General features: G+C 66.3%; 104 protein-coding genes and 6 pseudogenes (1 of these 110 only partly in view). 38 read left to right on the top strand and 72 right to left on the bottom strand.

Annotated features, from left to right (window positions below):
• Window positions 1–230, bottom strand: partial view of a MurR/RpiR family transcriptional regulator gene (locus ACGLHR_RS00550; protein WP_400091309.1) — the start only. 769 nt of this gene lie to the left of the window's left edge; the window shows 230 of its 999 coding nt (coding positions 1–230); its start codon is at window positions 228–230; its stop codon lies off the left edge, out of view.
• Window positions 231–533: 303 nt separating this feature from the next.
• On the opposite strand from ACGLHR_RS00550, the gene ACGLHR_RS00545 reads away from it, so the two are divergent.
• Complete coding sequence (locus tag ACGLHR_RS00545; RefSeq protein WP_400091257.1) at window positions 534–2,480, top strand: ATP-binding cassette domain-containing protein; 1,947 nt, start codon at window positions 534–536, stop codon at window positions 2,478–2,480.
• Window positions 2,481–2,578: 98 nt separating this feature from the next.
• On the opposite strand, the gene ACGLHR_RS00540 is transcribed toward ACGLHR_RS00545, so the two are convergent.
• From ACGLHR_RS00540 to alr, 6 genes are all read right to left on the bottom strand, one after another.
• Complete coding sequence (locus ACGLHR_RS00540; protein WP_183031231.1) at window positions 2,579–3,064, bottom strand: disulfide bond formation protein B; 486 nt, start codon at window positions 3,062–3,064, stop codon at window positions 2,579–2,581.
• A 165-nt stretch (window positions 3,065–3,229) separates the two neighbouring features.
• Window positions 3,230–3,766, bottom strand: a complete 537-nt coding sequence (locus tag ACGLHR_RS00535; RefSeq protein WP_400091255.1) for a DUF2867 domain-containing protein — start codon at window positions 3,764–3,766, stop codon at window positions 3,230–3,232.
• A 68-nt stretch (window positions 3,767–3,834) separates the two neighbouring features.
• Entirely contained in the window at window positions 3,835–4,446 is a 612-nt protein-coding gene (locus tag ACGLHR_RS00530; RefSeq protein WP_400091253.1) for a GNAT family N-acetyltransferase, read from the bottom strand.
• A 24-nt stretch (window positions 4,447–4,470) separates the two neighbouring features.
• Window positions 4,471–5,052, bottom strand: coding sequence for a hypothetical protein (locus tag ACGLHR_RS00525; RefSeq protein ID WP_400091251.1), 582 nt, complete (start codon window positions 5,050–5,052; stop codon window positions 4,471–4,473).
• Window positions 5,053–5,130: 78 nt separating this feature from the next.
• A complete protein-coding gene (gene radA, locus ACGLHR_RS00520; RefSeq protein ID WP_267603393.1) occupies window positions 5,131–6,492 on the bottom strand; it encodes a DNA repair protein RadA in 1,362 nt (453 codons plus the stop codon).
• Between the two features lie 104 nt (window positions 6,493–6,596).
• Window positions 6,597–7,712, bottom strand: coding sequence for an alanine racemase (gene alr / locus ACGLHR_RS00515; protein ID WP_400091247.1), 1,116 nt, complete (start codon window positions 7,710–7,712; stop codon window positions 6,597–6,599).
• A 450-nt stretch (window positions 7,713–8,162) separates the two neighbouring features.
• Here alr and lplT point away from each other — a divergent pair, with 450 nt between their 5' ends.
• Complete coding sequence (gene lplT, locus ACGLHR_RS00510) at window positions 8,163–9,482, top strand: lysophospholipid transporter LplT (protein ID WP_400091246.1); 1,320 nt, start codon at window positions 8,163–8,165, stop codon at window positions 9,480–9,482.
• A 24-nt stretch (window positions 9,483–9,506) separates the two neighbouring features.
• Here lplT and ACGLHR_RS00505 read toward each other — a convergent pair whose 3' ends face one another.
• From ACGLHR_RS00505 to tsaB, 4 genes are all read right to left on the bottom strand, one after another.
• Window positions 9,507–10,673, bottom strand: coding sequence for a DUF1853 family protein (locus ACGLHR_RS00505; RefSeq protein WP_400091245.1), 1,167 nt, complete (start codon window positions 10,671–10,673; stop codon window positions 9,507–9,509).
• Window positions 10,648–11,583 (bottom strand): uracil-DNA glycosylase family protein, encoded by a 936-nt coding sequence (locus ACGLHR_RS00500; RefSeq protein ID WP_400091244.1) that lies wholly within the window; start codon window positions 11,581–11,583, stop codon window positions 10,648–10,650. The genes ACGLHR_RS00505 and ACGLHR_RS00500 overlap by 26 nt, the downstream gene beginning before the upstream one ends.
• Window positions 11,580–12,065, bottom strand: a complete 486-nt coding sequence (rimI, locus tag ACGLHR_RS00495) for a ribosomal protein S18-alanine N-acetyltransferase (RefSeq protein ID WP_400091308.1) — start codon at window positions 12,063–12,065, stop codon at window positions 11,580–11,582. Before rimI ends, ACGLHR_RS00500 begins: the two co-directional genes overlap by 4 nt.
• A gap of 101 nt (window positions 12,066–12,166) precedes the next feature.
• Window positions 12,167–12,934 carry a tRNA (adenosine(37)-N6)-threonylcarbamoyltransferase complex dimerization subunit type 1 TsaB gene (gene tsaB, locus ACGLHR_RS00490; RefSeq protein WP_400091242.1) on the bottom strand — a complete coding sequence of 256 codons (768 nt, stop codon included), beginning with the start codon at window positions 12,932–12,934 and terminating at the stop codon, window positions 12,167–12,169.
• Window positions 12,935–13,129: 195 nt separating this feature from the next.
• On the opposite strand from tsaB, the gene ACGLHR_RS00485 reads away from it, so the two are divergent.
• Window positions 13,130–13,399: an acyl-CoA-binding protein gene (locus ACGLHR_RS00485; RefSeq protein ID WP_400091240.1), complete on the top strand. Its 270-nt coding sequence runs from the start codon at window positions 13,130–13,132 to the stop codon at window positions 13,397–13,399.
• A gap of 39 nt (window positions 13,400–13,438) precedes the next feature.
• Here ACGLHR_RS00485 and ACGLHR_RS00480 read toward each other — a convergent pair whose 3' ends face one another.
• Together ACGLHR_RS00480 and ACGLHR_RS00475 are read right to left on the bottom strand one after the other, a co-directional pair.
• Entirely contained in the window at window positions 13,439–14,908 is a 1,470-nt protein-coding gene (locus ACGLHR_RS00480; RefSeq protein ID WP_400091238.1) for a DHA2 family efflux MFS transporter permease subunit, read from the bottom strand.
• Entirely contained in the window at window positions 14,905–15,375 is a 471-nt protein-coding gene (locus tag ACGLHR_RS00475; RefSeq protein WP_400091236.1) for an SRPBCC family protein, read from the bottom strand. Before ACGLHR_RS00475 ends, ACGLHR_RS00480 begins: the two co-directional genes overlap by 4 nt.
• A gap of 81 nt (window positions 15,376–15,456) precedes the next feature.
• Between ACGLHR_RS00475 and ACGLHR_RS00470 the strand changes: the two genes are divergently transcribed.
• Window positions 15,457–16,173, top strand: a complete 717-nt coding sequence (locus ACGLHR_RS00470) for an SGNH/GDSL hydrolase family protein (protein WP_400091234.1) — start codon at window positions 15,457–15,459, stop codon at window positions 16,171–16,173.
• A 153-nt stretch (window positions 16,174–16,326) separates the two neighbouring features.
• Window positions 16,327–16,770, top strand: coding sequence for a VOC family protein (locus tag ACGLHR_RS00465; RefSeq protein ID WP_400091231.1), 444 nt, complete (start codon window positions 16,327–16,329; stop codon window positions 16,768–16,770).
• A 69-nt stretch (window positions 16,771–16,839) separates the two neighbouring features.
• Here the strand turns inward: ACGLHR_RS00465 and ACGLHR_RS00460 are convergent, their stop codons facing one another.
• Window positions 16,840–17,175, bottom strand: a complete 336-nt coding sequence (locus tag ACGLHR_RS00460) for a helix-turn-helix domain-containing protein (protein ID WP_267603412.1) — start codon at window positions 17,173–17,175, stop codon at window positions 16,840–16,842.
• Between the two features lie 5 nt (window positions 17,176–17,180).
• Window positions 17,181–17,267, bottom strand: a pseudogene (locus tag ACGLHR_RS00455) (type II toxin-antitoxin system RelE/ParE family toxin); the annotation flags it as partial.
• Between the two features lie 329 nt (window positions 17,268–17,596).
• Between ACGLHR_RS00455 and ACGLHR_RS00450 the strand changes: the two are divergent.
• From ACGLHR_RS00450 to ACGLHR_RS00430, 5 genes are all read left to right on the top strand, one after another.
• Window positions 17,597–18,784, top strand: coding sequence for an acyl-CoA dehydrogenase family protein (locus ACGLHR_RS00450; RefSeq protein WP_400091228.1), 1,188 nt, complete (start codon window positions 17,597–17,599; stop codon window positions 18,782–18,784).
• 78 nt (window positions 18,785–18,862) lie between these two features.
• The gene (locus ACGLHR_RS00445; protein ID WP_400091225.1) at window positions 18,863–20,110 is read left to right on the top strand and encodes an acyl-CoA dehydrogenase family protein; all 1,248 of its coding nucleotides are present in this window, start codon (window positions 18,863–18,865) and stop codon (window positions 20,108–20,110) included.
• Window positions 20,107–21,453, top strand: a complete 1,347-nt coding sequence (locus ACGLHR_RS00440) for an LLM class flavin-dependent oxidoreductase (protein WP_400091222.1) — start codon at window positions 20,107–20,109, stop codon at window positions 21,451–21,453. Before ACGLHR_RS00445 ends, ACGLHR_RS00440 begins: the two co-directional genes overlap by 4 nt.
• Window positions 21,454–21,505: 52 nt before the next feature.
• Window positions 21,506–22,882 (top strand): LLM class flavin-dependent oxidoreductase, encoded by a 1,377-nt coding sequence (locus tag ACGLHR_RS00435; protein WP_318231959.1) that lies wholly within the window; start codon window positions 21,506–21,508, stop codon window positions 22,880–22,882.
• Window positions 22,879–24,351 carry a SidA/IucD/PvdA family monooxygenase gene (locus ACGLHR_RS00430; protein WP_400091220.1) on the top strand — a complete coding sequence of 491 codons (1,473 nt, stop codon included), beginning with the start codon at window positions 22,879–22,881 and terminating at the stop codon, window positions 24,349–24,351. The genes ACGLHR_RS00435 and ACGLHR_RS00430 overlap by 4 nt, the downstream gene beginning before the upstream one ends.
• A 121-nt stretch (window positions 24,352–24,472) precedes the next feature.
• Here the strand turns inward: ACGLHR_RS00430 and ACGLHR_RS00425 are convergent, their stop codons facing one another.
• The 3 genes from ACGLHR_RS00425 to ACGLHR_RS00415 form a co-directional block, all read right to left on the bottom strand.
• Window positions 24,473–24,913: a DUF1772 domain-containing protein gene (locus ACGLHR_RS00425; protein WP_400091218.1), complete on the bottom strand. Its 441-nt coding sequence runs from the start codon at window positions 24,911–24,913 to the stop codon at window positions 24,473–24,475.
• 231 nt (window positions 24,914–25,144) lie between these two features.
• Entirely contained in the window at window positions 25,145–26,731 is a 1,587-nt protein-coding gene (gene aceB / locus ACGLHR_RS00420) for a malate synthase A (protein WP_400091216.1), read from the bottom strand.
• A 43-nt stretch (window positions 26,732–26,774) separates the two neighbouring features.
• On the bottom strand, window positions 26,775–27,476 hold the full coding sequence (locus ACGLHR_RS00415) for a haloacid dehalogenase type II (protein WP_267603424.1): 702 nt from the start codon (window positions 27,474–27,476) through the stop codon (window positions 26,775–26,777).
• A gap of 253 nt (window positions 27,477–27,729) precedes the next feature.
• Here ACGLHR_RS00415 and ACGLHR_RS00410 point away from each other — a divergent pair, with 253 nt between their 5' ends.
• Together ACGLHR_RS00410 and ACGLHR_RS00405 are read left to right on the top strand one after the other, a co-directional pair.
• Complete coding sequence (locus ACGLHR_RS00410) at window positions 27,730–28,683, top strand: LysR substrate-binding domain-containing protein (protein WP_400091214.1); 954 nt, start codon at window positions 27,730–27,732, stop codon at window positions 28,681–28,683.
• Window positions 28,684–28,815: 132 nt separating this feature from the next.
• Window positions 28,816–29,250 (top strand): universal stress protein, encoded by a 435-nt coding sequence (locus ACGLHR_RS00405; RefSeq protein WP_006161942.1) that lies wholly within the window; start codon window positions 28,816–28,818, stop codon window positions 29,248–29,250.
• Window positions 29,251–29,357: 107 nt separating this feature from the next.
• Here ACGLHR_RS00405 and ACGLHR_RS00400 read toward each other — a convergent pair whose 3' ends face one another.
• The 3 genes from ACGLHR_RS00400 to ACGLHR_RS00390 all read right to left on the bottom strand — a co-directional run bounded on the left by ACGLHR_RS00400 (window position 29,358) and on the right by ACGLHR_RS00390 (window position 33,063).
• Window positions 29,358–30,107, bottom strand: a complete 750-nt coding sequence (locus tag ACGLHR_RS00400) for a M48 family metalloprotease (protein WP_400091212.1) — start codon at window positions 30,105–30,107, stop codon at window positions 29,358–29,360.
• Window positions 30,108–30,467: 360 nt separating this feature from the next.
• On the bottom strand, window positions 30,468–31,763 hold the full coding sequence (gene aceA / locus ACGLHR_RS00395) for an isocitrate lyase (protein ID WP_318231965.1): 1,296 nt from the start codon (window positions 31,761–31,763) through the stop codon (window positions 30,468–30,470).
• Between the two features lie 352 nt (window positions 31,764–32,115).
• Complete coding sequence (locus ACGLHR_RS00390) at window positions 32,116–33,063, bottom strand: alpha/beta fold hydrolase (RefSeq protein WP_400091210.1); 948 nt, start codon at window positions 33,061–33,063, stop codon at window positions 32,116–32,118.
• A gap of 191 nt (window positions 33,064–33,254) precedes the next feature.
• On the opposite strand from ACGLHR_RS00390, the pseudogene ACGLHR_RS00385 reads away from it, so the two are divergent.
• A pseudogene (locus tag ACGLHR_RS00385) lies at window positions 33,255–33,535 on the top strand (helix-turn-helix domain-containing protein); the annotation flags it as partial.
• Window positions 33,536–34,414: 879 nt separating this feature from the next.
• Here ACGLHR_RS00385 and ACGLHR_RS00380 read toward each other — a convergent pair.
• The 19 genes from ACGLHR_RS00380 to ACGLHR_RS00290 all read right to left on the bottom strand — a co-directional run bounded on the left by ACGLHR_RS00380 (window position 34,415) and on the right by ACGLHR_RS00290 (window position 50,163).
• Complete coding sequence (locus tag ACGLHR_RS00380) at window positions 34,415–34,816, bottom strand: gamma-glutamylcyclotransferase (RefSeq protein WP_400091208.1); 402 nt, start codon at window positions 34,814–34,816, stop codon at window positions 34,415–34,417.
• A gap of 2 nt (window positions 34,817–34,818) precedes the next feature.
• Window positions 34,819–35,316: a ribonuclease E activity regulator RraA gene (rraA, locus tag ACGLHR_RS00375; protein ID WP_400091206.1), complete on the bottom strand. Its 498-nt coding sequence runs from the start codon at window positions 35,314–35,316 to the stop codon at window positions 34,819–34,821.
• Between the two features lie 112 nt (window positions 35,317–35,428).
• Window positions 35,429–36,694, bottom strand: coding sequence for an MFS transporter (locus ACGLHR_RS00370; protein ID WP_400091205.1), 1,266 nt, complete (start codon window positions 36,692–36,694; stop codon window positions 35,429–35,431).
• A gap of 118 nt (window positions 36,695–36,812) precedes the next feature.
• The gene (locus ACGLHR_RS00365; RefSeq protein ID WP_400091203.1) at window positions 36,813–37,643 is read right to left on the bottom strand and encodes a LytR/AlgR family response regulator transcription factor; all 831 of its coding nucleotides are present in this window, start codon (window positions 37,641–37,643) and stop codon (window positions 36,813–36,815) included.
• Between the two features lie 73 nt (window positions 37,644–37,716).
• Entirely contained in the window at window positions 37,717–38,907 is a 1,191-nt protein-coding gene (locus tag ACGLHR_RS00360; protein WP_400091201.1) for a sensor histidine kinase, read from the bottom strand.
• Window positions 38,908–38,950: 43 nt separating this feature from the next.
• On the bottom strand, window positions 38,951–39,376 hold the full coding sequence (locus tag ACGLHR_RS00355; RefSeq protein ID WP_400091199.1) for a terminase: 426 nt from the start codon (window positions 39,374–39,376) through the stop codon (window positions 38,951–38,953).
• Window positions 39,373–39,579: a LiaI-LiaF-like domain-containing protein gene (locus ACGLHR_RS00350; protein WP_267603433.1), complete on the bottom strand. Its 207-nt coding sequence runs from the start codon at window positions 39,577–39,579 to the stop codon at window positions 39,373–39,375. Before ACGLHR_RS00350 ends, ACGLHR_RS00355 begins: the two co-directional genes overlap by 4 nt.
• A 244-nt stretch (window positions 39,580–39,823) precedes the next feature.
• Window positions 39,824–40,771 (bottom strand): CysB family HTH-type transcriptional regulator, encoded by a 948-nt coding sequence (locus ACGLHR_RS00345; protein WP_318235573.1) that lies wholly within the window; start codon window positions 40,769–40,771, stop codon window positions 39,824–39,826.
• Window positions 40,768–41,892, bottom strand: a complete 1,125-nt coding sequence (locus ACGLHR_RS00340; protein ID WP_174427321.1) for a sulfate/molybdate ABC transporter ATP-binding protein — start codon at window positions 41,890–41,892, stop codon at window positions 40,768–40,770. Before ACGLHR_RS00340 ends, ACGLHR_RS00345 begins: the two co-directional genes overlap by 4 nt.
• Window positions 41,889–42,827, bottom strand: a complete 939-nt coding sequence (cysW, locus tag ACGLHR_RS00335) for a sulfate ABC transporter permease subunit CysW (RefSeq protein ID WP_267603435.1) — start codon at window positions 42,825–42,827, stop codon at window positions 41,889–41,891. Before cysW ends, ACGLHR_RS00340 begins: the two co-directional genes overlap by 4 nt.
• 1 nt (window position 42,828) lies before the next feature.
• Window positions 42,829–43,773 carry a sulfate ABC transporter permease subunit CysT gene (gene cysT, locus ACGLHR_RS00330; RefSeq protein WP_400091195.1) on the bottom strand — a complete coding sequence of 315 codons (945 nt, stop codon included), beginning with the start codon at window positions 43,771–43,773 and terminating at the stop codon, window positions 42,829–42,831.
• Window positions 43,774–43,957: 184 nt separating this feature from the next.
• Complete coding sequence (locus tag ACGLHR_RS00325) at window positions 43,958–44,668, bottom strand: RBBP9/YdeN family alpha/beta hydrolase (protein WP_400091192.1); 711 nt, start codon at window positions 44,666–44,668, stop codon at window positions 43,958–43,960.
• Between the two features lie 68 nt (window positions 44,669–44,736).
• Window positions 44,737–45,567, bottom strand: a complete 831-nt coding sequence (locus ACGLHR_RS00320; protein ID WP_400091190.1) for an EAL domain-containing protein — start codon at window positions 45,565–45,567, stop codon at window positions 44,737–44,739.
• Between the two features lie 41 nt (window positions 45,568–45,608).
• Window positions 45,609–45,824: a molybdopterin-binding protein gene (locus ACGLHR_RS00315; RefSeq protein WP_017224957.1), complete on the bottom strand. Its 216-nt coding sequence runs from the start codon at window positions 45,822–45,824 to the stop codon at window positions 45,609–45,611.
• A gap of 214 nt (window positions 45,825–46,038) precedes the next feature.
• Window positions 46,039–46,914 (bottom strand): ATP-binding cassette domain-containing protein, encoded by an 876-nt coding sequence (locus ACGLHR_RS00310; RefSeq protein WP_400091187.1) that lies wholly within the window; start codon window positions 46,912–46,914, stop codon window positions 46,039–46,041.
• A gap of 26 nt (window positions 46,915–46,940) precedes the next feature.
• Complete coding sequence (gene ssuC, locus ACGLHR_RS00305; protein WP_400091186.1) at window positions 46,941–47,750, bottom strand: aliphatic sulfonate ABC transporter permease SsuC; 810 nt, start codon at window positions 47,748–47,750, stop codon at window positions 46,941–46,943.
• 9 nt (window positions 47,751–47,759) lie between these two features.
• Complete coding sequence (ssuD, locus tag ACGLHR_RS00300; RefSeq protein ID WP_400091184.1) at window positions 47,760–48,923, bottom strand: FMNH2-dependent alkanesulfonate monooxygenase; 1,164 nt, start codon at window positions 48,921–48,923, stop codon at window positions 47,760–47,762.
• Window positions 48,924–48,935: 12 nt separating this feature from the next.
• Window positions 48,936–49,076, bottom strand: a complete 141-nt coding sequence (locus tag ACGLHR_RS00295; protein ID WP_400091183.1) for a hypothetical protein — start codon at window positions 49,074–49,076, stop codon at window positions 48,936–48,938.
• Between the two features lie 79 nt (window positions 49,077–49,155).
• Window positions 49,156–50,163 carry a sulfate ABC transporter substrate-binding protein gene (locus ACGLHR_RS00290; RefSeq protein ID WP_043347114.1) on the bottom strand — a complete coding sequence of 336 codons (1,008 nt, stop codon included), beginning with the start codon at window positions 50,161–50,163 and terminating at the stop codon, window positions 49,156–49,158.
• Between the two features lie 519 nt (window positions 50,164–50,682).
• Here ACGLHR_RS00290 and mchS3 point away from each other — a divergent pair.
• Window positions 50,683–51,123, top strand: coding sequence for an MchS3 family protein (mchS3, locus tag ACGLHR_RS00285; RefSeq protein ID WP_400091182.1), 441 nt, complete (start codon window positions 50,683–50,685; stop codon window positions 51,121–51,123).
• 86 nt (window positions 51,124–51,209) lie between these two features.
• Here the strand turns inward: mchS3 and ACGLHR_RS00280 are convergent, their stop codons facing one another.
• On the bottom strand, window positions 51,210–52,169 hold the full coding sequence (locus tag ACGLHR_RS00280) for a LysR family transcriptional regulator (RefSeq protein WP_400091307.1): 960 nt from the start codon (window positions 52,167–52,169) through the stop codon (window positions 51,210–51,212).
• 191 nt (window positions 52,170–52,360) lie between these two features.
• Here ACGLHR_RS00280 and ACGLHR_RS00275 point away from each other — a divergent pair, with 191 nt between their 5' ends.
• The 4 genes and pseudogenes from ACGLHR_RS00275 to ACGLHR_RS00260 form a co-directional block, all read left to right on the top strand.
• Entirely contained in the window at window positions 52,361–53,335 is a 975-nt protein-coding gene (locus tag ACGLHR_RS00275; RefSeq protein ID WP_400091181.1) for a Bug family tripartite tricarboxylate transporter substrate binding protein, read from the top strand.
• 92 nt (window positions 53,336–53,427) lie between these two features.
• Entirely contained in the window at window positions 53,428–54,654 is a 1,227-nt protein-coding gene (locus tag ACGLHR_RS00270; protein ID WP_400091179.1) for a CaiB/BaiF CoA transferase family protein, read from the top strand.
• A 14-nt stretch (window positions 54,655–54,668) separates the two neighbouring features.
• A complete protein-coding gene (locus ACGLHR_RS00265; RefSeq protein WP_400091176.1) occupies window positions 54,669–55,439 on the top strand; it encodes an enoyl-CoA hydratase/isomerase family protein in 771 nt (256 codons plus the stop codon).
• 15 nt (window positions 55,440–55,454) lie between these two features.
• Window positions 55,455–55,736 (top strand): annotated as a pseudogene (locus ACGLHR_RS00260) (MaoC family dehydratase); the annotation flags it as partial.
• A gap of 135 nt (window positions 55,737–55,871) precedes the next feature.
• Here ACGLHR_RS00260 and ACGLHR_RS00255 read toward each other — a convergent pair.
• Window positions 55,872–56,570, bottom strand: coding sequence for a peroxiredoxin-like family protein (locus ACGLHR_RS00255; protein ID WP_400091174.1), 699 nt, complete (start codon window positions 56,568–56,570; stop codon window positions 55,872–55,874).
• A 162-nt stretch (window positions 56,571–56,732) separates the two neighbouring features.
• Between ACGLHR_RS00255 and ACGLHR_RS00250 the strand changes: the two genes are divergently transcribed.
• Window positions 56,733–57,626, top strand: a complete 894-nt coding sequence (locus ACGLHR_RS00250) for a LysR family transcriptional regulator (RefSeq protein ID WP_400091172.1) — start codon at window positions 56,733–56,735, stop codon at window positions 57,624–57,626.
• Window positions 57,627–57,641: 15 nt separating this feature from the next.
• Here the strand turns inward: ACGLHR_RS00250 and ACGLHR_RS00245 are convergent, their stop codons facing one another.
• The 5 genes from ACGLHR_RS00245 to ACGLHR_RS00225 all read right to left on the bottom strand — a co-directional run bounded on the left by ACGLHR_RS00245 (window position 57,642) and on the right by ACGLHR_RS00225 (window position 62,667).
• On the bottom strand, window positions 57,642–58,607 hold the full coding sequence (locus ACGLHR_RS00245) for an LLM class oxidoreductase (RefSeq protein ID WP_400091171.1): 966 nt from the start codon (window positions 58,605–58,607) through the stop codon (window positions 57,642–57,644).
• A 391-nt stretch (window positions 58,608–58,998) separates the two neighbouring features.
• Complete coding sequence (locus ACGLHR_RS00240; RefSeq protein WP_318235591.1) at window positions 58,999–59,634, bottom strand: glutathione S-transferase family protein; 636 nt, start codon at window positions 59,632–59,634, stop codon at window positions 58,999–59,001.
• A 31-nt stretch (window positions 59,635–59,665) separates the two neighbouring features.
• Window positions 59,666–60,295, bottom strand: coding sequence for a glutathione S-transferase family protein (locus tag ACGLHR_RS00235; RefSeq protein ID WP_400091169.1), 630 nt, complete (start codon window positions 60,293–60,295; stop codon window positions 59,666–59,668).
• A gap of 96 nt (window positions 60,296–60,391) precedes the next feature.
• Window positions 60,392–61,693 (bottom strand): sulfatase, encoded by a 1,302-nt coding sequence (locus ACGLHR_RS00230; protein WP_400091167.1) that lies wholly within the window; start codon window positions 61,691–61,693, stop codon window positions 60,392–60,394.
• Window positions 61,690–62,667 carry a Bug family tripartite tricarboxylate transporter substrate binding protein gene (locus ACGLHR_RS00225; RefSeq protein ID WP_400091165.1) on the bottom strand — a complete coding sequence of 326 codons (978 nt, stop codon included), beginning with the start codon at window positions 62,665–62,667 and terminating at the stop codon, window positions 61,690–61,692. Before ACGLHR_RS00225 ends, ACGLHR_RS00230 begins: the two co-directional genes overlap by 4 nt.
• Window positions 62,668–62,966: 299 nt before the next feature.
• Here ACGLHR_RS00225 and ACGLHR_RS00220 point away from each other — a divergent pair, with 299 nt between their 5' ends.
• Window positions 62,967–66,416, top strand: coding sequence for a pyruvate carboxylase (locus ACGLHR_RS00220; protein WP_400091163.1), 3,450 nt, complete (start codon window positions 62,967–62,969; stop codon window positions 66,414–66,416).
• 22 nt (window positions 66,417–66,438) lie between these two features.
• Here the strand turns inward: ACGLHR_RS00220 and ACGLHR_RS00215 are convergent, their stop codons facing one another.
• A complete protein-coding gene (locus tag ACGLHR_RS00215) occupies window positions 66,439–67,362 on the bottom strand; it encodes a LysR substrate-binding domain-containing protein (protein WP_400091161.1) in 924 nt (307 codons plus the stop codon).
• Between the two features lie 108 nt (window positions 67,363–67,470).
• Between ACGLHR_RS00215 and ACGLHR_RS00210 the strand changes: the two are divergent.
• The 3 genes and pseudogenes from ACGLHR_RS00210 (at window position 67,471) to ACGLHR_RS00200 (ending at window position 70,015) form a co-directional block, all read left to right on the top strand.
• Window positions 67,471–68,139 (top strand): annotated as a pseudogene (locus ACGLHR_RS00210) (RraA family protein).
• Window positions 68,136–68,798, top strand: a complete 663-nt coding sequence (locus ACGLHR_RS00205) for an RraA family protein (RefSeq protein ID WP_400091160.1) — start codon at window positions 68,136–68,138, stop codon at window positions 68,796–68,798. The pseudogene ACGLHR_RS00210 and the gene ACGLHR_RS00205 overlap by 4 nt, the downstream one beginning before the upstream one ends.
• Window positions 68,798–70,015 carry a pyridoxal phosphate-dependent aminotransferase gene (locus ACGLHR_RS00200; RefSeq protein WP_400091158.1) on the top strand — a complete coding sequence of 406 codons (1,218 nt, stop codon included), beginning with the start codon at window positions 68,798–68,800 and terminating at the stop codon, window positions 70,013–70,015. Before ACGLHR_RS00205 ends, ACGLHR_RS00200 begins: the two co-directional genes overlap by 1 nt.
• A gap of 58 nt (window positions 70,016–70,073) precedes the next feature.
• Here the strand turns inward: ACGLHR_RS00200 and ACGLHR_RS00195 are convergent, their stop codons facing one another.
• The 4 genes from ACGLHR_RS00195 to ACGLHR_RS00180 all read right to left on the bottom strand — a co-directional run bounded on the left by ACGLHR_RS00195 (window position 70,074) and on the right by ACGLHR_RS00180 (window position 74,250).
• The gene (locus ACGLHR_RS00195) at window positions 70,074–71,234 is read right to left on the bottom strand and encodes an acyl-CoA dehydrogenase family protein (protein ID WP_400091156.1); all 1,161 of its coding nucleotides are present in this window, start codon (window positions 71,232–71,234) and stop codon (window positions 70,074–70,076) included.
• An 85-nt stretch (window positions 71,235–71,319) separates the two neighbouring features.
• On the bottom strand, window positions 71,320–72,168 hold the full coding sequence (locus ACGLHR_RS00190) for a MaoC family dehydratase N-terminal domain-containing protein (protein WP_400091154.1): 849 nt from the start codon (window positions 72,166–72,168) through the stop codon (window positions 71,320–71,322).
• 43 nt (window positions 72,169–72,211) lie between these two features.
• Entirely contained in the window at window positions 72,212–73,030 is an 819-nt protein-coding gene (locus tag ACGLHR_RS00185) for an HpcH/HpaI aldolase/citrate lyase family protein (RefSeq protein WP_400091153.1), read from the bottom strand.
• Window positions 73,031–73,071: 41 nt separating this feature from the next.
• Window positions 73,072–74,250, bottom strand: coding sequence for a CaiB/BaiF CoA-transferase family protein (locus tag ACGLHR_RS00180; protein WP_318235598.1), 1,179 nt, complete (start codon window positions 74,248–74,250; stop codon window positions 73,072–73,074).
• 282 nt (window positions 74,251–74,532) lie between these two features.
• Here ACGLHR_RS00180 and ACGLHR_RS00175 point away from each other — a divergent pair, with 282 nt between their 5' ends.
• Window positions 74,533–75,456 (top strand): LysR family transcriptional regulator, encoded by a 924-nt coding sequence (locus ACGLHR_RS00175; RefSeq protein ID WP_400091151.1) that lies wholly within the window; start codon window positions 74,533–74,535, stop codon window positions 75,454–75,456.
• Window positions 75,457–75,483: 27 nt separating this feature from the next.
• Here ACGLHR_RS00175 and ACGLHR_RS00170 read toward each other — a convergent pair whose 3' ends face one another.
• The 3 genes from ACGLHR_RS00170 to ACGLHR_RS00160 form a co-directional block, all read right to left on the bottom strand.
• A complete protein-coding gene (locus ACGLHR_RS00170) occupies window positions 75,484–76,953 on the bottom strand; it encodes an aldehyde dehydrogenase (RefSeq protein ID WP_400091148.1) in 1,470 nt (489 codons plus the stop codon).
• Between the two features lie 79 nt (window positions 76,954–77,032).
• A complete protein-coding gene (locus ACGLHR_RS00165) occupies window positions 77,033–77,629 on the bottom strand; it encodes a thiamine pyrophosphate-dependent enzyme (RefSeq protein WP_400091147.1) in 597 nt (198 codons plus the stop codon).
• A 4-nt stretch (window positions 77,630–77,633) separates the two neighbouring features.
• Window positions 77,634–78,167: a phosphonopyruvate decarboxylase gene (locus tag ACGLHR_RS00160; protein WP_400091145.1), complete on the bottom strand. Its 534-nt coding sequence runs from the start codon at window positions 78,165–78,167 to the stop codon at window positions 77,634–77,636.
• A gap of 145 nt (window positions 78,168–78,312) precedes the next feature.
• On the opposite strand from ACGLHR_RS00160, the gene ACGLHR_RS00155 reads away from it, so the two are divergent.
• Window positions 78,313–79,242, top strand: a complete 930-nt coding sequence (locus ACGLHR_RS00155; protein ID WP_400091144.1) for a LysR family transcriptional regulator — start codon at window positions 78,313–78,315, stop codon at window positions 79,240–79,242.
• Between the two features lie 28 nt (window positions 79,243–79,270).
• Here ACGLHR_RS00155 and ACGLHR_RS00150 read toward each other — a convergent pair whose 3' ends face one another.
• Both ACGLHR_RS00150 and ACGLHR_RS00145 read right to left on the bottom strand, forming a co-directional pair.
• The gene (locus ACGLHR_RS00150) at window positions 79,271–80,233 is read right to left on the bottom strand and encodes a Bug family tripartite tricarboxylate transporter substrate binding protein (RefSeq protein WP_400091142.1); all 963 of its coding nucleotides are present in this window, start codon (window positions 80,231–80,233) and stop codon (window positions 79,271–79,273) included.
• 266 nt (window positions 80,234–80,499) lie between these two features.
• The gene (locus ACGLHR_RS00145; protein WP_400091305.1) at window positions 80,500–81,459 is read right to left on the bottom strand and encodes a tripartite tricarboxylate transporter substrate-binding protein; all 960 of its coding nucleotides are present in this window, start codon (window positions 81,457–81,459) and stop codon (window positions 80,500–80,502) included.
• Between the two features lie 334 nt (window positions 81,460–81,793).
• On the opposite strand from ACGLHR_RS00145, the gene ACGLHR_RS00140 reads away from it, so the two are divergent.
• Window positions 81,794–82,366 (top strand): MarR family winged helix-turn-helix transcriptional regulator, encoded by a 573-nt coding sequence (locus tag ACGLHR_RS00140; protein ID WP_400091140.1) that lies wholly within the window; start codon window positions 81,794–81,796, stop codon window positions 82,364–82,366.
• Window positions 82,367–82,440: 74 nt separating this feature from the next.
• On the opposite strand, the gene ACGLHR_RS00135 is transcribed toward ACGLHR_RS00140, so the two are convergent.
• The gene (locus tag ACGLHR_RS00135; RefSeq protein ID WP_400091138.1) at window positions 82,441–83,346 is read right to left on the bottom strand and encodes a LysR substrate-binding domain-containing protein; all 906 of its coding nucleotides are present in this window, start codon (window positions 83,344–83,346) and stop codon (window positions 82,441–82,443) included.
• Window positions 83,347–83,536: 190 nt separating this feature from the next.
• Here ACGLHR_RS00135 and ACGLHR_RS00130 point away from each other — a divergent pair.
• Window positions 83,537–83,719, top strand: a pseudogene (locus ACGLHR_RS00130) (tripartite tricarboxylate transporter substrate binding protein); the annotation flags it as partial.
• 110 nt (window positions 83,720–83,829) lie between these two features.
• Window positions 83,830–85,116, top strand: coding sequence for a hypothetical protein (locus ACGLHR_RS00125; RefSeq protein ID WP_400091136.1), 1,287 nt, complete (start codon window positions 83,830–83,832; stop codon window positions 85,114–85,116).
• Window positions 85,117–85,135: 19 nt separating this feature from the next.
• On the opposite strand, the gene tam is transcribed toward ACGLHR_RS00125, so the two are convergent.
• Together tam and ACGLHR_RS00115 are read right to left on the bottom strand one after the other, a co-directional pair.
• Window positions 85,136–85,906: a trans-aconitate 2-methyltransferase gene (gene tam / locus ACGLHR_RS00120; RefSeq protein WP_318232351.1), complete on the bottom strand. Its 771-nt coding sequence runs from the start codon at window positions 85,904–85,906 to the stop codon at window positions 85,136–85,138.
• A gap of 24 nt (window positions 85,907–85,930) precedes the next feature.
• The gene (locus tag ACGLHR_RS00115; RefSeq protein WP_400091134.1) at window positions 85,931–86,248 is read right to left on the bottom strand and encodes a hypothetical protein; all 318 of its coding nucleotides are present in this window, start codon (window positions 86,246–86,248) and stop codon (window positions 85,931–85,933) included.
• 128 nt (window positions 86,249–86,376) lie between these two features.
• Between ACGLHR_RS00115 and ACGLHR_RS00110 the strand changes: the two genes are divergently transcribed.
• Window positions 86,377–87,321, top strand: coding sequence for a LysR substrate-binding domain-containing protein (locus ACGLHR_RS00110; protein ID WP_400091131.1), 945 nt, complete (start codon window positions 86,377–86,379; stop codon window positions 87,319–87,321).
• Between the two features lie 18 nt (window positions 87,322–87,339).
• Complete coding sequence (locus ACGLHR_RS00105; RefSeq protein WP_400091130.1) at window positions 87,340–87,669, top strand: hypothetical protein; 330 nt, start codon at window positions 87,340–87,342, stop codon at window positions 87,667–87,669.
• Here ACGLHR_RS00105 and ACGLHR_RS00100 read toward each other — a convergent pair.
• The 3 genes from ACGLHR_RS00100 to ACGLHR_RS00090 all read right to left on the bottom strand — a co-directional run bounded on the left by ACGLHR_RS00100 (window position 87,666) and on the right by ACGLHR_RS00090 (window position 90,253).
• Window positions 87,666–88,832: a glycerate kinase gene (locus ACGLHR_RS00100; RefSeq protein WP_400091129.1), complete on the bottom strand. Its 1,167-nt coding sequence runs from the start codon at window positions 88,830–88,832 to the stop codon at window positions 87,666–87,668. The two genes, ACGLHR_RS00105 and ACGLHR_RS00100, sit on opposite strands and share 4 nt — an antisense overlap.
• A complete protein-coding gene (locus tag ACGLHR_RS00095; protein ID WP_267606431.1) occupies window positions 88,829–89,212 on the bottom strand; it encodes a VOC family protein in 384 nt (127 codons plus the stop codon). Before ACGLHR_RS00095 ends, ACGLHR_RS00100 begins: the two co-directional genes overlap by 4 nt.
• Before the next feature lie 141 nt (window positions 89,213–89,353).
• Window positions 89,354–90,253: a LysR family transcriptional regulator gene (locus tag ACGLHR_RS00090; protein WP_400091304.1), complete on the bottom strand. Its 900-nt coding sequence runs from the start codon at window positions 90,251–90,253 to the stop codon at window positions 89,354–89,356.
• Between the two features lie 219 nt (window positions 90,254–90,472).
• Between ACGLHR_RS00090 and ACGLHR_RS00085 the strand changes: the two genes are divergently transcribed.
• Window positions 90,473–91,450 carry a D-2-hydroxyacid dehydrogenase gene (locus ACGLHR_RS00085; protein ID WP_318232346.1) on the top strand — a complete coding sequence of 326 codons (978 nt, stop codon included), beginning with the start codon at window positions 90,473–90,475 and terminating at the stop codon, window positions 91,448–91,450.
• A 187-nt stretch (window positions 91,451–91,637) separates the two neighbouring features.
• Window positions 91,638–92,303: a hypothetical protein gene (locus ACGLHR_RS00080; RefSeq protein WP_400091128.1), complete on the top strand. Its 666-nt coding sequence runs from the start codon at window positions 91,638–91,640 to the stop codon at window positions 92,301–92,303.
• Between the two features lie 148 nt (window positions 92,304–92,451).
• Here ACGLHR_RS00080 and ACGLHR_RS00075 read toward each other — a convergent pair whose 3' ends face one another.
• The 4 genes from ACGLHR_RS00075 to ACGLHR_RS00060 form a co-directional block, all read right to left on the bottom strand.
• Window positions 92,452–94,197, bottom strand: a complete 1,746-nt coding sequence (locus ACGLHR_RS00075; RefSeq protein WP_400091303.1) for a diguanylate cyclase — start codon at window positions 94,195–94,197, stop codon at window positions 92,452–92,454.
• Between the two features lie 365 nt (window positions 94,198–94,562).
• Window positions 94,563–96,278, bottom strand: coding sequence for an NAD+ synthase (locus tag ACGLHR_RS00070; protein ID WP_400091127.1), 1,716 nt, complete (start codon window positions 96,276–96,278; stop codon window positions 94,563–94,565).
• A gap of 48 nt (window positions 96,279–96,326) precedes the next feature.
• Complete coding sequence (gene pncB / locus ACGLHR_RS00065; RefSeq protein ID WP_400091124.1) at window positions 96,327–97,538, bottom strand: nicotinate phosphoribosyltransferase; 1,212 nt, start codon at window positions 97,536–97,538, stop codon at window positions 96,327–96,329.
• A gap of 25 nt (window positions 97,539–97,563) precedes the next feature.
• Window positions 97,564–98,355 (bottom strand): cysteine hydrolase, encoded by a 792-nt coding sequence (locus ACGLHR_RS00060; protein WP_400091122.1) that lies wholly within the window; start codon window positions 98,353–98,355, stop codon window positions 97,564–97,566.
• A 188-nt stretch (window positions 98,356–98,543) separates the two neighbouring features.
• On the opposite strand from ACGLHR_RS00060, the gene ACGLHR_RS00055 reads away from it, so the two are divergent.
• Window positions 98,544–99,215: an NrtR DNA-binding winged helix domain-containing protein gene (locus tag ACGLHR_RS00055; protein WP_400091121.1), complete on the top strand. Its 672-nt coding sequence runs from the start codon at window positions 98,544–98,546 to the stop codon at window positions 99,213–99,215.
• A 177-nt stretch (window positions 99,216–99,392) separates the two neighbouring features.
• Here ACGLHR_RS00055 and ACGLHR_RS00050 read toward each other — a convergent pair whose 3' ends face one another.
• From ACGLHR_RS00050 to ACGLHR_RS00040, 3 genes are all read right to left on the bottom strand, one after another.
• A complete protein-coding gene (locus ACGLHR_RS00050) occupies window positions 99,393–100,382 on the bottom strand; it encodes a Bug family tripartite tricarboxylate transporter substrate binding protein (RefSeq protein ID WP_400091120.1) in 990 nt (329 codons plus the stop codon).
• Between the two features lie 69 nt (window positions 100,383–100,451).
• A complete protein-coding gene (locus ACGLHR_RS00045) occupies window positions 100,452–101,606 on the bottom strand; it encodes a CaiB/BaiF CoA transferase family protein (protein WP_400091119.1) in 1,155 nt (384 codons plus the stop codon).
• A 9-nt stretch (window positions 101,607–101,615) separates the two neighbouring features.
• Window positions 101,616–102,575 (bottom strand): hydroxymethylglutaryl-CoA lyase, encoded by a 960-nt coding sequence (locus ACGLHR_RS00040; protein ID WP_400091117.1) that lies wholly within the window; start codon window positions 102,573–102,575, stop codon window positions 101,616–101,618.
• Between the two features lie 281 nt (window positions 102,576–102,856).
• Between ACGLHR_RS00040 and ACGLHR_RS00035 the strand changes: the two genes are divergently transcribed.
• A complete protein-coding gene (locus ACGLHR_RS00035; protein ID WP_400091115.1) occupies window positions 102,857–103,762 on the top strand; it encodes a LysR family transcriptional regulator in 906 nt (301 codons plus the stop codon).
• 74 nt (window positions 103,763–103,836) lie between these two features.
• On the opposite strand, the gene ACGLHR_RS00030 is transcribed toward ACGLHR_RS00035, so the two are convergent.
• A complete protein-coding gene (locus tag ACGLHR_RS00030; protein WP_400091114.1) occupies window positions 103,837–104,778 on the bottom strand; it encodes a LysR family transcriptional regulator in 942 nt (313 codons plus the stop codon).
• Here ACGLHR_RS00030 and ACGLHR_RS00025 point away from each other — a divergent pair.
• A pseudogene (locus ACGLHR_RS00025) lies at window positions 104,759–105,595 on the top strand (alkene reductase); the annotation flags it as partial. The gene ACGLHR_RS00030 and the pseudogene ACGLHR_RS00025 overlap by 20 nt on opposite strands.
• A 37-nt stretch (window positions 105,596–105,632) precedes the next feature.
• Window positions 105,633–106,046: a hypothetical protein gene (locus tag ACGLHR_RS00020; RefSeq protein WP_400091301.1), complete on the top strand. Its 414-nt coding sequence runs from the start codon at window positions 105,633–105,635 to the stop codon at window positions 106,044–106,046.
• Between the two features lie 423 nt (window positions 106,047–106,469).
• On the opposite strand, the gene ACGLHR_RS00015 is transcribed toward ACGLHR_RS00020, so the two are convergent.
• Entirely contained in the window at window positions 106,470–106,751 is a 282-nt protein-coding gene (locus ACGLHR_RS00015; protein ID WP_400091317.1) for a hypothetical protein, read from the bottom strand.
• Between the two features lie 641 nt (window positions 106,752–107,392).
• On the opposite strand from ACGLHR_RS00015, the gene ACGLHR_RS00010 reads away from it, so the two are divergent.
• On the top strand, window positions 107,393–110,122 hold the full coding sequence (locus tag ACGLHR_RS00010; protein WP_400091113.1) for a UPF0182 family protein: 2,730 nt from the start codon (window positions 107,393–107,395) through the stop codon (window positions 110,120–110,122).
• A 183-nt stretch (window positions 110,123–110,305) separates the two neighbouring features.
• Entirely contained in the window at window positions 110,306–111,169 is an 864-nt protein-coding gene (locus tag ACGLHR_RS00005; RefSeq protein WP_400091112.1) for a c-type cytochrome, read from the top strand.
• Window positions 111,170–111,336: the final 167 nt, after the last annotated feature.

The raw sequence follows: 111,336 nt of genomic DNA, 5'->3' as shown, positions 1-111,336 counted from the left end.
AAGCCCAGCGCATGCGCGAAGCGGTTCGCGGTGGCGACCGACACCGCCGCGGCATCGGCGAATTCGTCGATGCGCATGGTGGCGGCGCGGAACGGATTGCCCAGCACGTACTCCGCCATGCGCTGGTGCGCCGGCGTGAGCGTGGGCAAGGCGCGGGCGATGCGCTCCGAGATTGAAGCACTGCCGTTGTTGCCGTTGTTGCCGGAGGAGCCGTTGGTACCGTTGGTCATGGCGCGGGGGGTGGGTTGGTCGGAGACGCGCGCGGCGGGAAACATCGTTTTCATCCGGCGCGCATCCATGTAAATAAATTTACACGCAAAGCCTATGCCATGAAAATAGAGTTTTACCAGCCCAAGGGTTTTCACCTAGTAACGGAGGCAACGAAGACGGCCATGCGCCATGCGCCGCGCGTTCCGGAGGCGCTGCCATGCGAAGCGGCTACAATGCCGGGTTGCCCCGTGCCATGCCGGGGCCGGTTAGAGCAACAAAGCAACCGCCCCAGACCCGCAGCCTTCTTCAGCCTTTCCCCTCCCGTGATCCGAATCGACCAGCTAGTCCTCCAGCGCGGCACCAAGGTGCTGTTCGACCACACCAGCGTGACGCTGAACCCCGGCGAGCGCGTCGGCCTTGTCGGTGCAAACGGCAGTGGCAAGTCGACGCTGTTTGCCATGCTGCGCGGCGAGTTGCAGGCGGACGGCGGCGACGTGGCCATCCCGCCGCAGTGGCGTACTGCCCACGTGGCGCAGGAAACCCCCGCGGTGATGCGCAGCGCGGTGGAGTACACCATCGACGGCGATACCCGGCTGCGCGACATCGAAGCGCGCATTGCAGCCGCCCAGGCGAGCGGCGACGGCAGTGCCGAGGGCGAAGCCCACGCTGCCTTTGCCGATGCCGACGGCTACACGGCGCCGGCGCGCGCGGAGGCCCTGCTGCTGGGGCTGGGCTTTACGCTGGCGCAGGTGTCGCAGCCGGTGGCCTCGTTCTCCGGCGGCTGGCGCATGCGGCTGAACCTGGCGCAGGCGCTGATGTGCCCATCCGACCTGCTGCTGCTCGATGAGCCCACCAACCACTTGGACCTGGACGCCATCGTCTGGCTGGAAGACTGGCTGGCGCGCTATCCGGGCACGCTGGTGATGATTTCCCACGATCGCGAATTCCTCGACGCGATCTGCAATGTCACGGTGCATATCGAGAACCAGCAGCTGCGCCGCTACGGCGGCAACTACAGCCAGTTCGAGACGCTGCGCCTGCAGCAGATGGCGCTGCAGCAGTCCGCCTACTCGCGCCAGCAGAAGGAAATCGCCCACCTCGAGTCCTTCATCACCCGCTTCAAGGCCAAGGCCAGCAAGGCACGCCAGGCGCAGAGCCGGGTCAAGGCGCTGGAGAAGATGGAACGGCTGGCACCGGTGCATATCGCCGCGGGCTTTGCCTTCGAATTCCGCGAGCCGGATTCGGCGCCCAACCCGATGATGGTGCTCGAACGCGTGGACTGCGGCTATCCCGCTCCCGCGCCGGACGCGCCGCCCGTGACCATCCTGCACAACCTCACGCTGTCGATCCAGACCGGCCAGCGCATCGGCCTGCTGGGCGCCAATGGCCAGGGCAAGTCAACGCTGGTCAAGACGCTGGCCGCCTCGCAGGAAGCGCTGGCCGGCACGCTGCGCCAGGGCAAGGGCCTGCAGATCGGCTACTTTGCCCAGCACCAGCTGGAAACGCTGCGCGACCACGAGTCCCCGCTGCAGCACCTGGCCCGGCTCGCGCCGGACACCCGTGAGCAGGAGCTGCGCGACTTCCTCGGCAGCTTCAACTTCCGCGGCGAAATGGCCACCGCACCGATCGAGCCGTTCTCCGGCGGCGAGAAGGCCCGCCTGGCGCTATCGCTGATCGTCTGGCAGAAGCCCAACCTGCTGCTGCTGGATGAGCCGACCAACCACCTGGACCTCGATACCCGCGAGGCCCTCACCATGGCGCTGGCGCAGTTCGAAGGCACGCTGATCGTGGTCTCGCACGACCGGCACCTGCTGCGCGCCACCACCGACCAGTTCCTGCTGGTGGCCGACGGCACCATCCAGCCCTTCGACGGCGACCTGGACGACTACCGCGACTGGCTGCTCAAGCAAGCCGCGGCCAAGCGCAACGCGGCGAGCGCGACCCACACGCAAGAAGACGGCGACACGCCGGCCGCCGCCACCGCCAACCGGCGCGACCAGCGCCGCGCCGAGGCCGACGAGCGCCAGCGCCTGACGCAGTTGCGCAAGCCGCTGACCAAGGAACTGGAAAAGGTGGAAAAGCGCATGGCCGTGCTGCAGCAGGCCAAGAGCGAGATCGACACGTTCATGGCCGACGAGGCCAGCTACGCGGAGGCCAACAAGGCCAAGCTGATGGAGATGCTCAAGCGCCAGGGCGAGGTCGGCGGCGAGCTGGACGCGCTGGAGGAGCGCTGGCTGGAACTGCAGGAGCAGATCGAGCTGATCGTCTGATTGGTCTGATCGTGTAATCGCGTGAAGGGTGCCGGGGGCGCCAGCCCCCGGGATGCACGTGCCGGCAGCAGCCGGCAGCGGCAGGCAGGCCGGGCAGATCAGCGGTAGTTCTTCTCGCGCCGGATCATGCCCACCGCCAGGGTGGCGGTCAGGATGAACAGCCAGATCAGCGACCAGGCCGGGATCGACAGGCCGAAGATCGGGGGCAGCGGCGTGGTGCACATGCCGTCCGAGTAGAACACCTGCGGCAATATCTTGGCCGTGGGCAACTGGTTGACCCAGTTCTCCAGCGGATCGATGCCGCAGCTGGCCTTGGGGTTGAGCAGCAGCGACACGTGATAGCCCGCCACCGCGATGCCGGCCACGCCGGACAACATGCCCAGGCCCTGCCACAGGCTGCGCGTGTTCTGCGCAATGGCGGCCAGCAGCGAGAACAGGCCGATGCCGACGAAGGCAAAGCGCTGCATCACGCAGAGCGGGCAAGGCTGGTAGCCCTCCACATGCTGCAGGTAGAGGGCGTAGCCGACCAGGCCGAACGAAATCGCGGCGATCAGCAAAAAGAAACTACGGGAATTGGCTTGCATGGCTCACTAGCAAAAAAGGGCCGGACGACATTCGCCGACGCGCAATACGAGGCACATTATTACCGATTTTGCGAAAGATGCCCGCGCAATCCCGCGCGATGGGCTCGCCGCCGCTTGCGGCGGATTGACGCAGGCCGCCATACCGCCGCCGCGCGCTGCCCTGGCTCAGGCGCCCGCGCCTATGCCGCCCATCGTGGCAGGCACGATGCGCCGGTGCAAGGGCGCCACGAACAACATGTACACGCGCCCCAGCGCATTGCGGTTGTGCACTACCGTGGACACCGCCACCGAGGGCTGGCCGCCGGCCGCCGGCTCGGGCGGATCCAGCTTGCATATGGACAGCTTCACCTCCAGGTGCTTGTCCGCGTCGCCGAGCACCACCTCGCGCTCGGACAGCGCGAGCAGCGAGAAGATGCCTACGCGATCGCCCACGCGGTAGGCGCTGGCCGGCTTGCCGGCATCGACGTCGCCGAGGTTGCCCAGGTCCTTCAGCCCTAGCAACGCCACCACGCGGTTGCGCAGCGTCATCAGGCAAGTCACCCAGGCCGGCGTGCGCGAGACCATGTCCAGATAGATTTCCAGCGCGGATTGCCCCGCATCGGCCAGGCCCACGCGATAGGCGTCGAAAAAGTCGGCGCTGGCCAGGCTGGGCGCGAGCAAACTGGAGGCGGGTACGTCGATGACGGTGACAGGCTGGCGCATGGCTCGCGTGGCGTGGACGGATGACGGGGCCCAGTATAGCGGCCAGCCAGGCGCCAAGCGCGTGGCCTTCAGGGTGCGCGCACGTCGCCGGGCAAGCCGCGCCAGCGCTGCGCCGGCAAACGGTACAGCCAGTGCTGGCGCAGCGGGCTGCCCGGCGCAACGGCCGGGTGCTCGAAGGTGCCGTCCGCCACCATGCCCAGCCGCTCCATCACGGCCCGCGAACGGGCGTTGGGCAGCGCGGTGAACGAGACGATTTCCGCCAGCGCCAGTTGCTCGAAGCCAAAGCGCAGCGCGGCCTGCGCCGCCTCCAACGCATAGCCCTGCCCCCAGTACGCCTGCGCCAGGCGCCAGCCGGTTTCCACGCAGGGGGAGAACGGCAAGGCCCACGCGGGCTCGTTGAGGCCGACCATACCGACAAATGCCTCATCGTCCTTGCGCTCGACCGCCCACAGGCCCCAGCCACGGCCGGCGATCAGCGCCTGGCAGCGCAGCGCCATGGCGTCGCTGGCCGCGCGGTCCAGCGGCGCGGGGAAACACGCCATCACCACCGGATCGGCGTTGAGCGCGGCAAAGGGCGCGAAATCCGCCGCACGCCACTGGCGCAGGCGCAGCCGTGCGGTTTCCAGCACGACCGGCTCATCGCCAGCCGCACCTGCCGCCGAAGTGCGTTGATCGCGCATGGTGACGTTTCTCCTGGGCCAGTGTCAGCGCACGGCGGCGCCCTGCTCCGCCCGGCTGCGCTCGTAGGCTTTGAGTGCCTGCGCGTCCGTGTGGCTGACAAATTCGCAGATCAGCAGCGTCTTGCCCGGCAGCGCAGCACTTTCGCGCGCCACGATGGATACCGTGCCGAGATCCGGCTTGGGCTGCTGGCCGGCCGGCAGTGCACGGGCGAAGCCCTTGGTGGCGGTGCCCAGCAACGTGGAAGCCTCCGGCTTGAGCTGGTAGCGCGCGGCCAGCGCATCGGCCTGCTGGCCCTGCACCAGCACACCCACCGACGTCCCCGCGAATACCACCTCATCGCTATCGAAGCCGTCCTTCCCGATGGGCCGCGGCAGCTTGTAGATGGCGGCGCCTAACTTGGACATGTCCGCCTTGGCGAGCTTCTCGGCGGCGTCGTAGATCGCGGTGGCGGATTTGGTCGTATAGGGCGGCTTGCACAGCGCCGCGTCAAAGAACGCCTTGGTGGCATCGGCAGGAGCAGCGGCGGCGGACAGCGACAGCAGCGTGGCGCCGCAGCCGATCGCGGCTAGCACGCCAGCGTGAAGGCGGACATTGAAAGTGCGCATGGATGAACTCCGATTAAAAAAAGTGCTTCGGAATATACCCAAAATTGCATCGAAAGGGGCAGGAACAGGCTGAAAGCCTCACTCCATATGCCGAACCCGGTCAATCGCCTGCTCCAGGCGCTCCACCGCTATCACTTCCAGCCCGTCGATCTTCTGCTTGGGCGCATTGGCCTTGGGAATCACGGCTATCGAGAAGCCCAGCTTGGCCGCCTCGCGCAAGCGATCCTGCCCACGCGGGCTGGGACGGATCTCCCCGGCCAGGCCGATCTCGCCAAACACCACCAGGCCACGTGGCAGCGGCTTGTTGCGCATGGAGGAGTGAATGGCCAGCAGCACCGCCAGGTCGGCCGCCGGCTCGGTGATCTTGACCCCGCCCACGGCGTTGAGGAAGACGTCCTGGTCGAAGCAGGCAATGCCGGCATGGCGGTGCAGCACCGCCAGCAGCATGGCCAGCCGGTTCTGCTCCAGCCCCACCGCCAGGCGCCGCGGGTTCGGCACGTTCGCGGTATCCACCAGCGCCTGCACCTCCACCAGCAGCGGCCGCGTGCCCTCCTGCGTCACCAGCACGCAGGAACCGGCCACCACCTGCTCATGCTGCGACAGGAACAGCGCGGACGGGTTGCTGACGCCGCGCAGGCCACGCTCGGTCATGGCGAACACGCCCAGCTCGTTGACCGCGCCAAAACGGTTCTTGAAGGCGCGGATGAGGCGGTGCGAGGAATGTGTGTCGCCCTCGAAATACAGCACGGTATCGACGATGTGTTCCAGCACGCGCGGGCCTGCCAGGCTGCCGTCCTTGGTCACGTGGCCCACCAGGATGATGGTGGTGCCGGTGCTCTTGGCGATCCGGGTCAGCTGGGCCGCGCATTCGCGCACCTGCGCTACCGAGCCCGGCGCCGAGGTCAAGGCATCCGAGAACAAGGTCTGGATCGAGTCGATCACCGCCACCTCGGGCTTCTCCACCTCCAGCGTGGCCTGGATCTTCTCGAGCTGGATCTCGGCCAGCAGCGCCAGGTGCGGGCTGTCCACGCCCAGGCGCTGCGCCCGCAGCGCGATCTGCGCGCCGGACTCCTCGCCGCTGACGTACAGCACGCGGCGCTGCGCCGAGAGGTTGGCCAAGGCCTGCAGCAGCAAGGTGGACTTGCCGATGCCGGGATCGCCGCCGATCAGCACCACCCCGCCCGACACCAGGCCGCCGCCGAGCACGCGGTCGAACTCCTCGATGCCGCTGGAAAAGCGCGGCACGTCGGCGGCGTCGATCTCGGACAGGCGCTGCACCATGGCGGAGGCCGCCAGCGGCTGGAAGCGCTTGGTCGAAGGGGTTTCCGCCACGCTCTCCACCAGCGTGTTCCATTGCTGGCACTGCGGGCACTGGCCTTGCCAGCGCGGCGAGGTGCCGCCGCATTCGGTGCAGGTATAGACGTTCTTGGGCTTGGCCAACTGAGGTCCTAGGGGATGCTGAAGGGGATGCTGAGGGGAATGGCGGGGCTCGGAATCGGTCGCCGGCCGGGACGAAGGTCCCGGCCCCTGCCTTGCATGGCCGCTCAGGCCAGCGCAGGCTGCTCCGGCGCGGTCAGGGTCGCCACGGTGACGGGCACCCGGGGCGCCAGCGCGCACATCAGCTCATAGCCCACGGTGCCGCTGGCCATGGCGACGTCGTCGATCGGCAAGCCCTGGCCCCACAGGGTCACGGCGCTGCCCACCTTGGCCTTCGGGCAAGGCGTCAGGTCGACGCAGATCATGTCCATGGAGACCCGGCCCACCAGCTGGGTGCGCACGCCATCGACCAGCACCGGTGCCGGCTTGTCGCCCCAGCCCGCGGCGTGGCGCGGATAGCCATCGGCATAGCCACAAGCCACCACGCCGATGCGCATCGGCCGCTCGGCCTTGAACAGCGAGCCATAGCCGACGGTATCGCCCGGCTGCAGGTCCTGCACCGAAATCAGCTCGCTGTGCAGCGACATGGCCGGCTGCAGCCCGAAGCTGGCCACATCGGCCGCGACGCCCGAGGGCGAGGCACCGTACAGCACCACCCCGGGACGAACCCAGGCGCGATGGGCCTGGGGATGCCACAGCGTGGCGGCCGAGTTGGACAAGCTGGCCTCGCCCGGCAAGTTGGCGGTGGCGGCGTCGAACACTTCCAGCTGGTGCGCGATGCCGCGCGCGCTGTCGGCGTCCGAGAAATGGGTCATGTGCACGATGCTGCCTACGCATGGCAGGGTCCGCGCGCGCTCCCACGCCGTGCGGTACTGCTCCGGGCGGAAGCCCAGCCGGTTCATGCCGGTGTTGAGCTTGAGCTGGATGCCCAGCGGCCCCTTGGGGCGCGCCACTTCCAGCATGCGCAGCTGCTCCTCGCAATGCACCGCGGTGGTGAGACGGTATTGCTCCAGCAAAGGGACGTCCTGCGGCTGGAAGAAACCTTCTAGTAACAGGATCGGCCCCTGCCAGCCCAGCTCGCGCAGCAGCACGGCTTCGTTCAGGTCGAGCAAGCCGAAGCCATCGGCGGCGCGCAGGCCGGCGAATGCACGGCGGATGCCGTGGCCATAAGCGTTGGCCTTGATCACGGCCCAGACGCGCGACTGGGGTGCGCAACGGCGCACTACGTCCAGGTTGTTGGCCAGGGCCGGTTGGTGAATGACGGCGTGAATGGGTCTTGGCATGAGATCGCTTCTAGTGCTTCTAGTGCTTCGAGGGGCTTGCGGCGCGGCGGATCGGCGGGAGTCCTGGCTGGCTGGCCTGACCACTCCCGCCGCCTGGATGCACCATATCCGGGAAGACCCGGTACGCGCAGCGCGTCGCGCAGACGTTATTTGAACACATTAGGCCAAACATTTAGGGAATCGCTGCGCGCTTGCGCTGTCCAACCGGCGGCCCGTGGAAGCTCGGAATCGCCTTATTTTCGTGTTATAAAGCCGGACGTTCCGGCCATGTTTTAAAAGTGATGCAATATGTCGAACACAGTCAGGCAGGCTGCGCACCGATCCCACGGCTGGTCCGGGCATCATTTTGACAACGACGCGGGCCCAGGTTCCCTTCAGGCAATAACAGCGCCTAGCGGCGCGCTGCAGCCTGACATGTACGGTGATAGCGATGGAGTCAGAGTCCAAAGTATGAAGAAGGGTTTTTATACCATCATGGCCGCGCAGTTCTTCTCTTCGCTGGCCGACAACGCGTTACTCATCGCCGCTATCGCCCTTCTGACCGAGTTGCACTCCCCACAGTGGATGACGCCGCTGCTCAAATTGTTTTTCGTGCTGTCCTACGTCGTACTGGCCGCCTTCGTGGGCGCCTTCGCCGACTCGATGCCCAAGGGCAAGGTGATGTTCATCACCAACACCATCAAGATAGCGGGGTGCGCCATCATGATGTTCGGGTTGCACCCGCTGCTGGCCTACGGCATCGTCGGGTTCGGCGCAGCGGCGTACTCGCCCGCCAAGTACGGCATCCTCACCGAGCTGCTGCCGCCCGAGAAACTGGTCGCCGCCAATGGCTGGATCGAAGGCCTGACGGTGTGCTCGATCATTCTGGGCACCGTTGTGGGCGGCGCGTTGATCTCGGTGCACATTTCGAAGCTTCTGCTCGGCATCGATGTTCCCTACATCGACACTGGCATCCACACCCCGGCCGAGGCAGCCATGGTGGTGATCATGCTGTTCTACGTAATCGCGGCCGTGTTCAACCTGTTCATCCCCGAGACGGGGGCCCGCTACCCGCAGCAGGAAAAGAACCCGATCAAGCTGATCGCAGAGTTCGCGGATTGCTTTACCGCGCTGTGGCGCGACAAGCTCGGCCAGATTTCGCTGGCCGTGACCACGCTGTTCTGGGGCGCCGGCGCCACCTTGCAGTTCATCGTGCTGAAGTGGGCGGAAAAATCGCTCGGCCTGAACCTGTCGCAAGGCGCCCTGCTGCAAGCGGTGGTGGCGGTGGGCGTGGCGGTAGGCGCGATGATGGCGGCCATGCGCATCCCGCTGCGCAAGTCGCTGTCGGTGCTGCCGTATGGCGTGGCGATGGGTGTGGTGGTGATGCTGATGGCCTTCTACACCAAGAACAGCCTGCCTGACATTTCGCTGAATGTGCTCGGCATGCACATGCCGCTGTACATGGCGATCGCCTACGTCTTCCTGATGCTGGTGGGAGGCATGTCCGGCTACTTCGTGGTGCCGATGAACGCGCTGTTGCAACACCGCGGGCACGTCCTGCTGTCGGCCGGCCATTCGATCGCCGTGCAGAACTTCAACGAGAACGTCTCGGTGCTGCTGATGCTGTGCCTGTACGCGCTGCTCATCAAGCTCAATGTGCCGATCGGGATCGTCATCGTCGCCTTCGGCATCTTCGTGTGCGTCACCATGCTGCTGGTAATGCGCCAGCACCGCTACAACGTGCGCAACTTCAATTCGCTCGCCATGATCGGCGAGGACAAGCACCACTAAGCATCGCTTGACCCGCGGGCCAGGTCAGCCTACCGGCCAGGAGATGCGCTCGCGCGCCCGCTCCTCCCAGCCCGGCGGCACCACAAACCCGCGGGTACGCTCCCGCCACACGCCGGGCTGCCCCGCCGGCTCCACCTCGCACAGCATCACCGGCGCTTCCCGGCGCCAGTTCTTCTCGTGATGGGTCTCCGCAAAACGCAGTGCCAGCGCCTCATGGATCGCTTCGGCGGTTTCCGTGTGCGCCTGGGCCACCCTGGCCGGCGCCATCCACGCCGAGCGCGGCAGCCGGTACCAGCGCGAGCCCTCGCGCTTGCCAGCCCAGGCCAGCCAGTCCGGCAAGGTGGACCACCATCCGTGCAGGTGATCCGGGGCGATGCCCAGGCTGCCGATGGCGGCCGGCACCACGCCGTCCCGGTAGAACAGCCAGCCGAGCAGGTAGACCTCGCTGCGGTCAACCGGGCGACCCAGCAGCGCCAGGGCCTCGGGGGTGCGTGACAGCGGCAGCTGCCTGCGCACGATATGTTCGAGCTTGTCGCCCAGGCGGTCCACCAGGTTGGGGCCGACGAAGCAATGGCGGTCCAGCACGGCAGCGCCGGCCCCGCCGCCGCGCGGCGCGCCATCCGCCGCGGGTTCGACCAGCAGGTAGAACTTGGCCGCCATCTCCCAGTGCACGGTCGCGCCGCTGTCCACGTCGCGCCAGACAAAATCAAGCTCGCCCAGGGTCTGCACGCCGTGCGCGCCGGCACGGCGCACCGGCAGGTTCGCCGCGAGCAGTTCCAGCCCCTCAGTGTGTTCCAGCGTGAATTGCAGCAGGCGCTCCGCATGCCGGCCCAGCCGCAGGCTGGGCGCGGGCGACGGGCCGCGCACGCGTTGCTGCTCCAGCCCTGCGGCGAGCTCGGCAATGGTGGGGGGCAGCGCGGCCGGGTCGGCAGCGGGCAGCCAACGCTGCCAGGCGGCCAGCGCCCCTTCCGGCCAGCGCGCGAGCGCCGCTTGCGAACGCCCGGGGGCGTTGCCATTGATGATGGGATTGCCTGCCTCGTCCGTCGGCAGGAATGCCAGCAACGGAGGCGACAGCGAACACCAGGCGAGTTCGCGCAGGCGCTGCGAGGCGGCATGGCGCCAGAGCGGCGCCATCTCGATGGCGCCGCCGGGGCTTAGCGTGAACTCAGGCCTTGGCTCCCGCACGGGCATGTACCTCGCGGGCCAGGCACAGGTCTTCCCAGGCACGCGCCTTGTCGGACAAGGTGCGCAACAGGTAGGCCGGGTGGTAGGTCACCACCACCGGAATGCCTTCGTAGCTATGGACGGTGCCGCGCAGCTTGCCGATCGGTGTGGTGGTGCGCAGCAGTGACTGAGCCGCAAAGCGCCCCAGCACCACGATCAGCTTGGGCTGGATCAGCGCGATCTGCCTGCGCAGGTAAGGCTCGCACTGCGCGACCTCCTCCGGCTCGGGATTGCGGTTGCCGGGCGGGCGGCACTTCAGCACGTTGGCGATAAACACGTTGCGCCCGCGTGCCAGGCCGACGGCGGCCAGCATATTGTCAAGCAGCTTGCCGGCCTGGCCCACGAAGGGCTCGCCCTGCTTGTCCTCGTTTTCGCCCGGGGCTTCGCCGACCAGCATCCATTCGGCCTGGCGGTCGCCCACGCCAAACACGGTCTGCGTGCGGCCATCGCACAACTGGCAATCGTTGCAGCCGCAGACCCGCTGCTCGAGCGCGGCCCAGTCCAGGCGGGCAATCACGGCCTCGCGCGTACTGGTATCCGCCGCCACAGGCTCTGGCGGCATGCGCGCGACGGCGACTTCGGCCGTGGCCGGGGCCGGGGCTGCCGCGTCCATATCGGCTTGCGCCGACCACGCGGACGGCGCTGCTTCGGCCTGGGCCTCATCCACGCGAGCGTCGGCCACGGCGGCAAGCGTCACCGCGGCCTGGGCCGCTTCGCGCGAAGCCGTGTCTTCGTGGACGGCGGTAACTTCCGCGCTCGGGTCGGCGAGCCCCGCCATCGCGGATGGCTCGACGGCCTCCGGCAGGGCCGGCGCGCGGCGCAGCACCCATTCATCGGCAATGCCGAGCACTTCGAGGAACCTGGCGCGGCGGCTCATGGCATGGCCTCCGTGGGTGCCCATGCACGGCGCAGCACAAGCGCATCCTCACGCGCCTGGCCGGCTGCGGGATAATAGCCCTTGCGCCGGCCGATCTCGGCAAAGCCTGCCTGCCGGTACAGCTCGATGGCGCCCACGTTGGAAGGCCGCACTTCGAGCAGCATGGTGTGGAGATGGTGCGCGTGCGAGGTAGCCATGGCAGCGGCCAGCAGCAGCCGGCCAAGGCCGCCACGCTGGCGCTCCGGGTCCACGGTGATATTGAGCAGGTGCATCTCGTCGACGACCGGCATCAGCACCGTGTAGGCGATCAGCACGCCCCCGTTATCCCGCAAGGTCAGGCCGATGTGCCCGGCCTTGACGGAATTCTCGAAGTTGCCGCGCGTCCATGGGTGGCTGTAGGCCCGGGCCTCGATCTGCGCCACGGCTTCCACATCCAGCGCCGTCATGCGGCCGATGCTCCAGCCTGCCGGCAAGCTTGGCATCACCGGCACTTCAGGCCATTCGTATCCGGCGCCGGACGCGGCATCCGCGCCGCGGCCGGAACTGGCCGCGCCGCTTCCCGGTGGCTGGTTGCGCTCGACGCTCACGGCTGCTCTCCCGCGGCCAGCGCAGCGCGCTGCGCCGCCACGGCCTGGCGCTCGGCGATGGTCTGGGCCACCTTGTCGCGCAGGTAGATCGGCCTGGCATCGGCCGCCGCGACGGTTTCATTGCGGGCCAGCGCGCGCAGGGCAATCGATACCAGGGCCGGCGCCGCGGGCAAGGCCTCGGGCACGCTGTGCAATGCCAGCGCCGTGGCCTTGAGGCGCTCGCCAAACACGGCAGCGGCACTGCCCGCCAGCCAGAACGGCCCGGGGGGCAGGCTGACGGCCTCCGGCGGGCACACCTGCATGTCGGTCGCCGCCTGCCACTCCTGCGCGGCGCCGTCCCAGCGGAACGCGCCTGCATAGGCTTCGTCCATGCGGGCGTCCAGCGCTACCAGCACCGATACGTCAGGCGGCAACGCGGGCATGCCTTCCCCGCCCAGGCGCACGCGTTCGGCGCAGGCCATCAGCGAATTGACGGGAATGACCGGCAGGTCGGCGCCAAAGGCCAGGCCCTGGGCGACGCCGCAGGCGGTGCGCAGGCCCGTGAAGGAGCCTGGCCCCGCGCCAAAGGCGATGGCGGCACAGTCCGACAGGGCAATGCCGGCCTCGGCGAGCAACTCGCCGGCGGCCGGCAGCACGCGGGAGGACGAGCGCGGGCCGGTGTGTTCATGACGAACCAGGCACTCCAGGGCGCCGCCATCGGCAATGCGCCCGAGCGCCACGGAACACCACTCGGTGGAGGTTTCAACTGCAAGAATCCAGGACATGGCGAGATTGTATCCGGAGCGACCTCAAAAGCCGAACTAGCGCGGTGCGCACACCCCGCCCCGGCGCGCCGGACTGAAGCGTTCTTCGGCCTCTTCCGGCTCAAACGCGCGGTCGCGGGCGCTATCATCGCGGCTGCCGGGTTTTTCCCGAACACCGAATCCAGAACGCTTCCCCCATCCAGCCAGGAGAACCCCATGAGCGACCTGCAGGCACGCTTCGCCCAAGCCCAGATCGACATCAAGCAACTGACCGAGCGCCCCAGCAACATGACCCTGCTGCGCCTCTACGCGCTGTTCAAGCAAGGCAGCGAGGGCGACGCACATGGCGACAAGCCGGGCATGACCGATTTCGTCGGCCGCTACAAGTTCGAAGCCTGGGAAACGCTCAAGGGCACCGCCCAGGAAGAGGCGCAGGAAAAATACATCGCGCTGGTGGAAGAGCTGCGCAGCGGCGCCACCGCCTGAAGCCAAATCGGGTAGCCGGCCCTGCGCCGGCCCCCGGATTTACGCTTCGGCCAGCGGCCTGGGCCGGATCCGCCAGGCCGCCAGGATGGCGGTCGCAATGACGAGGCCGACCGCCAGGAAGGTCTCGTCGAAAGCGCGAATGCGCGCGGCCGGATCGCCGTCGGCGCCCAGCACCGCGCCCTGCGCGGCCAGCCGCCATTGCAGGCCTACACCCGCCAGGCTCACCCCGATCGCGCCACCCAGTTGCCGGATGAAGTTGATGCAACTGGAACCCTGCGCGATCAGCGAATAATCCACGCCACGCATCGAGCCCAGCGTCAGCGAAGGCAGGATGCAGCCCAGCCCGATCCGCCCCAGCACCGCAAACCCCACCAGCAGCAGGTAAGGCGTGGCCTGGGACCCCATCGCCATCAGCAGGAAAGAGGCCGACAGCAGCGCGAGCCCGAAGGACACCTGCAGGTGCGCAGAGATGCGATTGGTCAACCGCCCCGCCGCCGCTATGGTCAGGGCCAGCGCGATGCCGGCCGGCAGCAGCACCAGCCCGGCGCGCGACGGCGTATAGGCCAGCGCCATCTGCATGTAGACGGGCAGCAGGTAGGTCGATCCGAACAGCCCGGCGCCATAGATGAACGCCACCACCGCCCCGGCCGAAAACTGCCGGTAGCTGTACAGGCGCATATTCATCAGCGGATGCGCCGCGCGCAACTGCCACAGCACGAACGCCACCAGCATCAGCACGCCAAAGCCAGCCAGTGCCATCCCGGCGGGCACGCTCTCGCGCATCTGCACCAGCCCGTTGAGCAGGCTCACGGTGGCAATGCCGGCCAGGCCCAGGCCCTGCCAGTCGAGCGGCTTGCGCTCGCCCATCATGGCCGAGTCCACCGCCATGAAGCGGCGCGCCATCCACAGCCCGATCAGCGTCAGCGGCACCACCACGAAGAAGATCGAGCGCCAGCCGAAGGCCTCCACCAGGAAGCCGCCCACGCTGGGCCCCAGCGCCGGCGCCAGCACCACGCCAAAGCCGAACATGCTGATCGCCTTGCCCTGCTCGCGCTCCTCGAACACCCGCAGGATCAGGATATTGGGCAGCGGCTGCAGGATCCCCGCCGCAATGCCCTCGGCCACCCGCATGGCGATCATCACGCCATAGGTCGGCGAGAATCCGCCGACCATCCCGCCCGTGCCCAGCAGCAGCAGGCTGCCCATGAAGGTGCGGCGCAGGCCGTAACGGTTAAGCAGCCACGGCGTGAGCAGCATCGACAGCGTCATGGCGATCATGAAGCTGGCCGCCACCCATTGCGCGCTGTCCTGCCCCAGCACGAAATGCCGGCTCAGGTCGGGAATGGCCACGTTGACGATGGTCGACGACACGATCGAGGAGACCGTGCCCAGCATCAGCGTCAGCAGCACCAGCCAGCGATGACGGCTGCCATAGCGCGCCCGCAGCGACTCACGGGTCGGGCCGCCCGGCTGCCTGCCGGCGGCAGGCGACGAGGGCTGCCCGCTCACCCCAGCCGTCCGAGGGCGGCCAGTTCGCGGATCTTGCGCACGGTGTCGAGGTCGGCCTCGTGATAGGCCGACTTGACGATTTCGGCGAAGCGGTCATCGCCGCTGTCGTCCACCGTGGGCATGGTGGTTTCGTAGACAAAGCGTAGCAGCAACGCGCCCGGTCCCGGCGTCTCGATCGCCATGGTCAGGGTGCCGCCGGCGTGCTCGTCGGTGGGGGCGGTTTCATAGCGCACGACACGGCGCTGCTCGAAAACGACGCGGTCGCGGATCGTGGCCTTGCCGAAATGCAGCTTGCGCTCGACCCAGTCGTCGCCCCGCTCCACGATCTCCGCGCGGTCCAGCCCCATCACAAACAGCTCGGGCTCGGCACTGCGCAGCACCAGCCCTTGCCAGAGCTGCTCCGGCGTGAGCGTGTCCAACTGGATATTTTGTGGATCGTTGATCTCCACCAGGTGCTCGAAACGCAACTTAACTCTCCCGATCTATTGTTAGCCGATATTATGAAGGTCTGTGCGAAGGTCCGCAGCAAACTTTCCCGGAGCCCGCCCATGAGCGCCCTGCCGTCTCCCGACACCCGATCCGACACCCTTTGCGCCGTCGACCCGCTGCAGGTACTTGTCTACGCCGACTCGCTATCCTGGGGCATCGTGCCGGGCACGCGACAGCGCCTTCCCTGGCCGGTGCGCTGGCCCGGCCGCCTGGAACTCGCCCTGAACGGCGCGATCGCCGAAGGGCAACGCCCGGTACGCATACTGGAAGACTGCCTCAACGGCCGCCGCACGGTCTGGGACGATCCCTTCAAGCCGGGCCGCAACGGCATCCAGGGCCTGGCGCAGCGCATCGAGATGCACTCGCCGCTGGCGCTGGTGATCCTGATGCTCGGCAGCAACGATTTCCAGTCCATGCACCCGCATAACGCCTGGCACGCCGCGCAAGGCATCGGCGCCCTGCTCGACACCATCCGCGGTGCGCCGATCGAGCCCGGCATGCCCGTACCGCCGGTGCTGGTGCTGGTGCCCCCGCCCATCACCACGCCGCGCGGGCCGCTGGCGCCGAAATTTGCCGGTGGCGAGCACAAATGCGTGGGGCTGGCGCAAGCCTTCCAGGAAGTCTGCCGCGCGCGCGGATGCGACTGTTTCGACACCGGCACGGTGATCCACAGCAGCGAAGTCGACGGCGTGCACCTGGACGCCGCCGACCATATCGCGCTGGGCGATGCGCTGGTGCCCGTGGTCAATGCCTTGCTGGTGCCAATGCGCGCCTGAAGCCCTCGCCGGCACCGCTTTCAGCCTTGCGCATCACAGGCGCCGAGTACAACACTCCTGACAGTACTTGTCAGGAGGGCCGGCGCACAATCCCGTTCTTCGGGCGGGATGCTTCCATGCGGGCTCCGCCCCCATTTCAAGCAGGAGACTGCGATGCAATTGCTGATCAATATCGACGTCGACGACCTCGCGCACGGCATCGGCTTCTACCAGCACGGCCTCGGGCTGCGCCTGGCGCGCAAACTGTTCGACGGCTCCGTGGCGGAAATGCTGGGCGGCAGCGCGCCGATCTACCTGCTGGCCAAGGCGCAGGGCACCAGGCCCAGCACGCGCGCCGATGGCCGGCGCGACTACCGCCGGCACTGGACGCCGGTGCATCTCGACTTTGTGGTGGAGGACCTGGAAAGCGCAGTCGAACGCGCGCTGGAAGCCGGTGCCGAACTGGAGGACTGGCCGCAGGATTTCGCCTGGGGGCGGCAGGCGATGCTGTCCGACCCTTTTGGCCATGGGCTGTGCTTTATCGAGTGGAAGGGTGAAGGCTATGGCCCGGCCGAGGCGGGAGAGCAAGCCAGGGAGGCCGTGTTGCAGGACCGGTAGCCTGACGTGCGCCGGGCATTGCCGCCCAGGCAACGCGAGAGCCTTATGCGAGAGCCTTATGCGAGAGCCTTACGCGAGTGCAAGCGTCAAATGCCCTACCGGCTCTGCCGCAAGCGTGACTTTGATTTCGATGTCGTAACCCAGCCGGGTAAGGCACTCCATCAATTTGCGTTCGGACAAATTGGCGAAGTCACCTCGCAGCATGCTCGACACCTTCGGCTGCGCAATGCCCATCCGGCGCCCCGCTTCTTCCTGGGTCAGCCCGAGGCGACGCACGGCGCGCGCAATCTCGATCACGAGGCCGGATTTGATCTTGAGCTTCTCGGCATCGGGCAGGCCCAGGTCGGCAAAGACATTGCCGGAGCCCGTTTCGATCTCGATGCCGTCAATCGTGCGCTTTGCCATGCCTCTAGCTCCTTTGCGTGCGCCTCTGCCACATTCAGCCTGGCGCGAATGATGTCCATCTCTTCTCTCGGTGTCGCAATCCCGCGCTTGGAATCCGCTGCGCGGCCTCCTGCAGTTGCGCCAGGGTCAGCTCGCGGCCTTGCAAGCCGCCATGCGCCACGGCTGCGCGCGGCGTCAGGCCGGGGTCCGGATTCAATGTTTGCAAAATCAGGTCGTGGGAGTAGAGACGGATGCATTGTTCCGTGGGACCGCGGCACAGGGCGTGGGCGCCGTCTGAATTGGCGCAGGGAAATTTCTGCGCGCAGTGATGCGGCGAACGGCCATCCACAAAAGTGGATATGCAAGCGCGGTTTGCTTCGTTGGTGGCGCGACAACCTTGTTCTATCGTGTCTCGGGTGCAACATTGAGAAGACAACCCGGCATGCCCAACTTCGGTCCGGATCTGAGCGATCCCTTCGTCGCCCGCGCAGTGGTGCTGCGCGAGGCCTTCCATACCGATGCCGTCGCCCGCGACAAGGCTGGCGGCCGGCCCATCGAACCAATCCGCTTGCTCAAGGAAAGCGGCCTGCTCTCAGCCGGCATTCCCACGGCGTACGGCGGGGGCGGTGCCTCGTGGCTGTCACTGCTGCGCGTGGTGCGGGAATTCGCGCGTACCGATGGCTCGCTGGCCCACCTGTTCGGCTACCACCATCTGCCCGTGCACGCCGTGCAGGCGCGCGGCACGCCCGCGCAGCAGGAGCGCTGGCTGCGCGCCGCTGCCAAGGAGCAATGGCTGTGGAGCAACTCGGGCAATGCGCTGTCGAAGACGTCCAGCGCGCAGCGCGCGCCCGGCAACGATGGCTGGCTGGTCACCGGATTCCGACCCTTCTCCAGCGGCAGCCATGTGGCGGACGTGATCCAGCTTGCCTGGGAGAATGCGCTCGGCCAGCGCCTGATGGGCGTGGTGCCGGCGGATCGCGCGGGCATCGTGATCGAGGATGACTGGGACGGCATCGGCCAGCGCCAGACCGGCAGCGGCACCGTGACGTTCAACGGCGTGCTGGTGCGCGACGACGAGCTGCTTGGCAAGCCTGACGATCCGCTCACCCCTTTCGCATCGCTGACCACGCTGTTGCAGCAAAGCGTGCTGCTCAATGTGTTCGTCGGCACGGCACAGGGCGCGCTGGACGAAGGCCGCGCCTACACCGCCACGCAATCGCGTCCGTGGATCCACTCGGGCGTGGAGCGCCATGTCGATGATCCGTGGGTCCAGCGCAAATACGGTGAGCTCGCCATCCGCACCTTGGCGGCGACCGAGCTGGCCGACCAGGCGGCGCGCAGCCTGGATGCGATCTATGGCTACGGACAGGCGCTGACGCTGGCGCAGCGCGGGCCGGTAGCCATCGAGCTGGCTACCGCCAACCTGTACGCCGGGGAGACCGGACTGGCCGTATCGAACGAGATCTTCGAGGTGATGGGCGCGCGTTCTGCCACCAACGCCAATGGCTTCGACCGCTTCTGGCGCAACGTGCGCACCCACACGCTGCACAACCCGGCCGAGTACAAGAAACGCACGGTGGGCACATGGTTGCTCACGGGCGAATTCCCCTCGCCTGCCATCTATCGCTGAACCCGCCGAACACCATGAGCCGCGACTGCTGGCCTGCGCGCCCAACATTCGATTACGGCTACCGACCGAGACCCCATCATGACCGCCAACGTCGCCTATCTCCACGCACAGGCTGAACCAGCGCCCACGCTGTTCGAGCCCGACACCAGCAACCCATTCATCGCCCGCGCCGTCGCACTGCGCGATCGCTTCGCCAAAGACGCCATCGCCCGCGACCAGGCCGGCGGGAAACCGGCCGAGCAGATTCGCTTGCTCAAGGAGCACGGCCTGCTTGCGCTGCTGCTGCCACGCGAAATCGGCGGCGAGGGCGAAACCTGGTCGACCGTGCTGCGCATCACGCGCCTGTTCGCGCAGGTGGATGGCTCGCTCGGCCATCTGTTCGGCTATCACTACAGCAGCCTGCTGAGCCCGCGCTTGCGCAACGCGCCGCAGAAGGCTTTGAGCCTGTGGCGCCGCTCGGCCGAGGGCAACTGGTTCTGGGGCAACACGGCGAACAGCTTTTCCAAGAGCCTGTTTGGCCGGCGCGAAGGCGAATGGTTCGTGCTGGACGGCTATCGCCCCTTCACTTCCGGTTCGCATGTGGCCGACTTCCTGGCGATTGCCTGGGAAGACGCCGACAGCGGCGAGCGCCGCTTTGCCGCGATTCCCGCGGACCGCCAAGGCATCGTGATCGAGGACGACTGGGACGGCATCGGCCAGCGCCAGACCGGCAGCGGCCGCGTCACCTACCGGGGTGTGCACGTGCACGAGAGCGAAGTGCTCGGCCAGCCAGTGCCGTTGAACCCCACCGGCGCGCCGGCCGAGCCCTACCGCACGGTCACGCCGCTGCAGCAGCAAAGCGTGCTGCTCAATGTGTTTATCGGCACGGCGCAGGGCGCGCTGCGCGCGGGGCGCGAATACACGGTGCATCAGTCGCGCCCGTGGATCCACTCGGGCGTGGAGCGCCATGTCGACGACCCGTGGGTGCGCCGGCAATACGGCGAGCTCTGGGTCAAGACCCAGGCCGCCACCGCGCTGGCCGACCGCGCGCTGCTTGCGCTCGACGGCGTGATTGCGCGCGGAGAAGCGCTCGCCGCCGAGGAACGCGGCGCAGCGGCCGTGGCCATCGCGGCGGCCAACGTGCTGGCTGGCGAGGTCGCGCTGCAGGTCTCCAGCGAGATCTTCGAGGTCACCGGCGCGCGCTCGGCGGTGCGCAAGACCGGCCTGGACCGCTTCTGGCGCAACGTGCGCATCCATACCCTGCACAACCCGTCCGAGTACAAGACCCGCAACGTCGGCCGCTGGGTGCTGGGCGAAGGCCATCCCGAACCGGGGACCTACCAATGAGTGCATCGAGCCGAGCGCGCCAGCTCCACCTCAATATCAACATCCTGCACTCGGGCTTCGTGCCGTCGGCCTGGCGGCTGCCCGAGAGCGATCCCACCGCCTTTACCGACGTGCGGCACTACATCCGCGTGGCGCAGATTGCCGAAGCCAGCAAGCTCGACGCGGTGTTCCTGGCGGACAACGCCGCCATCGTCGATCAGATCCATTTCCGCCCGATCCCCGTGCTGGAGCCGACGGTGCTGCTGGCCTGCATCGCGGCGGCGACCACGCATATCGGCCTGGTCGGCACGGCGTCCACCAGCTACAACGAGCCCTACAACATCGCGCGTCGCTTTGCCACGCTGGACCATGTGAGCGCGGGGCGCGCCGGCTGGAACGTGGTCACCACGGCCGATGCGCCCTCGGCGCGCAACTTCGGGCGCGATGCGGCACCGGACCACGCGCAGCGGTATGCGCGCGCATCCGAGTTCACCACCGTCGTCAAGGCGCTGTGGGACAGCTGGGAGGACGACGCCTTTATCGGCGACAAGGCATCGGGCCGCTTCGTCGACACCGCCAAGGTGCAGCCGATCGCGCACCATGGCGAGCATTTCAGCGTGCATGGGCCGCTCAACCTGCCGCGCTCGCCGCAAGGCCATCCGGTGCTGGTGCAGGCCGGCGGCTCCGCCGACGGGCGCGAGCTGGCCGCACGCCATGCCGAGGCCGTGTTCTCGGCGTCGCAATCCTTCGAGGAATCGCTGGCCTACGGGCGCGAGCTGAAAGCGCGCGCGCAGGCGCTCGGGCGCGGGCCCGACGCCGTGCGGGTGCTGGCGGGCCTGACCACCATCATCGGCGCCACCGAAGCGCAGGCACGCCAGCGGCGCGACGCGCTGATCGACCTGATTCCCTGGGACTATAGCCTGGCGCGGCTGGCCGGCACGCTAGGCATTACGCCGGACCGCCTGAAGCTGGACGAGCGGCTGCCGGACCACCTTGTCCTGCCCGCCAACGGCAATGGCAACCACACCTTCTTCAACGCCACGCTGGCGCTGGCGCGGCGCCATGGCTACACCGTGCGCGAACTGATCCGCGAGCTGGCGGGCGGCGGCGGGCATCGCGTGATCGTGGGCACGCCTGAGCAAATCGCCGACGACATCGAGCACTGGTTCCGGCATGGCGCGGCGGATGGCTTCAACCTGATGCCGGATGCGCTGCCCGACGGGCTGCAGGACTTTGTCGACGGCGTGGTGCCGATCCTGCAACGGCGCGGCATCTTCCGCACGGAGTACGAAGGCAGCACGCTGCGCGAGCACCTGGGGCTGGCACGGCCACAGGGCCGGCGAAGCGCTCGCAAGGCCGCCTGATATCCCTGATCCAAGCAAACAACTGACACCAGCAAATAACCGACAAGCAATCATGGCTCAACGTAGCGGTTTCCTCAGCCTGGGCGCCTTCCTTTACCCCAGCGGCCACCATATCGCCGCCTGGCGCCATCCCGATGCCAAGGCCGACGCGGGCATCGACTTCAAGCACTACGTCGCGCTCGCCCAGGCCGCCGAGGCGGCGAAGTTCGACCTGGTCTTCCTGGCCGACGGTGTAGGCACGCGCGGCGACGATGTCGAGTTCCTCAGCCGCACCGCGCACAGCTACCAGGCGCAGTTCGAGCCCATCACGCTGCTATCCGCGCTGGCCGCGGTGACCGATCGCATCGGCCTGGTCGGCACCGCCTCGACGAGCTTCAACGAGCCCTATCACGTAGCGCGCAAGTTCGCCTCGCTGGACCATATCTCGGGCGGGCGCGCCGGCTGGAACCTGGTCACCTCGTCCAACGAGCACGAAGCCCGCAACTTCAACCGCGACCACCATTTCGCCCATGCCGACCGCTACGAGCGCGCTGCCGAGTTCGCCGACGTGGTCACCGGGCTGTGGAACAGCTGGGAAGACGATGCCTTCCTGCGTGACAAGGCCAGCGGCCGCTACTACGAGCCCGCCAGGCGCCATGTGCTGCGCCACAAGGGCAAGCATTTCTCGGTGCAGGGGCCGCTCAATGTGTCGCGCACGCCGCAGGGCCATCCGGTCGTGGTACAGGCCGGCTCCTCCGAAGCCGGCAAGGAACTGGCCGCACGCACAGGCGAAGCCGTGTTCACGGCGCAGCAGACCGTGGAGGATGCCGTGGCCTTCTACGCCGACGTCAAAGGCCGGCTCGCGAGGTATGGGCGCGAGCCGGACGACCTGAAGATCCTGCCCGGCGTATTCCCCGTGGTGGGCCAGAGCGAAAGCGAAGCCAAGGAGAAATTCGAGCAGCTGCAAGCGCTGATCGACCCCGTGGTCGGCCTGGCGCTGGTGTCCGGCCTGACCGGCGGCTTCGACCTGTCGGGCTATGCACTCGATGGCCCGATTCCCGAGCTGCCCGAGACCAATGCCAGCAAGAGCCGCCAGCGGCTGGTGATCGACCTGGCGCGGCGCGAGAACCTGACCATCCGCCAGCTCTACCAGCGCGTTGCGGGTGCCCGCGGCCACTGGCAGGTGATCGGCACGCCAGAGCAGATCGTCGACCAGCTCGAAGAGCGCTTCCGCAAATACGGCGCCGACGGCTACAACATCATGTCGCCGGTGCTGCCGGGCGGGCTCACCGATTTCATCGCACTGGTGCTGCCGGAGCTGCGCCGCCGCGGCCTGTTCCGCGCGGAGTACGACGGCAGCACGCTGCGCGAGCACCTTGGGCTCAAGCGCCCCGCGCATCCAGCCGCTTCCTCCAGATCCGCCGCCCAAACCCTTGCCGCTGCCGCATGACTACTACCTCTTCCCTCCCCGCTTCCGACCCCGATTTCCTCGCGCGTGAAACACTGCGCCTGCTCGGTCCCGCGCCAGACAACTGGGTGCCGGACCACGCCGGCATCGACCACAACGTGGCCGTCGTCGGCGGCGGCCAGAGCGGCAGCGCCTACGCCTTCGCGCTGCGCCGCGCGGGCATCGGCCGCGTGACGGTGCTGGACGCCGCGCCCGACGGCGCGCTGGCCGGCGTCTGGCGCACGCGCGCCCGCATGCAGAAGCTGCGCACGCCCAAGAACCTGGTCGGGCCGGAGCTTGGCCTGCCCACGCTGGGCTTCCAGGCCTGGTATGAAGCGCGGCACGGGGCCGAGGCCTATGCCGCCATCGACCGCATTCCTCGCCTGGCCTGGGCCGATTACCTGGACTGGTACCGGAGCTTCCTCGGCGTGCAGGTGCGCTATGCCACGCGGGTGGTACGCATCGAACCCGTAACCGGCGCCGCGGTGCAGCACTTCCGGCTGCATCTTGAAGTGAACGGGCAGCCGCGCATCGAGACGGCGCGCAAGGTCCTCCTGGCCAATGGCGTGGCCGGCAATGGCGCACCGTTCGTGCCAGCCGTGCTGTCGCGGGCCGTGGCCGCCGGGCTGGCCGCGCATACGGCCGATGCCATCGACTTCGACGCGCTGCGCGGCAAGACGATCGCCGTGCTGGGCGCGGCGGCATCCGCCTTCGACGCCGCCGCCGTGGCGCTGGAATCCGGCGCGGCTGCCGTGCACCTGTTCGCGCGCCGCGACCATATCGCCGCCACGCCGGTATCGCGCGTGCGCGCCTACCCCGGCCTTTACGACAACTACCACGCCCTGCCCGACGCCACGCGCTGGGAGCAAGCCATCCGCTATCGCCGCGCCGGCTCCACGCCACCGGCCGATTCCGTTGAGCGGGTGCTCAAATTCCCGCAATTCCATTTGCACCTGGGCACGTCGCTGTCCGGCGCCGAGGTGGAATCCGGCCGCATCGTCACCCAGGTGCAAGGCGAGACCCTGCGCTTCGACTTCGCGATTGCCGGCACGGGCTATCTGGTGGATCCGTCGGCTCGTCCGGAACTGGCCGACATCGCGCCGCATATCCTGCGCTGGCGAGACCGCTATGCAGCCCCGGCCGACGCACGCGACGACGAACTCGCCGCGTCGCCCTATCTGGGCAGCGGCCTTGAGTACCTTGAGAAAACACCAGGCGCCGCGCCGTGGCTGCGCAATCTCCACGTGCACAACCCTGCTGGCTTCGCCAGCGTCGGCGTGCCGCTGGGCGATGTGCCCAGCATGCGGCGCGATATCCCAGGCTCTGTCGCCCGCATCAGCCGCGATCTGCTGCTGGCGGACCTGGCGCTGCATGAACAGCGGATTCGCGGCGACGTGCCGGCGGATTTTGGTGCGGCGCTTTATGCGGGTGCGCTGTGGAAGCCAGCTGATGCCACGCTAGCTGCGGCGTGAGGCGAGGACGCGTGACAGGGAGGCCGTGGCCGGCATGGCCGGCACCGGCTGCCTTCGGCTATCTGGCCACGTTGACCCGGTAGCATCGGCGCGATCCGCCTGATCTGCCTGATCCGCCTGATCAGTGGTGAAGCAAGAGAACCAGGAAGAGAACGGAGGCGAGAAGACTCAGCACGGACCGGACCGCATGTAGCCTTCCCCATTTGTCCAGCAGGATCCGCGTTTCAGCCGAAGCGAGCTCGCGCTTGCCCTCGAGCAGTTGCGCGTTGACATGCTTGATCACGAGCAAGGTGAACGGCACAACGCTGCCGATGAGCACCGCGCCAATCAGCCACATCGTGCCGCCCCCGAGCAGCCCTGAGGCCACACCCGCGAGACAGCTCAGGATTGCCAGCGGCGCCTGCATCAGCGTTGCGCGCTTGTAGCTTGGCGCCCAGACCGTTGCCGCCGTTTTCGTGTCACATCCCATCCGTGCGGGATGCTCGACAAACGTAATGTAGACCGCTGCGCCCGAGAACAGGGTGCAGCAAAAGGTAGCGATAAACTGGGCAGCCTGAAGCATCGTCGCCTCTCCTGCTGGAATGAGCATTCCAAGCCTTATCGGTCGGCGTGAGCAGATCGCGGAAAAATTCCGGCAAGAGCAAGCCTGGTCCTGATCATGTTACGCCAGATGGCATGGGCGCGAATCGCGTCGGCTTACCTGGAGCCTGGAAATAAAAAACCCGCAGTACCAGGCTGCGGGTTTTTTAACGCCGAGGCAGGCGCCCCGGCAAGGCCAGTACGGCCAGCCCGATCAGATCTCTTCGTACAGCGGCAGCGTCAGGAATTCCGCGAAGTCTTCCGACGTCGACATCTGCTCGAAGATCTGCCCGGCGCGGTCATACGTCTTGGTGTCGCCACCGATGAATGCCTTGACCTTGGCCAGCTCTTCCGGGATCAGCGCGCGCACCATCTCCGCGGTCACCTTGCGGCCATCTTCCAGCTTGCCCTTGGGCGAGCGGATCCACTGCCACACCTGCGAGCGCGAGATCTCGGCGGTGGCGGCGTCTTCCATCAGGTTGTGGATGGGCACGCAGCCGTTGCCGGCCAGCCAGGAGCCGAGGTAGTGGATGCCGACGTTGATGTTCATGCGCAGGCCGGCTTCCGTGATCGGGGTTTCCGGCTGGAAGTCCAGCAGGTCCTTGGCCGCCACGTTGACGTCGTCGCGCTGCTTGTCGAACTGGTTGGGCTTGTCGCCCAGCACTGCCACGAATTCCTTCATGGCCGGCTCGACCAGGCCCGGGTGCGCCACCCAGCCGCCGTCGTAGCCGTCGGTGGCATCGCGCTTCTTGTCGTTGATGATGCCTTGCATGGCGATGGCGTTCTTTTCCGGATCGTTCTTGATCGGGATCAGGGCGCTCATGCCGCCGATGGCGGGCGCGCCGCGCTTGTGGCAGGTCTTGAGCAGCAGCAGCGCGTACGAGCGCATGAACGGCGCGGTCATGGTGACCTTGGCGCGGTCGGCCAGGCAGAAGTTCTTGTCGACCTTGAACTTCTTGATGCACGAGAAGATGTAGTCCCAGCGGCCGGCATTCAGGCCAGCGCTGTGCTCGCGCAGCTCATACAGGATTTCTTCCATCTCGAAGGCGGCCAGGATCGTTTCGATCAGCACGGTTGCCTTGACGGTGCCTTGCGGCAGGCCGATTTCGTTCTGGGCCATGACGAAGACGTCGTTCCACAGGCGGGCTTCGAGGTGGCTTTCCATCTTCGGCAGGTAGAAGAAGGGGCCGGCGCCGCGTGCGATCTGTTCCTTGGCGTTATGGAACAGGAACAGCGCAAAGTCGAAGATGCCGCCGGAGACGCGCTGGCCGTCGATGGTGACGTGCTTTTCATCGAGGTGCCAGCCGCGGGGGCGCACCTGCAGCGTGGCGATCTTGTCGGCCAGCTTGTAGTGCTTGCCGTTGGAGTCCAGCGTGAGGGTGCGGCGCACGGCGGCCTTGAGGTTGACCTGGCCCTGCAACTGGTTGTGCCAGTTGGGGGTGTTGGAGTCCTCGAAGTCGGTCATGTAGCTGTCCGCGCCGGAGTTGAACGCGTTGATGACCATCTTGGCTTCGACCGGGCCGGTGATTTCCACGCGGCGGCAATGCAGTGCCGGCGGCACCGGCGCGACCTTCCAGTCGCCTTCGCGCACGCTCTTGGTTTCCGGCAGGAAGTCGGGCAGCTCGCCGGCGTCCAGGCGCTTGGTGCGCTCGACGCGGGCGGCCAGCAGTTCCTGGCGGCGCGGCTCGAAGGCGCGATGCAGTTTGTCCACCAGGGCCAGTGCGGCCGGCGAGAGGATGTCTTCGTAGGCCGGCAGGATTTCGCCGGTAATCTTCATGCCCGCAGGCAGCGTGATGGCCATCAGTGTTCTCCTGTGATCGATGGTTGAGTTGGGGTGCCCGCCGTCAAACCGCCGCACCTTGGGTGCGCACGAATTCGAGCAGGTCGTTCATGTCGTGCCCGGTGCCGGAAGGGCTCACATCGAGCCGCTCCGCCGGATGACCGGCACGATTGATCCAGAATGTGGTGTAGCCGTACCAGGTGGCGCCGCAAGCGTCCCAGCCATTGGACGAGACGAAGAGGATCTCCCCGGCCGGCACGCCAAATGCCTTGGGGCCCAGCGCGTAGGCCTCGGGCGCGGTCTTGTACATGCGCACCGCATCGACCGACAGCACGTGGTCGAACAGCCCGTGCATGCCGGCGCTCTTGACCGAGATGTCCAGCATCTCGGGGTTGCCGTTGGAAAGAATGCCCAGCGGCAGCCCGGCGGCCCGCAGGCGCTTGAGCGCCCCGAGGTTTTCCGGGAAGGCCGACAGGCACGCGTACTCCTTGAGCAGCTGCGCCTCCAAGGCCGGGTCCAGCACCAGTTGCAGGCGCTCGGCCGCATAGCGCAGCGCATCCACCGTAAGCGCCCAGAACGGCTTGTAGTATGCGCCGTCGGGGGCGGCCATCGAGCGAATGCGGGTGTAGTCGATCTGCCGCTCGCGCCACAGCAATGCCAGCGCCTCGCCCTTGCCCGGAAACAATTGCTCCGCGCGCGCGGTGACGGAATACACGTCGAACAGCGTGCCGTAGGCATCGAAGACGACTGCGCGGATCTTTTGCATGAGCTGGAGCGGTTCCTTTGGACAAACCCGGCAAAGCCGGCAAGCCAACACCACTGCGTGGGCCTGTACACCAATGAATGCATAGCATTGTAGGGAGACGTTGCGGTGCGGCAAAGTCGGTCAGGGTCACTTGATCTTTTACTTTTACCCCACTAATCTTCGCTAACGGTGTAAAGATAAGGCACCAAATCCACCCCATTACCTCACCCACCCTGTCTTTTGGGCGGCATGAGGCACAAAACTGGCGAGCTTCGTGGATCATTTCAAACAATTGGAGACCTTCGTCTCGGTAGCCGCTCGGGGCAGCCTTTCGGCGGCCGCGGCGGCTGAAGGCGTGGCGCCCGCCATCATCGGCCGGCGCATCGATGCGCTGGAAGAGCGCCTGGGCGTCAAGCTGCTGCTGCGCACCACCCGCAAGATCAGCCTCACCTTCGAGGGCTCGGCCTTCCTGGAAGACTGCCAGCGCATCCTCAACGACCTGCACAACGCCGAGGCCAGCGTCTCGGCCGGCGGCGTCAAGGCCAGCGGCCACCTGCGCGTGACCGCGCCGGCGGGCTACGGGCGCAAGCACGTGGCGCCCCTGGTGCCGCTGTTCATCGAATCGCACCCGGATGTGACCATCACGCTGGACCTGTCGGACCGCGTGGTGGATCTCGTCAACGAGGGCTTCGACTGCGCCATCCGCCTGGGCGACCTGCCCGACTCCAGCCTGGTGTCGATCCGCCTGGCGGAGAACCGGCGCGTGGTGGTGGCGTCTCCCGAATACCTGGCGCGCCATGGCGTGCCCGCCGTGCCCGAGGATCTCACCCGCCACAACTGCCTGGCCTTCGGCGCCAGCGCCAACGTGCAGCGCGGCTGGGCCTTCCAGCAGGAGGGCCGCCAGGTGACGGTCAAGGTCGGCGGCACCATGGAATGCACCGATGGCGCGGTGCTGCACGCGTGGTGCCTGCATGGCCACGGGCTGGCATGGCGCTCCTGGTGGGAGGTCGGGCAGGAAATTGCCAGTGGCCGGTTGGTCACGGTGCTCGACGAATTCCAGGCGCCGCCGATCGGCATCCACGCTGTCTTTCCGCAGCGCAAGCACCTGCCGCTGCGGGTGCGGCTGTTCATCGACCACCTGAAGAACACTTATGGGAATCCGGCCTACTGGCGCCGCGCGGAACAGGCATCCGCCGCCAGCAAGCCGCAACTGGCAGTCAATTCGTAGTTCGATTTGATTTAGGGCAATGCTGCATGCGCCACCCCTGCCTACAATGAAACCTGACAGGTGCCATGCGGCCTGCCTCCGTCCACACGTCAATTCGGTCCACGCGGTCCATTCGCCCCAAAGGAGTCCAGCATGTTCAAGCACATCCTGCTACCCACCGACGGTTCGGAACTGTCCAAGAAGGCCATCGACGGCGCGCTGGAGCTGGCCAAGACAATCAACGCGCGAGTCACCGCCTATGTCTGCCTGGAGGAATATCCGTACACGCCGTTCAGCGAGATCGTGGTGGAGGCGCCCCAGGCCTTCCGGGACCGCATCGAAAGCCAGGCCAAGCTGTACCTGAAGGAAGTGGAAACCGCCGCCAGGGCCGACGGCATCAGCTTCGACGCCGACATGTCCACCTTTGCCGTGCCCTACCTGGGCATCATCGACGCGGCCGAGCGCCATGGCTGCGACGTGATCTTCATGGCCTCGCACGGCAGGCGCGGCTTGTCGGGCTTGTTGCTGGGCAGCGAAACCCAGAAGGTGCTGACGCACACCGACATCCCGGTGATCGTGTATCGCTAAGTGCGCCCTGGCGCCGGGCGCCAGTCAACAAAAAGGCTGGCCACCCCGAGCGGGGCAGCCAGCCTTTTTGCTTGATCGGCCCGCCGATGCGGCCAGGCCGGCCAGGATCAGCTGCTCTTCTTGATGCGGTCTTCGATGTGCTTGGCGCGGTCTTCCGAGCCCGGGTGCGACGAGAACATGCTGGACTTGCCGCCATCGAGCTTGGCCAGCTTCTGGAACGCCGTGACCAGGCCGCGGGTGCTGGCCTTGTTCTTGGTCAGCACGTCGAACGAGTAGTCGTCCGCGGCGCTTTCCTGCGTTTGCGAGAATTGCGCGTTGATCAGCTGCTCGCCCATTTCGCCCAGTTGCGAGGCCGACAACGCGGCCACGGTGCCGCCGGCGGCGGCCAGCGCGCCGCGCGCGGCCATGGCGGCGTACGCCACCTGCATCTTGTTCTTGGTGTGGCCCAGCGCCACGTGGCCCAGCTCATGCCCCACCACGCCGCGCACTTCGTCGTCGGTCATCATGTCCATCAGGCCGCTGTACACGCGCACGCAACCGTTGGCCATGGCCCAGGCGTTGACGTCCTTGGTCAGGTAGACCTTGGCGTTGACGCTGGGCAGGTCGCCCGATTGCAGGCCCGACATGATCTTGGTCAGGCGCTTGCTGTAGGTGCTGTTGGCGGCCGCGATCTTGTTGGTCTTGTCGAGCTCGGCGCAAGACTGGTCGGACATGGTCTTGACATCGCCATCGCTCAGCGAGGCCGCCTTGAACATCGACGTGCCGGCGCCCATCATGCCGTCAACATTGGTGCCGGCGCAGCCGACCACAAAGGCGGAAAGAGCAACGATGGCCGCCAGGGAGAGTTTGTGCTTCATGATTGATCTTCTTCTTGGGATGTGCACCGACCGGGTTGCCTGCCAGTGACTTATATGGACATGTGCCGGTGGCTCACCGGCGACCTGCTGCGCGCCTCTTCTGGCACACGGCGGAATCATATCGCTGAAATCGTCCCAAGTGAACCGAAAATGTCAGAATCGATACAGACACAATATTTGACATTTCCACGCATACCGGCCTTTGCTCTCCCTTTCCGGGCCGGGCGCCTGCCAGCCTGGCGCCAAAAAGCAAAAAACCGCGCCGTCCCTGAGAGGGAGACGGCGCGGCGCCTAATTGAGGGGCGTGATGGTCGCACGCCCTTCAGGTGACCAGCTCTATTGATCTGAAGATCTGAAGCCTCAGGCCACTTTCTTGTCGTCGAAGAATTGTTCGTCTTCGGTCGAACCCTTGAGGGCGGTCGTGGACGACTGGCCGCCTTCGATGGTCTGGGTCACGGCGTCGAAGTAACCCGTGCCGACTTCGCGCTGGTGCTTGACGGCGGTGAAGCCCTTCTCGGCTGCCTTGAACTCGTTTTCCTGCAGTTCGACGAAGGCGCTCATCTGGTTGCGGGCATAGCCGTAGGCCAGGTTGAACATCGAGTAGTTCAGCGAGTGGAAGCCGGCCAGCGTGATGAACTGGAACTTGTAGCCCATGGCGCCCAGTTCCTTCTGGAACTTGGCGATGGTGGCGTCGTCCAGGTTCTTCTTCCAGTTGAACGACGGCGAGCAGTTGTAGGCCAGCATCTTGCCCGGGAACTTGGCGTGGACGGCTTCGGCAAACTTCTTGGCGAACTCCAGGTCCGGCTTGCCGGTTTCGCACCACACCAGGTCGGCCACTTCCGCGTAGGCCAGGGCACGGGCGATCGATTGCTCGATACCGGGCTTGGTGCGGTAGAAGCCTTCCACCGTCCGCTCGCCGGTGCAGAACGGGCGATCGCGCTCGTCCACGTCCGAGGTCAGCAGGTCGGCGGCTTCCGCGTCGGTACGGGCGATCACCAGGGTCGGCACGCCGGACACGTCGGCGGCCAGGCGCGCGGCGGTCAGCTTGGCAACGGCTTCACGCGTCGGCACCAGCACCTTGCCACCCATGTGGCCGCACTTCTTGACCGAAGCCAGCTGGTCTTCGAAGTGAACGCCGGCAGCGCCCGCGTCGATCATCGACTTCATCAGCTCGAAGGCGTTCAGCACGCCGCCGAAACCGGCTTCGGCATCAGCCACGATCGGTGCGAAGAAATCGGTGTCGCCCTTGCCTTCGCTCCACTGGATCTGGTCGGCGCGCTGGAAGGTGTTGTTGATGCGGCGAACCACTTGCGGCACCGAGTTGGCCGGGTACAGCGACTGGTCGGGGTACATTTCGCCGGCCAGGTTAGCGTCGCCTGCGACTTGCCAGCCCGACAGGTAGATGGCCTTGAGGCCAGCCTTGACCTGTTGCATGGCCTGGTTGCCGGTCAGCGCGCCCAGCGTGTTGACGAACGGCTCGGTGTTCAGCAGGTGCCACAGCTTCTCGGCACCGCGGCGGGCCAAGGTGTGCTCGATCTGCACGGAGCCGCGCAGGCGCACGACGTCATCGGCGGTGTAGTGACGCGCGACGCCCTTCCAGCGGGGATTGGTATCCCATTCTTTTTGCAGGTTCTTTGCTTCGGTTTCGCGGGACATTTCACTCTCCTAGTGTTTAAGGCGGGATGGCATTGAAAACTTGCGACTGGCTTGGCGGACCGTGGTGCCGACTTGCCGACCGGGGCACTTTCGGGGGGTGTTCAGGAGGCGCTGATTTGCTAGCCTCGCCACCCCTGTTTTTTGCCGCTCAGGTCATGTGTCTTATATAAGAGTGTAGGGAAACGTCCCGCGTCGCAACAGGTCGGAATGCAGTCCTTGCTTAGTTTTTTTCTTATTTATAATCAATGGCTTGTGAGATATTTTTCACGATGTGGCAGGCAATCTTCCATCATGAGAAATGCCCGTTGTGCCTCGCATCTACATTTTTTGCCGCGCAAAACATCATTCCGCATTATGAAATTTCGGAATTTGGCGCCATCCGTGCCTGCCGCAATGCCAGCGGTTCCGGGCCGCCATCGATATGCCCGGCCAGGTCCCGCACCATCGCGGCCATGGCGGCGGGGTCCGCCAGCGGCAGCCAGTGCCGCGCGCTGACCTCCCGGCGCCACCAGCGCCCCACCCAGCGCGACAGATCCTCGGAGAGCGCCGGCCTGACATAACGATCCAGCAGCGGCACGATCACCTGCACCGGCGCGTGGGCGTGGCGCTCGCCCGGAGAAAGCAGGCGCGGCAGCATATTGGCGCGGTACAGCGCCAGCCCAAAGCAGCCGTCCGCGATCTGGGTGGGATTCCGATCCGCATCGATACGCTCGGTCCGCTTCAGGTAAAGCGGCCAGGCGCGGCCCATCCAGAGCCGCCAGCTGAGTTCCGGCAGCCACGGCAGGTGGAAGAGATAGATGTACCAGGACGAGGCCATCTGCCGCAGCGAGCGCGAAAGCGCCGTGAACGACAGGCGCCGGTTTCCCCGCATCCAGTGGCCGACATGGTCCAGGCAAGGCCCGGAGCACGACGTGAACGAGGCGATGCGGCCGCGCAGGCGTGGCTCGGTGACAAACTCCCAGCACTGGATCGAGCCCCAGTCATGGCCGACCAGGTGGACGGGCGCATGCGGCGAGACGGCATCGATCACCGCGCTGAAGTCTTGCGCCAGCCGCTCCAGGCGGTAGGCCGCCACGCCTTTGGGCGCCGAAGAGCCGCCGGCGCCGCGCACGTCATAGGCAACTACGTAATAGTCATTGGCCAGCAGCGGCGCCACGCCATGCCAGACGGCGCTGTTGTCCGGATAGCCGTGCACCAGCACGATGGCCGGGCGCGCGGGTTCGCCCCAGGTCTTGACGGCAAGCCACACGTCGCCGGACTGGACGAAGCGCTGGTTGGGAAGGGAGTTGGAAGCGTGCATGCTTGACCATGACATCGGACGATGGAATGGTTGCCGATGCTACGCCAAGACCCGCCGCGCGGCGAGCGCGCGGCGTGGCGTTTCAAACGCGAGCGAGCTAGTGCCCCGTTCCGTTGTTAACGGATCTATATTTTTGCAGGATGTTGGTATCGACGCACGGGAGACGCCAACATGCCAATGGGACGAGCGAAGCTTCTGCAGCGGGCGAGCCAAATAATGAGATAGCCAAGCGACTGCAGGTTACGCGTGCCACGGGGGGGGTAGATGGCGTACGCGGTTCCTTGAGGGGCGCCTCAATGGCCTGTACGACGAATTGCGTCCCGGCAAGCCACGCACCATCGACGACGAGCGCGTCGCGGAACTCATCAAGACGACGCTGCATACCAAGCCGGCTGACGGTTCCACCCATTGGACCGCGCGCGCGGTGGCTGCAGAGACTTCGATATCGTCCACCAGCGTGCATCGCTATTGGGTGTCGCTTGTGGGTGGGGTTTTCATGCATCTAGCTGCTGCCGCGGCTGTGCGGGGTTGGCCGTTTTGGAACGTGTGAGATGTCACTTTTCTTTACTCGTAAAGAAAAGTGACCAAAGGAAAGCGATCCTTGCAGGAGGCTGCCGTGGCGTCATTGGGGACCCCAATGGTTTCGTCGTACGGCCGCGGGTGCTAACTGACTCGTGCCGTTACCAGTTTTGACCACCACGACGCTGCCAATGCCCGAGGATTCGTGGTGGCCCCCACCGGTAGCAACCACCACGAAACTCAAGCCGTCTGTCGCTCGCGGAGTGACTGGCCACGAAGTTGCAGGCGTCCCGTTTCCGTCGTGGGCGCGGTGGCACCGAAAAAATAATGCCGAGGCATTCGTCACCGCGTCCACCCCACCACGAAACCATCACGGCGTGATATATCGTGGCGCTTCGCACCGGTACCGGCAGATGTGTGGATGAGCAGGGATGCTGCTACCGAGCAGCCTCACCACGAAACCAGCTTCATCCGCAGGATCGCGGCCATTCAAACCGGTAACGGCATGAGGCCATTAGAACCCAGGGCATGACGACGAGACCACCGGGCTACGCAACCCCGACAAGCCAGCCTCCTGCAAGGATCGCTTTCTCTTGGTTACTTCTCTTTACGAGTAAAGAGAAGTGACATCTCACGCGTTCTAAATTGGCCAACCCCGTACAGCCGCGCCAGCAGCTAGACGCATCAAAACCCCGCCCACAAGCGACACCCCCGAGTCAGCGGGGCCACTATGCCAAACCAAAATTTCCAGCGCATTCTATGACACGCATTCTGCGGATGCAATCCTCGCCGATGTCGGTAGATTTTGTGAGCGAATCAACGGAACAAGACACTAGCGGGCGCGCCGGTAGGCCACCCAGTCGCCGGAATCGATGCGCGGCAAGCCGGCGACCGCATCCTCGCCCACCGGGTAAAGCAGGCAACTGAGAGCTTGACCGCCAACCGCCACCACGCGCTCCTCGCGCACAAACAACGAGGCCTGGCCCGGATAGACTTCTTCGATCTCGTCGAGCACAGGCACCAGCGCGGCATCGACCTCATACAAGTCACCCGCCACGCCGGGCGCGGCGGCGTCCAGCACCAGGCCGGGATACGTGCCGAAGTCATAGAGCCGCCCCGGCACGGTCGCGCTGCCGATCAGGCGTGGCGCGGCAATGCCGTGCTTGCGCGCGGCCGCGTTGAGGTCGTTGACTTCGCCCGCGCGCAGCGTGCCATAGACAAAGACCACCGGCATGCTCAGCCCTCCAGCTTGGTGTCCGCCACCAGCACGCCATCGGCGTCGGCATAGATCCAGTTGCCCGGCCGCACCACGGCGCCGGGCATCTGCACAGTGACCTCGCGCTCGCCCACATTGCGCTTCTGGCTCTTCTGCGGATGCAGGGCCAGGGCGCGCAGGCCGATATCGCACACCGAGAGCTCCCCGCTGTCACGCACGCAGCCATTGACGATGATGCCGACCCAGCCGTTCTTCTCGGCCAGCACGCCAAGGTTGCCCCCCACCAGCGCGCAGCGCAGCGAGCCGCCGCCATCGACCACCAGCACGCGGCCGTTGCCGGGCGACTCGACCGCCTCGCGCACCAGCGAGTTGTCCTCGAACACTTTCAGCGTGGCCGCCGGGCCGGAGAACGCGGCGCGCTTGCCGAAATGCTGGAATACCGGCGACAGCACGCGCAGCGAGCCGTCGGCCAGGCGTGCCTCATTGGCGTCGCACAGGTCAGTGGTAGCAAAGCTCATGAAGGACTCCCGAATCAGGAAAGTGGAAATTGGAAAAGGAAGGCTGCATGCGGAACCATGGGGCCTGGGGACCGCCCGGATCGCGCTAGCGCGATCCGGGCGGGTGCCGGCGTCAGCCGGCGGCCGCTCGCTTGCCCGCCACCTCGCGGCGGGAGCGGTTGCCATTGCCCACGGTGACGGCGGTGAAGATCGCCAGCATCTGGAAGGCGCCGATCATGAAGAAGACCCAGCTCGGCCAGTGCGCATCCATCAGCATGCCGAAGAACAGCGGCCCGCTGGCCAGGCCGATATCCAGGCCGGAGTAGACCACGCCATAAACCCGGCCCGTGGCGCCGGCAGGGGCTGCCGCACGCACCAGCAGGTCGCGCGAAGGCCCGGCCGTGCCCGCGCCGAAGCCGATCACGCCCATCAGCACCGGCACCATCACGGCCGGCAGCAAGCCCAGCCCCACCACGATGGCGACCAAGCCGGACAGCGTGAAGCTCATCGCGATCAGGCGGTCGTGGTTGCTGGTGCGTCCCGCGGCAAAGCCGCCCACGATCATGCCGCCCGCGCTGCACAGCATGTAGACGGTGTACGACGCCGTGGCGAGCGTCAGCGGCATGCCGTAGAGCTGGGTCAGCGCGGTCGGCGCGAAGCTCTGGATGCCGGAGAACGAAAAGGTGGTGACGAGGAAGAAGGCCCAGCAGATCCACACTTGCGGCAGCTTGAGGAACGCCAGCATGCTGCCGCCCGCCTTGGGTGCCGCGCTGGCCGGCCTGGGCGCCGCACCGGCGGCGGCGCGGGGATCCAGCACATGGCGAAAGGCCAGCAGCACGGCCAGCACGCCAAAGGCCACCGCCGAGGCACAGGCAAGCGCGGTGCGCCAGCTGCCGAGCTCGGCAATGGTCACCAGGAAGAACGGCGCCGCAGCCCAGCCGAGGTTGCCCGAGATGCCATGCACGGAGAACGCATGGCCCAGCCGCGGCTGGGAAACATGCTTGTTGAGCAAGGTGAAATCGGCGGGATGGAACACCCCGTTGCCGATCCCGGCCACGCCCGCGCCAAGCAGCAGCATCGCGTAGCTCAGGCTGATGGACAGCAGCAAGGCGGCCGCGCCCAGCAGCCCGAGGCCGCCAAACAGCACCGGCTTTGCGCCAAAGCGGTCCACCACGAAGCCTGACGCGGTCTGCACCACGGCCGACACGGCAAAGAACACCGTCATCAGCAAACCCAGCTCGGCATAGCTCAGGCCGAACTCGGCCTTGATCCACGGGAAGAGAGGCGCCAGCAGCAGGTGAAAGAAGTGGGAAACGCCGTGGGCCAGCCCGACCAGGCCGATGACCTGGGCGTCGTGGCGCAGCGGATTGCGAACGGGATCGAGGGTGGCGGCAGTCATCAGGCGGCTATCTGGCTGGGCTTGGCATGGCGCGCCGGCCATGCTGCCAGGCACAAGAAGCGCGCTGCGAATACCGCATCATAGAGTAAAACCACCCATGGCAGGGGTGCTCTGCGCGCTACATCTGCTTGAACAGATAGGCGTACTGGCGCGCCACCGGCAAGGTTTCCGAGCGATTGCGCAGCTTGAGCGCGAGCCGCCCCAGCGACTGGTTCACCGCGCTGGCCACGCAGTCGATGTTGACCACCGTGCCGCGATGGATCTGCCAGAAGCGCTCGGGGTCGAGCTGCTGTGACAGCTCGCGCAGGCTGGTGCGGATCAGCGCCTCGCCGCCGGTGGACACCACGTTGACGTACTTGTCCGTCGCCTCCAGGTAGATCACTTCGTCCACCGGGATGATGCGGATCTCCTGGCCGACCAGTGCCTTGATAAAGCGCAGGTAGCCATGTTGCGGCGCGCCCGCCGCCTGTTGCGTGGGCCCGCCGCCGCCCGGCTCCAGCGTCTCGAGGCGCGCCAGCAATTGCGCCAGGCGATCGGTATCGAGGGCGGCGCCGCCCTCCTCGCTGGCCTGCGCCTGGGCCGCCAGCCTCGCCTTGAGGCGGTGCACGGTGGCCTCCAGCCGCTCGGGCTGCACCGGCTTGAGCACGTAGTCGACTGCCTCGCGCTCGAAGGCTTCCAGCGCGAACTGGTCATATGCCGTGACGAACACCACCAGCGGCGGCGAATCGAACGCCATGAGCTCGCGCGCCACGTCCATGCCGCTCATGCCAGGCATGCGGATATCGAGAAACGCTACCTGGGGCTGGTGCTGGCGGGCCGCCTCCAGCGCGGACACGCCGTCATGCACCACGGCGACGATCTGCGCTTCGGGCCAGAGGCTGGACAATTCGGCATGCAAGGCGCGCGCGAGCAGCGGCTCGTCGTCGGCAATCAACAGGGTCGGGGCCATGGAAACGGGAGTAAGGGGCGGATCGGTCGAAGCAGTCCAAGCGGCGGTCTAAGCGCCTAAGCGGCGAGGCGCCTCAAGAATGGGAAATGCCTTGCGTGGCGGCGCTCACAGGGGTGATTGCGCGCGCGCCGGCGGCCTTGCCCGCGGGCACCGGCAGCGGTGCGTGGGCTGCGACAGGCGCCGCCGTGCGCACAACGGGCAACGTCAGCCGGACGATCACGCCGCGCGGCGTGTTTTCTTCCATCTGCATGCTGGCCGCCGCCCCGAAAATCCGCGCCAGCCGCTCGCGCACATGGGTCAGCCCGAGGCCGGAGCCCTTGGTCACGGCATGCCCGAAACCCACCCCGGTATCGGTGATCACCACCTGCACGGCGCTGTCGCCCTGCGCCCGGGCCGACAGCACGATCTTGCCGCCACGCATGCACGGCTCGATGCCGTGGCTGACCGCGTTCTCCACCAGCGGCTGGATCAGCATGGGCGGGATCTCCACCTCCGCCAGCTCGGGCGGGAGCTCGATCTCATAGGCCAGGCGCGTGCCGAAACGCAACGCCTGGATGTCCAGGTAGCTGCGCAGCAGCTCGAACTCCTGGCGCAGCGTGCATTGCTCGGCGCGCGTGTGGGACAGCGACATGCGCAGGAAGCCGATCAGCCGCTGCAACAGGCGCCTTGCGGCCTGCTGGTCCGTGGCAATCAGGCAATCCAGGTTGGCCAGGGAGTTGAACAGGAAATGCGGCTCGATCTGCGCCTGCAGGGCCATCAGTTGCGCGCGCACCAGCTGCTTCTCGGCTTCTTCGCGCTGCAGCGCATCGAGCGCGGCCTGCCGCTCGAGATGCGCGAGCTTCTCCCGTGACCAGTAGAAGTAAATCATGCTGGCCGACGCAAGCATGCCCACTACCAGGCACATGCGCAGCATATCAGTAGCTTCCTCGAAGGACTTGGCCGGCTCGTTCAGGACCACGCGCGTGGTCCAGCTGCCCATGATCACGCCCAGCGGCACGGCCACCGCGGTCAGGAACAGGAAAGGCCAGCGCCGCGGCCTGTCGTTCCACCAGATCAGCACGCGGGCAATGTCGATCAGCAGCCAGATCGACAGGCCGATCAGCTGGCTGTAGACGAAGTTGTGCCACAGCGAGCCGCCGGTGCGGAAACCGTAGTTCAGGCTGACGGCGATGATGGTGTTCGCGCACAGCACGAACACCAGGTCGCGCGCGAGGATCGAGATCCGGGAGGGAATGGCGGCAGGACAGCGATCCAGCGATTTCATAGGGGCAAGGTCGGGGACAACTGATCGTTATTGTAGGGGCGGTTCACGGGCGCTGCCGTCCTTTGCCCGGCTTATGCGCATCTTGCGCCTCATTTTCGTGGGCGGTTTCGTCCGTGATGCGGCCATGCAAAGCGGCCCACCACCGCCCCGACAGCACATAGCGAGGAAAGGTGATCCATTGCTCGGCCAGGATGCGGCGGACAATATCGAGCGGGCCTTCGAACGGCTCGGGCCGTACCGCTTCGAGCCGGTGCCCGCGTCCTTGCAGCATCATCGACAAGCCCATGCATATCATGCCCAGCCCGATTGCCGGAGCGGACAGCGAGAGCACGCCATAGACGAGCAGCACATTGCCGGCCATGAACATCGGCACCGCGACAATATGCAGCAACAGGCTGAGAGGGTGGTTGTGATTGCGGGCGTAGCCTTGCCATTGCCAGCGCAGCAGCCCTTGGGGGCGTGCGCTCATGGCTTCTGCCCGCCCTGGCTGGCACGGCGCCAGGCCAGGCGGCGCACGAGCACGATGGCGCCCAGGGCGATCAGCAGCACGGGCCAGCCCTCGCGTAGCAGATAGGCCGGCAGGATGCCGCCATTCTGCGCGAGGAGCACCGCGCCCAGTGCAATCAGGATGATCGGGGCGATCAGCCCCTTGCCGCCACGGCCTTGCTTCATCGCGCTCTCCTCTCGTGCGGACCCGCGCACCGTCGATATTGCGGCGCATCAAGCCATGTGACGGCAGCAATCTATGCCGCCACGGACAGTGGTGACTTTACGCGGACAACGGCCGGGACGAAAGTGGCGTGCGACGAATGGAAAGCGGATGGCGCGAAAGGCGAGGATGCGGCGCGATCGGCACCGGGGCCTCTGCGGGCCAATGAGACCCATGAGGCCCAGGCCCAATGAGGCCCAGAAGCCGTCAGGCCTCGACCACCTGCCCGCCCGCCGGCTCGGACAGCGCGCTGCTGACCGTGTCGCGCGAGAGGTGGGGCGCGAACATGTTGATGAAGGCATGCGCGTAGCCGCGCAGGTAGGCGCCGCGGCGCACGGCCACGCTGGTGGTGTTGGGCTCGAACAGGTGGTCGGCCGCGATCCGCACCAGCCCGGCGTCCTTGCGTTCGTCGTAGGCCATCGAGGCGATGATGCCCACGCCCAGCTCCAGCTCGGCGTAGGTCTTGATGACGTCCGCGTCCATGGCGGTCAGCACGATCTCCGGCTGCAGCCCGGCGGCGGCGAAGGCGCCATCGATCTTGCGGCGCCCGGTGAAGCCGGCGTCGTAGGTAATGATCGGGAAGCCGGCGATGTCTTCCAGCGTCGGCTCCGGCAGGTGCGTCAGGGGGTGCTCGGGCGAGACCACCAGCACGTGGCGCCAGGTGTAGGCCTCGAACGACGTCAGCCCGGCCTCGCTGGCCACCGCCTCGGTCGCGATGCCGATATCGGCCTGGCCGCTCAGCACCAGCTCCACGATATGCGCGGGCGAGGCTTCCTGCAGCGCCAGCGTCACATGGGGGTAGGCGCGGCGGAAGCTCTGCACCACCTTGGGCAAGGCGTAGCGGGCCTGGGTGTGGGTGGTGGCCACCGTGAGGCGGCCGGTATGGCGCCCGGCGAATTCGTCGCCCGCCTGGCGCAGGTTCTCGGCCTCGAGCAGCAGGCGCTCGACGATTCGCACGATTTCACGCCCGGGCTCGGTCAGGCCGGTCAGGCGCTTGCCGTAACGCTCGAAGATCTCGACGCCAAGCTCCTCCTCCAGCTCGCGGATCTGGCGCGAGACGCCGGGCTGCGAGGTGTAGAGCGCATTGGCCACCTCGGTCAGGTTGAATTGGCGGCGCACCGCCTCGCGGATGGAACGTAATTGCTGGAAGTTCATTGTGCGGCTCCTGCCGGCGTGCCCCTGGCGCTAGCCGGGGCGGATGAATGGGGTTGGACGAAGACACGCAGCCGGCGCGGCCGCACGGCGAGCAGTTCGCCCTCGCGGAAGCCCTGGTGGCGGAAGCGCTCGAGCGGCAGCGCCACCTCGATGACTTCCTGGGTGTCTTCACGTTCCAGTTCGAGCTGGGCCACGGGGCCCAGGGTGAGCGCGCGGCGCAGCGTCACGGCAATGCCGTCGGTGCCGGGCGAATAGCGCTCGAGATCGAGATCGTGCGGGCGGACATAGGCCACGGCATCGCCGGCGGTTTCATGGCCGCTGCCGATCACCGGCAGGATCGAGTCGCCGGTGTGCAGCAGGCCGCCCCGCTCCCCAACCTCGAGCCGGCCGTGGAACAGGTTGACGTTGCCGAGAAAGCCGAACACGAACGGCGTGGCCGGATGGTTGTACACCGCCTCCGGCGTGCCCGCCTGCTCGACATGGCCGCGGTTCATCAGCACCACCTGGTCGGCCACTTCGAGCGCTTCTTCCTGGTCGTGGGTGACGAACACGCTGGTGACATGGAGCTCGTCGTGCAGGCGCCGCAGCCAGCGGCGCAGTTCCTTGCGCACCTTGGCATCGAGCGCGCCGAACGGCTCGTCGAGCAGCAGCACGCGCGGCTCCACCGCCAGCGCGCGGGCCAGCGCAATGCGCTGGCGCTGCCCGCCGGACAACTGCGGCGGATAGCGCTCGGCCAGCCAGTCGAGCTGCACCAGCTCCAGCAGCGCGCGCACCTTGTCGCGGATCTGCGCCTCGCTGGGGCGCTCGGCACGCGGCTTGACGCGCAGGCCGAAGGCCACGTTCTCGAACACCGTCATGTGCTTGAACAGCGCGTAGTGCTGAAACACAAAGCCGACCTGGCGCTGGCGCACATGCTGGTGCGAGGCGTCGCGCCCTTCCAGCAGGATCTGGCCGGCGTCCGCGCGTTCCAGGCCGGCGATGATCCGCAGCAGCGTGGTCTTGCCGCAGCCCGAGGGGCCTAGCAGCGCCGTCAGCTGGCCTTCGTCGAAATCGAGGGTGACATCGTCGAGCGCAACGAAATTGCCAAAGCGCTTCTGCACATTCTTGACCTGGATGCTCATGATGCCTGTCCTTGCAATTTGCCAGCGCTCGGGTTCTCCGGCGCAAAGTTCTCGTCTTCCCTGTGCTCGCGGCTCGCCCGGTATTCCACCAGCGTCTTGATGCCGAGCGTGACCAGGGCCAGCAGTGTGAGCAGCGACGCCACCGCGAAGGCTGCGGCGAAGTTGTATTCGTTGTAGAGAATTTCCACGTGCAGCGGCATGGTGTTGGTGAGGCCACGGATATGGCCCGACACCACCGAGACCGCGCCGAACTCGCCCATTGCCCGCGCGTTACACAGGATCACGCCATACAGCAGGCCCCAGCGGATATTGGGCAGCGTGATGCGGCGGAAGGTCTGCCAGCCCGAGGCGCCCAGCACGATGGCGGCCTCCTCTTCCTCGCTGCCTTGCGCCTGCATCAGCGGGATCAGCTCGCGCGCCACAAACGGAAAGGTGACGAAGATGGTGGCCAGCACGATGCCCGGCACCGCGAACATGATCTTGATGTCGTGCGCCTCCAGCCACGGTCCCAGCCAGCCCTGCGCGCCGAACAGCAGCACATAGACCAGGCCGGAGATCACCGGCGACACCGAGAACGGCAGGTCGATCAGCGTGGTCAACAGGCTCTTGCCGCGAAAATCGAACTTGGCGATGGCCCAGGACGCCGCCACGCCGAACACCACATTGAGCGGCACCGCGATGGCTGCCACCAGCAATGTGAGCTGGATCGCGGCCACGGCATCGGGCTCGACCAGCGAATCAAGATAAGTCTGCACGCCTTTGCGCAGCGCTTCATAAAAGACCGAAGCCAGCGGGATGAACAGGAACAGCGCCAGGAACAGCACCGCGATGGCGATCAGGGTGTAGCGCACCCACGGCGCTTCACCCGTGGCATCCCGGAAACGCGCGGCGGGGGCAGCACGGCCGCCCAGGCCCTTGGTAGCGACGCCGGCCATTTCAGCTCTCCTTGTCCGGCGCCACGGAAGCGCGCACTGCCTGGTGGTGACGGCGCGTCCACGCTTGCAGCAGGTTGATCAGCAGCAACAGCGCGAAGGAGATCACCAGCATCACCACCGCCACCGCGGTAGCGCCCGCGTAGTCGTATTGCTCCAGCTTGGAATAGATCATCAGCGGCGCGATCTCGGAGACCATCGGCATGTTGCCGGAGATGAACACCACCGAGCCGTACTCGCCGGTGCCCCGTGCGAACGACAGCGCAAACCCCGTCAGCAGCGCCGGCAGGATGGTCGGCAGGATCACGTGGACAAAGGTCTGCAGGCGCGTGGCGCCCAGGCTGGCCGCGGCTTCTTCCAGCTCCTGCTCCGCGTCTTCGAGCACCGGCTGCACCGTGCGCACCACGAACGGCAGCCCGATAAAGGTCAGCGCCACCACCACGCCCAGCGGGGTGAAAGCCACCTTGATGCCCAGCGGCTCCAGGTAGCGGCCGATCCAGCCGTTGCCGGCGAACAGCGCGGTCAGGGCAATGCCGGCCACCGCGGTGGGCAGGGCAAAGGGCAGGTCGACCAGCGCATCGATCAGGCGCTTGCCGGGAAAGCGGTAGCGCACCAGCACCCAGGCAACGATCAGCCCGAACACCGTGTTGACGATGGCGGCGATCAGCGAGGCGCCGAAGCTCAGTTGCAGGGAGGCGACCACCCGGGGCGAGCTCACCGCGGTCCAGAAGGCCTCCCAGGTCATGGTGAAGGTCTTGAGGAAGGTGGCCGACAGCGGGATCAGGACGATCAGCGTCAGGTAGAACAGCGTGAAGCCCAGCGAGAGGCCAAAGCCTGGCAGCACGGTAAAGCGCTGCTTGCCTGGCTTGGCGGGCGCGCTCTTGCGCGCTTGGCGGTCATCCGGCCGCGCCGGGGGCGGATTGTCCGCCAGGGAAATCGAGGGTGGCATGTTGTCTCGTCTGTGCCGTCGTATCCGCCTCCGGAGAAGGGCTTCCGCGCGGGATTCGCTGGAAACCGAAGCAGCGGGGGCGGCTTCTTTATGACGCCGGCGCATAACGCTCCGGCCTACGAGACAAATTCTGCAGATACCGACTTATAAACAGAACGAATCTTTACGTATGTTCTTAGGCGTTTTAGATATAAGGAAACGTAGACGACACTTCCAGCCCGCCGTCCCAAGGCCCGGCGCGGTCGCCGGACGGGCCGGCGCTGCCGTCCGCCTCGATCCGCTGGATCAAGGCATCGAGCAAGGCGAGCCCCTCAGGCCACTGGTCAACGCCAGAATCGGCGTTAATGTGACCTAGCATGCCCGCATCATGGAGCTCGCTGCCCCATAGCGTGCCCCAGCTGAACGCGGTGCGCTGTTGCATCCAGGGATCGTTGCGGCTGGCCACCAGGATGGTGGGAAACGGCAGCCGGTACGCGGGCAGCAGCCCGGCCACGCCAAACTTGTCGGGATCGGCGGGGGCCACCAGCACTGCGCCCGCAATGCCCTCGGGATCAAGCGCCGCCTGGCGCAGAGTGGCCAGGCAGCCGAAGCTGTGCGCCACCAGGATGGCCCCGCGCGGGGCCACGCGTTGCGCTCGCATGACGCTCTCGGACACGCGCTCTGCCCACAGCGGCAGGCTCGGGCGCGACCAGTCGTGCTGCTCTACGCGCTGCCAGTCGGGAAAGCGCTGCTCCCAGCGGCTTTGCCAGTGGCCCGGGCCACTGCCATGCAGCCCTGGCACCGTCAGGATCTGCAAACCCTTGGGCACCTTCAACCGTACGTCGGCGGGTCGCCCGCTTGCGCCCGCCTGCCCGCCGCGCTGCTCCCGCGCGGCCGGCCTCTTCGTCTGCGTCATTTCGGCTCCTTGGTCAACGCCATCGGGACGCCGCCGGATCCGTTCCGGGGCACCCCGCCCTCGAACTCCTAAATGCCAACTTCGCCGGCCACTTCATGCAGGTGGCGCGCGCTCACCGCCGCGCCGGTGAAGCTGCCCTGCCCCAGCACGATGCCGGCTGCCTGCAGCCGCTCGGCATTCTCGGCGTTCTCCAGCCGGCGCCCGATCAGCGTCACGCCGGCACTGTCGGCACTGGCCTGCAGCCCGGCCAGCTGGCGGTCGGTCCAGTTGCGGCGCATGTCCAGCTTGAGCCAGTCGGGCAGCGCGTGCGCCATCAGCGCGCCGGCCTCCGCCGGGTCCGATGCCTGCAGGCTCACGGCAAAGCCGTTGCGGCGGTAGTTGCCCACCACATGCAGCAGCAGCGGCAGGTCGTCGTTGGCGCTGGCCGGCACCTGGATCACGAACCGGTCGATCGGCAGGCCAAGCGATTGCAGAGCGCGCCGGAAGGCCGCGCCGTGATCGTCGGCCACGGCGGCCAGCAACCGGTTGTGCACGTTGAGCACCAGCTTGCGATCGCCGTCGGCCGCAAAATAGTTGATGGCATGCACCAGGCGCGACAGCCGGTCGAGCGAGACCAGGGAGGCATCGTCCGCCGCCATCGCAAACAGCTTCCATGCACTCAGGCCAACGCCGTCGCCGGCGTACGTGCGCAGCGTGCCTTCGTGCGCCACCACATCGCGACTGGACAAGGTGATGAGCGGCTCGAACGCGCTGGTCAGCGAGCAGTTATAGAACTGGCCCTGCACCTGCCCACGCTCGTCGCGCCACAGTTGACGATCGTTTTCTGGCCGGCGCGGCAGCGCTTCCAGGTAGTGGGTGAGCGCCGTCAGTGCCGCGCCTCTTTCGTTCGCGCTTGCCATTGCGATTTCCTTTGCGTTGCGCTTGCGCCTCGGGCGAGGCTTCAAAGCTTGGCCAGGGAAACCTCGGTAGCCTTGACCAGGGCAACGACTTCGCTGCCGATGGCAAGGCCGAGATCCTTGACCGAGCGGGTGGTGATGACCGAGGTGACGATGCCGGCCGGCGTCTCGACGTCGACCTCCGAGACCACAGGGCCTTCGATGATGGCAGCAACCTTGCCGCGGAACTGGTTACGTACGTTGATCGCCTGAATGCTCATGATAGAAGTTCCTTTGCGTGAGTGAAAATGAGAAATGCGTAAAACTTTGGTTCAGCGGATGGCGGCCGCGCGGGTGAGTGACGTTGCCCGCTCACCCGTGGCTGCCGCCGCTTGAGCGGGTTGCGCCGGCTTCGCTCAAAGCTGGCCGCGCGACCTTTGTTTCATACTTGTTTGCCTTCTCGCTGGCGTCCTTGCTGGCGGCAGGGTTTGCGCGCTAGATCGCCCAGCGCACTGAATCGACCGTGCGCGCCACCGACCAGTCCACTGCAGACAACAATGCTTGCGCGTGCTGGCTCTCATCGACCGGCAATGCGCCATCACGCTGCATCACCCGGCGCAGCACCGCGTCCTCCAGTTGCGCGAACGCCGCCGAGCCACGCTGGCGCGGACGCGGCAGCGCCACCCGCTGGTCCAGCGCGATGCGGCCGTCTTCGATCAACACCACGCGGTCGGCCAGCGCTACCGCTTCCGACACATCGTGGGTGACCAGCAGCGCCGTGAAGCCCAGGCGCTGCCACAAGGCCTCGATCAAGCCCTGCATCTCGATGCGGGTCAGCGCATCCAGCGCGCCCAGCGGCTCGTCCAGCAGCAGCAAGCGAGGGTGATGCACCAACGCACGCGCCAGTGCCACGCGCTGGCGCTGCCCGCCCGACAGGCGCGCCGGCCACTCGCCCGCGCGCTCGGCCAGGCCGACCTGGCCCAGCACCCTGGCCGCATCGGCCAGCCGCGCGCGCGGCAGCCCCAGCGCCACGTTGTCCAGCACCTTCTTCCATGGCAGCAGGCGCGCGTCCTGGAACATCACCCGGACCGCCTCGCGCTGCTTGTTGCCAGGCGCGCCGTCCAGCGTCACGCCACCGCCGTCGCTGTCTTCCAGGCCGGCCACCAGCCGCAGCAAGGTGCTCTTGCCGCAACCGCTGCGGCCCACGATGGCGAGGAACTCGCCGGGCGCGGCCTGCAGGTCGATGCCGTGCAGCACCTGGCGCCCGCCGTATCGCTTCACCACCTGCTGCACGCGCAGCGCGAGGCCCTTGCCATCCTGGCTGGCGGGCACATCGGCCAGCGCGGCTTGCTCGATCGGGTTGCTTTGCATATCGGGTTCTCCTTGGCCGGCGGCGCTCAGTGCGCCTGGTAGCCGGGGTGCCAGCGCAGCCAGAATCGCTCCAGCCCGCGTGACAGCAAATCAGCCAGCTTGCCCAGCAGTGCGTAGAGCAGGATGCCCACCAGCACTACGTCGGTCTGCAGGAACTCGCGCGCATTCATGGTCATGTAGCCGATGCCCGACTGCGCCGAGATGGTCTCGGCCACGATCAGGATCACCCACATCAGGCCGAGCGAGAAACGCACGCCGACCAGGATGTTGGGCAAGGCGCCCGGCAGGATCACCTCGCGGTAAAGGCGCCAGCCCGACAGGCCGTAGCTCTTCGCCATCTCGATCAGCCCGGGGTCGACCGCGCGGATGCCGTGATACGTGTTCAGGTAGATCGGGAAGAACACGCCCAGCGATACCAGGAACAGCTTGGCGGTCTCGTCGATGCCGAACCACAGGATCACCAGCGGGATCAACGCCAGCGGCGGAATATTGCGCACCATCTGCAAGGTGCTGTCGAGCAGGGTCGCGGCCGGGCGGAAGGTGCCGGTCAGCAGGCCCAGCGCCAGCCCGAAGCCGCCGCCAATGGTGAAGCCGAGCACGGCGCGCCAGGTGCTTACCCACACGTGGCGCCACAGTTCGCCCGTCACGGCCAGGCCCCAGGCGGCCTTCACCACATCGAGCGGCGCCGGCAGGATGCGGTTGGACAGCCAGCCCAGCTGCGAGGCCAGTTGCCACGCCACCACCAGCAGCACCGGCACGATCCACGGCGCGGCCGAGCGAGACGCATGGCGCAACCAGTCAGGGTTGCGTTCAGGCAGGGTCAAGGGAGCGGACATGGTTGCCTCCTACCCGCGCGCCGCGCGCGGCACGATGCCGGTTGCCATGACTTCGCCAAAAGGGCCGGACAGCACCTTGCCCTGCAGCTTGTCGCGCACGGAGCGCGGCAGCAGCGGAAAAACCAGCTCGGCGAAGCGATAGGCTTCTTCCAGATGCGGGTAGCCGGAGAGCACAAAGGTATCGATGCCCAGCGCCGCGTACTCCTTGATGCGCGCCGCCACGATGTGCGGGTCGCCCACCAGTGCCGTGCCCGCGCCGCTGCGCACCAGGCCTACGCCCGCCCACAGGTTGGGGCTGATCTCCAATTCCGCGCGGCTGCGTGCGCCGCCACCGGCGTGCAGCGCAGCCATGCGGCGCTGCCCTTCGGAATCCATCTTGCCGATCACCGCCTGCGCGCGTGCCACCGTCGCATCGTCGAGCTTGCTGATCAGCTGATCGGCCGCGGCCCATGCCTCGTCCTCGGTCTCGCGCACGATCACGTGCAGGCGGATGCCGAACTTCACGGTACGCCCATGGCGCGCCGCGCGCTGGCGCACGTCGGCGAGTTTCTTCGCTACCTCCGCCGGCGGCTCGCCCCAGGTCAGGTAGGTATCCACCTGCTCGGCCGCCAGCTCGTGCGCGGCAGCCGAGGAGCCGCCGAAGTACACCGGCGGATGCGGCCGCTGCAGCGGCGGGAACAACACCTTCGCGCCCTTGACCTTGAGGTGCTTGCCCTCGAAATCGAGCTCAGCGCCTTCATGGCTGGCGGCCAGCACCTCGCGCCAGATGCGTATGAACTCGGCCGAGGCTTCGTAGCGCTCGGCATGATCCAGGAACAGGCCATCGCCCTCCAGCTCCGACACATCGCCGCCGGTCACCAGGTTCACCAGCAGGCGTCCGCCCGACAGGCGGTCAAACGTCGCCGCCATGCGCGCCGCCAGCGTGGGCGCCATCAGCCCGGGGCGCACCGCCACCAGGAAGCGCAGCCGGCTGGTGACCGCGGCGAGCGTGGAGGCGACCACCCACGGATCCTCGCAGGAGCGGCCGGTGGGAATCAGCACGCCTTCATAGCCAAGCGTATCGGCCGCGGTGGCGATCTGCTTCAGGTAATCAATATTGACCTCGCGCGCGCCCACCGAGGTGCCGAGGTAGCGGCTGTCGCCGTGCGTGGGGATAAACCAGAAGACCTGCATGTCCGTGCCTCTTCAGCTCTGTTTGTGGATCTTGGCCGCCCGGCCCTCGCCGGCCGCGCCCAGGCCGATCGCCAGCAAGGCAGCGCCCAGTGCGCCGGTGACTAGCGCCACCAGCAAAACATGGCGCAGCGGCGCGCCGGCTTGGATCGGCATCGGGATAGGAATCGGGATAGGAATCAGGGATCAGGCACGGCAAATGCGCGGCGGGCGCGCGCCCGCCGCAGGCTGCGTCTTACTTCTTGCCAGGCTGGTAGACCTGGTCGAACGAGCCACCGTCGGCGAAGTGCGCCTTCTGCGCTTTCTGCCAGCCGCCAAAGGCCTCATCGATGGTGAACAGCTTGACCTTGGGGAAGTTGCTCGCATACTTGGCGGCAATCTTCTCCGAGATCGGGCGGTAGTAATTCTTGGCCGCGATTTCCTGGCCCTCGTCGGTGTACAGGAACTGCAGGTAGGCTTCCGCCACCTTGCGCGTGCCCTTCTTGTCCACCACCTTGTCCACCACCGCCACCGGCGGCTCGGCCAGGATGGAGATCGACGGCGCAACGATGTCGAACTTGTCCGGGCCTAGTTCCTTGATCGCCAGGATGGCCTCGTTTTCCCAGGCAATCAGCACATCGCCCAGGCCGCGCTCGACAAAGGTCGTGGTGGCGCCGCGGGCGCCGGAATCCAGCACCGGCACGTTCTTCAGCAGCTGGCCGACGAACTCCTTGGCCTTCTGCTCGTTGCCGCCCGGCTGGCGCAGCGCATAGCCCCAGGCCGCCAGGTAGTTCCAGCGCGCGCCGCCCGAGGTCTTCGGGTTAGGCGTGATCACCTGCACGCCCGGCTTGACCAGGTCGTTCCAGTCCTTGATGCCCTTGGGGTTGCCCTTGCGCACCAGGAACACGATGGTCGAGGTATAGGGCGACGCATTGTGCGGCAAGCGCTTTTGCCAGTCCGGCTTGAGCAAGCCCTTCTCGGCGATGGCGTCGATGTCATAGCCCAGCGCCAGCGTGACCACATCCGCATCCAGCCCGTCGATCACCGAACGCGCCTGCTTGCCCGAGCCGCCGTGCGACTGGCGGATGGTCAGCGCGTCGCCGCCCTTGGCCTTCCACGCCTTGGCGAAGGCCGCATTCACGTCCACATACAGCTCCCGCGTGGGATCGTACGAAACGTTCAAGAGGGCGGTGTTGGCCCACGCGGTCTGGGTGGAACCGATGACGGCCAGTGCCGCGAGTCCGATGGCCAGCTTGCGAATCATGTGTCTTGCTCCCGTATTCTCGTCGTGAAATGGCGCGTTCGCGCCGCGTTTCATGGCCCTCCTTGCGTGGGAAGGCTTGTGTCAGGGAGGAAGACTACCGAGGGGGCTATGTGAAAGGAACGAATGGTTTCGCCGATCCTTGCACGTTTTCCGCATAAGAATTTGCGGAAATATGGGCATGCCGTAGGGGGATGGTCGAAGGTGCAGTCCTGCCGCGAATGATGTCCCAAAGACTGCTGGCGCACAGCGTAGGGCATCCGGGGCCTGCATGCGTCGCGTTCCCACGATCCCGGCAGGCGCAGCATCGCCCCGTTCAACATCACAGGCCCATCTGGCCCGCTCCCGGCAACAAGGAGAGGGTGCATGGGGGGCCCGCGTGCTACGGATAGCGCCGACGATTGGTCTTCAGGGCACCAATGCGTATAATTCTCATTTGCAATTGCCGTGTTGGCGAGAGCGCATCTCACCGTACCCCGGTGGGGCTGATCGTATTAGCGACGGATTTCAAACCTACACGACATGAAGAACTTGATCATTTATCTGACATTACTATCCGCTATCGGCGGCGCCCAATCATTTGCCAGCACAGATGTCGATCAAATTGACCGTGACAAGGAGAAACTGGCGAATGCCAGTACTTTCTCGCTTGGCATGGTGGGATTCACTGGACATATCAGTGAAAACGAGAAGATTTATAGAAAGATACTAAAAAACAGGGAGGCGAATGAGATCTTCAAGGAAATAATAAGATCCAAAGAATCTACCAATGAAGCAAAACTCTATGCCGCGTGCGGACTCCGCACGTTATCCCCGTCCCTATTCAAGAAGACAGCATCCGACATTCTTCCAAATGGCGGTTCAGCCAGCGTATTGAGAGCAGACATTCTCAACAAGGAGAAAATGACCGACCTGATCGAATCAATCGACAAAAACGGCTGCAATCAACTTGGCAAACAATAAAATCACAAAATATGTAAACCATCGAAATTTGCAGCCTCCATTTGTCGTTCACCATGGAGGCCCGTTTGTGTCAGCCTGCAAGACTATCAACCTGCGCCCTTCACGCGGGCCGGCCACTGGCCATCGGCGATCAGCGACCGGACCGTATCCATCAGCAGGTCCAGTACGGCCGAGACGGCGATCGACAGCGGCATGGTGGCGGACCGGCACAGATAGACGGGGCGCGACATGCTCGGATGTGTGATCCGCGCCGCGGACAGCAAGCCATTGCGCAACTCGGCGCAGACCGATGCGTAGGAAAGGATCGTGCACCCCACGCCTTGCGCGGCGAGATTGATGAGCTGCGGAATGGCATTCACCTCTGCCAGTACCGAGAGTTCGACATGATGCGCGTGCAGATAGTCATCGATCAATGCGCGCAGGCCATGCTCGGCCGCAGGCAGGATCATGGGGAAGCGGTGAAGGTCCTTGAACCGGACTGCTTTGGTCAGTTCTGCTCCGGTCTTGCGGGCATCGGCGAACTGCCCCGGGGGCGCGAGCAAGACGAGATCCTCGTCGACAACGTGCTCGAACAGCAGGCCGGAGCCGGCATCCGCCTGGAAGGTCAGGCCAAGATCGATGCGCCCCCTCAGCAGGTGATCGGGGATATACCCGGTGCTTAGCTCGACCACCTGCAACTGGACCTTTGGCCAGCGCCGGATGGTTTCGCGCACCAGCGGCACAGTCAGGATCTTCGCCATGGATTGAGGCAGGCCGATTGCTACCCTGCCGGCCGGATCGGTCATCAGGTCACGCACGTCCTCGCACGCGACGTCGAGCCGCTTGAGGATATCCCTGGCGTGGCTCTCGAATCTCAGCCCCGCGGCGGTCGGGACAACGCCCTTGTGGCTGCGCATGAAGAGAGCAACGCCCAGATCCTGTTCGATGTGCTTGATCTGCAGGCTCAGCGCCGGCTGCGCCAGATGCATGTTCTCCGCGGCCCGGGAAATCGATCCCGCCGATACCACGGCCAGAAAGCACCTGAGTCCACGTATATCGATCGACATAAGCCAGTCTCCGCATGCCGCGCCACGGTGCCCGCCGGTCGGCGGCACGGTGGCAAGATGGCTGGGTATATCACAGATATATAGTCAGTATCAAATATCTATCTTGGACATATAGCCTGCGACCGGCCATAGTGACGCCAGCTTCCGCGCACCGCACGCGGATTCCAAGACAGATGATCCACGGAGACACCATGGCACTCAGCCGCCGTACATTCCTGACGGGCGCCGCCGCATCCTTGCTCACCCGCCCGCTCCTTGCGGATCAATGGCCGTCGCGACCGGTCAAGCTTGTCGTCCCGTTCGCCGCGGGTGGCCCCGGGGACTTCGTGGCACGCCTGATTGCCATACCGCTGGGCAACCGGCTCGGCCAGCCATTGGTGGTCGAGAACAAGCCAGGCGCCGGCGGCAATCTCGGCACGCAGACTGTGCTCGACGCCAACGCCGACGGCTATACGCTGCTGCTGAACACGGTCGGCATGCACGCCGTCAATCCGCTGCTGTTCCCCGACTTGCGCTTCCGCCCGCAACGCGACCTGGTGGCCATCGGCGTGGTGGCGACGGTGCCGAACGTGCTGGTGGTGCACCCGAGCAAGCTGGGCGTCAACACCCTTGCGGGCCTGGTGCGCATCGGCAAGCAGCGGCCGAACAATCTCACCTACGCCACCTTCGGCGCCGGCAGCTCGCCGCATATCTATGGCGCGCTCCTGCAGAAGGAGGCGGGCTTCAGCGCGGTGGCCGTGCCCTACAAGGGCAGCGCGCCGGCAAGCACTGATGTCATGGCCGGGAATGTGGATTTCCTCTTCGACAGCATGACCACCTCCATCGGCCAGATACAGGGCGGCAAGCTCAAGGCGCTGGCGATCACCGCCGCTGCGCGCTCGCCCCTGCTGCCGGATGTGCCGACGCTGCAGGAAGCCGGCTATCCCGCGCTGGACCTGAAGTTCTGGCTGTCCCTGCAGGCCAGCGCGAAGACGCCGCCCGCCATTGTCGAGAAGCTGCGCCAGGCCGTGGCGCAAAGCGCAAGCGATCCGGGCTATGGCAGTGCGCTGATTGCACGCGGGGCGGAGCCGTTTCACATGGCGCCCGCCGATTTGCAGGCCTATGTGAATCGCGACGCAGCGCGATGGACGGCCCTGGCCCGGTCCATCGACATCAAGCCCGAGTAGCCGCCCGGCTTCCCATTGCAACAACACGACGGCGGACTTGCACCCGCAAGCCTGGGCGGAGTCCGCCGTCGACCTGTTTCGGAGACACATTCATGATCGCATTGCAGGGCATTCGCGTCCTCGATTTGAGCAAGGTGCTGGCCGGCCCCTTGTGCGGGCAGTACCTGGGCGAACTGGGCGCCGAGGTCATCAAGGTCGAACCGGTCGGCAGCGGCGACGATACGCGCGCCTGGCTGCCGCAGGACCGCGGGCAGTCCGCCACCTTCCTGGCCGTCAACCACAACAAGCGCAGCCTCGCCGTCGACCTCAAGACCAGCGAAGGCAGGCAGATCGTGCAAGCGCTGGCGGCCAAGGCGGACGTCGTGCTGCAAGGCTTCGGCGGCGGCGCCGCCGCCAGGCTCGGCGTGGACTACGACACGCTGTCCGCGCTGAACCCGGCGCTGATCTACTGCGAGATTTCCGGCTACGGCCGCTCGGGGCCCCTGGGCCAGGAGCCCGGCTACGACGTCATGCTGCAAGCATTCAGCGGCATGATCAGCACCATGGGCCAGCCCGGCGGGCAGCATGCACGCGCCAGCTTCTCTCCGGTCGACCTTGGCACCGGCATGCATGCGTTCAGCGGCATCCTGGCCGCGCTGATCGAGCGGCAGAAGACCGGCCGCGGCATGCACCTGGAGGTGTCCCTGCTGGATACGGCCATGGGTTTCATGGGCTATCTCGCCCAGAACTACTGGCTCAGCGGCAAGGTGCCGCGGCCCATGGGCACCGCGCATCCGGCCATGGCGCCCTACCAGGTGTTCGACGCAGCCGACGGGCCGGTGATGATCGGCGTGGGCAACGACGCGCAGTGGCGGCGCTTCTGCCCGGTCGCCGGGCTGCAGGATGTCGTCGATGCGCCGCGCTTCGCCACCAACGCGGCCCGCGTCGCGCATTTCGCCGAGACGGTCGAGATGGTCCAGGCGCGCATCCGTACCCAGCCGGTTGCCTACTGGCTGGACGCGCTGCGCAAGGCGGGCGTGGCCTGCTCCCCGATTCATACGCTGGACCAGGCGCTGGAACACCCGCAAGTGGCCGAGCGCGCGCTGATCGCCGAATCCGAGCATCCGGTGCTGGGCAAGGTGCGGAATATGGGCTTGCCCGTTCGCTTTCGCGGCGGCAGCCGGCAAGCGCACCGCGCGCCGCCTTTGCTGGGCCAGCACACGGACGAGATCCTGTTGCAGGCGGGCTACACGCCCGAGTCCATCGAACAATTCAAGGCGCGCGGCGTGGTTGCCTGCGCCGAAGCCAATGACACCCACGGCCTGTCCACGGCCGCATGAATCCAGGAATAGCCATGCCGTCAGTCAAGTATGAAGTACGCGACAGGGTCGCCGAGATCCTCCTCGATAGTGCGCCCGTCAATGCCCTGAACGAGGCCATGATCGACGATTTGCTGCTCGCGCTGCGGCGCGCGGCCCAGGATGATTCGGTCAGGGCCGTCATACTGGGCAGCGCCCTGCCCCGGCGCTTCTGCGCCGGTCTGCTGCTGGATGCGCTGCATGGCGCGCCGCCGGCGCGGGTCCACGGCCTGGTCGACAAGCTGTACAACGATCTGTGCGACGCGCAATTCCACCTCGGCAAGCCGTCCATTGCCGCCGTGAACGGCACCGCCCGCGGCGGCGGCATGACGCTGGCAATCTCCTGCGACATGATCGTCGCCGCCGACACGGCCACCTTCGGCTACCCGGAAATCGACGTCGGGCTGACTCCCGCCATCCACTACACCCACCTGCCACGCGTGATTGGCCGCCACCGCGCGTTCGACCTGCTGTTCACCGGACGCGCGTTCGACGCCGCCGAGGCCATGTCCCTCGGGCTGGTCAGCCGCGTGGTGCCCGAGCAGGACGTCATGCGCGAGGCCAGGGCGCTTGCCCGGACGCTGTGCGCGAAATCGCCCGTGGTCGTCAGGATGGGACGCAAGGCCTTCATGCACGCCAATGACAACGGCTACCGGCGCGGCGTCGCCTCGGCAGTCGAGAGCTTCGGCAATGTGGTGGCGACGGACGACGCGAGGGAAGGCATCGCCGCGTTCGTGGAGAAGCGCAAGCCATCCTGGCAAGCCTGATCTTCCCTCTCAACGCTTGCCCATGGCTTCCAGCTCGTGATCCAGACTGCTGCGGGCGCCGGACTCTTTCCGCATATGGTCGAGGAATCCCTGAAGGGCTTCATCGACCAGAGCAGCCGCTTCCTGCATCCCGTCTTTGTCGGCGATACCCTGTACACCACGCTGGAAGTCAGCGAGCTCGCGCCGAACCGGAGTACCGGCGTGCTGGCCATGCGTACAACCGTGCATAACCAGTCCGCGGTGCTCGTGCTGGAAGGCACGCAGCGCTACCTGTTGAAGAAGCGCCAGCCGGACTAGGTTCCTGCCGCAACCTGGAGTCCAGGGCCAGCGGTGCTCTCCTTGCGGCACCAGGGGAGGCAGCCACACCTGCCGCGCGCTCCCTGGGCCGCCGTGGCTACCCGGCGGTACAATTGCGCCGGTCTTGCTCACCCATTACACCGACACGGGATTGTGCTGCCCTTGCCTGCCGCCTTTGGGGTGGCGCAGCGCCGGCAACATCTCGGAAGGCTCCGGCCGGTGCGTGTAGTCAGGATTGACCTCGGCATAGAGGATGGTCCCATCTTGCCCGATCACGTAGCGCGCCGGCATCGGCAGCGTCCAGCTCGCGTCGCCGTTGAAGGCCGGCAGGTCGTTCTTTAGTTGCTTGTACAGGTCCACCAGATAGTCCGGCAGTGCGAAGCGCAAGCCAAACGCGGCAGCCACGTCGTTATGCGTGTCGCTGAGGATGGGGAAGCTCAGCTTGTTGGTGCGCACGGACTTGCGGCTATTGACCGCGTTCTGCGGCGAAATGGCCACCACGCTGGCGCCGGCTTGCCTGAACGCCGGCGCGGCCTCTTCCAGCGCCTGCAGTTCCATATTGCAATACGGGCACCACACCCCGCGGTAGAAGCTGACGATGAGAGGCCCTTGCGCCAGCAGTGCCTCCGAGGAAACCGGTGCGCCCTCCGGGTCCGTCAGCGTGAAGACGGGCGCCTTGTCCCCCGCCTTCAGCGCGCGGCCTGCTTGTCCCGAGGCAATCAGTTCAGCGGTGGCCCGCTCCATGATGGGATGGATTTCCGGTGGTGCGAAATACGGCGCCTTGCCGGCCTTGAAGTCCGCCTTGAAGGCGTCGAGTTTTTGCTGCAGTGACATGATGACTACTCCATCTGATCCAAGTAAGCTGCTCGATGCGAAGGTGCACGTTGCTGGAATCATGTTCGGTCAAGCCGCTTCACGGCGGTAGGCGAGCCGCGGGAATATGATTCATTCTTTTGAGGCATAACCCGGCGGCAATCCAATGAGAGGAAACACATCGTGGACAGGATGACTGCCATGGAAACATTCGTTGCCGTCATCGAGGCAGGCTCTTTCTCGGGCGCCGCGCGGCTGCTGAAGGTCGGGCAGCCCTCCGTATCGAAGTCGGTCGCACAGCTGGAAGACCAGCTTGGCGTGCGGCTGCTCGTGCGGTCCACCCGCGGCCTGTCGCCGACCGAAGCAGGAAAGAATTTCTACGAGCACGCCAAGCGCGCGATCGAGGAAGCGGATGCGGCGGAGCATGCGGCGAGGGGCTCGGGCGCCAGTCTGTCCGGCCGCCTGCGCGTGACCGCGGCCGTCACCTTCGCGCGGCTTCATATCGTCCCGCACCTCAAAGCCTTCCTGGCCGAGCATCCGCAACTGGCGGTGGACGTGCTGCTGGAGGATGGCAATATCGACCTGCTCGAGCATGGGGTGGATGTCGCCCTGCGCATGGGCGCGCTGCGAGATTCGGCCATGACCGCCAGGAAGATCGCGCAAAGCCGGCGGGTCGTGGTCGGCACGCCACGCTACTTCGCCGCTGCCGGCGAGCCAAAGGTGCCCGCCGACTTGCTCGCGCATGAGGCCATCGTCTACGACCGCGAGGGCGGCGGCGACGCCTGGGCATTCCACCGGGGCGGCGCCGAGGTATCCGTCGAGGTATCCGGCCGCTTGCGGGTCACGGCCGCCGAGGGCGTGCGCGCCGCGGTGCTCGCGGATATCGGCGTGGCGATCGGCTCCGAATGGATGTTCGCGCCGGAACTGGCCAGCGGCGAAGTCAGGCAGGTGCTCGCCGAATGGACGCTGGCACCGGTCGACCTGTGGGCGGTATTTCCGACCGGCCGCATGGCCAGCGCGAAGGTCAAGGCTTTTGTCGCGTTCGTGGAAGCGGCACTGCGCCGCGACATCGCTTAGCGGTGGGCAAGCAGGCTAGTCCGCGTGAAATTCTGGCAGGACTTCGGCGGCCAGTTCTTCGATCACCTCTTGCGGCGCGCGTTCGGACGCTTGCAGATTCAGCGATACATGATGCGTGCCGCTGCCGCGCATGTCCCTCAGCAACTCCCTCAGTCCATTTCGCCCGGTGCGATAGCCAAGTGGCAACGTGGTAGGCGGCTCGCCGGCATCGGCGCTCAGGTCCAGTTGCATCGCCACGCCAAAGGCGCGGAACTGCCCGGGCGCGGCACGCTCAACCGCCGTGCGCCACATGCGATAGCGCTCCCGCTGCACCGCGGGTTCGCGGTGATAGGTCATCCAGCCGATGGCATGGCGCGCGATCCAGTCGACGCTCTGCCCGCCCGAGCCCACGGCCAGCAAGGGAATGGGCGCGGGGAGCCTGGGGAGCAGGAAAAACTCGGGCGTGTCTTCATGGACCTGATCCGGGATCACCCGGGAAGGCTCTCCCACCGCCGCCGCCACCGTCTCCCAGTGACGCAGGTACAAATCGCGCCGTGCGGCCGTAGCCCGCCCAAACGCAGCGTACTCGGCAGGACGGTCGCCAGAGCCCAGGCCGAGCACGAAGCGGCCCTGCGACAACGCGCTGACTGAAATCGCCCCTTTGGCGACATGCAGCGGATGCCGCAGCGTCAGCACGATGGCGCCGCTCACCAGCGCGATGCGCTCGGTCTGGCTGGCCAGCGCGCCAAGGAACACCCAGGGATCGAGATGCCCGACCGGGTCCGGGTAGTCGGCGCTGTTCAGCGGCACGTCCCGCACCCACAGCGCGCGGAAGCCGAGCGCGTCGGCGAGCTTGGCCAGCGCCACCTGCTCGCGGAAGTCCGCGACGACCTGGCCGGGTTGCAGCATCGGCAAGGTCAGGCCGAGCGAGAGGTGGCCTTCCTGGAACACGCGGTCTTGCACGGCAGCGTTGTGCGGCGAAGGGGCTTGTGTCTGAGGCATTCGAGTCCTCCGGATGGACTTGCGGGTCGCTGGCCCGTCTGCGGGGACCGTCCGGCATATTAGCAGTCGCCACGCGCTGGCCGCTGCGCACAACCGGGTGAGCCGGGCGGATGGGAACCCATAGCGCCGGGCGGACAAGCGGCAAAGAAAAAAGCCCGCCCCACTTGCGTGGCGCGGGCCAAGTTTCCGTATGCTGGAAACGGGTAGACAAGTCATGAAGAGCGCCCCCGCATCTCCATGACGGAAACCATCTTAGCGGGGCGCACAATTCTGGTTCTTGACCCATGTCAAATGGGCGCCCGGTTTGTGCAAAGGAGGTACGGCGGATGTATGGAGCTTGTATGGATTCGCCAGCGTCAGGTCTGGTCAAGTCAAGCCAGGTCAGGTCAGGTCAGGTCAGGTCATCCAGCTTGACCGCAAAGCCGCGCTGCACGCCGGGACGCGCAAACAGGGCGTCATACCACCGCTTGACATTGGGGAACGCCTCCAGCGGGACCTGATGGCGCTCGTGGCGCCACGCCCAGCCCAGAATCGCGAAATCCGCCACGGACAGGTCGCCGGCCACGTATTCCACCTCCGCCAGGCGCCGGTCCAGCACGCCGTAGAGGCGCCGCGTTTCTTCCGAATAGCGCTTAAGCCCATAGTGCCGGTCGGCCTCCGGCTCGACCGTGCGGAAGTGATGCACCTGGCCCGGCATGGGCCCGAAGCCGCCCATCTGCCACATCAGCCACTCCAGCACCGGCACGCGCTCACGCAGGCTCGCGGGCAGGAACTTGCCGGTCTTCTCGGCAAGGTAAAGCAGGATCGCGCCGGATTCGAAGACGCTGATCGGTTGTCCATCGGGGCCATCGGCATCGACGATGGCCGGGATCCGGTTGTTGGGGCTGATGCGCAGGAAATCCGGCTGGTGCTGCTCGCCCTTGGTGATGTTCACCGTCTTGACGGTATAAGGCAGCGCCATTTCCTCGAGCGCGACGCTGATCTTGCGTCCGTTCGGCGTGTTCCAGGTGTGCAGGGTGATAGTCATGGGAATCGGTCCGTGATGAAGGTATCCAGGCTCAGCTTAGCGGCGCCGCGACATACTGGCGGAAGCCGGCACGCTCGGCAACGCGCGCATACCAGCGCTCGATATGGCGCAGTGCGGGACGGTCGATCTGGCCGTCCAGGCCGAACCAGCGGCGCGCGTAGGCGCCCAGCACCAGGTCGGCGAGCGTGAAGACGCCGCCTTCCATATAGTCGCGCCCTTCCAGGTGCTCGTCGAGCATCCGCCACAGTCCCGCCACCACGCCGGCTTCGGCGGTGAGGCGAGCCACATCGCGCTCGGCGGCGGGCGTGCGCACAAAGCCCCAGAAGACCGGCCGTTCCGCCGGCTGCAAGGTCGACAGCGACCAGTCCAGCCAGCGGTCCACGCTGGCGCGCACCTTGGGCGCGGCCGGGTACAGCGCGCCTGCCTTGCCATATTCCATGGCGAGGTAGCGCAGGATGGAATTCGACTCCCACAGCACAAAATCGCCATCGATGATGGTCGGGACGCGCCCGTTAGGATTCATGGCGAGATAGTCGGGCTCGTTGTTGCCGCCGAATTGCATGCCGGCGTCGATCCGCTGGAACGGCAAGCCAAGTTCTTCGCAAGCCCACAGTACTTTCTGCACATTGACCGAATTCGCACGGCCCCAGATCGTCAGCATTCGATGCGTCCCCGTTGAAGATTCCCGCGTTTCGCGGAAGCCTTCAACGATACACCAAGGCGCGGATCGGGGCCTCGGCGTCGCTCGGCCGGATCACTACCGCTGCGGCATGTCCGCGGCCGAGTAACCCAGGCTGACCGTGGCGTCCTGCGGAATCGGCGGCATGCCCGCATTCCACGCCAGCCACGCCTCGCGCATCGCCGCCAGCCGCTGGGGCTCGCGTTTTGCCAGGTTGGCGCGCTCGCGCTCATCGCGGCTGAGATCGAACAGGTACTCGTGTCCGTCCACCTGCAGGTACTTCCAGTCGCCGTCGCGCAGCGCGCGCTGGTCGCGGTGGTTCATGCGCCAGTGCAGCGGACGGTGGAAGCGGTGCGCCGCATCGCGCAGCAACGGCATCAGCGACACGCCGTCGAGCGGGTAGCCGGCATCGGCCTGCACGCCCGCCGCGTCCAGCATCGTGGCCGACCAGTCCATCGTCATGCAGTGCTGCGCGCTGGCGCCGCCCGGCGCGATCACCGCGGGCCAGTGCGCGATCCACGGCACGCGGATGCCCCCCTCGGTCAGGTCCATCTTGCCGCCCACCAGCGGCCAGTTGTCCGAGAAGCGCTCGCCGCCGTTGTCACTGGTAAAGACGATCAGCGTGTTGTCGAGCTGGCCGAGCTGGCGCAGCGCCCGCACCAGCCAGCCGATGCCCTCATCCATGTGGCCGATCATGCGCCGGTAAGTGTGGATGTTGCCGCCGTCGAGATGGAAGAGGTTGTTGCTGACCTGCGGCGCCAGCGCGGCGTCGTCGCGGGTTTCCCACGGCCAGTGCGGCGCGGTGTAGTGCAGGCTCAGGAAAAACGGTGCGCCCTGCGCGCTCATGCGCGTCACGTAATCCACCGTGCGCCGCGACAGCAGATCGGTCAGGTAGCCGGCCTCCTGGTGCTCCGCGTCGTTGTGCCACAGGTCGTGGCGGCCGCTGGAATCGCAGTGCGTGAAGTAATCGACACCGCCCGCCATGGGCCCGAAAAACTCCTGGTAGCCCGACAGCAGCGGCCCGAACGCCGGTGCAAAGCCCAGGTGCCATTTGCCGATCAGCGCCGTGCGGTAGCCCTGCGCCTGCAGCAGCGAGGGCAAGGTGGGATGCGCCGGCGGCAGGCCCAGCGTGTTGTTGCCGCGGCTCTTGCTGTTGATCGGCTCCTCCGCCGCGCCGCGCAGCCGGTACTGATAGCGCGCCGTCATCAGCGCAAAGCGCGTGGGAGAGCACACCGGCGAGTTGGCATAGCCCTGCGTGAGCATCAGGCCGTTGGCGGCCAGGCTGTCGAGCACCGGAGACACCGGCACGCGCCCGCCATAGCAGCCCAGGTCCGCATAGCCGAGGTCGTCGGCGACGATATAGATCAGGTTCGGTTTCATTCGACCTTCATGCCAGTAGCGACGATGAGTTGACGATAACGATCGGACAGTTCCGACAAGCGCCGCGCGGCGGCCGCGCCCGTGACGCCTTCGGGCTGCAGGTCCAGCGCCTGCATGCGTGCCTGCACATCCGGCCGCGCCAGCGCATCGCCGATGGCACGCTCAAGCACGCGCACCACCGGCTCGGGCGTGGCCGCCGGCACCATCGCCACATACAGTACCTCATGCTCCAGGTCCTTCATGCCCAGCTCCGCCACGGTGGCGATGCCCGGCGCCAGCCGCGAGCGCTGGCGGCTGGTCACCGCCAGCGCCGTCACCTTGCCCGCCTTGACGAAGGGCAGCATGCTGGGCGTGGCCAGGAAGCCGCCATCCACCTCGCTGCCCACCACAGCGGTCACCGCCGGCGTGCTGCCCTTGTAAGGCACATGGTTCAGCCTGAGGCCGGTGGCGCGCTGGAACTCCTCGATGGCCAGGTGGCCCGGGCTGCCGCTGCCGCCGGAGCTGAAGTTCAAGCGCTTCGCCTTGGCCTGCTTGACCAGGTCCGGCAAGGAGGCGATGCCCGACGACGGGGACGTGCCTACCAGCAAACCCGAACTGGCCAGGATCATCAAGGGCTTGAGCTCGCCGGGCCGGAACGGCATGGTGCTGTAGATATGCGGGTTGACGGTAAAGGTGGTATCGATGCCGAACAGCACCGCGTAGCCATCGGCCGGGCTCTTGGCCACCGCGCCCGCGCCCAGGTTACCGCCCGCCCCCGGCTTGTTCTCGACCACAAAGGCCTGCTTGAGCTCGCCCTGCAGCACCTCGGCCACCGAGCGGGCCAGCAGGTCGGACGGGCCGCCCGGCGGGAACGCGTTGACGAAGCGCACCGGCTTGGCCGGATAGCGCTCCTGGGCGTGCGCCGCGAGTCCCGGCGCGCAGAGCAGCAGCGCAAGGGTTGCGGCCCGCAGCGGGGCGGAAAGGCGATGGAACATGGCGTGGTCTCCGTTGTTATGATGGCGCCGGCTGGCACCAGCTTGCTGGCGCCTACGTGCCGCACAACTGTACGTGCCATGCCATCGATTGTTCTAATCAATCATTCCCAGACCCATCGCCAGTCCATCGCGGCTAGCCGGCCACGCCCGGATGGACAGGTTGCACGCGATGTCGCGTGCAACGCTCCGCTGCAGCCGAAGCGTCGGGCCTGAATCGCAAGTGCCTTGCGCTGCCCAAGCCAGGCACTATCCTTATCGATACAGCCCGTGGCGGGCCTGTTCGATGAGCGTCACCCCACATGAAACAGATCAAGAGCATCCTGGTAGCCAATCGCGGCGAGATCGCCATCCGCATCATGCGGGCGGCCAGCGAGCTGGGCATTCGTACCATCGCCATCTACTCGAACGAGGACCGCTTCGCGCTGCATCGCTTCAAGGCGGACGAAAGCTACCTGGTCGGCAAGGCGATGAAGCCCACCCAGGCCTATCTGTCCGTGCCCGAGATCCTGCGGGTGGCCAAGCATGCGGGGGTCGATGCCATTCACCCCGGCTACGGCTTCCTGAGCGAGAACCCGGACTTTGCCCAGGCCTGCGCCGCGCAGGGCATCGTCTTTATCGGGCCGGAGCCGGAAGTCATGCGCACGCTAGGCAACAAGATCGCCGCCAGGCAGGCGGCGCAGCGCGCCGGCGTGCCCGTGATGCCTGCCACGCCCGCACTCACGGGCAGCCTGGACGATGCACTCGCCGCTGCCGAGGCGATCGGCTATCCCGTGATGCTCAAGGCAAGCTGGGGCGGCGGCGGGCGCGGCATGCGCGTGATCGAGAGCGCGGACGACCTGCGCGCCCAGCTCGACGTGGCACGCCGCGAAGCGCTGACGGCCTTCGGTAACGACGAGGTGTACCTCGAGAAGCTGGTGCGCCAGGCGCGCCACGTTGAAGTCCAGCTGCTGGGCGACACCCATGGCAACCTCGTCCACCTGTTCGAGCGCGATTGCTCGATCCAGCGCCGGCACCAGAAGGTGGTGGAGCGCGCGCCGGCGCCCTATCTCGATCCGGCCCAGCGCGAGGCGCTGTGCCAGGCCGCGCTGCGCCTGGGGCGCGAGGTGTCTTACACGCACGCAGGCACCGTCGAGTTCCTGATGGATGTGGAGACCTCGGCGTTCTACTTCATCGAGGTGAATCCCCGGATCCAGGTGGAGCACACGGTGACGGAGCAAGTGACCGGCATCGACCTGATCAAGGCGCAGATCAAGGTGTCGGAAGGCGCGCGCATCGGCGACGCTGCGTCCGGCGTGCCGCTGCAGGCCGGCATCGAAGTGCGCGGCCACGCGCTGCAGTGCCGCGTCACCACCGAGGACCCGGAGAACGGCTTCAACCCCGACTATGGCCGGCTGACCGCCTACCGCACCGGCGCCGGCTTCGGCATCCGCCTGGATAGCGGCACCGCGTATGCCGGCGCGGTCATCACGCCCTACTACGACTCCCTGCTGACCAAGGTGACCGCATGGGCGCCGACGGCCGATGAAGCGGCCCAGCGGATGCTCCGTGCCCTGCGCGAGTTCCGTGTGCGCGGCGTCTCGACCAACCTGCGCTTCCTGGAGAATGTGGTCTCCCACCCGAAGTTCGCCGCTGGCGACTACACCACCCGCTTCATCGACACCGAAGCCAAGCTGTTCCGCTTCACGGCGCGCAAGGACACCGCGACCAAGCTGCTGCAGTTCATCGGCGAGACCACCGTGCACGGCAGCCCCGAGATGCGCGGCCGCACCGCGCCGGCCGGCACGTTCGGGCCGCCGCGCCTGCCGGTGGATGCCGGTACCCCGCCCGTCCAGGCCGGATTGCGCCCCTTGCTCAAGCAGCTTGGCCCGGAGAAGTTCGCGGCGTGGATGCGCGAGCAGAAAGCCGTCCTGCTGACCGACACCAGCATGCGCGACGCGCACCAGTCGCTGTTTGCAACCCGCATGCGCACCCGCGACATGGCGCAGATCGCGCCGCACTACGCGGCCAAGCTGCCGGGACTGTTCTCAGTGGAGTGCTGGGGCGGCGCCACCTTCGACGTCGCCATGCGCTTTCTCAAGGAGGATCCGTGGCAGCGGCTTGAGAAGCTGCGCAGCGCCATGCCGGACATGTTGCTGCAGATGCTGCTGCGCGCGAGCAACGCCGTGGGCTACACCAACTATCCGGACAACGTGGTCCGTCATTTCGTGCAGCGGGCCGCGGCCACCGGCATCGACCTGTTCCGGGTCTTCGACTCGCTCAACAGCGTCGACAACATGCGCGTCGCCATGGAGGCCGTGCGCGAATCCGGCGCCCTGTGCGAAGGGGCGATCTGCTATACGGGCGACCTGTTCGACGCGTCACGCCGGTACACACTTCCCTACTATCTCAAGATGGCGAAGGAACTGGAAAGCGCGGGCGCGCACATCATCGCCATCAAGGACATGGCCGGGCTATGCCGGCCGGCAGCGGCGAAAGCGCTGGTCAGCGCGCTGAAACAGGAGACCGGCCTGCCGATCCACTTCCATACGCACGACACCAGCGGCATTGCCGCCGCCAGCGTGCTCGCCGCGATCGACGCCGGCGTGGATGCGGTGGACGGCGCCATCGATGCGCTGAGCGGCCTGACCTCGCAGCCCAACCTGGGTTCGATCGTCAGCGCGCTGCATGGCACCGAGCGCGCCCCGGCGGTCTTGCCCGCGGCCATCCAGGAAATCTCCCGCTATTGGGAAGACGTGCGGGCGTATTACGCGCCCTTCGAATCCGAGATGCGTGCCGGCACGTCCGACGTCTATCTGCACGAAATGCCCGGGGGCCAGTACACCAACCTGCGCGAACAGGCCCGGGCCATGGGCCTGGAGCCACAATGGGCCCGCGTGGCGACGACCTATGCCGAGGTCAACCAGCTCTTCGGGGATATCGTCAAGGTCACGCCCACCTCCAAGGTCGTGGGCGACATGGCGCTCTATATGGTGGCCAACAACCTCAGCGCCGACATGGTGCTGGCACCGGACAGCAACATCCAGTTCCCCGACTCCGTCGTCTCCCTGTTTCGCGGTGACCTGGGCTTCCCCGAGCAGGGCTTTCCGCGGGCGCTGCAGGACAAGGTGCTCAATGGCATGGCGCCGCTCACGGCACGCCCCGGCGCCGTCATGCCGCCGGCCGACATGGAAGCCGCCCACGCAGCGGTACAGGCGCTGCTCGGCCATGCGCCGACGGAGAACGACATCTCCGCCTACCTGATGTACCCCAAGGTGTTCGCCGACTTTGCGCATGCGCGCAAGATCTACGAGGACGTATCGGTGCTGCCCACCCCGGTGTTCTTCTACGGCATGCAGGAAGGCGAGGAAGTCGCCGTCGATATCGCCCAGGGAAAGACGCTGATCGTCCGCCTGCTGGGCAAGTCCGTGGCGGACGACGACGGGCAGGTAAAGCTGTTCTTCGAGCTCAACGGCCAGCCCAGGCTGGTGCGCGTGGACGCCACCCGGGACGGCGGCGGCAAGCGGCGGCGCGCGGCCGCCGAGGAAGGCAATCCCCTGCATGTGCCGGCCCCCATGCCCGGCGCGGTCGCCTCGGTCTGCGTCAAGGCCGGCGACATCGTCAAGGCAGGCGCCACCCTGCTCTCGCTCGAAGCCATGAAGATGGAGATGACCATCCAGGCCGAAGCCGACGGCGTGGTCGAGATGGTGCATGTCAAGCCGGGAGACCTGGTGGAAGCCAAGGACCTGCTGGTGGCGATGAAGCCGGCTTAGCGCGCATCGCCGACGCGCCTGCCTAAGCCCTGGCCTTTCGCAATCGCGCCGTGGCTTTCCTGGCCGAAAGCGCGGCGATGACGTTGGCCACCATCGGGTTCTCCCGCGTGGTCGACCAGGCCATGGCGGTCGTCACGACGTTCACCGCTTCCTTCAGCGGCCGGACCACCACATTGTCCGGCGCGGCCTTCTTCAAGGACGCGGGAACGAGCGCGATCCCCTGCCCGCATCCGACGAAGGCGATCTGCGAAGACACCGTGCGCACCTGGTGCAGCACCCGCGGCGAGAAGCCCGCGGTGCGGCAGGTCGCGATGAGGCTGTCGTAGTAGACCGGGCTGACCTGCCTGGCAAACATCACGAACTCCTCATCGGCCAACGCCGCCAGCCTGATGCGGGGCACCTCGGCCAGGGCGTGCGCCCGTGGCAGCGCAACCGCCAAGCGGTCCTGCTTGAGAGGAATGGACTGGATCGACGGGCCCAGTTCCCCTTCAAGACGCGCGAAGGCCAGATCGACGTCGCCACGCTCCAGCGCGGGCACCGCGTCGACGCTGTCGATCTCCGTCACGGAAATGGTCAGCTGCGGGTACTCGGCCTTGAGATGGTCGATCAGCGCAGGCAGCGTGTCCAGCATCGCGGACGAGATCGCGCCGATCGTCAAGAGCCCGGTCTGGCCATGCACGGCTTCCCGTACCGCCACGTCGAGCCGCTCCAGCTGTTCCGCGAGCTTTTGCACGGCCGGCAGCAGCGCGGCGCCGACCGGCGTGAGCTGCGCGCCACGCCGCGAGCGCTCGAAGAGCTTCACCTTGAGTGCCTGCTCCAGTATCTGGATCTGCTCGGTGACGGGCGGCTGGGACATGCCCAGCCGCTTGGCGGCACGCCCGAAATGCTGCTCCTCGGCAACAGCCAGGAACACCCAGAGGTGACGGACAAGCCGGAAATTGATCATGGTTGCCTTGATAGGTTTTACATATTGATAGGTTACCGGATTCGGAATTTACATATCCATCTCTATCGCCGAAAGTGGAAACCTGGCAACCCGAATCGCAGGCTCGAAATGACCTCCCCCACCTTGCTCGACCGCCTCGCCGCACTCGATACCAACACGGTGTCGGATGCCCTCGATTTCCTAAACCTTCCTGGCGCAACCTTTGGCATTCGCCCGCTCTGGGACTGCCCGAAGATCGTTGGCCGGGCCAGCACCATCCAGTTGGGCCGCAAGACGGATGCCAAGCCGACGGTGCACCTGATCACCCCGGTCGTCGCCGGGATCCAGGCCGATGACCGCGTGCTTGTGATTGCCGGCGGCATCGATGGCGTCTCTTGCTAGGGCGACATCCTGGCCAATGCCGCCACCGCCAGGCAGGTGCGAGGCTCCGTGATCGACGGCCTGAGCCGCGACATCGAAGGCAGCGAATCCATCGGCTATCCCGTGTTCGGGCGTGGCGTCACCATGATCAACGCTCGCAACCGGATCGTGCAGGTGGGCTCCGGCGAGTCTGTCAACTTCGCTGGGGTGGTTGTTCATCAGGATGACTACGTGATCGCCAATCGTTGCGGCACGGTATTCGTGGCGGCCGCGCGCATCGAAGCAGTCGTGGCGCTTGGCGAACGCATAGCACACCGCCAAGACTTGATGGTCAAGGCCGTGCGCGCCGGACGTTCGGTCGCTGAAGTCATGCATGACAAGGAATTCGACGCCATCCACAGTGGAGATGCCAAATGAATGCAGCAAACAAAGAACTATCGGCCTTGTTCGCAGGCCTGGACACCCCCGGCGTGTCCGACGCCATGGACAAGCTGGGCCTGCCCGGCCAGTGCCTGGGCATTGCGCCGCTGGACAACTACACCCAGGTCGTCGTCGGGCCCGCCTACACCGTCAGGTACGTGTCCGCCAGCACGCCGCCGGGCACGGTCGGCGACTTCATCGATGACGTGGCCGAAGGCGATGTGGTGGTGATCGACAACGACGGCCGCACCGACTGCACGGTCTGGGGCGACATCATGACCCAATATGCCGGCGCGCGGAGGATCGCGGCCACCGTTATCGACGGTGTGTGCCGTGATGTGGCCAAGGCGCTCGGCGACGGGTATCCGCGGTTCACGCGCGGCCGCTTCATGCGCACCGGCAAGGACCGTGTACAGGTCGAAGCAATCAACGTGCCGGTCTCCATCGGCACGGCCCGCGTCTGTGCCCGCGATATCGTCGTTGCGGACGCCAACGGGGTGGTCGTCGTCCCGCGCGACCGGGCCCGCGAGGTTGCCGAACTGGCCCGCCAGATCGAGTCCGTGGAAGCGCGGATTCGCGAGCACATCGCCAATGGGAAGACCCTCGGGGAAGCCCGCGCGGCATTGGGCTACCACACGCTGCAAAGGAAAGCCTGATGACAACCGCTGCACAGCGCCTGAATGAGAACCTGGCCAGCGCCCAACCCTCTGCCACTTACCGGATGATGGACCGCGTGGCGGCCAAGCGCGCATCCGGCGCAAAGGTTATTTCGCTCAGCGCGGGCGAGCCGGACTTCGATACGCCGGTGCATATCTGCGACGCCGCGGTCGACGCGATTCGCCAGGGCCACACCCGGTACACGCAGGTCGCCGGCCTGCGCGCCCTGCGCGAAGCCGTTGCCGCCAAGTTCAGGCGCGAGAACGGGCTCGACGTGGACTGGCGGGACACCATTGTCTGCAGCGGCGGCAAGCAGGTGATCTACAACGCCCTGGCGGCGACCCTGAACGAGGGCGACGAGGTCATCGTGCCCGCGCCTTACTGGGTCAGCTACCCGGAGATGGTCCAGCTTTGCGGGGCGCACCCCGTGGTGGTGTCATGCGATGCGGACGTCGGGTTCAAGCTGACGCCGGCCGTCCTCGCCGCGGCGATCGGCCCGAAGACGCGCTGGCTCATCCTGAATTCCCCCGCCAACCCCACAGGGGCCGTCTATACGCGCGGCGAACTGGCAGCGCTTGCCGAGGTACTGCTTGCGCACCCGCATGTGTTGATCCTGTCGGATGACATCTATGAGCATCTGACCTTTGACGGCGAGCGCTTCCATACCCTTGCAGCGGTCGAGCCGCGCCTGGCGGCGCACACGCTGACGATGAACGGCGTGTCCAAGGCCTATGCCATGACCGGCTGGCGCATTGGCTTTGGCACGGGCCCGCGCTGGCTGCTTGAGGCCATGGAAAAGCTCCAGGGCCAGCAGACTTCCGGCGCCAGCTCCATCTCCCAGCACGCCGCGCTGGCGGCGCTTGACGGGCCGCAGGCGTTCATCGCCCAGACGCGGCGCGTATTCGAGGCGCGGCGCAACCTGATGGTCGAGCTGCTCAACGAGACACCGGGGATTTCCTGTGCGGTGCCGGGCGGCGCGTTCTATGCATTCGCCTCCTGCGCAGGGCTTCTCGGCCGGCGAACGCCGGCCGGCACGTTGCTGAACACGGACGAGGATGTTGCGCTTGCGCTGCTGGACGAGGCCAACGTGGCGGTCGTGCACGGCGGTGCCTTCGGCCTTGCGCCCTACATCCGCGTTGCCTACGCGCTGGACACCGAGTCACTGCGCCAGGCATGCCAGGCGATCCAGCGGTTCTGCGCAGCGCTGAGCGATTGAACCGATTGAGTAGCAGGCAGCGTAGCGCCGCATGCCGGCGCTACGCTGCCTCCGATCCTCAGAACGACCGCGGCATGCCAAGGATGTGCTCCCCGACATACGACAGGATGAGGTTGGTCGAGATCGGCGCGACCTGGTACAGGCGGGTTTCGCGGAACTTGCGCTCCACATCGTATTCCGCGGCGAAGCCAAACCCACCGTGATACTGCAGGCAGGCGTTGGCGGCCTCCCAGGAGGCATCCGCCGCCAGCAGCTTGGCCATGTTGGCCTGCGCGCCGCAGGGCTGGTGCTCGTCGAACAGCTTGGCAGCCTGGAAGCGCATCAGGCTCGCCGCTTCCACGTTGACGAACGCCCGCGCGATAGGGAACTGCACGCCCTGGTTCTGGCCGATGGGCCGGCCGAACACCACGCGCTCGTTGACGTACTTGGTCACCTTGTCGATGAACCAGTAGCCGTCGCCGATGCATTCCGCGGCAATCAGCGTGCGCTCGGCGTTCAGGCCATCCAGGATGTACTTGAAGCCCTTGCCCTCCTCGCCGATCAGGTTCTCGGCCGGGATCTCCAGGTTGTCGAAAAAGAGCTCGTTGGTCTCGTGATTGACCATGTTGATGATCGGCTGGACCGTCAGGCCCTTGCCGATGGCCTCGCGCAGGTCCACCAGGAAGATGGACATGCCTTCCGACTTCTTCTTGCACTCCGCCAGCGGCGTGGTCCGCGCCAGCAGGATCATGAGATCCGAGTGCTGCACGCGCGAGATCCAGACCTTCTGGCCGTTGACGACATACTTGTCGCCCTTGCGCACCGCGGTGGTCTTGATCTTGGTGGTATCCGTCCCGGTGCTCGGCTCGGTGACCGCCATGGATTGCAGGCGCAGCTCGCCGCTCGCGATCTTCGGCAGGTACTCCCTCTTTTGCTCGGGGGAGCCGTGGCGCAGCAGCGTGCCCATGTTGTACATCTGGCCATGGCAGGCGCCCGAGTTGCCGCCGGCACGGTTGATCTCTTCCATGATGACCGAGGCCTGCGTCAGGCTCAGCCCCGATCCGCCGTACTCCTCGGGGATCAGGGCGGCCAGCCAGCCGGCGGCGGTCAGCGCATTGACGAATTCCTCGGGATAGCCCCGGACCTCGTCGATCTTGCGGAAATACTCCGACGAGAACTGCCCGCACAGGTCGCGGATGGCTTCGCGGATTTCTTGATGTTCATCGACTATGTTCAGCACGGGATGTCTCCGTAAGCGCTTTGCTTTGTCTGGTTCGGTTTGATTCGGTTTGATTCCGAATTGATTCCGATTGGATGAGCCTGGCTTAGCCAAGGTCGGCGGTAGCGGTCATGGCGAGGGCGCCGTCCGCCTGGCGAATCCACAGCGCGACCGTCTTGCCGTCCTCGCTCACTTTCCCGCAGGCCTGGAAGCGCTGGGGAACATGGGTCGGCCGCACGCCCTTGAAGGAGAAGCTGCTGACGGTGGCATCCGGCAGATTCCTGCGTACCAGGTCGAGCAGCAGCACGGCCAGCAATGGGCCGTGGACGATCAGGTCCGGATAGTGCTCGACGGTGGTCACGTACTCGTGGTCGTAGTGGATCCGGTGGCCATTGAACGTCAGCGCGGAGAAACGGAACAGCAGCACCGGGTCGGGCGCGATATCGCGGGACCAGTCTTCGTCCGTGCGCGCGGCAACCGGCTCCGGCGCCGCGGCGCCCGGGGCGGCTTGCTCGCGGTAGACGATGTCGTGCTCTTCCGTCACGGCCAGGCCCTGCGGCCCCGAATATCTGTGCTCCACGGTCACGAAGGCCAGCGAGCCGGTCCGGCCCGTCTTGGCACTCACGTCGAGGATGGTGGAGGTCTTCGACACCGCGTCGCCAACGCGCAGCGGCTGGTGAAAGCGCAGGCGCCCGCCGGCCCACATGCGGCGCGGCAGTGGCACGGGCGGCAGGAAGCCACCGCGATTGGCGTGGCCGTCGACGCCCAGCTCGGACTGCCGGTGCAGGGGCAGGAAATACAGCCAGTGCCAGAGCGGCGGCAAGGCATCGCCACGCACGGGGGCCGGGTCTTCACGGTCCAGGGTCGCGCAAAGCGCCTTGACCGGGAACGCGGTGATTTTGTCCTGGGACTCGGTTGACTTACCGATCCACTCCTTCAGTTTGGCAGTGTCCATCAATCTCTCTGTGGTTATGCTCGGGGTCAATCGTTGATGTTGATCAGGCCGGCGCCCGGCCCGCGCGCTCAAGCAGGCTCACGGCGCGCGCAATGACTGGCGCGTCGATCATTTCGCCGTCCAGCTGGAATGCGCCCGGGCCTGACCTTGCCTGCTCGACCACTCTCGCGGCCCAGGCCAGTTGCGCTTCGGTTGGCCGGTAGGCGCCGTTGACTTCGGCCACCTGCGCGGGATGAATGCAGAGCTTTGCCCCGAAGCCCAGGCGCCGCCCGCGTTCGGTGGCGTTGCGGATTTCGTCGACATCGGCAATGGCAAGCGTCACCCCGTCCACCGGCGCCGCGATGCGCGCGACCCGGGACGCAAGGACGAGCATGGAGCGGAAAAACAGCAGTTCCTGGTCGTCGCCTTCGATGCCCATCTCAGTGCGGAAATCCACGGTCCCGAATACCAGGCGGTCAACGCCCGGCGCGCCGGCCACCTCGTTGACATTGGCCATGCCCCTGGCGGTCTCGATGAGCGGGAGCACCTTCACGCCGGGGCGAAGGTGTTTTGCCACCAGCGCGACATCCGCCGCGCTTTCCGCCTTGGGCAGGACGACGCCCGTCACGCCTGCCTCGCCGCAAAGGCACAGGTCATGCTCAAACCATTGCGTCTGCGTGGCATTGATGCGCACCATGCCGGCGCCACCGCCAGCCAGGTACGCCTCCAGCAGCCCCCTTGCCCGGTCCTTGTCCTCGTCGGACACCGCGTCCTCGAGGTCGAGAATGACCGCGTCCGCGCCTGACGCGTTGGCTTTGGCGAAGCGTTCGGGACGATTGGCGGGCACGAAGAGATAGGAACGAGCGATAGCGGCGGTTGCCATGAGGTCTTTATCCGGATAGCGGGCAATAGCGGGCAATAGGTTCAGATCGCGCCTTCGGCGCTGAGGCGGGCTACATCGTCCGCGGTGTAGCCAAGCTCGCGCAGGATGCGCTCGCTGTGCTGGCCAAGCGCGGGAATCGCGTCCATGCGTGGCTCGAACGACTGCGGGGTGCCGGGCGGCAGTAGCGCCGGAATGACGCCGACGGGCGACTGCACCGAGGTCCAGCGCTCGCGCGCCTTGAGCTGCGGATGGTCCCAGACGTCGCGCATGTCGTTCATGCGGGCATTGGCGATTTGCGCGCGCTCGAGCCGCTCGATCACCGCCTCGATCGTCAGGGCGGAGAACACCGTCGTGATGATCTCCGTCAGTTCCGCGCGGCTCTGTGTGCGCAGGGAGTTCGTGACAAAGCGCGCGTCGGCCGTCAGCTCCGGCCGCTCCAGCACGACGCGGCAAAAGGCCTCCCACTCGCGCTCGTTCTGCAGGCCCAGGATGATGGTCTTGCCGTCGCCGGCGGTAAAAGGGCCGTACGGGAAGATGGTGGCGTGCGAGGCGCCGGCACGCGGCGGCGGCGTTGCGCCATCGAAGGCGTAATAGAGCGGGTAGCTCATCCACTCGACCATGCTCTCCAGCATCGACACGTCGATATGCGCGCCCTTTCCGGTCTTGCCGCGCTGCAGCAGCGCGGCCAGGATGTTGGTATAGGCGTACATGCCGGCGGCGATGTCGGCAATGGAGCAGCCTGCCTTGGCGGGGCTATCGGGGGTGCCGGTGATGGAGACGAAGCCGGACTCCGCCTGGATCAGCAGGTCATAGGCCTTCTTGTCCCGGTAGGGACCGTCGTTGCCGTAGCCTGAGATATCGCAAACGACCATGCCGGGGTAGCGCTGCGACAACGCCGCATAGGAAAGGCCGAGCCGGTCCGCCGCGCCCGGCGCCAGGTTCTGGACCAGCACGTCGGCCTTGTCGAGGATCTTGTCCAGGATGGTGGATGCCTCGCTGTGCTTGAGGTCCAGCGCCAGGCTTTCCTTGGAACGGTTGGTCCAAGCGAAATGCGAGGACAGGCCATCCACCCGTTCATCGTAGCCACGCGCGAAATCGCCCACTTTGGGCCGCTCGACCTTGATGACCCGGGCACCAAGGTCCGCCAGCTGCCGGGTACAGAACGGCGCGGCAATGGCGTGTTCGAGGGAAACAACGGTGATGCCATCCAGGGGGCGCATAGCAGCCTTATCCGGTCAGGGTCCCGCCTGCCCTGCGCAGCGCAGCGGCAAACGAGAGAAATGGGTCCACGGCGCCCCGTCCCAGCCGGAAGTCGCCACGCTTGGGCGGCACGCCTGGTGCAGCGTCCGCCGGAGCTAGTCTCTCAAAGTGAGGGGTATCGGTATATCTTGTTTTATCGAAGCAGCCATTCGCTTTAGTGGAAACCATGCCTTGCCAGCGCGGCCGCCGCATGAATTGCGGCGCCAGCGACCCCTTGGTACAGTGGCGGCGAAGGAGTATCCATGCACTTTGACTTTGCCGACCTCAGGCTCTTTGCCCGCATCGCCGAGGAAGAAAACCTCTCTCGCGGTGCGAGAAAAGCATTTTTGTCCCCAGCCGCTGCCAGCGCGCGCCTCAAATCCCTGGAAGACCAGTTGGGCACCCGGCTGTTCTACCGGGAGAGCAAAGGACTGGCGCTGACGCCCGCCGGAGAACGGCTGCTGCGCCACGCGCGGGTCATCGAGCGGCAGTTCGAACATGTGCGCAGCGATTTCGAGGAGTTTTCGAAGGATACCGTCGGTCACATCCGCATCTTCGCGAACACCACCGCGGTCACGGAGTTCATGCCGGAAGTGCTTTCCCGCTTCATGGCGGAGCGCCCTGCCGTGACCGTTGACCTGCAGGAGCGCCTGACGCGGGACATCATCCGGGGCGTGCTCGACGGCAGCGCGGACCTTGGCATCATCTCCGGGCCCCTGAACCCGGAAGGGCTTGAAGTGGTGCACTTCAGCACCGACAAGCTCGTGCTTGCCACACCCATCGGCCATCCGCTCACGCAAAAGAGCAAGGTCTCGCTCGCCGACACCCTCGAGTACGAGCACGTGAGCCTGCACGAAGGCAGCACCCTGCATGCCTTCCTCACCGACCTGGTCCGCGAGCAACGGCGCAAGCTGCAGATCCGCATCCAGATTCGCAGCTTTGAAGCGATGTGCCGCATGATCGAAGCGGGCGTGGGCATCGGCGTGGTGCCGCTCTCCGCGGCGCTGCGGCACCGCCAGACCATGAAGCTCGCCATCGTCGAGCTGGACGACCCGTGGGTGATCCGCGAGCGCGCGGTCATCGTGCGCGAACTGCAGGGGCTGCCCGGCTGCGCGCGCGCCCTCATCGACGAGCTGATCAACGTGGCGCAAGCTGCCGGCGGGAGCCCGGCAAAGGTCATCGGCTGACGACGCGAACGTCCCACCAAGGCACCGCTACCGCATGGTGAACGGATTGCCGGAGCCCGCGCCGGTATTGATCCAGACGCTCTTGGTCTGCAGATAAGCCCGGATCGCGTCGATGCCGTTCTCCCGCCCCAGGCCGGAGTCCTTGTAGCCACCGAATGGCGACATGACACTGACCGCCCGGTACGTATTCACCCAAACGGTGCCGGCCTGTATCTGCTCGGACATGCGGAACGCCCTGCCGATATCGCTGGTCCACACGCCCGCCCCGAGACCGTAGCAGCTATCGTTGGCGATCGCTATCGCTTCGCGTTCGTCCTTGAACTTCAGGATGGACAACACCGGGCCAAAGACTTCCTCCCGCGCGATGCGCATCTGCGGGGTAACGCCGGAGAAGATGGTCGGCTCGACGAACCACCCGTCCCCGCACGACGCGGGCTGGCCGCCCAGCACCAGGTTGGCGCCCTCGTCCTTGGCAATCTGGATGTAGGAAAGCACCTTGTCATACTGCGCCGGCGTGGTAATGGGGCCGACCTGAGTCGAGGCGTTCATCGGGTTGCCAAGCTTTGCCGTCCTGGCCAGCGCCACCAGCTTGTCCACGAATGCATCATGGATGTCTTCCTGCAGCAGCAGGCGGGAACCGGCAATGCAGGTTTGTCCGCTGGCCGCGAAGATGCCCGAGACGGCGCCGTTGACGGCATCCTCCATGTTGGCATCGTTGAACACGATGTTGGGCGACTTGCCGCCAAGCTCCAGGCTGACATGCTTGAACTGCGCCGCGCACTGCTGGTTGATCACGCGGCCGGTGGCATCGGACCCCGTGAACGTGACCTTCCTGACCAGCGGATGCGTGACAAGCGGCGAGCCGACCTCCGCGCCGAAACCCGTCACGACGTTGAAGACGCCCGGCGCAAAGCCTGCCTCCTGGAACAGCAGCGCCAGCTCCAGCGCGGAAACGGAAGTGAATTCCGACGGCTTGACCACCACCGTGCACCCGGCGGCCAGCGCCGGCGCGATCTTCCACGCCAGCAGCATCAGCGGGGAATTCCAGGGCGTGATGGCGGCCACCACGCCCAAGGGCTCGCTGCGCGTGTAGTTGAAGTAGCCCTTCTTGTCGAGCGGGATGACCGTGCCCTCGATCTTGTCGGCCAGGCCGCCAAAATAGTAAAACCACTGCGGCAGGTACCTCACCTGCCCGCTCATCTCGGCGAGCAGCTTGCCGTTGTCCTGCACTTCGAACTCGGCCAGGCGCTCGGCGTCCCTGGCGATCAGGTCGCCGAGCCTGCGCAGCAACGCGCCACGCTGGGTGGCCGTCAGCTCCGCCCACGGGCCCACGCGGAATGCGCGATCGGCTGCGCTGGCCGCGCGGTCGACGTCGGCCGCCGTGCCGCGGGCAACCTCTGCCCAGGCTTTGCCGGTGAAGGGATTCTGGGTTTCGAACCAGCGACCGTCGCTTGCATTCACGAAGGTCCCGTCGATGAACATTTGATACTGCTTCATGGGGCAATGCTGTCCGGTTAGGTTGGAAGTGCAGGATGGATGCGCAGGATGGCAAGCTGCCGCGGGACGGCTAGGACGGCTAGAACGGCTCGAAGCCCAGATGCTGGCGGAACCGGTTCTTGACGAATACGCCGTCGCGCGGCGGCAAGGCGCGCTGGTGCTCCTCGGCGCCGACGCTCACCCGGGCCACGGTCATCCCGCCGGCGTTGCGGATCGCGTGCGCCAGCGTCTCGATTTCGTCGATGTCGAAGATCTCGAGCGTCGTAGCCACGCCGCAACCCTTGGCCACCTGCGCGAGGTTGGTGCCCAGGCTGGTGTGGCTTTGCTGCATGCCGGTCTCGCCAAAGTGGCCGTTATCCAGGATCACCACCGCGAGGTTCTTCGGGTTCTGCGCAGCGGCGGTCGCCAGGCTGCCGATGCCCATTAGTTGCTCGCCGTCGCCCGTGATGGCGATGACCTGCTTGTGCGGCTGTGCCACGGCCAGCCCGAGCGCCACCGAGGTGGATCCGCCCATTGCGCCCCACAGGTAGAAATTGCTCGGCCGGTCGCCGGCGGCAAAGACGTCGTACGAGGGCGAGCCGAGACCGGTCACGACGAGCGCATCGGGAAACTGCCTGAGCAGTGCGGCAACGAAATCGCGGCGGTTGATCGCCGGCTTGGAGGTCGAGGTAGTCATAGGTTCAGCGCACCCACTTTTTGCGGCCGATGAGGCTTTGAGAGAGAAGAATCGCGACGCGTTGCCCGGCGTCGAATGCGGAAGACAGCCCCGCGTCGACCAGTTCCGCAGCGTCCTGCGGCGAGTCCACGCGGTACACCGTGATGCCCATCAGCTTGAGCGCCCCCTCGGTAGCCAGGCCCATCGGCCCCTGCCAGGGATTGAACTCGGCGTACTCGCCGCGCATGGTCACGATGGTGAAGAACGGGAAACGGCAGCTTTCCAGCAGCGAGAACATGTTCACGCAGTTGCCCACGCCGCTGCTCTGCATGAGCAGCACCGCGCGCTCGCCGCCCAGCCACGCGCCGCTGACCACGCCGACGCCCTCTTCCTCGGTGGTGAGGACGATGTCGCGGATCGCCGGGTCGGCCTCGGCCCGCTGGATGACATGCGCGTGGCCGGCGTCCGGCACGTAGGCAACTTGGCGGACCCCGGCTTGCTTGATGACTCGGAAGATGTCTTCTTGCCAGGCAAGGGGCTCAGGATTTGGATTTGTCATGGGAAGTGATCCAGGTAGGGGAACAACGCTGTTATCATAAAATTGAATGGAATCTTTTATGAAATACAATAATTTGATTCCTCCATCAGTAATTTGGATAGCCGGGCATCACCGGCCAACCATCAGGATCACGCACCCCACGCCCATGGACATCAAGCAACTTCGCGCCCTCCTGGCCATCGCCGAGACCGGCAGCGCCACCAAGGCCGCCGAGCTTCTTCGCATCGTGCAGCCGGCCGTCTCCCGGCATGTACGGCTGCTTGAAGAGGAGTTCGGCGTAGAGCTGTTCGAGCGCGAACGGCATGGCATGGTCCTCACCGACGCTGGCCGGACCCTGGTTGAGTACGGCCGCCGCGCACTGCGCGAGCTTGACCGGGCCAAGGCGGAGATCCAGCCGGTGGCCGGGACGATCTCCGGCACGGCGGCGCTCGGCCTGCTCCCCAGCACGTGCGAGCTGCTGGCCGCGGCGCTGGTCGCCACCGTGAAGGACAAGCACCCGCAACTGGTCATGCGGCTCAACGTGGGCTACGCGGGCAACCTCATGCAATGGCTTGAGTCGGGCGAGGTCGAGATCGCGCTGCTGTACGACATCAAGGCTTCCCCCGGCCTGCAGGTCGAGGCGCTGCTCGACGAACAGCTCTGCCTGATCGGCCTGCCCGGCACCGTGCCCGCGGGCGCCGCGCATACCATCGAGAGACTGCGGGACCTGCCGCTGGTGCTACCCAATGCGCCGCACGGCCTGCGCACGGTGGTCGAGCATGCGTGTGCGGTAGCCGGGGTCTCGCTCACGGTCGCCGTCGAGACCAACTCCCTGAGCGTGCAGAAATCCCTGGTTGCCAAGGGCTTTGGCTATACGGTCCTGCCCAGCTCGGCGGTCTCCGAAGAACTGGAAAGAGGCACGTTGGCCGCAGCGCCGATCACCTCTCCCAACCTTTCCCGGCGCATCGTGCTGGCGCATCCGGCCACACGCCGGATGTCGCCTGCCGCCAGCTTCGCCTCGGCGGAACTGGTCACGCTGATCAAGCGCCTGGTGCTGGATGGCGCCTGGCCAGGCGCCACCTGGATTGGCGCGTAGCGCGGCCGGGCGCCGCCGAGGGCTGCACTCAATCCGCCTGGATGTTGCCCGCCTTGATGACCTCCGCCCAGCGGCGCGTCTCCGCCTGCACGAACCTGGCGGCCTGGTCCGGGCTGGAATCCACCACGGGTTCCACGCCGATCTTCTCCATCCGCTCCCGTACTTCAGGGTCCTTGACGGCCTGTTGCAGGGCCGCGCTCAGCTTTTCGATCACGGACGCGGGCGTGCCGCGGGGCACCATCACCATGTTCCAGATCGAGGTTTCATAGCTGGGAAAGCCCGCCTCCTTCATCGTCGGGACATTCGGCAGCACGCTCGAACGCGTGCCGGTCGTGACCGCGAGCGCCTTCAGGCGCCCGGCCTTGATCATGGGCGCGGAAGTGGAAACGGCATCGGTGATGAACTGCAGGTCGCCGGACATCACGGACTGGATCGCCTGGCTCGCACCCCGGTAAGGCGCGTGGACGATGTCCAGGTGTTCCTGGTACTTCAGCAGTTCCACGGCCATATGCAGCGCGCTGCCCTTGCCCGCGGAGCCGTAGCTGTACTTGCCGGGGTGCTTCCTGATGTCGTCGACCAGTTCCTTTGCGGTGTTGGCTTTCACCGATGGGTTCACCGAGAGCACCATCGGCACGGCGGCCACGATCGACACGGGCACGACCGCGCCGCTGTCGTAGGGAAGCGTCTTGTATAGCGACGCGTTGATGGCGTGCGAGCTGGTGCCGAACAGCAGCGTGTAGCCATCGGCCTTGCTCTTGGCGACGGCGTCGGTGGCAATGCTGCCGCCCGCGCCTGCCCGGTTCTCGACCACGATCGACTGGCCCAGCTGCATGCCGACCTTGTTGGCGACGATACGCGCCACCAGGTCCGTGCTGCCGCCGGCGGCAAAGCCAACCACCATGCGGATGGGATGGTCGGGGTACACCGGCTGGGCGTGCGCGCCAAAGGCGACGAGCGCACCGATCCCGACTTGCACAATCAAGCGTTTCATGTCTCTTCCAGATTGTTATAGTGCGGGCCCGGCGGCCATCGCCAGACCCGTGGAGACGATGGTAGCCAGCGGGCAAGACAATGGTGAAATAGAAAATTACGCTGCTGCCATCAGCGAACTAGATGCCTGCAACGCTGGCCCGGGCGCGCGCTGCTACCGCCCTGCCGCAGGCGAACGCAAAAACGCCGCGCTGCGTCTGCAGGCGGCGTTCTTGCGATGACGGCGGGCCCTGGCCGGCCCGCGCTGGCACCCGTCATGCCATCTCGTTAGTCCGCTTCCACCTTCATCGTTCTCAGTAGCGGTTGCCATTTGTCGCTCTCCGCCTTGAGCCAGGTGTGCAGCCCTTCCGGCGTCTGCTTGTCGACTGGCACGACCTCGGCGCCGAGATCATCGAGCCGCTTCGCTACCAACGGGTCCTGCAGGCCCTTCTGCAGGGCTTTGGTCAGGCGCGCGGTGACAGCTGGCGGCGTGCCCTTGGGCGCGTAGACCCCATGCCAGACCTTCATCTCGAAGCCCTTGAGACCGCCCTCCTGCAGCGTCGGCGCATTGGGTAGCGCCTTGATGCGCTTGGGCGTGGTCACGCCATAGAACCTGAGCCGGTTGGCATTGATATGCGGCAGCGTCGACGTGGTCTGGTCGCACAACAGGTCAACCTGCCCGCCAAGCAGCGCCGTGAGCGCCGGCCCGGTGCCCTGGTAGGGAATCGCGGTCATCTTCACATGCACCGCCTCCTCGAACAGCAGCCCGCACAGCTGGGATACCGCCCCCAGCCCGGCATTGGCCAGGGAGACCTTGTCCTTGTTCTGGGTGACGTACTTCACCAGGTCTTGCGTGGTGGCCGCAGGCAGGTCCTTGCGCCCGAGCAGCGTCATCGGGACATCCGCGACTTGCCCGATGTACTCGAAGTCTTTCAGCGGGCTATACGACAGCTTCTTGTACAGCGCGGGCGCCGTCGCCATCCCGTTGTGGTGGATCAGGATGGTGTAGCCATCCGGCTGGGCCCGCGCGACATAGGCCGCCGCGACGGTGCCGCCGGCGCCGAGGCGGTTCTCCACGATCACGCTCTGGCCGAGATCCTTGGACATCGCCTGCGCAAGTGCTCGCGCCACGACATCCGTCGGGCCGCCCGCCGAAAAGGGAACCACCAGCGTGACCGGCTTGGACGGGAACCCATCCGCGGCCATCGCGCCCGAGGCAAGCGCTGCCGCAAGCGGCCCGAAAACCATCCACCTCAACCCAGTGCCTACGTGCTTTATCGCGGTCATGCCAATCATCGTTGTCTCCGAAACTCGTGCCGGCAAGCTGAGTCGCTTGCCTGTTCTAGGGTGCTGGCCGAAGGTTGCCGGATAAGCCCGCGCAAGAGAATCCGGATTATCTGAACGGGCCATACGACGTGGCCGAACGCGGGCCCGCCGCCGTGTAGCATTCGTCGCATTGATTGACGCCATGGCGCCGCTGGACTGTAATGCGGCTTCTCGCGTGAGCGCCTTGCCAGGCCACGCGATCACGAACATCCGATTCACCAGGGTCGCCTCCATGCCAGCTTCCGTGCCAGCTTCCGTGCCAGCTACCAACCGCCTGAACCAGCCGCAATCGATCGAGGACCTCCTGCTCTATCGCCTGAGCTGCCTGCTGGCAGATGCCGGCGGCATCGTGATCCGCTATTGCGAGGGCCAGTTCGGCATCACGCGCAGGGAATGGCGCCTGCTGGCCCTGCTGGGCGCACAGGGTGCGCCGCGCGAGATGAGCTCGTCCGAGCTGGCGCAACTGGCCCACCTGGACCGTCCCCGCGCCTCCCGCACGATCACCGCCCTGGTCGACAAGAAGCTGGTCAGCCGGGTGGCGCGGCCGGACGATGCGCGGCAGGTCACGCTGGCGCTGACCGCTGCGGGAGAGTCGCTGTACGGCGAGATCTTCCCGCTGACGAAACAGGTCAACCTGGAACTGCTGGATGCGCTGGAGGGCAAGGAAGTGGCGCAGCTAGGTGACATGCTGGGGCGGCTTGAGCAGCGCTCGCGGCAGATGGCCGCGCGTGGCGGTCTGCCGCTCGCGGACCGGCGGCGCGGAGGCAGCGGGCGCAGCCGCCAGGCGCCGGCGCAGGGCGATGCGCAGGTGGCTGGAAATGGCAAGTAGCCCGCCTGCTTAGCGCCGGCAGCCTCATGCTCAAGGCCTGCTACCTGCGCAAGGCCTGAGCACGCGCGCCACGGTCAGCGCCGCGCCTCCCGCGCCGCGAATCGGGCCTCCAGCAGCGCGGCGAATTCCTCGGAGATCGCGGAGCTGGCCGACTGGCTGGGCAGCGCCATGCACACTTCCACCGGGCAAGCCGGCAGCAGCGGCAGCACGCGCAGGCCGTGCGCGAACACGTCAGCCACGTACGGATTCACGATGCCGATGCCGGCGCCCTGCGCGGCCATGCTGCAGATGGTCCCCGAATAAGTGGTCTCGATGGTGGCCGACGGCTCTACCTGCCACTGCCGCATGCCCCGCAGGAATGCCACATGCAGTTCGTCATCGGCATTCAGCGTGAGCAGGAACTGGTTGTGCAGGTCGCGTACGTGAATCGTGGCGCGCCCGGCCAGCGCGTGGCCGGGATGCATGACGCAAACCGCGTTGGTGCGATGCATGACGCGCACGTCGAAGTGGGGATCGTCGAGATGGCTGGTGGACAGCACCAGGTCATACTGGCCATTGAGCAGGCCCTCGCGCAGGTGGTGCCCGCCTACCGTCTGCAGATTGACGTGCACGTCCGCATGGCGGCGCGCGAACTCGCCGACCACTTGCGGCATCACCCCCAGCCCGAGTGACGGCGTGCAGCCGATCCGCAGCACGCCGGTGCCGGACTTGCGCAGCACCGCCACGTCCTGCTCGATCCTTGCCAGCCCCATGAAGTGGTGCTGCACGGTATCGAACAAGCAGCGCGCTTCCTGCGTTGGGCGTAGCCGCCCCTTCTGTGTATCGAACAGCTTGAGCCCCGCCGCGGCCTGCATCTGGGCCAGCAGCCGGCTCACCGAAGGCTGGGTCGTGTGGAGCATCGCTGCAGCCGCGGTGGTGGTGCCGGTCAGCATCACCGCCCGGAAGGCTTCGATTTCTCGGAAATTCAGGGGTCTCGCCATGGGAAAACGTCCGAATCGATTAGACCCGCAAGATATACCAGGACTGCATAGTCTCCCCGCGATAAAGCATTATTCAGAATAATGTCGCTCCCCTACACTCGCCGCACGATCAAGACGAACGCGCCGCCGATAGCCGGGCCGGCGGCCAAAAAAAGGGAGAACACTCCGATGAAGCGGAAGCTGCTGTTGAATCGCCGACAAGCTCAACGCTGATATCCGGCAGATCGTCGCCACGCCCGAATTCCGCCAGGGCCTGCAGGAGCAAGGCATGACCCCCGCGGCCAACACCCGCGACGCCGCGCAGCGCTTTATCGCGACGGAAAAAGCGCGCTGGGACCAGGTCATCGCCAAGGGCAAGATCAGCGCGGAATAACGCGGAACAACGCGGAATAACGCGAAGTAGCGCGGAACAAGGCGGCGCGATACCAAGGCGGCAAACCCGCCTTGCGCCAGCATATCCAGTCTCAACGGAAACCCAGCTTCATGCATTCCTCACGCATCATTGCCAGCCCGCTGCCCTACCGGCGGCTGGGCGCGGACGGCCTCCACCACTTCTTTGGCTACTACAACAAGAGCACCTGGGACCGCAGCCAGCGCTACGTGCTGGCGCAGCGCGTGCCGATGGCCGACGCCGAACTGGTGCCGGACCTGGTAGCCGAAATCGGCTTCTTCGACCTGCAGGATGGCGACCGCTTTCACCGCGTAGGCCAGACCACCGCCTGGAACTGGCAGATGGGCGCACAGCTGCAGTGGCTCGACGGCGCGCCCGGCAGGCAGCTCATCTACAACCGCAGGACGGACGACGCATCGGCCTTCTTCCCGCATCTGGGCGCGACGGTGCATAACGTGGACACGGGGGAGGACAGGCCCCTGCCCATGCCCGTGTATGTGGTCGCGCCGAACAGCGAGTACGGCCTGTGCGTGAACTACCGCCGCCTGTACATCACGCACCAGACCATCGGCTACAGCAACGCGACGCCGCAACCCGCGTTGCCCAACGCGCCGGCCGACGACGGCATCCACTACATGGACCTGCGCACCGGCCAGACGCGCCTGGTCCTGAGCTACCAGGACCTGCGCAACTTCCACCCGAAGGCCTCGATGGACAAGGCCATCCACTGGGTCAGCCATATCGAGATCAACCCGCGCTCGTCGCGCGTGCTGCTGCTGCACCGTTGGACCGAGCGAGTGAAGGACGAGACATGCTTCCTGCACCGGCTCATCACGGCCAATCCCGATGGCTCCGACCTGCGCCTGCTGGAGTGCTCCGACCATCCGCTGCCGCAACTGGCGGCGGATTTCGATCCCGGCGCGGTCGGCACGTTTGACTATGAGAAGTCCGAGTACCAGATCTCGCATCCGCTGTGGCAGGACGATGAGCACATCATCGTGTGGGGGCCGCATGCCGGCAGCATCCACTACCACCTCTATCACGACAGCGAGGACGGCGAGGTGCAGGTCATAGGCGACGGCGTGCTGACGGAAAACGGCCACATGACATTCTCGCCGGTGGCGCGCAACTGGCTGCTGAGCGACACCTATCCCGATGCCGCCACCAACGAGCGGATCCTCTTTCTCTACGACACGGCGTCCGGCTTGCGCCATGACCTGGGCAGCTTCTACACGGACCCCGGCCTGAAGAAGGAGAACCGCTGCGACCTGCATCCGCGCTGGAGCCGCGACGGCCGCCACGCCTGCATCGACTCGATCCACGATGGCGAACGGCAGATGTACGTGATGGACGTCAGCGCGCTCACAGCCAGCGCCTGAAACAAGGCCGCCCTGGCGTTCAGCGCGTCGCCACGATAAAGAACCTCGGGAACGGCAGCAGCACGCTGCCGTCCGCCATCGGCGGATAGGCGCGCGCCACTGCCGCCGTATAGCGCTCCAGGTACGCCGCGCGCTCGGCTTCGTCCAGCGGGTCGAGGAAGGGGCGCAGGCCGGTGCCCTTGAACCACTCGACAATGGCGGCGGGGCCGCCGGCCAGCGCGTGGTGGTAGGTGGTGTGCCAGACATCGACCGTACTGCAATGCGCGCGTAGCAGTTCGTAATACCAGCCAGCGCCCTGCAACCCGGTACGCGCCTGCGAGGCCGCGGCCAGCTTGCCGGCCCACGGGCCATCGGCGGCGACCTCGCGCATCAGGCGGTGCGCGGGCGTGTCCAGCGTGTCGGGCACCTGGATGGCAAGGCTGCCGCCGGGCGCCAGCTTGGCGGCCAGCGCGGGCAGCAGGCGGCCGTGGTCGGGCAGCCATTGCAGCACGGCATTGGCGAGGATCACATCGTAGGGGCCCGGGTCGTACCAGGTTTCGATGCTGCTCACCTCGAACTTCAATGCCGGCAGCCGCTTGCGCGCGGCTTCGACCATGTCGGCCGAGCTGTCCAGCCCGGTCACGCTCGCGCCGGGAAAGCAGGCGGCCAGCACCTCGGTCGAGTTGCCCGGGCCGCAGCCGATGTCCACCGCAATGCGCGGCTCGCGCCCCGGCACCGCGGCCAGCAGGTCGCGTACCGGGCGGGTACGCTCGTTCTCGAATTTCACGTATTGCTTGGCTGACCAAGTCATTGCTGCTCCTTTGCGGGTTCGGTCCTAGTGCTTCGGAAGATCTGGCTTGTTCGGATTCTTCGGCATCGCGGGCTGCCTGGCCTGTTGCAGCGCGGCCCTGCCCTTGAGGGTCAACGCGACGATGGCCTGCGCGCGCGGCACGCCAGGCCGGGACGTCATCCCCACCAGGCCGGCCGTCGTCGCGTCCTCCCACGCGGACAGCCGTGGGCAGGACGTGCGCCATGCCTCCATGGTGTCGGCGAAGGTGCGCGGCGTGGCGTCCAGCCACGCCAGGAATTCCAGCAAATTGCCGGAGTACGAGGGGGCGGGAAGGTTGGCGTCCCTGCCTTGATCCTGATCCATTCCCGCTCCCGTTCCCTTTCCCTGGTCCATGGCCGTGCTCCGTTGATGCCCGAAACATGCCGTCAGGATAGAGCCGAACTGCTATGATTTCCAATGCATATTGAACACGATCTCAATACCCTTAGAGTATGGCAATGATAGAGCTACGCCGGCTGCGCGCCTTCGTCGTGCTGGCCGAAGAAGGCCACGTCACCCGCGCCGCCGAGCGCCTCGGCATGCAGCAGCCGCCGCTCACGCGCCTGCTGCGCGGGCTGGAAGAGGAACTGGGCGTTTTGCTGATGCGCCGCCTGCCGCGCGGCGTGCGCCCGACAGAGGCCGGCCTGGCGTTGCTGGAAGAGGCCCGCGCCGTGCTGGCCCGTGCCGAAGGCGTGGCCGACGTGGTGCGCCGCGCCGCGGCCGGGGAGCAAGGGCGGCTGGCGGTGGGCTTTACCAGCTCCGCCGCCCTGCACCCCTTTGTGCCCGCCGTGCTGCGCCGGTTTCGCGAGAGCGTGCCGGGCGTTGCGGTGACGCTGGAGGAAGCCGGCACCAGCGAGCTGGTGGACGCGATCCTGCACGAGCGGCTGGACGCCGCCTTCGTACGCTCGCCGGTGGGCAGCACCGCCGGGCTGGTGCTCGATGCCGTGCTGGAGGAGCCGATGCTGGCGGCGCTGCCGGCAGGGCATCCGCTGGCGGCGCAGGCTGGCGCACTGCCGCTGGCCGCGCTGGCGCGCGAGCCCTTCATCCTCTACCGCCGCCCCGCCGGGCCCGGCCTGTATGACGCGATCCTGACGGCCTGCCGCGCCGCAGGCTTCAGCCCGCTGGTGGCGCAGGAAGCGCCGCGCCTGCCGGCCACGCTCAGCCTGGTGGCGGCGGGCCTTGGCGTGTCCGTGGTGCCCGCGTCCATGCACCGCCTGGGTGGCGAGGACATCGTCTATCGCCCGCTGGGCGAGAGCCCGCCGCTGACCGCGCCCCTGCACCTGGCGCTGCGCCACGGCATGCTGCCGGCGGCCGTGGTCCGCTTTCGCGCGATGGTGCGCGAGATGGTGGCGGTTGCGGCCGAAGCACCCAATGCGCCCAACGCACGCGGGACGTGATGCGAGAACAATCGCGCCATGATGTCATTCAACCGCAAGACAGCCGCGCACGCGGTGAGCCAGATGGATGAAGTGACGCAGCAGAACGCGTCGCTGGTCGAAGAAGCGGCCGCGGCAGCGCAATCACTGGAAGAACAAGCCGCCAAGCTGAAGGACACGGTGGCCGTGTTCAGGCTGGGCAACCAGGGCATGGCAAGCGCGGCGAGTGCGGCGAGTGCGGCGGCGCCCCGTGCCGTGCGGGCCGTGAGCAGGCCCGCGGCATCGTCGCCACGCCGCGCCGCACCGGTGGCACCGCGTGCCGCTGCGGCTGCGGCGCCGGCCTCGGCATCCGACGGGTCGTCCATCTAGTCGGAACGGCGCGCGGCCGCATAGAGCCGTGCCAGCTGCGCGGCGGCCGCTTCCAGCAGTGCCCCGCCCTGCGCGATCGACCAGGCCAGCGACGCAGGGCCGGCCTGCACCGAGAAGCAGCCGTCGAACGCCTCGCGCAGCAGCGCGCCATCGGCAATCTCCCCCGATAGCAAGGTCACCGGCACGCCGTGCCGGCGGCCCAGCGCCGCGATCAGCGCCGGGCCCTTGCCAAGCAAGGTCTGGCGATCCGAGCGGCCTTCGCCGGTCAGGATCCAGTCGTACCCGGCCACCGTCGCCAACCCGGCGGCGTCGAGGATAAAGCTGCCGCCCGGCAGCAATTGCGCGCCAAGCAACCGCAGGGCAAAGCCCAGCCCGCCCGCGGCGCCCGCGCCCTGCGCTTGCGCTGCATGGCGACCGAGCGCCAGCTCGCAGCGCGCCGCGAACTCCCCCAGCACCTCGTCCGCTTGCGCGAGATCCGTCACGCCCTTTTGCGCGCCAAAGATCATGCTGGCGCCAAGCCGCCCGCACAAAGGGCTGGTGACATCGGTGAGCGCCACCAGGTGCGGCGCTTGCCACTGGCCCGCATCAGCGCGTGGGCGCAGGCTGCGGATCGAAGCAAGATTGTCGAGCACCGGGTCGATGCGCCCGCCCGCCGCATCGAGGAAATCGAGCGCCAGCTCCGCCAGCAGGCCGGCGCCGGCATCGTTGGTGGACGAGCCGCCCAGGCCAACCACGATGGTGGCGAAGCCCTGCGCGGCAATCCCGCGTATGGCCTGCCCTACCCCGCGCGTGGTACGCGCGCCGGGCGCGGCCACCGCGTCGGGCAGGCCGGCCACCGCCGCCACATCGAAGATCGCGAAGGCGCCAAGCGCCGCGCTCTCGCATGCGGCAAACGGCATGCGCACAAGCTGGCCGTTGGCATCCGTCACGTCCACCGCGTGCCAGCGCCCGCCGCATGCCGCGGCCACCACGGCAGCCGTGCCTTCGCCGCCATCGGCAATGGGTACCTGCGTCACCCGGGCATCCGGCAGCGCATTGCGGATGCCCTCGGCCATATGCCGGGCCGCCGCCGGCGCATCCAGGCTGCCTTTGAACGAGTCGGGCGCCAGCAGCACGCGCAGCCCGCGCGCAGGCACGGTCTTCAACGCCATCTCGCTGGTCACGGCGCGGCCAGCTCGGAGATCTCGATCAGGTTCAGGTCCGGATCGCGCACGTAGACGGAGCGGATCTTCTGCGTGGCGCCGGTCCGCGCGACCGGCCCGGCAACGATGGGCCAGTCGGATGCGCGCAGCCGCTCGATCACGGCATCGAGCGGGATCGATGCGATAAAGCACAGGTCCAGCGCGCCGGGCACCGGCAGGTGCGCCTTGGGCTCGAACTCCCTGCCCCGCACGTGCAGGTTGATCTTCTGGTTGCCGAAGCGAAACGCCACGCGGTTCTCGCCGAAGGCTTCCAGCTGCATGCCGAGCACGCGCGTATAGAAATCGATGGTGGCGCCGGCATCCGTGCTGGTCAGCACCAGGTGGTCGAGGTGGTCAATCATGTCGCGCTTGCTCTCTCTGCGATTTAGCCGAAAGCCATCATGGCAGTTGCGCAGGCGCACGAACATGTCGGATTGCTCCAGCACCCTTTCCGAAATCGCAAAGCTGTGGCGGCCACCTCAGCCGCACCTTCGGCCGCACCTTCAGCGCGGCGCCAACAAGTGATCGAACAGCTTGCGCGCCTCGGGTTGCAGCGCCGCGGCCGACTTCACGCCAAGCCACAGCGTGCGCGAGGCCCACGGATCGGCCAGGCGGATGGCGCGCAACCCGGCGCCAAGGATCTCGGCGCGCACGGCGCCCTCCGGCAAGACCCCGATGCCAAGGCCCGCCTCGATCATGCGGCAGATCGCATCGAAACTGCTGACCTGCACGCGCAGCTTGAGCACCCGCTCCAGCGCGGCCGATGCGTCGGCCAGCCGCTGCAGCAGCGAGCTGCCCTGGTTGAGGCCGACGAAGTCGTATTCGAGCGCGTCGGCGAAGGCCACCTCGGCGCGCACCGCCAGCGGATGCTCCGGCGGCACCAGCACCACCAGGCGGTCGCGGCGGTACTCGAATTTTTCCAGCGCGCCGGCCGCGACGTTGTCGGCAAACACGCCGATATCCGCCTGCGCGCCCGCCACCGCCGCGATCACCTCGTCGCTCATGCGCTCCTCCAGGCTGACGCGGATCAGCGGCTGCGCGTGCAGGAACACGCCCAGGTCCTGCGGCATGAACTGGATGATGGCCGAGGTATTGGCCCACACGCGCACATGCCCCCGCACGCCGATGGCGAAATCGCTCATCTCGCCCGCCAGGCGATTCACCGTGTCGAGCACGGCCCGGGCATGGCCAACCAGCCCGTGGCCGGCCGGGGTGAGTTCCAGCCCGCGCGGCAGCCGCACGAACAAGGCGCAATCGGTGGTCTTTTCCAGGTCGGCGACGCGGCGGCTGAGCGCCGACAGCGTCATGTGGGTGCGCTCGGCGGCCTTGGTAAAGCTGCCGCTCTGCGCCACCATCAGGAACAGGCGCAGGGACTGCAGGTCGAGATGGGCGGGATTGATCACGCGGAGCGTCCGGAAGGCGGCGGCATCGATGGCGGCGGGATGGCCTGGGTCGTCCAGCCACGCCCCGAGGTTTGAGAATCGGGAAAGGCTAGTGGACAAGAACGACATTGTCAATTTGGCCGCCCGACGCCACCATGGCCGCTTAGCGCGCTGCGCACCGGCACCATCGGCGTGGCGCACTCACCACCCAGGCGCAGAGATCCGAGACAGGCAAACATCATGAATCCCACCCAGACCACGCCGGAAGTCGTCTTCCTGGACCGCGGCACGCTGGCCCCCGAGACCGTGCTGCGCGCGTTGCCGTTTGCGCATCGACTGACGGTCTTTGACGCCACCGCGCCGCATGAAGTGGCCGGACGTATCGCCAACGCGCAGATCGTCATCACCAACAAGGTCAAGCTGCCGGCCGAGGTGCTGCGCCAGGCCGCCGGCCTGCGCCTGGTGGCGATCGCGGCCACCGGGACCGACCACGTCGACCTGCGCGCCTGCGCCGCCCAGGGCATCTGCGTCTCGAACGTGCGCAACTACGCCGTGCATACGGTGCCCGAGCACACCTTTGCGCTGATCTTCGCGCTGCGCCGCAGCCTGCATGCCTACTGCGACGCGGTGCGCGCGGGCCGCTGGCAGGCCTCGGGGCAGTTCTGCTTGCACGACTACCCGATCCACGACCTGGCCGGCTCGACTATCGGCATCGTCGGCGGCGGCACCCTCGGGCGCGCGGTGGGCGAGATCGCGCGGCTGCTGGGGCTCAAGGTGCTGTACGCCGCCCGCAAGGGCCAGCACGAAGCCGACGCGCAACACACGCCCTTCGCCGACATGCTGCGCCTGAGCGACATCATCACGCTGCACTGCCCGCTGACCCCCGCCAACGTGGGCCTGATCGGCCGCGAGGAGTTCGCGCAGATGGCGCGGCGCCCGCTACTGATCAACACCGCGCGCGGCGGACTGGTCGACGAGGCCGCGCTGGTCGAGGCGCTGCGGCAAGGACAGGTTTCCGGGGCCGGCTTCGACGTGGCCACCCAGGAGCCGCCCGGCCCCGGCCACCCGTTCCATGCGCTGCGCGACCATCCCGCCTTCCTGCTGACGCCGCACGTGGCCTGGGCCAGCCGGGAGGCCATCCAGGCACTGGCGGACCAGTTGATCGACAATATCGCGGCGTTCGCGGCAGGGTCGCCGCGCAATGTGGTGGCGGGCTAAGATGCCGAGCGGCGGATCGCCGGGGTATCCGAGACGGTGCGCAAGCAGATCGCCTCCCTGAAGACCAGGACGAACTGCAACCGCAACGTGGAACGCGTCAGGCTGGCGCTCGTGCAACGCTAGGAGCCGTGCCGGATCGCCTCTTCAGGTCTATATTGTTCCTGTCCGGGATCACGACGGAGGGAGCATGCGTGCGCAATGCTGCAGGCTTGTACTGGCGGCGGCTGGCTGCGCGCTGGGCTTGGCCCTGAATGTCGCGCCGTGTTTTGCCCAGGCCGGCGGGGGCGCGCAAACGCCCTTCGTGCAGATCGGGCTCGCCAGGCAGGTTGCCATTCAGGTTCCCAAGGACTGGACCATCCTGTCCGGCGCCCAGGGCCGGGCCCACGGCACCATCGCGGACGCCGTGGGAGGCGTCTCCATCGTCCCGGCGCCGGCGGGCCAAACCGTCAACCTCCTTCATGCCGTATCCAATGTGCAGAATCCGCACGCGGCCGTGATCGTCAACTCGATTGCGCAAGCGCCGGTCACGCCCGAGCAGGTCCGCCGCTTCGACAGGTCGCTGCTGCAGGCCTATGGCGCGAGCTTCGAGCGCAGGATGCGCGACTCCTTGAAGACATCGGGCAGGGAGATAATCTCCATCGACGAGCCGCGCCTCGACAAGATCGGTGGCTGGCCCGCGATTGCGATCAGCTACGTGCGCACGGGTGCGCAAGGCACGATCTACGTGCAGCATTTCGACATCTATACGCCGGACCAGGAACTGCTGCTCATCCTCTCGTGCCGCGACACGGCGCGCGGCGTGTGGCTGCCGCTGCTGGACCGGGTTAGGAACTCGATCGTCGTTGGCGAATAGCCTGGATGGCGATCGGTTGAGACCGGCCGTTTGCCCCCGGCGATCGATGCTGCCCGTCCCCGATTGAACCGATGGGCTTCGGTCGGCAGGACGCCCGCGCGGTTGCCCGCTCCCCTTTATTTTCGGCCAGGCAAAGCCCTCTCGCCCGTCATGGCTGGGAACAGTCATCCGCTTCCACCTCGATGCGATCGCGCCCGGCCAGCTTGGCCTGGTAGAGCAAGCGGTCCGCTCGCTTGAGCAGGGACCGGATGCTGGTCGAATCCGCGCGGGCGGCGTAGGCGATGCCAAAACTTGCGCTCATCGTGAAGCCCTCCGCCCGCTCGATCGGCACACTGGCTTGCGCCAGCCGGATGCGCAGGCGTTGCACCAGCTCGAGCGCTTGCGCCCGCTCCCGCACGCCGGCCAGCACGGCGAACTCCTCGCCGCCGATGCGCGCGACGATATCGTCTTTGCGCCATGTGTCGCGGCACAGGTCGGCCATGTGTTCGAGCGCGCGGTCGCCAGCCGCGTGACCGTAGGTGTCGTTGATGCGTTTGAAATGGTCAATGTCGATCATGACCAGCGCAAGGTAGGGTGCCCGCGCGTCTTGATACAGACAGGCGGCCTGCGCGCGGCTTTCAAACGCGCGGCGGTTGAGGAGCCGCGTCAGCGAATCGGTCTCCGCCATCATCCTGAGTTCCGCAATCAGGCGCTGGCGCTCCTGTTCGAGCCGCGTCCTTTCGAGATCGTTCGTCTTCAAGACCTGGACGGCGTCGAAGAGCTCCTGTATCTCGCCCCGATACGCGTTCGACGGCAAGTCCGCGGACGGGCCACCCGCGGCGATTGCCCGGATGACACGCGCGGCCTCGGCGAACGGCTGGATGACCTGCCGGCGAAACAGCCACACGCCCAGGCCCAGCGCGCACATCAAGGCCGACAAGATGCCGGCGGCGCCCACCAGCCGGGCCAGCATCGCGTGCCGGTGCGAGCGCACCTCCTCCTCGGCCAGCGTCAGCGCCTCGTCGCGGAACTCGACGATCGAGCGCATGAGCGGCACATACTGCGCGGCAAACTCGCCAGTTGAGGCGACCGCTCCTCCGGGGAGGCTGGCCAGCGCGCGAACGCGATTCACATACGCCAGGCCGTCGCCAAAGTACTGCCTCTTCATCCGGACAAAGGCCCCGTGAGCCAGCGCCGTATCCTCCATCACGCGGGTCCTCAATAACGCGCCCAGCTGGTCGATCCCGCCGCGAGTGCGTTCGATGGCAAATTGCTCTGCTTCGGTCAGATTCCGGCGCGACGCCAATGCCGCGGTAAAGCGCGAGCCAAGCAGCCCGGCCTGCTCCCTGAGCACAGCCGCCAGACGGGCCGCCATCAGGCAATTCAGCGCATTGGCATCGCCATCCAGCACGCCCTTGGTACTCGCGTTGGTGATAGGCGCGAACTGCGGGATGACCTCAACCATGCGGACCACGGCCTGCTCGAGCACCTGATCGGTGCGCTGCGCGAGCGGCACACGGATAACCTGGTCGATGTTCGCGCGAGCAGCGGCCAGTTCGGCGTGCGCACGCTGCGCCGCTGCCCACTCCATCGAGCACTCGTCACAATGGCTCGACTCGAGCAGCCCCAGCAGATGCGCGATACGCGCGTCGCTTTCGGCGCGCGCAGCCCGCAGTGCCGCCGCCCTTTGCGCCGGTATCGGGACATCTTCGCCTAGCGCGCTGTTGGTGGGACCGCGCTCCGCGGACACCTTCTCCATGGCAAGCAATGTGGCCCGGAAAACCTGGAAATGCGACAGCGCGTGGTCTGCCCTGGCATATGTGCCCCACTGGTGAACCAGGAGCCCGCTTGTCAGTGCCACGAACAGAAGGCCAAGCGTGCTGGCAACGATCCCGAACCGCCGGTCGACCGACATGGTTGGCAAGGCAAATCTAAGCATCTTGAACAGACTCGGCTTAAGCAATTCAAACGTAAGCGCGGACCCGGTACCAGCCGGTACATTGGCCGGAAGCTGAGCAATGTGGAAGCAGGAGGGCCTCCGGCCGGAGGTCCTGGCTAGCGATCTGCATAGGGTTTCACCCGCTCGTGCCGGGCTTGCGGCGCCGCTGTCGCGGCGCATCGGCGAATTGTCTCCCAGTGTGCCGCCGCTGCCCGCGGGGCATTTTCAAAGTTGAAGTGTCGGCGCGTACAGGGCGCGTGGACGGATTTTAGCGCAGCGGCCGGCGTGGGGCGGAATCGACGAGGGCCTGGCGTCCATCCTGACCAGGCCGCTGCTGCCCCCTATCCATACTTCGCCGCAATCGGCATCAGCCGCCCGGCGCCGAAAGCCCTTGGCCGCATCCGCACAATCGGCGCGGCCTGCCGGCGCTTGAACTCGGAGCGGGCGATCAGCCGGTGCACGTCGGCTATCCAGTGCGTGTTCTCGCTGGCCGCCAGCGCTTGCACGGCCAGCCTGGCGCGCTCGTATTCGGCCGGGCGCAGGCGCTCGCCCTCGATCGCGAACTTGAGGATCTCGTCCAGTACCTCGTACGGCGGCAGCGAGTCCGTGTCCTTTTGCCCTTCGGACAGTTCTGCCGAGGGTGCCTTTTCGTTGATCACGGCCGGTATGATCTCGCGGCCATGGCGCTGGTTGTAGTACCGGGCCAGGGCAAAGACTTCCGTCTTGTAGATATCGCCGATGAGGTTAAGGCCGCCGCACGCGTCGCCATAGATCGTGAAGAAGCCGCAGGAGGCTTCGGACTTGTTGCCGGTGGTGAGCAGCAGCGCGCCAAAGTGGTTGCTGTACTCCATCAGGATGGCGCCGCGGATGCGGGCCTGTACGTTCTCGCGCGCCAGGCGAGACGGCTCGGCGTCGAATGCGTGCTGGAAACCATCGACGTACTGCGCGTAGAGGCCACCGATCGGATGCGTGTGCAGCGCGACGCCAAGGTTGCGGCACAGCGTCACCGAGTCGTCCACGCTGCCGGCGCTGGAGAACCGGGACGGCATGGTGACCGCGCTCACGTTGGCGGCGCCCAGCGCATCCACGGCCAGCGCGAGGGTCAGCGCGCTGTCGATGCCGCCCGAGCTGCCGACCACTACCTTGCTGAAGCCGGCCTTGCCGGCATAATCGCGCAGCGCAAGGGTGGCCTGCCGGTACATGAGCGCGCAATCGTCAGCCACCGATTGCGTGGGCGCCGGCTGGGCGGCCTGCCCGGCGGCAGTGAAGCGGCCGGCCTCGTACGCGACGACACCGATGGCCTCCTCGAACATCGGTGCCCGGAACGCAACGGCGCCGTCGGCCTGCACGGCGAAGCTGGCGCCGTCGAAGACGATCTCGTCGTTGCCGCCAACCTGGTTGACGTAGAGGAATGGCAGCTCCCAGCGGCGGGCCAGGCCGGCATACAGCGCCTCGCGCTGGGCGGCCTTGCCGACGTTGGATGGACTGGCATTGATCGTGACGATCAGCTCGGCGCCGGCCTTTGCCACGTTGTCGACCGGGTCGACGTCGTAGGTGCGGCCATCCACGTTCCAGGCGTCCTCGCAGATCAGCACGCCTACCCTGATGCCCTTCACCTCGACAACCAGATGCGCATCGGGGCCCGGCTCGAACCAGCGGCGCTCCTGGAAGATGCCGTAGTTCGGCAGCAGCCGCTTGGCGTAGACGCCTTCGATGCGCCCGTCGCGCATGGCCAGCACGGCGTTGTGAAACCGCTTGCCGATGCCGGGATTCGCGACCACCGCGCCCACCAGCACCACGATATCGGTGCCGGCGGTGGCCGCGATCACCGCCGCGATGGCGCTGGCCTGCCGGTCGAGAAAGCCGGGCTCCTCCAGCATGTCCTGCGGGTTGTACCCCGACAGCGCTAGCTCGGAGAACACGACCATATCGGCGCCGCCCTGCCGCGCCCGCCCGATGGCCTCGACGATCCTGCGGGCATTGCCGTCGAAGTCGCACAGGGTGTAGTTCAGTTGAGCGCAGGCAATGCGCAGGCTAGCCGCGTTAGGTGCAGGCATGGCAGCTCCTTACTGGCGTCACTGATTGGCGTGACTTATTGGCGTGACTTACTGGCGTGCGATCCGGAAAACGTCATACAGGTAGTTCAGGTAGTTCTGGTCTTCGCACATCCCCTTGCCCGGGGTGTCGCTGACCTTCGCCACCGGCTGGTCGTTGCAGCGCACCAGCTTGATCACGATGTTCAGGGGCTCCACGCCGCAGTCGTTGGTGAGGTTCGTGCCGATGCCGAAGGCGGGATTGGTGCGATCGGCGAACCGTTCATAGATGCCGAACGCGCGCTCCAGGTCCAGGCTGTCGCTGAAGACGAGCTGCTTGGTGGTCGCATCGATCCGCATTTTCTCGTAGTGGGCGAGGATCTTCTCCCCCCACGCCATCGGGTCACCGGAGTCGTGCCGCACGCCGTCGAACAGCTTGCAGAAGTACAGGTCGAAGTTGCGCAGGAACGCGTCGGTGCCCACCACGTCGGTCAGGGCGATGCCGAGGTCGCCGCGGTATTCCGCCACCCAGGACTCGAGCGCCGCCCTGATCGAGTTGGCCAGGCGCGAGTCAAACGCCTGATAGGCCTGCAGGTACTCGTGCGCCATCGTGCCGATCGGGGTCAGGCCGTACTTCCTGGCGAGGTACACGTTGCTGGTGCCGCGCATGTGCCGGCTGCCCTGCTCGGCCAGCGTTGCCACCACTTCCTCCTGCCACTCACGCGAGAAGCGGCGGCGCGTGCCGAACTCGAAGAAGATGAAGGGGGCACGCCGGGTCGCCTGGGGCACGAGCTGGTCCAGGCGCGCGATCTTGCCGGCGAGCCGCTCCCGGCCCGTCGCGCGCGCTTCGGCTTGCGGCACGTTGCGGAAGTACACCTCGTTGACGATCGCCAGCACGTAGATCTCGAAGGGCATGACATGCAGCATCGGGCCCTTGATGCGGATCTCGAGCTCGTCCGGGTTGCTGGCCGACGGCGCCACCGTGATGAAACGGCGCTGCAGCTGGAACAGGCGCAGGAAGTCGATGTAGTCCGCTTTCATGAAGCGCAGCCCGCCCAGGTAGGCCAGCTCGCCGTCCGTGAAACGCAGCGTGCACAGGTGATCGAGCTGCGCTTCGATCTCGGCTTTCAGCTTGACGAGCGGCGTGGCCGGCGTGTTGCGGCACTTGAAGGCGTACTCGGCGATGGCTTGCGGGTTGCCGTGCAGGATCGCCTGCTGCATCGTGAACTTGTACAGGTCGGTGTCCAGCAGGGACTGGATCACAGGGGCGAAGGCTTGAGACATGATCGGCTTCCTGAGGTTGCAACGCTTAGGCAAACAGGTTCTGGGTGGTGGCGATCTTGCCGCCGGCGCCAACGAACTCGTCGATAAACGCCTGGCCCTGGGCTTCGAATCCGGGCACCGGGCTCATGGCGTCGCCCAGCAGCACCATGCGCTGCGCGAACTCGCGCCCGAGGTGCCGCAGCAGGCTGCGCACCGAACTGGCCACGCAATGCGACAGCGCCTCGCCCGCCACGAGCACGCGATCCGCCGCGGCAAGGCTGCGGACACGGGCCGGGTTGAACTGGGTATCCGGGTCGGCATCGACCGGCACGTCAGCCTCGAAGGCCGAGAAATGCTCGGTGCGCGGGTTCAGGCCCTTGAACAGGTAATCCACATTGGCAAGGCGAGCCGCCTCCCAACCGGACAACGCTGCGGCCAGGGCATCGTGCACGCCATGCCCCCACGAGCCGACGATGCAGTGATCGGGCCAGAGGAAAAGCCCACTGCGGCCCAGGTACTGTGCCACCGCTTCCGCCTGCGCCGGGTCGGCCGGCCGGTAAGCGCCGCTGGCCACGTCCGCCGATGTGATCGCCGTGAACGGCGACGGCTTGTTGCCCGCCGCATCGCGCCAATAGCTGGCGTGGGCGATGTCATAGGTATGGTGGGAGTCCAGGGTGACGGTGATGCCCGCGACCCTGTCGCCGTGCCCGGCGACCAGCGCCGCGAGCCGGACCATATCCGCGTTGGCGCCTGCGACCGGCAGCGCGGCGCCGGGGATGTCGCAGAAGTCGTTCTGCGGGTCGATGATCAGAAGCTGGTCTCGTCGTTGGGTTGCCATTTCCATCTCCAGGCGCATTTGGGGCATGCTTTTCGGGGCATGCGATGGCTGAATCATGGCATAGATTGTGGCTTTGAGCCACAATTAATTTGTCGATGACACTGAACAGACAATATTCAAGCATTTGCCCCGGTTATTTTCAGCTGCCATAATGGTGGCATCACGCCACAAAACACCAACCCAAATCGATGTCAGAGATCTACACCTTCGTTGACGTAGTCCTCCTCACGGCAAGCGACAGCGAGCTTCAGGTGATGCTGCACAACCGCAGCGAAGCGCCGCACCCGAACGTGCTGGCCCTGCCCGGCGGCCGCATCCGGGTCGACCAGGACCTGGACACCGAAGCCAGCGCCCTGCGCATGCTGCGGGAGAAGACCGGCATCGAGACGCCCTACCTGGAGCAGCTCTACACCTTCTCCGGCAAATTCCGCGACCCGCGCCGCTGGTCGATCAGCGTGGTCTACTGCGCCGTGGTGCCGCTAGACGTGCTCGCGCCCGGGATCGACGCGAACTGCTCGCTGCATCCCGCGCGCAATGCCCCGCGGCTGCCCTTCGACCACAACGCGATGATCGACAAGGCCATCGAGCGGCTGGAAAACAAATCCACCTACTCGACGCTGCCGACCCACCTGCTCCCGGAGGTCTTCACCCTGCCGGAGCTCCAGCGCATGTACGAACTGGTGCTCGGGCGGGAACTGGAGCGCAAGGCATTCCGGCGAAAGATCGAGGCGCTGGAGTTCCTGGAGCTGGCACCAAAGGCAGCCGCGCGGGCCCGCGAAGTGGTCCGCAGCGGACCGCCGCCGCAGTATTACCAGGTAAAGCCGGGAGTCCGGCTGAAGTTTCGGGATCGGATGCTTTGATCCGGTGCTGGGCGGTTGCAGCGCGCGCGAGAGCGGAGCACGACAACGCAGATCCGGCTTTGCCAGCAAGCCTTTGTCAGCAAGCCGAGCCGGCGAGGATACTCCGCCGGCCTCGGCGCGATCGGGCCGATGAGGGCGCCGCCGCGGGCTCCCCCGCCGCGACACAACACCCCAACCTTACTCGAGGGTCACATTGGCCTTCTTGACCAGGGCCGCATAGCGCGCCGCTTCGCTCTGGAAGAACCTGGCAGCTGCCTCCGGCGTGCCGGGATTGATCGTAGTGCCCTGCTTCTTCATGGCTTCCATCACGTCCGGGCTGGTGAATGCCTTGGCGAACGCCGTGTTGAGGCGCTTTACCTCGGCCGGCGGCAGCCCTGCCGGGCCCACCACGGCAAACCAGCCCTCGACCGTGTAGTTGGGCAGGCCTTGTTCGGCGATGGTGGGTATCTCGGGCGCGGCGGGCGAGCGCGTCGCGCCGCACAGGCCGATCGCACGCAGGCTGCCGCTCTTCAGATGCGGCGCTACGGCGTTCAACGCCACGACACCGATCTCCACCTGGCCCGCGATCAGGTCGGTCACCATCGGTCCGGTGCCCTTGTAGGGGACATGGCGCGCCTTGACGTGCGCCTCGTCGAGGAACATTTCCGCGGCGAGCTGGAGAATGGTGCCGTTACCCGACGAGGCATAGTTGAACCCATCTGGCTTGGCCTTGAGCAAGGCAACGAGTTCTTGCACGTTCTTCGCGGGCACCTTGGGGTTGACCACAAGGACCAGCGGCGTGAAGCCGATCACGCTGATGGGCGTGAAGTCCCTGATCGCGTCGAACGGCATCTTCTTGTACACGCTCGGATTGATGACATGGTTGTTGGAGAACAGGCCCAGCGTGGTGCCGTCGGCCGGCGCCTTGGCCACCGCCGCCGCGCCGGTAATGCCGCCGGCGCCGGGCAGATTCTCGATCACCACCGGCTGCCCCAGGCTCTTGCCGAGCGACGGTCCGGCAGCGCGGGCGATAGCGTCCACGCCCGAGCCGGCGCTGATCGGCAGGATCAGGCGTACCGGCCGGCCCGAGCCTTGCGCCATTGCGGTGCTGGCCGTCAAGGCGAGCGTGAGTGCGATAGCCGAAACGGCCGTGCCAAGTACGGCCCGGCGCGAAATGGGGAATGCCATGTCTGTCTCCGTGTGTTTATCGTTATCTTCCGCGTGGCCATCCAGAGCCCCGCGGCAAAGCGGGTAGATTCAGTCCGCGATCCGCGTGTGCAGGCCGGACAGGATTTCATCGTTGTGCTCGCCAATGCCCGGCAGCGGCATGCGCACGCCTGGCCTGCGTCCGCCCATGAGCAGCGGCAGCAGCACAACGTCGGTGGTGCCGCCGTCCTCGGTCTGCATCGGCACCAGGCCGCCGCTTGCCTTCAGGTGCGGATCCTCCAGCAGTTGTTCCGGCCGCATGATGGGCGCATAGGGAATGCCCGCGGCTTCGAATTTCAGCGAGAGTTCTTCCACGCGGTGGTCCTTGAGAATCGCGCCGAGCCGCTCCAGCAGTGCCGGACGTACCGCAACGCGCATGGCGTTGGTCGCGAGCTCCGGATCGGCCGCCAGGTCGGGGCGCTGCAGCACGTCGCACAGCGTGTTGAACTGCTTGTCGCTGACGGTGCCGATAAACAGTTGCTCGCCTTCGGCCAGCGTGAACACGTCATAGACGCTCCAGGCGGACACGCGCGACGGCATCGGCGGCGGCGGCTCGCCGGTCATCGAGAACTGCTGCATATGCTGGGACGACAGGAACACGCAATTCTCGAACAGCGCGCTCTGCACTTCCTGGCCCTTGCCGGTACGGTCGCGCTCACGCAAGGCAGCCATCACGCCGATGGCGCCGAACATGCCGCCCATGATGTCGTTGACCGAGGTGCCGGCGCGCAGCGGGCGGCCCTTGGGCCCGGTCATGTAGGAAAGACCACCCATCATCTGCACGACTTCGTCGAGCGCCAGGCGGTTTTCATAGGGTCCGGGCAGGAAACCCTTGTGCGAGACGTAGATGAGCTTGGGGAACCTGGCGGACAGCGTGGCGTAGTCCAGCCCGCATTTCTCCATCAAACCCGGGCGGAAGTTTTCGAGCAGCACATCGCACTGGCCGACCAGCTCCGCTGCCGTGGCCTGCCCTTGCGGGGTGGTGATATCGATAACGACGCTCTTCTTGTTGCGGTTGAACGAGCGGAAGAAGCCAATGCCAAGGCCGGGCAGGTTGCGGGTCTTGTCGCCGCCGGGCGGCTCGACCTTGATGACTTCGGCACCCAGGTCCGCGAGGATCATGCCGCAGGTCGGGCCCATCACCATGTGGGTGAACTCAACCACGCGGACGCCGGCGAGCGGCAAGGAGGAATGTTCGGTGTTCATGGTTTGCTCTCAGGCGGCAGCCGCATCGGCAACCGATGCAGGAAATGTCTTGGGCAGCCCGGCGCGCCACAGCGTGCCGTGCAGGGTTTCATTGGCCAGCCAGCCGGCCACGCGTTCGCGCAGCGCCAGCAGCTTGTCAAAATCGATGCCGGTCTCGAAGCCCATGCTGCCCAGCAGGTAGGCCAGGTCTTCGGTGGCGACATTGCCGCTGGCGCCGGGCGCGTGCGGGCAACCGCCGATCCCGGCAAGACAAGCATCAAAGCGGGTGACCCCGGCCTCCAGGGCGGCATAGACATTGGCCAGCCCGAGCCCGCGCGTATCGTGGAAATGGCCGCACCAGAAGCGGTCGCCGGCAATCGCCGTGGCGCGCTCGAACAGGCTGCGCACCATGGCGGGGTCGGCGTAGCCCACCGTGTCGGCCAGGCTGACGCGATCCGCGCCGGCGTCCAGCAGGGCCTGCATCAGGCGCAGCACCTCTTGCGGATCCACACGCCCCTGGATCGTGCAGCCGAAGGCCGTGCCCACGCCACCTTCGATCAGCGTCCTGGAGCCGGCCGCGTCGCGGGCGGCGCGGATCCTGGCGACCTCGGCCACGACTTCGTCGGGCGTCTTGCGCAGGTTGGCCAGGCTATGGGCATGGCTGGCGGAAAGCGGCACCAGCATCAGGTCCGCGCCGCGGGCGATGGCGTTTTCCGCGCCCCGCAGGTTCGGCACCAGGACCGAGACGAACAGTCCAGGCAGCGACTTGGCAAAGTCCACGAGTTCCGCGGTATCGGCAAGTTGCGGCAGCAGCTTCGCCGGTACGAACGAGCCGACTTCGATCTCGCGCTGGCCCGCCGCATAGGCCGCCTGGATCCACTCCCGCTTGGCGGAAGTCGGCAAGATGGTGACGATGCTTTGCAGCCCGTCGCGCAGCCCGGCCTCGCGGATCACGGCTTGGCGCGGTGCCGATTCAGTGTGCGTTGTCATTTGGTCTGTGTCCCCTCGGATGGTCGTGCTTCGGACTGGCCTATGCACTCTATGCTGTTCCGGACCCAGCCAGAAGCGGTAATGAAGAAGCGTCAGCATTCCGGATTGGAATGTCTGGCCGATCGCCCTGGATCAGTGGACGGCAGGCGGTTCGCCGAACGCGGGATAACGGCATGCCGCCCCTTTTCAGCCCCAACCCCAGAGATTCCCGGATTTAGCAAAAAGCGCTAATATGACCTCGCCAAATTTCCGAATTGGAAACCCTACCTTGAAGGCGATCGATGCGTGACCTAGACCTCACCTCCTTGCGCCTGTTTGTTGCGGTTTGCGAGACACGCAACATGGCGCGTGCCGGCGAACAGCAGCACATCGTGGCTTCGGCCATCAGCAAGCGGCTGGCGCAGCTGGAAGACACCGTGGGAGTCACGCTGTTCGAGCGGCGCCGGCGCGGCGTGATCCCGACCGCGGCTGGTGAGATCCTGCTTGAGCACGCGCGCGCCATGCTGGCTGCGGCAGACCGCGTGGAGCGCGACATGGCCGACTACGGCACCGGCATCAAGGGGCAAGTCCGCTTGCTGGCCACCGTATCGTGCATGGCCGAGTCGCTGCCCGACGATATCGCGAGCTTCCTGCAGGTGCCCGAGCATCGGGACATCCGCGTCACCGTCGAGGAAAGCCTCAGCCGCGACCTCGTCCGCTCATTGCGAGAAGGATCCGCACCGCTGGGTATCTGCTGGGATGCCGCGGATCTGGAAGGATTCCAGACCCGCCCTTATCGCGGCGATGCCTTGGCGGCCATCGTGCATCCCGAGCATCCGCTCGCGAGGCTGGCGGATTGCACCTTCGAGCAGACGCTTGAATTCGACCACATCGGCCTGCCCGGGCAGACGGCCGTGCACACCATGCTCGCGCGCGCCGCGGCCATCATCGGCAAGCCGATGTCGTACCGCGTGGTGGTTTCCTCGTTCGATGCATCCCTGCGCTGCGTGCGCGCAAATCTCGGTCTTACCATCGTGCCCCGCGAGGTGGTCGACCCCATCTACGCCAGCTTTGGCGTGCGGGTAATCCCGCTCACGGATAGCTGGGCGCAGCGCCGCTTCGCGATTTGCTTCCGTGACGAGGCAAGCCTGTCACCGGCGGCAAAACTGCTGGTGGATTATCTGTTGATGAAGGCGGCGGGATCCTGACAGCCCTTGGGCCGGCCCGTCGTGCTAGACGGGCTGGCTATGCCGAGGCGGTCAGAATCGATCTCCACCTTTTTTCAGCTTGCCCCAGTGACCGGGTTGAGATAAACCTCCAGGTCACGAGATACCGTGGAGAAGCGCTCAATCAGGAAGTCGAGCAACGCCCGCACGCGCGGCGCCATGTATCGGGTGCGGTGATACAGGGCATGCACCGGAACATCCGGCGCATGCCACTCCGGCATCAGCATCATTAATGTTCCCGCGCGCAGATCAGCGCCGATATCCCATACGGATTTCATCGCTATGCCGTAACCCGCCACCGCCCACTCGCGCGCGAGCGCACCGTCATTCGTCTCTCGGGAATTTGCCAGGGGCACGGTATAGGTTTCGACCTTGCCGCAGCGCGTGAACCGCCAGTCGTTCGCAGGCCCGGCTGCCGTCCCCAGGACGATGCAATCGAACCGCTCCAGATCCTGTGGGTGCCCAGGCGTCCCGTGCGCCGCCACATATTCAGGCGACGCACAAAGCACACGCCGATTGGGCGCGAGGCGCCGCGCGATGAGCGAGCTATCCGGGGGCACGCCAAAGCGGATGGCAAGGTCAATGTCGTCGAGCAACAGATTCGACAACGCGTCGGACAGCACCAGGGCGAAAGTCACCGCCGGATATTGCACATTGAACTCATCAAGCCAGCCCTTGAGGACGTGACGGCCGAAATCCGAGGTCGCCGAGATCCGCACCTTTCCGCTAACGACACCCCGACCAGCTTGTAGCGCCGCTTGGGCATCTTCAAGGGCCCCAAGCGCCTGCTGGCAATGGAGCAGGACCATGCGTCCCTCCTCCGTGAGCCGCAACTGGCGCGTCGTGCGCTCAAAGAGCCGCGTATTCAGGCTCGCTTCCAGCCTGAGAAGACGCGCGCTCGCCGCCGCAGGAGAGAGTCCCAGCTTGCGTCCTGCGGCCGACAGCCCGCCCAGGCTTGCCGCTTCAACAAAAAGCCGGATGTCGCCAAGACTCTCCACGATATTTCCGTTCTATTTGAAGATGATTCAAATGGTAGGCCAATTATCAAAGTACGCCGGGCTTTGCACAATGTGCCACATCAGCACAACCACCATCGTCACCAAAGCCCGGAGATCCGCAAGCATGTCGACAACCGCCTCGCCACTTTTCACGCCGACCGTCGTCGCCGGCCACACACTTGCCCACCGCGTCGTCATGGCGCCCATGACGCGTGCGCGCAGCACCCAGCCGGGTGACGTGCCCAACGCAATGAATGCCCGCTACTACGCCCAGCGTGCCGGCGCCGCCCTGATCGTGACCGAGGCCACCCAGATCTCGCCCCAAGGCAAAGGCTATTCCCTCACCCCCGGCATCTACAGCCCGGAGCAGGTCGCCGGATGGCGACTGGTGACCGATGCGGTCCACTCCGCCGGCGGGCGGATCTTCCTGCAGCTCTGGCACGTGGGCCGCATGTCCCACCCGGACTTTCACAACGGCGCGCTGCCGGTGGCGCCCTCCGCCGTCCCGTTCGAAGGCCAGATCTGGAAGGTCGACCCGGGCACGGGCGTCGGCGCCATGGCCGCTTGCCCAACCCCGCGCGCACTCACCCGCGAGGAGATCGGCGGCGTTGTCGCGGATTTCCGCCGGGCCGCCCGCAATGCAATGGATGCGGGCTTCGACGGTGTCGAGATCCATGGCGCCAACGGCTACCTCATTGACCAGTTCCTGCGTACGACTTCCAACGTCCGCACCGATGAATACGGCGGTGGGCGTGACAACCGCCTGCGCTTTCTCAAGGAAGTCGTCAACGCCGTGGCGGACGAGGCCGGCGCCGATCGCACCGCCATTCGCCTCGCCCCATTCCTGACCGCGCGTGGCATGGCCTGTCCCGACATCCTGCCGACCATTCTCGAAGCCGCCGAATTTCTCCAGGCACGCGGCGTTGCCTATCTGCATCTGGTCGAGGCGGACTGGGACGACGCACCGCAATTCACCGAGGCATTCCGCCAGGCGCGCACGGTTCACGCGGCCGATCATCGTTGCCGGCAACTACGACGAGGCGCGCGCGCAATGGGTCCTGTCCAGAGGCTACGCCGACCTCGTTGCCTTCGGCCGGCCGTTTGTCGCCAACCCGGACTTACCGTGCCGGCTCGCCAATGGCCTGCCGCTGGCCACATTCGACGCCAGCACCCTGTTTGGCGGGAGCGAGCGTGGCTACACCGACCATCCCGCTTCACTGGAAGCGCAAGTGCCCGACCGGGCCCGGGACGCCGTCAGCTTTACCTGAGCGCCGCCGACCGCCATCGCCAGCCAGGCCCCGGGGGCGATACGTCGGCGAGGCTGATACAAGTTCATCTCGACAACAGGAGCAGAGGTGGTGCATTGCGCTGGGCTTGCCGGGTCGTTGCGTCGCGGCCCGGTCGAGGAAGACGGCCGATTCGGCGCCACGCTTGATCGATGGACAAGGCCGATGCCCTCAGGCACCGGCAATACTACGACAGCAGATTTGGCTAGTTGCGTGTCGATATCGTAATGGGATAGTCATCCAGCCGTTACCGGTGCCTGCATACACTGTGCTTCACGGTGAGGCACCCATGCTCATCGATCTGGAGACAGCCATATGCAATACCTCAAGCAAGCAATGCTAACCACCGCAATTACCATCGTGCTCGCGGGTACCGCTAGCGCGGATACCGGAGCCTCGGGCAGTTCAGATGCGCCCCAAGATGGCAGCCGCGTAACCAGACAGCGTGATCCTTTCACGGACGGGGCACACAACGGCCGCTTCGACGCGTTCGTCGACGCAGCGCGGTCCCCTTCGTTCAACGACGTGTATGCGGGTGGGCAATAAAAGCGGCGAGCGCCAGCTTTGGGACGGCTTGCGCCCGACTTCAAGACGATCGCCGACTTCCGGCGAGATAGCGGTCGGGCAATCCGCAAGGTCTATCGCCTGATTGCGTTGCTGTGCCGCCGGCTGAAGCTGTTTTCTCATTCGGCAGGCCGCGGCCGCACCCCCGCCTTTCGCCCTGATCGCAGCCTATGCCCGATGGCATTTGCACTAGTGGCCACCGGCATTTGCATCGGCGCCGCTCCGGCATTCACAAGGCGTACAACAGACCGAGTGCGAGCAGGCACCCAGCAAGCCTCAGGTAGTATCCGCCACCGTGATAAGGTTGGCTGTTGCGTGATGCATTGCGGATGTGCGACATCATGTTTCTCGCCGAATTGGGCCAGGGGAAATACAGGCAAGGCGCTCTTTCAGCCATTGACCAGTAGAGCGATTCGAGACGAAGGAATCAGCGGCCTCGCCAAATTGCAAGCCTCCAGCTTAAGAACTCGCCCATGCAAATGGCGTAGAAAAGTATTAGCCAGGCATAAACAACCCGTAAATCTCACCTCTGCCGCCGTGGCGCTTCATGTACTTGACCGCGGGCGGTGTCCAACGCGCCTTGGCATGCCGGTGAGCGTGCTGCCGGCTGATTCCCCACCTACAATTGATTATCCGGGCCGATGCAACACGGATCCATGCCTTAAGGCCGGCCGGCCATAGCGGGTTGCCCTGGGCAACCCGCTTCTGCCACGTTTTGGGCAGCAGCAAGCCACGGATGACGGTCCGGCAAAGGAGCATGATCGATGCGCTCGCCAGGGATATCCGGCACGCACCTGAGGCGCATTGCCGCCAGGGTTGCGGTTGGCGTCATCGGCCTGGTCATCGTCGGCCGCCTCACCGGCATGCTGGTTGACTGGCTGTGGTTTTCCTCCGTCGGCTACGTCAACGTCTTCTGGACAATCCTTGTCACCAAGGTGCTGCTGTTCGCCGCCGTTTTCGCTGCGTCGGCGGTCGCGATAGGGGTGTCGGGATTGCTGGCGCACCGCTATGCGAGCCCTCCCGGCTCCTGGAAGGCGGAGGTCCTGAGCGAACTGGTCGGCGAAGTCGCGCCGCACCTCCCCTGGCCCGCGGCCATCGCCGGTGTTGCCGTCCTCCTTGGCCTGCTCATCGCCACCGGCGAAGTCCCGGACTGGGATATCGCGCTTCGCTACTTCAACCAGGTGCCCTTCGGCAAGGCCGATCCGATTTTTGGCAAGGACAACGGCTTCTACCTCTTCTCGCTGCCCGCCTATCTGGCGCTCAGGAACTGGCTGCTACTGCTGCTCTGCTGCACCGCGGTGGTCGCCGCCGTGGTGTACGGGACGCGCGGCGACATCGCGAGCATGCGCTCACCGCGCGGGCTTTCTCCTGCGGCCGCCACCCACGGCTCGGCCCTGCTGGGCTTGTTCTTCCTGCTGCAGGCCTGGTCGTACTGGCTCGACCGTTTCCTGCTGCTCTTTGGCGACAACGGCGTGGTGGTGGGCGCCAGCTATACCGATGTCCATGTGGGGCTGCCGGTCCTGTGGCCGCTGATCGGCCTGGCCGCCGCGGCCGCGGCCGCTTCATGGGCCAATATGCGCTGGCGGGGCTATCGCATTCCGGCCGCCTCGGCACTGATCGTCTTCGGCAGCGCATTGGTACTCGTGCTGATCTATCCGGCGCTGTTCCAGCGCTTCTATGTCAAGCCGAACGAGTTGCAACTGGAGACGCCCTATATCGCCCACAACATTGCGCTGACGCGGGACGCCTATGGCCTGGCGCAGATCGCGGTAAAGCCGTTTCCAGCCGAGCAGAACCTGGATCTCGCCGCGCTGCAGGCCAATCGGCCAACCATCGACAACATCCGCCTGTGGGATCTGCAGCCATTGCGGGATACCTACGCGCAGTTGCAGGAGATCAGGACCTATTACAAATTCCTTGCGACGGACATCGATCGCTACCGGCTCGATGCCCGTTATCAGCAGGTGATGCTCTCGGCGCGGGAACTGGAGTCGTCGCTGCTTCCTGCAAATGCCCAGACCTGGGTGAACCTGCATCTCCTGTTCACCCACGGCAATGGCGTCGTGATGTCGCCCGTCACGGAGAAGTCCACGGAAGGCCTGCCTACGCTTTACCTGAAGGATATCCCGCCTGTCGCCAACGGCGGCCCGCCCATCAGTGAGCCGCGCCTGTACTTTGGTGAAGGCGGCAAGGGCTATGTGATCGTCAACGGCAATGCACCCGAATTCGACTACCCCAAAGGCGATGAGAACGTCTACACAACCTACCGCGGGCGCGACGGCATAGCCATCGGCAGCATGGCGCTGCAGGCCCTCTTCGCCTGGCAATTCGACGATCCCAACATCCTGGTGACCAGCTACATCACCCCCGCGAGCCGGATCCTGCTCCATCGCAACATTCAGGACCGGGTGCGCACGATCGCCCCGTTCCTCAGCCTCGACCATGACCCCTACATCGTCGTGGCCGGCGGGCGGCTTTTCTGGATTCAGGATGCCTACACCACCAGCCGCTGGTTCCCATACTCCCAGCCGGGCACCAGTGACGGCGACAATTACATCCGCAACGCGGTCAAGGTGGTGATCGATGCGTACAACGGGACTGCCGACTTCTACATCAGCGATCCTGCCGATCCCATCGTGCGGACGTACCAGCGCATTTTTCCGGGCCTGTTCAAGCCGCTGGGCGCGATGCCGCAGGACCTGCAGCAGCATATCCGCTACCCCGAAGACCTGTTCCTGATCCAGGCGCAGGTCTACCGCGCTTACCACATGGAAACGCCGGAAGTCTTCTACAACCGCGAAGACCTCTGGCAATTCCCGCGCAAACAAGCCGACATCGACGCGAGCACAGGCCCCGGCGCGCCAATGACGCCCTACTACATGATCGTGCGGCTCCCCGCGCAGCCGCGCGCCGAATTCGTGTTGATGCTACCGATGGTGCCCAGCCGGCGCGAGAACATGATTGCGTGGTTGGCGGCCCGTTGCGATCCACCTGACTACGGCAAACTCGTCGTCTATGCATTTCCCAAAGACAAGCTGGTCTATGGGCCATTCCAGATCGAGGCGCGCATCCAGCAAAATACCGAGATCTCGCAGCAGATTTCGCTGTGGAACCAGATGGGTTCGCGCGTCATCCGCGGCCACCTCCAGGTCGTGCCCATCGACAACTCGATTCTCTATGTCTCGCCGCTCTACTTGCGCGCGGAGTCCGGTCAGTTGCCCGAGCTGAAACGGGTGATCGCCGCCTATGGCGACCATGTGGTGATGGAGGAGACCTTAGGCGCGGCCCTGGCAGCGCTCTTCAAGGAAACGGCCCCGGTGGCGGCGGCGCCCAGCGGCGCGCCGGACAGCCGCGCCCGCGAGGCACTCGCCCACTATGACCGCGCCATCGAGCGATTGAAGGCAGGTGACTGGGGCGGCTTTGGCGCGGAGCTCGATGCGCTCCGGCCGCTGCTCGAGGCGCTCGGCGCCGGGCGCTCCGATGCGCGGAAATGACGAGCGAAGCCCCCCAATTCATGCGTCGGGCAGGGGCCCCGAGTCCGTCTCGGCCATTCCAGGCGTGCGAGCCGGTGAGCCGTAATGAGGCGACTCGTCGGCCGAGCTGACGGACGCCCGCAACGGCTAGAATGATTGCCAACGACTGCCGCACATTTTTTCGCTCGCTTTGGAGACAGACCCATGAAAGCCTGGATTGCAATGGCCGTTGGCGCGCTTGGCTGCGCAATAGCGTTCCTGGCAGGGCCCGCGTGCGCCGCGGACACGGCGACGCTCACCATTGCCGCCGGCACGCAACAGCGCAGCTGGACGCTGGATGGGTTGCTGAAAGACCGCCGCCTGACCGACGTGACGGTAGACGACGACAACCTGAAACGCCGCCTGACGTTCAAGGCGATCCCCTTGACGGCCCTGCTGCGCGGCATGCCGGTGACAGCCGACGCGAGTGCGACGACCGCAGCCAGCGATGGCTATATCTCTCACCTGCCGATGCGCCTGTTGCTGGCGGATAGCGTCGACGAGCCGCGCGCCTGGCTGGCGGTGGAAAATCCTGCCGCGCCGTGGCCGACGCTCAAGGGCCAGGACATCGGGCCGTTCCGCCTGATCTGGACAGTGCCGGCGGGCCGCGCCGCTTCCGTGATCAACGAGAGCCTCTGGACGTACAGTATCGTGCGCATCGACATCACCGCGTCGCCGGCGGAGCGCTTCGTGGCCATCCGGCCCGCCCCCGGCCTGCCGGCGGACGGCGCGGTCACGCGCGGCTTCGCGACGTTCCAGCGCGTTTGCTTCTCGTGCCACTCCCTCAACCGGGTCGGTGACGCGCACCTTGGCCCCGACCTGAATGTGCCGCACAGCGCGGTGGAGTACCTGGGCGACGACAAGCTGGCCAGGCTGATCCGCGACCCGCAATCGCTGCGCTGGTGGCCCAACGCGCGCATGTCGGCGATCGATGAAAAGACGCTGTCTGACGCGGATATGAAGGACTTGCTGGCGTATCTGCACCACATGGCCGGACGTAAGGTGGCGGCGCCTGCCGCAGGCTCCTGACGCCCTTGGCGCCTTGATTGCCGTTTGATCGCCGTTTGATCGGGATGCGCGTCAAACCTCGGCCTTCAGGCCGAGGAAGGATAGCGCGGACGCCGTAGGCGTCCAATGCTGAGCTTAGTGCGGCGTTTTCTGCTGTTCGATGTATTGCCGCACAATCTCGATAGGCG

Source organism: Cupriavidus sp. CuC1 (genome assembly GCF_044627735.1).
Lineage (GTDB): Bacteria > Pseudomonadota > Gammaproteobacteria > Burkholderiales > Burkholderiaceae > Cupriavidus > Cupriavidus ulmosensis.
The sequence above is the reverse complement of the archived record's forward strand: the minus strand, read 5'-3'. Positions and strand labels throughout refer to the sequence as shown.

Coding starts and splice junctions, on each gene's coding strand:
- ACGLHR_RS00540 (WP_183031231.1), bottom strand. CDS start 3,064: ATGCAAGCCAATTCCCGTAGTTTCTTTTTGCTGATCGCCGCGATTTCG.
- ACGLHR_RS00535 (WP_400091255.1), bottom strand. CDS start 3,766: ATGCGCCAGCCTGTCACCGTCATCGACGTACCCGCCTCCAGTTTGCTC.
- ACGLHR_RS00530 (WP_400091253.1), bottom strand. CDS start 4,446: ATGCGCGATCAACGCACTTCGGCGGCAGGTGCGGCTGGCGATGAGCCG.
- ACGLHR_RS00525 (WP_400091251.1), bottom strand. CDS start 5,052: ATGCGCACTTTCAATGTCCGCCTTCACGCTGGCGTGCTAGCCGCGATC.
- alr (WP_400091247.1), bottom strand. CDS start 7,712: ATGCCAAGACCCATTCACGCCGTCATTCACCAACCGGCCCTGGCCAAC.
- lplT (WP_400091246.1), top strand. CDS start 8,163: ATGAAGAAGGGTTTTTATACCATCATGGCCGCGCAGTTCTTCTCTTCG.
- ACGLHR_RS00505 (WP_400091245.1), bottom strand. CDS start 10,673: ATGCCCGTGCGGGAGCCAAGGCCTGAGTTCACGCTAAGCCCCGGCGGC.
- ACGLHR_RS00500 (WP_400091244.1), bottom strand. CDS start 11,583: ATGAGCCGCCGCGCCAGGTTCCTCGAAGTGCTCGGCATTGCCGATGAA.
- rimI (WP_400091308.1), bottom strand. CDS start 12,065: ATGCCAAGCTTGCCGGCAGGCTGGAGCATCGGCCGCATGACGGCGCTG.
- tsaB (WP_400091242.1), bottom strand. CDS start 12,934: ATGTCCTGGATTCTTGCAGTTGAAACCTCCACCGAGTGGTGTTCCGTG.
- ACGLHR_RS00485 (WP_400091240.1), top strand. CDS start 13,130: ATGAGCGACCTGCAGGCACGCTTCGCCCAAGCCCAGATCGACATCAAG.
- ACGLHR_RS00470 (WP_400091234.1), top strand. CDS start 15,457: ATGAGCGCCCTGCCGTCTCCCGACACCCGATCCGACACCCTTTGCGCC.
- ACGLHR_RS00465 (WP_400091231.1), top strand. CDS start 16,327: ATGCAATTGCTGATCAATATCGACGTCGACGACCTCGCGCACGGCATC.
- ACGLHR_RS00460 (WP_267603412.1), bottom strand. CDS start 17,175: ATGGCAAAGCGCACGATTGACGGCATCGAGATCGAAACGGGCTCCGGC.
- ACGLHR_RS00450 (WP_400091228.1), top strand. CDS start 17,597: ATGCCCAACTTCGGTCCGGATCTGAGCGATCCCTTCGTCGCCCGCGCA.
- ACGLHR_RS00445 (WP_400091225.1), top strand. CDS start 18,863: ATGACCGCCAACGTCGCCTATCTCCACGCACAGGCTGAACCAGCGCCC.
- ACGLHR_RS00440 (WP_400091222.1), top strand. CDS start 20,107: ATGAGTGCATCGAGCCGAGCGCGCCAGCTCCACCTCAATATCAACATC.
- ACGLHR_RS00435 (WP_318231959.1), top strand. CDS start 21,506: ATGGCTCAACGTAGCGGTTTCCTCAGCCTGGGCGCCTTCCTTTACCCC.
- ACGLHR_RS00430 (WP_400091220.1), top strand. CDS start 22,879: ATGACTACTACCTCTTCCCTCCCCGCTTCCGACCCCGATTTCCTCGCG.
- ACGLHR_RS00425 (WP_400091218.1), bottom strand. CDS start 24,913: ATGCTTCAGGCTGCCCAGTTTATCGCTACCTTTTGCTGCACCCTGTTC.
- aceB (WP_400091216.1), bottom strand. CDS start 26,731: ATGGCCATCACGCTGCCTGCGGGCATGAAGATTACCGGCGAAATCCTG.
- ACGLHR_RS00415 (WP_267603424.1), bottom strand. CDS start 27,476: ATGCAAAAGATCCGCGCAGTCGTCTTCGATGCCTACGGCACGCTGTTC.
- ACGLHR_RS00405 (WP_006161942.1), top strand. CDS start 28,816: ATGTTCAAGCACATCCTGCTACCCACCGACGGTTCGGAACTGTCCAAG.
- ACGLHR_RS00400 (WP_400091212.1), bottom strand. CDS start 30,107: ATGAAGCACAAACTCTCCCTGGCGGCCATCGTTGCTCTTTCCGCCTTT.
- aceA (WP_318231965.1), bottom strand. CDS start 31,763: ATGTCCCGCGAAACCGAAGCAAAGAACCTGCAAAAAGAATGGGATACC.
- ACGLHR_RS00390 (WP_400091210.1), bottom strand. CDS start 33,063: ATGCACGCTTCCAACTCCCTTCCCAACCAGCGCTTCGTCCAGTCCGGC.
- ACGLHR_RS00380 (WP_400091208.1), bottom strand. CDS start 34,816: ATGCCGGTGGTCTTTGTCTATGGCACGCTGCGCGCGGGCGAAGTCAAC.
- rraA (WP_400091206.1), bottom strand. CDS start 35,316: ATGAGCTTTGCTACCACTGACCTGTGCGACGCCAATGAGGCACGCCTG.
- ACGLHR_RS00370 (WP_400091205.1), bottom strand. CDS start 36,694: ATGACTGCCGCCACCCTCGATCCCGTTCGCAATCCGCTGCGCCACGAC.
- ACGLHR_RS00365 (WP_400091203.1), bottom strand. CDS start 37,643: ATGGCCCCGACCCTGTTGATTGCCGACGACGAGCCGCTGCTCGCGCGC.
- ACGLHR_RS00360 (WP_400091201.1), bottom strand. CDS start 38,907: ATGAAATCGCTGGATCGCTGTCCTGCCGCCATTCCCTCCCGGATCTCG.
- ACGLHR_RS00355 (WP_400091199.1), bottom strand. CDS start 39,376: ATGAGCGCACGCCCCCAAGGGCTGCTGCGCTGGCAATGGCAAGGCTAC.
- ACGLHR_RS00350 (WP_267603433.1), bottom strand. CDS start 39,579: ATGAAGCAAGGCCGTGGCGGCAAGGGGCTGATCGCCCCGATCATCCTG.
- ACGLHR_RS00345 (WP_318235573.1), bottom strand. CDS start 40,771: ATGAACTTCCAGCAATTACGTTCCATCCGCGAGGCGGTGCGCCGCCAA.
- ACGLHR_RS00340 (WP_174427321.1), bottom strand. CDS start 41,892: ATGAGCATCCAGGTCAAGAATGTGCAGAAGCGCTTTGGCAATTTCGTT.
- cysW (WP_267603435.1), bottom strand. CDS start 42,827: ATGGCCGGCGTCGCTACCAAGGGCCTGGGCGGCCGTGCTGCCCCCGCC.
- cysT (WP_400091195.1), bottom strand. CDS start 43,773: ATGCCACCCTCGATTTCCCTGGCGGACAATCCGCCCCCGGCGCGGCCG.
- ACGLHR_RS00325 (WP_400091192.1), bottom strand. CDS start 44,668: ATGACGCAGACGAAGAGGCCGGCCGCGCGGGAGCAGCGCGGCGGGCAG.
- ACGLHR_RS00320 (WP_400091190.1), bottom strand. CDS start 45,567: ATGGCAAGCGCGAACGAAAGAGGCGCGGCACTGACGGCGCTCACCCAC.
- ACGLHR_RS00315 (WP_017224957.1), bottom strand. CDS start 45,824: ATGAGCATTCAGGCGATCAACGTACGTAACCAGTTCCGCGGCAAGGTT.
- ACGLHR_RS00310 (WP_400091187.1), bottom strand. CDS start 46,914: ATGCAAAGCAACCCGATCGAGCAAGCCGCGCTGGCCGATGTGCCCGCC.
- ssuC (WP_400091186.1), bottom strand. CDS start 47,750: ATGTCCGCTCCCTTGACCCTGCCTGAACGCAACCCTGACTGGTTGCGC.
- ssuD (WP_400091184.1), bottom strand. CDS start 48,923: ATGCAGGTCTTCTGGTTTATCCCCACGCACGGCGACAGCCGCTACCTC.
- ACGLHR_RS00295 (WP_400091183.1), bottom strand. CDS start 49,076: ATGCCGATCCAAGCCGGCGCGCCGCTGCGCCATGTTTTGCTGGTGGCG.
- ACGLHR_RS00290 (WP_043347114.1), bottom strand. CDS start 50,163: ATGATTCGCAAGCTGGCCATCGGACTCGCGGCACTGGCCGTCATCGGT.
- mchS3 (WP_400091182.1), top strand. CDS start 50,683: ATGAAGAACTTGATCATTTATCTGACATTACTATCCGCTATCGGCGGC.
- ACGLHR_RS00280 (WP_400091307.1), bottom strand. CDS start 52,169: ATGTCGATCGATATACGTGGACTCAGGTGCTTTCTGGCCGTGGTATCG.
- ACGLHR_RS00275 (WP_400091181.1), top strand. CDS start 52,361: ATGGCACTCAGCCGCCGTACATTCCTGACGGGCGCCGCCGCATCCTTG.
- ACGLHR_RS00270 (WP_400091179.1), top strand. CDS start 53,428: ATGATCGCATTGCAGGGCATTCGCGTCCTCGATTTGAGCAAGGTGCTG.
- ACGLHR_RS00265 (WP_400091176.1), top strand. CDS start 54,669: ATGCCGTCAGTCAAGTATGAAGTACGCGACAGGGTCGCCGAGATCCTC.
- ACGLHR_RS00255 (WP_400091174.1), bottom strand. CDS start 56,570: ATGTCACTGCAGCAAAAACTCGACGCCTTCAAGGCGGACTTCAAGGCC.
- ACGLHR_RS00245 (WP_400091171.1), bottom strand. CDS start 58,607: ATGCCTCAGACACAAGCCCCTTCGCCGCACAACGCTGCCGTGCAAGAC.
- ACGLHR_RS00240 (WP_318235591.1), bottom strand. CDS start 59,634: ATGACTATCACCCTGCACACCTGGAACACGCCGAACGGACGCAAGATC.
- ACGLHR_RS00235 (WP_400091169.1), bottom strand. CDS start 60,295: ATGCTGACGATCTGGGGCCGTGCGAATTCGGTCAATGTGCAGAAAGTA.
- ACGLHR_RS00230 (WP_400091167.1), bottom strand. CDS start 61,693: ATGAAACCGAACCTGATCTATATCGTCGCCGACGACCTCGGCTATGCG.
- ACGLHR_RS00225 (WP_400091165.1), bottom strand. CDS start 62,667: ATGTTCCATCGCCTTTCCGCCCCGCTGCGGGCCGCAACCCTTGCGCTG.
- ACGLHR_RS00220 (WP_400091163.1), top strand. CDS start 62,967: ATGAAACAGATCAAGAGCATCCTGGTAGCCAATCGCGGCGAGATCGCC.
- ACGLHR_RS00215 (WP_400091161.1), bottom strand. CDS start 67,362: ATGATCAATTTCCGGCTTGTCCGTCACCTCTGGGTGTTCCTGGCTGTT.
- ACGLHR_RS00205 (WP_400091160.1), top strand. CDS start 68,136: ATGAATGCAGCAAACAAAGAACTATCGGCCTTGTTCGCAGGCCTGGAC.
- ACGLHR_RS00200 (WP_400091158.1), top strand. CDS start 68,798: ATGACAACCGCTGCACAGCGCCTGAATGAGAACCTGGCCAGCGCCCAA.
- ACGLHR_RS00190 (WP_400091154.1), bottom strand. CDS start 72,168: ATGGACACTGCCAAACTGAAGGAGTGGATCGGTAAGTCAACCGAGTCC.
- ACGLHR_RS00185 (WP_400091153.1), bottom strand. CDS start 73,030: ATGGCAACCGCCGCTATCGCTCGTTCCTATCTCTTCGTGCCCGCCAAT.
- ACGLHR_RS00180 (WP_318235598.1), bottom strand. CDS start 74,250: ATGCGCCCCCTGGATGGCATCACCGTTGTTTCCCTCGAACACGCCATT.
- ACGLHR_RS00175 (WP_400091151.1), top strand. CDS start 74,533: ATGCACTTTGACTTTGCCGACCTCAGGCTCTTTGCCCGCATCGCCGAG.
- ACGLHR_RS00170 (WP_400091148.1), bottom strand. CDS start 76,953: ATGAAGCAGTATCAAATGTTCATCGACGGGACCTTCGTGAATGCAAGC.
- ACGLHR_RS00165 (WP_400091147.1), bottom strand. CDS start 77,629: ATGACTACCTCGACCTCCAAGCCGGCGATCAACCGCCGCGATTTCGTT.
- ACGLHR_RS00160 (WP_400091145.1), bottom strand. CDS start 78,167: ATGACAAATCCAAATCCTGAGCCCCTTGCCTGGCAAGAAGACATCTTC.
- ACGLHR_RS00155 (WP_400091144.1), top strand. CDS start 78,313: ATGGACATCAAGCAACTTCGCGCCCTCCTGGCCATCGCCGAGACCGGC.
- ACGLHR_RS00150 (WP_400091142.1), bottom strand. CDS start 80,233: ATGAAACGCTTGATTGTGCAAGTCGGGATCGGTGCGCTCGTCGCCTTT.
- ACGLHR_RS00145 (WP_400091305.1), bottom strand. CDS start 81,459: ATGGTTTTCGGGCCGCTTGCGGCAGCGCTTGCCTCGGGCGCGATGGCC.
- ACGLHR_RS00135 (WP_400091138.1), bottom strand. CDS start 83,346: ATGGCGAGACCCCTGAATTTCCGAGAAATCGAAGCCTTCCGGGCGGTG.
- ACGLHR_RS00125 (WP_400091136.1), top strand. CDS start 83,830: ATGCATTCCTCACGCATCATTGCCAGCCCGCTGCCCTACCGGCGGCTG.
- tam (WP_318232351.1), bottom strand. CDS start 85,906: ATGACTTGGTCAGCCAAGCAATACGTGAAATTCGAGAACGAGCGTACC.
- ACGLHR_RS00115 (WP_400091134.1), bottom strand. CDS start 86,248: ATGGATCAGGATCAAGGCAGGGACGCCAACCTTCCCGCCCCCTCGTAC.
- ACGLHR_RS00110 (WP_400091131.1), top strand. CDS start 86,377: ATGGCAATGATAGAGCTACGCCGGCTGCGCGCCTTCGTCGTGCTGGCC.
- ACGLHR_RS00105 (WP_400091130.1), top strand. CDS start 87,340: ATGATGTCATTCAACCGCAAGACAGCCGCGCACGCGGTGAGCCAGATG.
- ACGLHR_RS00095 (WP_267606431.1), bottom strand. CDS start 89,212: ATGATTGACCACCTCGACCACCTGGTGCTGACCAGCACGGATGCCGGC.
- ACGLHR_RS00085 (WP_318232346.1), top strand. CDS start 90,473: ATGAATCCCACCCAGACCACGCCGGAAGTCGTCTTCCTGGACCGCGGC.
- ACGLHR_RS00080 (WP_400091128.1), top strand. CDS start 91,638: ATGCGTGCGCAATGCTGCAGGCTTGTACTGGCGGCGGCTGGCTGCGCG.
- ACGLHR_RS00075 (WP_400091303.1), bottom strand. CDS start 94,197: ATGTCGGTCGACCGGCGGTTCGGGATCGTTGCCAGCACGCTTGGCCTT.
- ACGLHR_RS00070 (WP_400091127.1), bottom strand. CDS start 96,278: ATGCCTGCACCTAACGCGGCTAGCCTGCGCATTGCCTGCGCTCAACTG.
- pncB (WP_400091124.1), bottom strand. CDS start 97,538: ATGTCTCAAGCCTTCGCCCCTGTGATCCAGTCCCTGCTGGACACCGAC.
- ACGLHR_RS00060 (WP_400091122.1), bottom strand. CDS start 98,355: ATGGCAACCCAACGACGAGACCAGCTTCTGATCATCGACCCGCAGAAC.
- ACGLHR_RS00055 (WP_400091121.1), top strand. CDS start 98,544: ATGTCAGAGATCTACACCTTCGTTGACGTAGTCCTCCTCACGGCAAGC.
- ACGLHR_RS00050 (WP_400091120.1), bottom strand. CDS start 100,382: ATGGCATTCCCCATTTCGCGCCGGGCCGTACTTGGCACGGCCGTTTCG.
- ACGLHR_RS00045 (WP_400091119.1), bottom strand. CDS start 101,606: ATGAACACCGAACATTCCTCCTTGCCGCTCGCCGGCGTCCGCGTGGTT.
- ACGLHR_RS00040 (WP_400091117.1), bottom strand. CDS start 102,575: ATGACAACGCACACTGAATCGGCACCGCGCCAAGCCGTGATCCGCGAG.
- ACGLHR_RS00035 (WP_400091115.1), top strand. CDS start 102,857: ATGCGTGACCTAGACCTCACCTCCTTGCGCCTGTTTGTTGCGGTTTGC.
- ACGLHR_RS00015 (WP_400091317.1), bottom strand. CDS start 106,751: ATGAGAAAACAGCTTCAGCCGGCGGCACAGCAACGCAATCAGGCGATA.
- ACGLHR_RS00010 (WP_400091113.1), top strand. CDS start 107,393: ATGCGCTCGCCAGGGATATCCGGCACGCACCTGAGGCGCATTGCCGCC.
- ACGLHR_RS00005 (WP_400091112.1), top strand. CDS start 110,306: ATGAAAGCCTGGATTGCAATGGCCGTTGGCGCGCTTGGCTGCGCAATA.